General features: G+C 72.9%; 103 protein-coding genes and 7 pseudogenes (2 of these 110 cut by a window edge). 53 read left to right on the top strand and 57 right to left on the bottom strand.

All coding sequences use genetic code 11. The annotated features are described in order from the left end of the window. The 5 genes from ABD198_RS00245 to ABD198_RS00265 form a co-directional block, all read right to left on the bottom strand. Window positions 1-95 carry the 5' portion of an asparaginase gene (locus ABD198_RS00245; protein WP_343997198.1) on the bottom strand. 922 nt of this gene lie to the left of the window's left edge, so 95 of the gene's 1,017 nt are visible here — the first part of the coding sequence; the start codon lies at window positions 93-95; its stop codon lies off the left edge, out of view. Continuing rightward, the gene (locus ABD198_RS00250; protein WP_343997199.1) at window positions 95-829 is read right to left on the bottom strand and encodes a FadR/GntR family transcriptional regulator; all 735 of its coding nucleotides are present in this window, start codon (window positions 827-829) and stop codon (window positions 95-97) included. The genes ABD198_RS00245 and ABD198_RS00250 overlap by 1 nt, the downstream gene beginning before the upstream one ends. 47 nt (window positions 830-876) lie before the next feature. Next, window positions 877-1,254 (bottom strand): fluoride efflux transporter CrcB, encoded by a 378-nt coding sequence (gene crcB, locus ABD198_RS00255; RefSeq protein WP_343997200.1) that lies wholly within the window; start codon window positions 1,252-1,254, stop codon window positions 877-879. After that, window positions 1,251-1,706, bottom strand: a complete 456-nt coding sequence (crcB, locus tag ABD198_RS00260) for a fluoride efflux transporter CrcB (RefSeq protein ID WP_343997201.1) — start codon at window positions 1,704-1,706, stop codon at window positions 1,251-1,253. Before crcB (ABD198_RS00260) ends, crcB (ABD198_RS00255) begins: the two co-directional genes overlap by 4 nt. Before the next feature lie 208 nt (window positions 1,707-1,914). Further along, the gene (locus ABD198_RS00265) at window positions 1,915-2,172 is read right to left on the bottom strand and encodes an ArsR/SmtB family transcription factor (protein WP_343997202.1); all 258 of its coding nucleotides are present in this window, start codon (window positions 2,170-2,172) and stop codon (window positions 1,915-1,917) included. Between the two features lie 231 nt (window positions 2,173-2,403). Between ABD198_RS00265 and ABD198_RS00270 the strand changes: the two genes are divergently transcribed. Continuing rightward, window positions 2,404-2,799 (top strand): MarR family winged helix-turn-helix transcriptional regulator, encoded by a 396-nt coding sequence (locus tag ABD198_RS00270; protein WP_343997203.1) that lies wholly within the window; start codon window positions 2,404-2,406, stop codon window positions 2,797-2,799. A 21-nt stretch (window positions 2,800-2,820) separates the two neighbouring features. On the opposite strand, the gene ABD198_RS00275 is transcribed toward ABD198_RS00270, so the two are convergent. Next, window positions 2,821-3,231, bottom strand: a complete 411-nt coding sequence (locus ABD198_RS00275; protein ID WP_343997204.1) for an SseB family protein — start codon at window positions 3,229-3,231, stop codon at window positions 2,821-2,823. A gap of 224 nt (window positions 3,232-3,455) precedes the next feature. Between ABD198_RS00275 and ABD198_RS00280 the strand changes: the two genes are divergently transcribed. Together ABD198_RS00280 and ABD198_RS00285 are read left to right on the top strand one after the other, a co-directional pair. Next, window positions 3,456-4,901, top strand: coding sequence for a glyceraldehyde-3-phosphate dehydrogenase (locus tag ABD198_RS00280; protein WP_343997205.1), 1,446 nt, complete (start codon window positions 3,456-3,458; stop codon window positions 4,899-4,901). A gap of 98 nt (window positions 4,902-4,999) precedes the next feature. Then, on the top strand, window positions 5,000-5,968 hold the full coding sequence (locus ABD198_RS00285; protein ID WP_343997206.1) for a hypothetical protein: 969 nt from the start codon (window positions 5,000-5,002) through the stop codon (window positions 5,966-5,968). A 123-nt stretch (window positions 5,969-6,091) separates the two neighbouring features. Here the strand turns inward: ABD198_RS00285 and ABD198_RS00290 are convergent, their stop codons facing one another. Beyond that, window positions 6,092-7,744 carry an FAD-dependent oxidoreductase gene (locus ABD198_RS00290; protein ID WP_343997207.1) on the bottom strand — a complete coding sequence of 551 codons (1,653 nt, stop codon included), beginning with the start codon at window positions 7,742-7,744 and terminating at the stop codon, window positions 6,092-6,094. A gap of 272 nt (window positions 7,745-8,016) precedes the next feature. Between ABD198_RS00290 and ABD198_RS00295 the strand changes: the two genes are divergently transcribed. The 7 genes from ABD198_RS00295 to ABD198_RS00325 all read left to right on the top strand — a co-directional run bounded on the left by ABD198_RS00295 (window position 8,017) and on the right by ABD198_RS00325 (window position 13,322). Beyond that, window positions 8,017-9,141 (top strand): SchA/CurD-like domain-containing protein, encoded by a 1,125-nt coding sequence (locus tag ABD198_RS00295; protein ID WP_343997208.1) that lies wholly within the window; start codon window positions 8,017-8,019, stop codon window positions 9,139-9,141. A 71-nt stretch (window positions 9,142-9,212) separates the two neighbouring features. Continuing rightward, on the top strand, window positions 9,213-9,680 hold the full coding sequence (locus tag ABD198_RS00300; RefSeq protein WP_343997209.1) for a cupin domain-containing protein: 468 nt from the start codon (window positions 9,213-9,215) through the stop codon (window positions 9,678-9,680). Further along, entirely contained in the window at window positions 9,677-10,945 is a 1,269-nt protein-coding gene (locus ABD198_RS00305) for a beta-ketoacyl-[acyl-carrier-protein] synthase family protein (protein WP_343997210.1), read from the top strand. Before ABD198_RS00300 ends, ABD198_RS00305 begins: the two co-directional genes overlap by 4 nt. Further along, window positions 10,942-12,186: a ketosynthase chain-length factor gene (locus tag ABD198_RS00310; RefSeq protein ID WP_343997211.1), complete on the top strand. Its 1,245-nt coding sequence runs from the start codon at window positions 10,942-10,944 to the stop codon at window positions 12,184-12,186. The genes ABD198_RS00305 and ABD198_RS00310 overlap by 4 nt, the downstream gene beginning before the upstream one ends. Window positions 12,187-12,212: 26 nt before the next feature. Then, complete coding sequence (locus tag ABD198_RS00315; RefSeq protein WP_343997212.1) at window positions 12,213-12,473, top strand: acyl carrier protein; 261 nt, start codon at window positions 12,213-12,215, stop codon at window positions 12,471-12,473. Window positions 12,474-12,475: 2 nt separating this feature from the next. After that, window positions 12,476-12,958: an SRPBCC family protein gene (locus tag ABD198_RS00320; RefSeq protein WP_343997213.1), complete on the top strand. Its 483-nt coding sequence runs from the start codon at window positions 12,476-12,478 to the stop codon at window positions 12,956-12,958. A 28-nt stretch (window positions 12,959-12,986) separates the two neighbouring features. Next, window positions 12,987-13,322, top strand: coding sequence for a TcmI family type II polyketide cyclase (locus tag ABD198_RS00325; RefSeq protein WP_343997214.1), 336 nt, complete (start codon window positions 12,987-12,989; stop codon window positions 13,320-13,322). 110 nt (window positions 13,323-13,432) lie between these two features. On the opposite strand, the gene ABD198_RS00330 is transcribed toward ABD198_RS00325, so the two are convergent. Beyond that, complete coding sequence (locus ABD198_RS00330) at window positions 13,433-14,461, bottom strand: methyltransferase (protein ID WP_343997215.1); 1,029 nt, start codon at window positions 14,459-14,461, stop codon at window positions 13,433-13,435. A gap of 55 nt (window positions 14,462-14,516) precedes the next feature. Next, complete coding sequence (locus ABD198_RS00335) at window positions 14,517-15,578, bottom strand: right-handed parallel beta-helix repeat-containing protein (protein ID WP_343997216.1); 1,062 nt, start codon at window positions 15,576-15,578, stop codon at window positions 14,517-14,519. 202 nt (window positions 15,579-15,780) lie between these two features. Between ABD198_RS00335 and ABD198_RS00340 the strand changes: the two are divergent. The 5 genes and pseudogenes from ABD198_RS00340 to ABD198_RS00360 form a co-directional block, all read left to right on the top strand. After that, window positions 15,781-16,563, top strand: a pseudogene (locus tag ABD198_RS00340) (SidA/IucD/PvdA family monooxygenase); the annotation flags it as partial. 318 nt (window positions 16,564-16,881) lie between these two features. Beyond that, window positions 16,882-17,796 carry an AurF N-oxygenase family protein gene (locus ABD198_RS00345; RefSeq protein WP_343997218.1) on the top strand — a complete coding sequence of 305 codons (915 nt, stop codon included), beginning with the start codon at window positions 16,882-16,884 and terminating at the stop codon, window positions 17,794-17,796. Between the two features lie 84 nt (window positions 17,797-17,880). Further along, window positions 17,881-19,416 (top strand): FAD-dependent oxidoreductase, encoded by a 1,536-nt coding sequence (locus ABD198_RS00350; RefSeq protein ID WP_343997219.1) that lies wholly within the window; start codon window positions 17,881-17,883, stop codon window positions 19,414-19,416. A gap of 26 nt (window positions 19,417-19,442) precedes the next feature. Further along, a pseudogene (locus ABD198_RS00355) lies at window positions 19,443-19,709 on the top strand (DUF6328 family protein); the annotation flags it as partial. 229 nt (window positions 19,710-19,938) lie between these two features. After that, on the top strand, window positions 19,939-21,330 hold the full coding sequence (locus tag ABD198_RS00360; protein ID WP_343997220.1) for an MFS transporter: 1,392 nt from the start codon (window positions 19,939-19,941) through the stop codon (window positions 21,328-21,330). A 118-nt stretch (window positions 21,331-21,448) separates the two neighbouring features. Here ABD198_RS00360 and ABD198_RS00365 read toward each other — a convergent pair whose 3' ends face one another. From ABD198_RS00365 to lnt, 4 genes are all read right to left on the bottom strand, one after another. Next, the gene (locus tag ABD198_RS00365; RefSeq protein WP_343997221.1) at window positions 21,449-23,428 is read right to left on the bottom strand and encodes a helix-turn-helix domain-containing protein; all 1,980 of its coding nucleotides are present in this window, start codon (window positions 23,426-23,428) and stop codon (window positions 21,449-21,451) included. Window positions 23,429-23,513: 85 nt separating this feature from the next. Further along, window positions 23,514-24,314, bottom strand: a complete 801-nt coding sequence (locus tag ABD198_RS00370; protein WP_343997222.1) for a 3-hydroxybutyrate dehydrogenase — start codon at window positions 24,312-24,314, stop codon at window positions 23,514-23,516. A 55-nt stretch (window positions 24,315-24,369) separates the two neighbouring features. Then, window positions 24,370-24,849, bottom strand: coding sequence for an NUDIX hydrolase (locus ABD198_RS00375; RefSeq protein ID WP_343997223.1), 480 nt, complete (start codon window positions 24,847-24,849; stop codon window positions 24,370-24,372). Between the two features lie 68 nt (window positions 24,850-24,917). After that, a complete protein-coding gene (gene lnt, locus ABD198_RS00380) occupies window positions 24,918-26,525 on the bottom strand; it encodes an apolipoprotein N-acyltransferase (protein ID WP_343997224.1) in 1,608 nt (535 codons plus the stop codon). A 291-nt stretch (window positions 26,526-26,816) separates the two neighbouring features. Here lnt and ABD198_RS00385 point away from each other — a divergent pair, with 291 nt between their 5' ends. Further along, window positions 26,817-27,881, top strand: a complete 1,065-nt coding sequence (locus ABD198_RS00385) for an O-antigen ligase family protein (RefSeq protein ID WP_343997225.1) — start codon at window positions 26,817-26,819, stop codon at window positions 27,879-27,881. Between the two features lie 51 nt (window positions 27,882-27,932). Here ABD198_RS00385 and ABD198_RS00390 read toward each other — a convergent pair whose 3' ends face one another. Together ABD198_RS00390 and ABD198_RS00395 are read right to left on the bottom strand one after the other, a co-directional pair. Beyond that, entirely contained in the window at window positions 27,933-28,481 is a 549-nt protein-coding gene (locus ABD198_RS00390) for a hypothetical protein (RefSeq protein WP_343997226.1), read from the bottom strand. A gap of 229 nt (window positions 28,482-28,710) precedes the next feature. Next, window positions 28,711-29,496, bottom strand: coding sequence for a glutamate racemase (locus tag ABD198_RS00395; protein ID WP_343997227.1), 786 nt, complete (start codon window positions 29,494-29,496; stop codon window positions 28,711-28,713). A gap of 16 nt (window positions 29,497-29,512) precedes the next feature. Here ABD198_RS00395 and ABD198_RS00400 point away from each other — a divergent pair, with 16 nt between their 5' ends. Next, window positions 29,513-30,730, top strand: a complete 1,218-nt coding sequence (locus tag ABD198_RS00400; protein WP_343997228.1) for a glycosyltransferase — start codon at window positions 29,513-29,515, stop codon at window positions 30,728-30,730. Between the two features lie 125 nt (window positions 30,731-30,855). Here ABD198_RS00400 and ABD198_RS00405 read toward each other — a convergent pair whose 3' ends face one another. Continuing rightward, complete coding sequence (locus tag ABD198_RS00405) at window positions 30,856-32,154, bottom strand: TerD family protein (RefSeq protein ID WP_343997229.1); 1,299 nt, start codon at window positions 32,152-32,154, stop codon at window positions 30,856-30,858. Window positions 32,155-32,483: 329 nt separating this feature from the next. Here ABD198_RS00405 and ABD198_RS00410 point away from each other — a divergent pair, with 329 nt between their 5' ends. The 4 genes from ABD198_RS00410 to ABD198_RS00425 all read left to right on the top strand — a co-directional run bounded on the left by ABD198_RS00410 (window position 32,484) and on the right by ABD198_RS00425 (window position 37,091). Further along, window positions 32,484-32,915 carry a DUF6643 family protein gene (locus ABD198_RS00410; protein WP_343997230.1) on the top strand — a complete coding sequence of 144 codons (432 nt, stop codon included), beginning with the start codon at window positions 32,484-32,486 and terminating at the stop codon, window positions 32,913-32,915. 43 nt (window positions 32,916-32,958) lie between these two features. Next, the gene (locus ABD198_RS00415) at window positions 32,959-33,786 is read left to right on the top strand and encodes an MOSC domain-containing protein (RefSeq protein ID WP_343997231.1); all 828 of its coding nucleotides are present in this window, start codon (window positions 32,959-32,961) and stop codon (window positions 33,784-33,786) included. A gap of 127 nt (window positions 33,787-33,913) precedes the next feature. After that, entirely contained in the window at window positions 33,914-34,519 is a 606-nt protein-coding gene (locus ABD198_RS00420; RefSeq protein ID WP_343997232.1) for an Rv1733c family protein, read from the top strand. A gap of 109 nt (window positions 34,520-34,628) precedes the next feature. Next, window positions 34,629-37,091 (top strand): right-handed parallel beta-helix repeat-containing protein, encoded by a 2,463-nt coding sequence (locus ABD198_RS00425; RefSeq protein WP_343997233.1) that lies wholly within the window; start codon window positions 34,629-34,631, stop codon window positions 37,089-37,091. Between the two features lie 166 nt (window positions 37,092-37,257). On the opposite strand, the gene ABD198_RS00430 is transcribed toward ABD198_RS00425, so the two are convergent. Further along, the gene (locus ABD198_RS00430; protein WP_425580388.1) at window positions 37,258-39,621 is read right to left on the bottom strand and encodes a hypothetical protein; all 2,364 of its coding nucleotides are present in this window, start codon (window positions 39,619-39,621) and stop codon (window positions 37,258-37,260) included. Window positions 39,622-39,910: 289 nt separating this feature from the next. Between ABD198_RS00430 and ABD198_RS00435 the strand changes: the two genes are divergently transcribed. After that, window positions 39,911-40,756 carry a DeoR/GlpR family DNA-binding transcription regulator gene (locus tag ABD198_RS00435; protein WP_343997234.1) on the top strand — a complete coding sequence of 282 codons (846 nt, stop codon included), beginning with the start codon at window positions 39,911-39,913 and terminating at the stop codon, window positions 40,754-40,756. A gap of 77 nt (window positions 40,757-40,833) precedes the next feature. Then, window positions 40,834-41,304 (top strand): SRPBCC family protein, encoded by a 471-nt coding sequence (locus ABD198_RS00440; protein ID WP_343997235.1) that lies wholly within the window; start codon window positions 40,834-40,836, stop codon window positions 41,302-41,304. Window positions 41,305-41,319: 15 nt separating this feature from the next. Here the strand turns inward: ABD198_RS00440 and cds1 are convergent, their stop codons facing one another. Next, complete coding sequence (gene cds1 / locus ABD198_RS00445; RefSeq protein ID WP_343997236.1) at window positions 41,320-42,444, bottom strand: L-cysteine desulfhydrase Cds1; 1,125 nt, start codon at window positions 42,442-42,444, stop codon at window positions 41,320-41,322. A 345-nt stretch (window positions 42,445-42,789) separates the two neighbouring features. On the opposite strand from cds1, the gene ABD198_RS00450 reads away from it, so the two are divergent. Both ABD198_RS00450 and ABD198_RS00455 read left to right on the top strand, forming a co-directional pair. Next, window positions 42,790-43,113 (top strand): hypothetical protein, encoded by a 324-nt coding sequence (locus ABD198_RS00450; RefSeq protein ID WP_260830134.1) that lies wholly within the window; start codon window positions 42,790-42,792, stop codon window positions 43,111-43,113. 195 nt (window positions 43,114-43,308) lie between these two features. Then, window positions 43,309-43,788, top strand: coding sequence for an ATP-binding protein (locus ABD198_RS00455; protein ID WP_425580389.1), 480 nt, complete (start codon window positions 43,309-43,311; stop codon window positions 43,786-43,788). 322 nt (window positions 43,789-44,110) lie between these two features. Here ABD198_RS00455 and ABD198_RS00460 read toward each other — a convergent pair whose 3' ends face one another. The 7 genes and pseudogenes from ABD198_RS00460 to ABD198_RS00490 all read right to left on the bottom strand — a co-directional run bounded on the left by ABD198_RS00460 (window position 44,111) and on the right by ABD198_RS00490 (window position 51,978). Beyond that, window positions 44,111-46,672, bottom strand: a complete 2,562-nt coding sequence (locus ABD198_RS00460; protein WP_343997237.1) for an ABC transporter permease — start codon at window positions 46,670-46,672, stop codon at window positions 44,111-44,113. Next, window positions 46,669-47,433: pseudogene (locus ABD198_RS00465) on the bottom strand (ABC transporter ATP-binding protein). Before ABD198_RS00465 ends, ABD198_RS00460 begins: the two are co-directional and overlap by 4 nt. Further along, on the bottom strand, window positions 47,430-47,732 hold the full coding sequence (locus ABD198_RS00470) for an SHOCT domain-containing protein (RefSeq protein WP_343997238.1): 303 nt from the start codon (window positions 47,730-47,732) through the stop codon (window positions 47,430-47,432). Before ABD198_RS00470 ends, ABD198_RS00465 begins: the two are co-directional and overlap by 4 nt. Before the next feature lie 408 nt (window positions 47,733-48,140). Beyond that, window positions 48,141-48,572, bottom strand: a complete 432-nt coding sequence (locus ABD198_RS00475; RefSeq protein ID WP_343997239.1) for a PPOX class F420-dependent oxidoreductase — start codon at window positions 48,570-48,572, stop codon at window positions 48,141-48,143. 74 nt (window positions 48,573-48,646) lie between these two features. Continuing rightward, window positions 48,647-49,537, bottom strand: a complete 891-nt coding sequence (locus ABD198_RS00480; protein WP_343997240.1) for an NAD(P)-dependent oxidoreductase — start codon at window positions 49,535-49,537, stop codon at window positions 48,647-48,649. A gap of 503 nt (window positions 49,538-50,040) precedes the next feature. Continuing rightward, entirely contained in the window at window positions 50,041-51,279 is a 1,239-nt protein-coding gene (locus ABD198_RS00485) for an ROK family protein (protein ID WP_343997241.1), read from the bottom strand. A gap of 48 nt (window positions 51,280-51,327) precedes the next feature. After that, window positions 51,328-51,978, bottom strand: a complete 651-nt coding sequence (locus ABD198_RS00490) for an alpha-ketoglutarate-dependent dioxygenase AlkB family protein (protein WP_343997242.1) — start codon at window positions 51,976-51,978, stop codon at window positions 51,328-51,330. A 78-nt stretch (window positions 51,979-52,056) separates the two neighbouring features. Here ABD198_RS00490 and ABD198_RS00495 point away from each other — a divergent pair, with 78 nt between their 5' ends. After that, entirely contained in the window at window positions 52,057-53,193 is a 1,137-nt protein-coding gene (locus ABD198_RS00495; RefSeq protein WP_343997243.1) for a methyltransferase, read from the top strand. Window positions 53,194-53,331: 138 nt separating this feature from the next. Here the strand turns inward: ABD198_RS00495 and ABD198_RS00500 are convergent, their stop codons facing one another. Both ABD198_RS00500 and ABD198_RS00505 read right to left on the bottom strand, forming a co-directional pair. Continuing rightward, window positions 53,332-54,198 (bottom strand): class II fructose-bisphosphate aldolase, encoded by an 867-nt coding sequence (locus tag ABD198_RS00500; protein ID WP_343997244.1) that lies wholly within the window; start codon window positions 54,196-54,198, stop codon window positions 53,332-53,334. Between the two features lie 61 nt (window positions 54,199-54,259). Then, the gene (locus ABD198_RS00505) at window positions 54,260-55,141 is read right to left on the bottom strand and encodes an SIS domain-containing protein (protein WP_343997245.1); all 882 of its coding nucleotides are present in this window, start codon (window positions 55,139-55,141) and stop codon (window positions 54,260-54,262) included. A gap of 411 nt (window positions 55,142-55,552) precedes the next feature. Between ABD198_RS00505 and ABD198_RS00510 the strand changes: the two genes are divergently transcribed. Further along, window positions 55,553-56,332 carry a DeoR/GlpR family DNA-binding transcription regulator gene (locus tag ABD198_RS00510; RefSeq protein WP_343997246.1) on the top strand — a complete coding sequence of 260 codons (780 nt, stop codon included), beginning with the start codon at window positions 55,553-55,555 and terminating at the stop codon, window positions 56,330-56,332. A gap of 204 nt (window positions 56,333-56,536) precedes the next feature. Further along, a complete protein-coding gene (locus tag ABD198_RS00515) occupies window positions 56,537-58,372 on the top strand; it encodes a glycoside hydrolase family 15 protein (RefSeq protein ID WP_343997247.1) in 1,836 nt (611 codons plus the stop codon). Between the two features lie 61 nt (window positions 58,373-58,433). On the opposite strand, the gene ABD198_RS00520 is transcribed toward ABD198_RS00515, so the two are convergent. Further along, on the bottom strand, window positions 58,434-59,423 hold the full coding sequence (locus tag ABD198_RS00520; RefSeq protein WP_343997248.1) for a hypothetical protein: 990 nt from the start codon (window positions 59,421-59,423) through the stop codon (window positions 58,434-58,436). 250 nt (window positions 59,424-59,673) lie between these two features. Here ABD198_RS00520 and ABD198_RS00525 point away from each other — a divergent pair, with 250 nt between their 5' ends. Then, the gene (locus tag ABD198_RS00525; RefSeq protein ID WP_343997249.1) at window positions 59,674-60,345 is read left to right on the top strand and encodes a phosphatase PAP2 family protein; all 672 of its coding nucleotides are present in this window, start codon (window positions 59,674-59,676) and stop codon (window positions 60,343-60,345) included. Between the two features lie 533 nt (window positions 60,346-60,878). On the opposite strand, the gene ABD198_RS00530 is transcribed toward ABD198_RS00525, so the two are convergent. Then, window positions 60,879-61,661 carry a response regulator gene (locus tag ABD198_RS00530; protein ID WP_343997250.1) on the bottom strand — a complete coding sequence of 261 codons (783 nt, stop codon included), beginning with the start codon at window positions 61,659-61,661 and terminating at the stop codon, window positions 60,879-60,881. Between the two features lie 270 nt (window positions 61,662-61,931). Between ABD198_RS00530 and ABD198_RS00535 the strand changes: the two genes are divergently transcribed. Genes ABD198_RS00535 through ABD198_RS00545 form a run of 3 tightly spaced genes read left to right on the top strand, consistent with a single transcriptional unit; the run spans window position 61,932 to window position 64,943 of the window. Further along, window positions 61,932-62,915 carry a Bug family tripartite tricarboxylate transporter substrate binding protein gene (locus ABD198_RS00535; RefSeq protein WP_343997340.1) on the top strand — a complete coding sequence of 328 codons (984 nt, stop codon included), beginning with the start codon at window positions 61,932-61,934 and terminating at the stop codon, window positions 62,913-62,915. Next, complete coding sequence (locus ABD198_RS00540) at window positions 62,912-63,448, top strand: tripartite tricarboxylate transporter TctB family protein (protein ID WP_343997251.1); 537 nt, start codon at window positions 62,912-62,914, stop codon at window positions 63,446-63,448. Before ABD198_RS00535 ends, ABD198_RS00540 begins: the two co-directional genes overlap by 4 nt. A 1-nt stretch (window position 63,449) precedes the next feature. Beyond that, window positions 63,450-64,943 carry a tripartite tricarboxylate transporter permease gene (locus tag ABD198_RS00545; RefSeq protein ID WP_343997252.1) on the top strand — a complete coding sequence of 498 codons (1,494 nt, stop codon included), beginning with the start codon at window positions 63,450-63,452 and terminating at the stop codon, window positions 64,941-64,943. Window positions 64,944-65,017: 74 nt separating this feature from the next. On the opposite strand, the gene ABD198_RS00550 is transcribed toward ABD198_RS00545, so the two are convergent. Then, entirely contained in the window at window positions 65,018-65,752 is a 735-nt protein-coding gene (locus ABD198_RS00550; RefSeq protein ID WP_343997253.1) for a class F sortase, read from the bottom strand. Window positions 65,753-65,868: 116 nt separating this feature from the next. Then, window positions 65,869-66,675 carry a hypothetical protein gene (locus tag ABD198_RS00555; protein ID WP_343997254.1) on the bottom strand — a complete coding sequence of 269 codons (807 nt, stop codon included), beginning with the start codon at window positions 66,673-66,675 and terminating at the stop codon, window positions 65,869-65,871. Between the two features lie 262 nt (window positions 66,676-66,937). Between ABD198_RS00555 and ABD198_RS00560 the strand changes: the two genes are divergently transcribed. Then, window positions 66,938-68,095 carry an MFS transporter gene (locus ABD198_RS00560; RefSeq protein ID WP_343997256.1) on the top strand — a complete coding sequence of 386 codons (1,158 nt, stop codon included), beginning with the start codon at window positions 66,938-66,940 and terminating at the stop codon, window positions 68,093-68,095. Between the two features lie 294 nt (window positions 68,096-68,389). Further along, complete coding sequence (locus tag ABD198_RS00565) at window positions 68,390-69,130, top strand: maleylpyruvate isomerase family mycothiol-dependent enzyme (RefSeq protein WP_343997257.1); 741 nt, start codon at window positions 68,390-68,392, stop codon at window positions 69,128-69,130. 30 nt (window positions 69,131-69,160) lie between these two features. Here the strand turns inward: ABD198_RS00565 and ABD198_RS00570 are convergent. Beyond that, a pseudogene (locus tag ABD198_RS00570) lies at window positions 69,161-69,268 on the bottom strand (MarR family winged helix-turn-helix transcriptional regulator); the annotation flags it as partial. Between the two features lie 49 nt (window positions 69,269-69,317). On the opposite strand from ABD198_RS00570, the pseudogene ABD198_RS00575 reads away from it, so the two are divergent. Continuing rightward, window positions 69,318-69,638: pseudogene (locus ABD198_RS00575) on the top strand (MFS transporter); the annotation flags it as partial. Window positions 69,639-69,785: 147 nt separating this feature from the next. On the opposite strand, the gene ABD198_RS00580 reads toward ABD198_RS00575, so the two are convergent. From ABD198_RS00580 to ABD198_RS00590, 3 genes are all read right to left on the bottom strand, one after another. After that, the gene (locus tag ABD198_RS00580; RefSeq protein ID WP_343997258.1) at window positions 69,786-70,451 is read right to left on the bottom strand and encodes a response regulator; all 666 of its coding nucleotides are present in this window, start codon (window positions 70,449-70,451) and stop codon (window positions 69,786-69,788) included. Continuing rightward, window positions 70,448-71,713: a sensor histidine kinase gene (locus ABD198_RS00585; RefSeq protein ID WP_343997259.1), complete on the bottom strand. Its 1,266-nt coding sequence runs from the start codon at window positions 71,711-71,713 to the stop codon at window positions 70,448-70,450. The genes ABD198_RS00580 and ABD198_RS00585 overlap by 4 nt, the downstream gene beginning before the upstream one ends. A 135-nt stretch (window positions 71,714-71,848) precedes the next feature. Then, window positions 71,849-72,538, bottom strand: coding sequence for a TetR/AcrR family transcriptional regulator (locus ABD198_RS00590; RefSeq protein WP_343997260.1), 690 nt, complete (start codon window positions 72,536-72,538; stop codon window positions 71,849-71,851). Window positions 72,539-72,691: 153 nt separating this feature from the next. Here ABD198_RS00590 and ABD198_RS00595 point away from each other — a divergent pair, with 153 nt between their 5' ends. Continuing rightward, the gene (locus ABD198_RS00595) at window positions 72,692-73,141 is read left to right on the top strand and encodes a nitroreductase family deazaflavin-dependent oxidoreductase (RefSeq protein ID WP_343997261.1); all 450 of its coding nucleotides are present in this window, start codon (window positions 72,692-72,694) and stop codon (window positions 73,139-73,141) included. On the opposite strand, the gene ABD198_RS00600 is transcribed toward ABD198_RS00595, so the two are convergent. Then, a complete protein-coding gene (locus ABD198_RS00600) occupies window positions 73,131-74,360 on the bottom strand; it encodes a geranylgeranyl reductase family protein (protein WP_343997262.1) in 1,230 nt (409 codons plus the stop codon). The two genes, ABD198_RS00595 and ABD198_RS00600, sit on opposite strands and share 11 nt — an antisense overlap. A 194-nt stretch (window positions 74,361-74,554) precedes the next feature. Here ABD198_RS00600 and ABD198_RS00605 point away from each other — a divergent pair, with 194 nt between their 5' ends. Continuing rightward, window positions 74,555-75,916 (top strand): dipeptidase, encoded by a 1,362-nt coding sequence (locus tag ABD198_RS00605; protein ID WP_343997264.1) that lies wholly within the window; start codon window positions 74,555-74,557, stop codon window positions 75,914-75,916. 212 nt (window positions 75,917-76,128) lie between these two features. Here ABD198_RS00605 and ABD198_RS00610 read toward each other — a convergent pair whose 3' ends face one another. The 3 genes from ABD198_RS00610 to ABD198_RS00620 all read right to left on the bottom strand — a co-directional run bounded on the left by ABD198_RS00610 (window position 76,129) and on the right by ABD198_RS00620 (window position 78,679). After that, the gene (locus tag ABD198_RS00610; protein WP_343997265.1) at window positions 76,129-77,172 is read right to left on the bottom strand and encodes an NUDIX hydrolase; all 1,044 of its coding nucleotides are present in this window, start codon (window positions 77,170-77,172) and stop codon (window positions 76,129-76,131) included. Between the two features lie 144 nt (window positions 77,173-77,316). Next, the gene (locus ABD198_RS00615; protein ID WP_343997266.1) at window positions 77,317-77,520 is read right to left on the bottom strand and encodes a hypothetical protein; all 204 of its coding nucleotides are present in this window, start codon (window positions 77,518-77,520) and stop codon (window positions 77,317-77,319) included. Between the two features lie 205 nt (window positions 77,521-77,725). Then, on the bottom strand, window positions 77,726-78,679 hold the full coding sequence (locus ABD198_RS00620; RefSeq protein WP_343997267.1) for an ROK family protein: 954 nt from the start codon (window positions 78,677-78,679) through the stop codon (window positions 77,726-77,728). 192 nt (window positions 78,680-78,871) lie between these two features. Between ABD198_RS00620 and ABD198_RS00625 the strand changes: the two genes are divergently transcribed. Together ABD198_RS00625 and ABD198_RS00630 are read left to right on the top strand one after the other, a co-directional pair. Beyond that, entirely contained in the window at window positions 78,872-79,966 is a 1,095-nt protein-coding gene (locus ABD198_RS00625; protein ID WP_343997268.1) for a LacI family DNA-binding transcriptional regulator, read from the top strand. A 7-nt stretch (window positions 79,967-79,973) separates the two neighbouring features. After that, window positions 79,974-80,771, top strand: a complete 798-nt coding sequence (locus ABD198_RS00630; protein ID WP_343997269.1) for a hypothetical protein — start codon at window positions 79,974-79,976, stop codon at window positions 80,769-80,771. 472 nt (window positions 80,772-81,243) lie between these two features. Here the strand turns inward: ABD198_RS00630 and ABD198_RS00640 are convergent, their stop codons facing one another. The 3 genes from ABD198_RS00640 to ABD198_RS00650 form a co-directional block, all read right to left on the bottom strand. Next, window positions 81,244-81,495, bottom strand: coding sequence for a helix-turn-helix domain-containing protein (locus ABD198_RS00640; RefSeq protein WP_343997270.1), 252 nt, complete (start codon window positions 81,493-81,495; stop codon window positions 81,244-81,246). Next, on the bottom strand, window positions 81,495-81,992 hold the full coding sequence (locus tag ABD198_RS00645; protein ID WP_343997271.1) for a DUF2975 domain-containing protein: 498 nt from the start codon (window positions 81,990-81,992) through the stop codon (window positions 81,495-81,497). Before ABD198_RS00645 ends, ABD198_RS00640 begins: the two co-directional genes overlap by 1 nt. Before the next feature lie 102 nt (window positions 81,993-82,094). Further along, window positions 82,095-83,399 carry a DUF6986 family protein gene (locus ABD198_RS00650; protein ID WP_343997272.1) on the bottom strand — a complete coding sequence of 435 codons (1,305 nt, stop codon included), beginning with the start codon at window positions 83,397-83,399 and terminating at the stop codon, window positions 82,095-82,097. Window positions 83,400-83,589: 190 nt separating this feature from the next. Here ABD198_RS00650 and ABD198_RS00655 point away from each other — a divergent pair, with 190 nt between their 5' ends. After that, window positions 83,590-84,498, top strand: coding sequence for an endonuclease/exonuclease/phosphatase family protein (locus ABD198_RS00655; RefSeq protein ID WP_343997273.1), 909 nt, complete (start codon window positions 83,590-83,592; stop codon window positions 84,496-84,498). Between the two features lie 72 nt (window positions 84,499-84,570). Here ABD198_RS00655 and ABD198_RS00660 read toward each other — a convergent pair whose 3' ends face one another. From ABD198_RS00660 to ABD198_RS00675, 4 genes are all read right to left on the bottom strand, one after another. Continuing rightward, entirely contained in the window at window positions 84,571-85,533 is a 963-nt protein-coding gene (locus ABD198_RS00660) for an electron transfer flavoprotein subunit alpha/FixB family protein (RefSeq protein WP_343997274.1), read from the bottom strand. 51 nt (window positions 85,534-85,584) lie between these two features. Further along, on the bottom strand, window positions 85,585-86,373 hold the full coding sequence (locus ABD198_RS00665; protein WP_167989952.1) for an electron transfer flavoprotein subunit beta/FixA family protein: 789 nt from the start codon (window positions 86,371-86,373) through the stop codon (window positions 85,585-85,587). Between the two features lie 242 nt (window positions 86,374-86,615). After that, a complete protein-coding gene (locus ABD198_RS00670) occupies window positions 86,616-87,134 on the bottom strand; it encodes a flavin reductase family protein (RefSeq protein ID WP_343997275.1) in 519 nt (172 codons plus the stop codon). A gap of 155 nt (window positions 87,135-87,289) precedes the next feature. Next, entirely contained in the window at window positions 87,290-87,703 is a 414-nt protein-coding gene (locus ABD198_RS00675) for a TlpA family protein disulfide reductase (protein ID WP_343997276.1), read from the bottom strand. A gap of 75 nt (window positions 87,704-87,778) precedes the next feature. Here ABD198_RS00675 and ABD198_RS00680 point away from each other — a divergent pair, with 75 nt between their 5' ends. Then, window positions 87,779-88,195, top strand: a complete 417-nt coding sequence (locus tag ABD198_RS00680; protein WP_343997277.1) for a DUF4395 domain-containing protein — start codon at window positions 87,779-87,781, stop codon at window positions 88,193-88,195. Between the two features lie 189 nt (window positions 88,196-88,384). Next, window positions 88,385-89,113 carry a lysophospholipid acyltransferase family protein gene (locus ABD198_RS00685; protein WP_343997278.1) on the top strand — a complete coding sequence of 243 codons (729 nt, stop codon included), beginning with the start codon at window positions 88,385-88,387 and terminating at the stop codon, window positions 89,111-89,113. Between the two features lie 22 nt (window positions 89,114-89,135). Here ABD198_RS00685 and ABD198_RS00690 read toward each other — a convergent pair. The 4 genes and pseudogenes from ABD198_RS00690 to ABD198_RS00705 all read right to left on the bottom strand — a co-directional run. After that, a pseudogene (locus tag ABD198_RS00690) lies at window positions 89,136-89,549 on the bottom strand (transglutaminase-like domain-containing protein); the annotation flags it as partial. A 32-nt stretch (window positions 89,550-89,581) separates the two neighbouring features. Continuing rightward, window positions 89,582-90,655, bottom strand: a complete 1,074-nt coding sequence (locus ABD198_RS00695; RefSeq protein WP_343997279.1) for a threonine aldolase family protein — start codon at window positions 90,653-90,655, stop codon at window positions 89,582-89,584. After that, on the bottom strand, window positions 90,652-91,398 hold the full coding sequence (locus ABD198_RS00700; RefSeq protein ID WP_343997280.1) for an SDR family NAD(P)-dependent oxidoreductase: 747 nt from the start codon (window positions 91,396-91,398) through the stop codon (window positions 90,652-90,654). The genes ABD198_RS00695 and ABD198_RS00700 overlap by 4 nt, the downstream gene beginning before the upstream one ends. 38 nt (window positions 91,399-91,436) lie before the next feature. Then, window positions 91,437-92,834: a DUF6421 family protein gene (locus ABD198_RS00705; protein ID WP_343997281.1), complete on the bottom strand. Its 1,398-nt coding sequence runs from the start codon at window positions 92,832-92,834 to the stop codon at window positions 91,437-91,439. 254 nt (window positions 92,835-93,088) lie between these two features. On the opposite strand from ABD198_RS00705, the gene ABD198_RS00710 reads away from it, so the two are divergent. Next, the gene (locus ABD198_RS00710; RefSeq protein WP_343997282.1) at window positions 93,089-93,772 is read left to right on the top strand and encodes a glycerophosphodiester phosphodiesterase; all 684 of its coding nucleotides are present in this window, start codon (window positions 93,089-93,091) and stop codon (window positions 93,770-93,772) included. Window positions 93,773-93,813: 41 nt separating this feature from the next. Here ABD198_RS00710 and ABD198_RS00715 read toward each other — a convergent pair whose 3' ends face one another. Continuing rightward, window positions 93,814-94,356, bottom strand: a complete 543-nt coding sequence (locus ABD198_RS00715) for a GNAT family N-acetyltransferase (protein ID WP_343997283.1) — start codon at window positions 94,354-94,356, stop codon at window positions 93,814-93,816. Window positions 94,357-94,481: 125 nt separating this feature from the next. Here ABD198_RS00715 and ABD198_RS00720 point away from each other — a divergent pair, with 125 nt between their 5' ends. After that, the gene (locus ABD198_RS00720) at window positions 94,482-94,874 is read left to right on the top strand and encodes a VOC family protein (RefSeq protein WP_343997284.1); all 393 of its coding nucleotides are present in this window, start codon (window positions 94,482-94,484) and stop codon (window positions 94,872-94,874) included. Between the two features lie 34 nt (window positions 94,875-94,908). On the opposite strand, the gene ABD198_RS00725 is transcribed toward ABD198_RS00720, so the two are convergent. Next, window positions 94,909-95,823 carry a GNAT family N-acetyltransferase gene (locus ABD198_RS00725; RefSeq protein WP_343997285.1) on the bottom strand — a complete coding sequence of 305 codons (915 nt, stop codon included), beginning with the start codon at window positions 95,821-95,823 and terminating at the stop codon, window positions 94,909-94,911. A gap of 416 nt (window positions 95,824-96,239) precedes the next feature. Here ABD198_RS00725 and ABD198_RS00730 point away from each other — a divergent pair, with 416 nt between their 5' ends. Beyond that, the gene (locus tag ABD198_RS00730) at window positions 96,240-97,004 is read left to right on the top strand and encodes a VOC family protein (protein ID WP_343997286.1); all 765 of its coding nucleotides are present in this window, start codon (window positions 96,240-96,242) and stop codon (window positions 97,002-97,004) included. Between the two features lie 28 nt (window positions 97,005-97,032). Here the strand turns inward: ABD198_RS00730 and ABD198_RS00735 are convergent, their stop codons facing one another. Then, on the bottom strand, window positions 97,033-97,614 hold the full coding sequence (locus ABD198_RS00735; protein WP_425580390.1) for a MarR family winged helix-turn-helix transcriptional regulator: 582 nt from the start codon (window positions 97,612-97,614) through the stop codon (window positions 97,033-97,035). A 363-nt stretch (window positions 97,615-97,977) separates the two neighbouring features. On the opposite strand from ABD198_RS00735, the gene ABD198_RS00740 reads away from it, so the two are divergent. The 4 genes from ABD198_RS00740 to ABD198_RS00755 all read left to right on the top strand — a co-directional run bounded on the left by ABD198_RS00740 (window position 97,978) and on the right by ABD198_RS00755 (window position 101,494). Next, on the top strand, window positions 97,978-98,520 hold the full coding sequence (locus ABD198_RS00740) for a DUF5134 domain-containing protein (RefSeq protein ID WP_343997287.1): 543 nt from the start codon (window positions 97,978-97,980) through the stop codon (window positions 98,518-98,520). Window positions 98,521-98,646: 126 nt separating this feature from the next. Continuing rightward, window positions 98,647-99,582: a M56 family metallopeptidase gene (locus ABD198_RS00745; RefSeq protein WP_343997288.1), complete on the top strand. Its 936-nt coding sequence runs from the start codon at window positions 98,647-98,649 to the stop codon at window positions 99,580-99,582. A 63-nt stretch (window positions 99,583-99,645) separates the two neighbouring features. Then, the gene (locus ABD198_RS00750) at window positions 99,646-100,320 is read left to right on the top strand and encodes a phosphatase PAP2 family protein (protein ID WP_343997289.1); all 675 of its coding nucleotides are present in this window, start codon (window positions 99,646-99,648) and stop codon (window positions 100,318-100,320) included. A gap of 391 nt (window positions 100,321-100,711) precedes the next feature. Next, entirely contained in the window at window positions 100,712-101,494 is a 783-nt protein-coding gene (locus ABD198_RS00755; RefSeq protein ID WP_343997290.1) for a TetR/AcrR family transcriptional regulator, read from the top strand. On the opposite strand, the gene ABD198_RS00760 is transcribed toward ABD198_RS00755, so the two are convergent. After that, a complete protein-coding gene (locus tag ABD198_RS00760) occupies window positions 101,482-102,984 on the bottom strand; it encodes an LVIVD repeat-containing protein (RefSeq protein ID WP_343997291.1) in 1,503 nt (500 codons plus the stop codon). The genes ABD198_RS00755 and ABD198_RS00760 overlap by 13 nt on opposite strands. Window positions 102,985-103,160: 176 nt before the next feature. Here ABD198_RS00760 and ABD198_RS00765 point away from each other — a divergent pair, with 176 nt between their 5' ends. Next, complete coding sequence (locus ABD198_RS00765) at window positions 103,161-103,841, top strand: DUF305 domain-containing protein (RefSeq protein ID WP_343997292.1); 681 nt, start codon at window positions 103,161-103,163, stop codon at window positions 103,839-103,841. 18 nt (window positions 103,842-103,859) lie between these two features. On the opposite strand, the gene ABD198_RS00770 is transcribed toward ABD198_RS00765, so the two are convergent. Continuing rightward, window positions 103,860-104,330: a DUF6214 family protein gene (locus ABD198_RS00770; RefSeq protein WP_343997293.1), complete on the bottom strand. Its 471-nt coding sequence runs from the start codon at window positions 104,328-104,330 to the stop codon at window positions 103,860-103,862. 238 nt (window positions 104,331-104,568) lie between these two features. Between ABD198_RS00770 and ABD198_RS00775 the strand changes: the two genes are divergently transcribed. After that, window positions 104,569-105,921, top strand: a complete 1,353-nt coding sequence (locus tag ABD198_RS00775) for an FAD-dependent oxidoreductase (protein WP_343997294.1) — start codon at window positions 104,569-104,571, stop codon at window positions 105,919-105,921. Between the two features lie 477 nt (window positions 105,922-106,398). Here the strand turns inward: ABD198_RS00775 and ABD198_RS00780 are convergent, their stop codons facing one another. Further along, the gene (locus tag ABD198_RS00780) at window positions 106,399-107,163 is read right to left on the bottom strand and encodes a PaaX family transcriptional regulator C-terminal domain-containing protein (RefSeq protein WP_343997295.1); all 765 of its coding nucleotides are present in this window, start codon (window positions 107,161-107,163) and stop codon (window positions 106,399-106,401) included. 73 nt (window positions 107,164-107,236) lie between these two features. Here ABD198_RS00780 and ABD198_RS00785 point away from each other — a divergent pair, with 73 nt between their 5' ends. Further along, on the top strand, window positions 107,237-108,931 hold the full coding sequence (locus ABD198_RS00785) for a DNA alkylation response protein (RefSeq protein WP_343997296.1): 1,695 nt from the start codon (window positions 107,237-107,239) through the stop codon (window positions 108,929-108,931). A 117-nt stretch (window positions 108,932-109,048) separates the two neighbouring features. Next, window positions 109,049-109,888, top strand: a pseudogene (locus tag ABD198_RS00790) (HEAT repeat domain-containing protein); the annotation flags it as partial. Between the two features lie 22 nt (window positions 109,889-109,910). Here ABD198_RS00790 and ABD198_RS30650 read toward each other — a convergent pair. Next, window positions 109,911-110,162 carry the 3' end of an Rv1733c family protein gene (locus tag ABD198_RS30650; protein ID WP_425580391.1) on the bottom strand. It continues 390 nt past the right edge of the window, so only the last 252 of its 642 coding nucleotides appear in the window; the start codon falls outside the window, past its right edge — the gene reads right to left on this strand; its stop codon occupies window positions 109,911-109,913.

A 110,162-nucleotide genomic window follows, 5' to 3' on the forward strand; every position in this document is an offset into this window, starting at 1 on the left:
CCCTCCACCAGCCCGCCGCGGACGAGGTGGGCGACGGGGGCGTGGAAGGGCTCGCGGACCGGGGGTGCGTCCGCGGGGAGGGTGCTGTGGTGCATCACTGCCTGCTGCTCGTGGGTCGGGACGGCACCGGGCGCGCACGGCGCACGATGTCGGCGAGAGTGCTCTCGACGCGGTCGAGATGGTGGGTCATGGCTCCGGTCGCATCCTGCTCCGAGCCGGCGATCAGGGCCTGGAGGATGGCCCGGTGCTCCCGGTCGGACTGCTCGCGGCGGCCGCCCAGCTCGTTGAGGAACGCGGACTGGCGGGCCAGTGCGTCCCGCAGCTCCTCGATGACCCGGCGGAACACCGGGTTCTGGGACGCCTCGGCCACGGCCAGGTGGAAGCGGGTGTCCATGGCGACCCAGGCGGTGGTGTCCGTCTCCCGTTCCATGCGTTCCAGCAGGGCGGAGAGACGGTCCAGGTCGTCCTGGGTGCGGCGCAGGGCGGCGTAGCCGGCCACCGGGATCTCCACATGGCGGCGCACCTCCAGCAGGTCCCCCGCCGAGTAGTCGCCGAATGTGGGATCGGCCACGGCGTCGGCGACCACGAAGGTGCCCCTGCCGGTGCGGGACACGGTCAGGCCCATGGTCTGCAGTGCCCGAAGCGCCTCGCGCAGCACGGGCCGGGAGACCTCGAGGGTGCGGCAGAGCTCCGCCTCGGAGGGGAGCTTGTCGCCGATGGCGTACTCGCCGCGTTCGATGGCGCCGCGCAGGTGGGCGAGCACCGCCTCCATCGCGCTGACGCGGCGCGGGCCGGGCACCCCGCCTGTCTGGCTGTCTGACAGGTTCACGGAAGCGATGGTGCGGTCGCGGGGCCGCCGCTGTCAATCGGGGGCGCTCAGGACCAGATCCCCGGCGCCAGTGCCAGGCCGGCGCAGGCGGCGCCGAGACCGGCCAGCACGCTCCCGGCGACGTTGGCGGCCGCCCGGCTCCGGGCGCCGGTCTCGATCAGCCGCAGGGTCTCCCAGGAGAAGGTCGAGTACGTGGTGAGCGCCCCGCACAGCCCGGTCCCGAGCAGCAGCGCGAGCCGGGAGCCCGCGGCGCCCGCGACCACCGCGCCGGTGAGCAGCCCGAGCACGAGGCTGCCCGCGACGTTCACGGTGAAGGTGCCCCAGGGGAAGCCGGAGGTGTGCCGGGACTGCACGGCGCGGTCGGTGAGGTAGCGCAGCGGGGCCCCGATCATGGCACCGGTGACGACGAGCAGCCAGGTCGTCAACGCCCGGCCCCTTTGAGCATGCCCCGGGTCGCCTGTGCCGCGAGCCACACGGCGGTGAGCGCGGCCAGCGGGGTCGCGACGAGGTAGGTGAGTGCGGTGCGGGCGTGCCCTTCGGCGAGGAGCCGGGCGGTGTCCACGGTGTAGGTGGAGAAGGTGGTGAAGCCACCGAGGACGCCGGTGCCGAGGAACGGGCGGAGCAGCGGGTGGTGGGTCCGGCGGGCCTCGGTGAGGAGCACCATCAGAACGCCGATCAGCGCGCATCCCGCGATGTTGACCCACAGGGTGGTCCAGGGAAATCCGTGGGCCGGCGTCGGCCAGTGCACGGCGGCCGCGTGGCGCGCCGCGGCCCCCGCTCCCCCGCCGAGAGCGACGGCGGCCACGGTGCGTGCCTGGAGGGGGCCTGCGGTGCGGGTCGCGCCGGTGGGGCGGGCCGGGGCCTTCGTGAGGGTCACGGTCGTACGTCTCCTACTCGCGGGGCGGCCCGGACGCACGGGCGCGCGCTGTGGCAAGCAGGGACCGTTGGCGGCGCTCGTGCCGCGGTTCGGGTACGGCGGGCCCCACCGCCGCGCCGCGGGCAACGCGCCCACGGCCGCGGACCAGGGTAGCGCGGCGGACGACGTGACTTTGCGGACGCCCCCTGGGCCCGAGCCGGGCCCGCCCCTACCAGCCCTTCTCGAAGTGGCGGGCCACGTCGGCGATGCGGACCTCGTCGCGCCGGTAGTGCACGCGGCCGCCGATCGGGGTGGCGTGCAGCAGGCCGATGGCGGTGAGGAGGCGGAGGTGGGTGAGGGCGACCGGGTGGGTGAGCCCGAACCGGGTGGCGACGGCCTCCGCGGTGACGCCGGTCTCGGCGAGGGCGGGCTCTCGCAGCCACGCCAGGATGCGCATGCGGGTCGTGTCGACGGGGGCCTTGAGCATGTCGTCCACCTCCGCCCGGGCGTCCTTCTCTCCGGGCCCCTCCACTGTCCCGCAGCCCCGCCCTCCGCGTCCCGCTTGTCGGGCAGCTTGTCCGGGAGAAGCGCAAATACTTCCTCAACTCCCCTGGCGGGCAGGCCGGTTGAGGGGTGAAGCAGCCGGCGCCTCCGAGGGCCGGGCGGACCGGCCTCGATGCGCGTTCATTCAAAGTAGAACGAGTGTTACCGTTCGAATATGGCAGCGCACACCACCGGCATGCGGCTCGAGGAGCGGTGGCGGGAGATCCTCGCGGTCCACGCCCGCACCCTGGGCGAGATCGACCGCGCGCTGCACCCGTACGGGCTGGGCTCCTCGGACTTCGAGGTGCTGGACCTGCTGGTGGCCGCGACGCCCGAGGAGGGCGAGCAGTGCCGGGTGCAGAACCTGGTGGGCCGGGTGCATCTGAGCCAGAGCGCGCTGTCCCGGCTGATCGCCCGCCTGGAGAAGGACGGCCTGGTCACCCGCAGTATGTGTGCGGAGGACCGGCGCGGAGTCTATGTGTCCCTTACGCCGAAGGGGCGCGCGCTGCACGCGGAGGTGCTCCCCCTGCAGCGCGCTGCCCTGGCCCGCGCGCTGGGCGACGGGGCCTGACGGCGGCGGACGCGGATACAGTCAGCCCTGGGGGCGGGCCAGCAGGGTGCGCACTCCCTCCGAGGTGAGGGTCAGACGGTGTTCCGAGCTGCCGTCGATGGTCAGGGACAGGTCGTCGGCCGGCCACTGCGCGGCCAGCGCGCCGAGCGGCACCAGACGGTAGCGGGAGACGAAGGGCAGCAGCCCGGCCATCTCCAGCTCCGAGGTGAAGACGGGCACCACCTGTGCGCCGCCGGGCTGCTCCAGCACCGGCAGGGCGACCGCGCCGGGGTCGGCGGCCTCGTCGTCGGCGGCGTCGTCGGGCACGGGGATCAGGACGTCACTGCTGGCCAGGGCGTCCAGAGCCGCCGCGTTCTCGGTGTCCTCGGCGAGGGCGTCCAGAGCCTGCTGGGCGGGCGTCGGGGCGTTGTTCTCGGGTGCGGGAGTTTCCATGGTGTTTTCCCAGGTTGCGGCGGTTGTGCGGTCCGCCCGGGACATGATCCGCCCCGGGCACGGTGCTGCACGCGTACCCGATCACCCGGGCCGCAATCCTGCTGCTTCCCCGATGAGTCATCGATGAGTCGCAAGCCTGCTCGCCGGCCGGATAGAGACCCCCGCGGGAGCCCCGCGCCCGCATGGCTATCATATGAGCGCCGTCTAGCTCGAAAGATGATCCAGTGACTGTCAACGAAGACTCGTTCACCAATTGGAAGCACCGCGAGGAGATCGCGGAGTCGATGATCCCGATCATCGGGAAGCTGCACCGCGAGCGGGACGTCACCGTCCTGCTGCACAGCCGCTCCTTGGTGAACAAGTCGGTGGTCAGCATCCTCAAGGCCCATCGTTTCGCCCGGCAGATCACCGGCCGGGAGCTCTCGGTCACCGAGACGCTGCCGTTCCTCCAGGCGCTCACCACGCTCGACCTCGGCCCCTCCCAGATCGACATCGGCATGCTCGCCGCGACCTACAAGACGGACGACCGCGGGCTGTCCGTCGAGGCGTTCACCGCCGAGGCCGTCGCCGGCGCCACCGGCGCCAACAAGATCGAGCGCGGCGAGGGCCGCGACGTCGTCCTCTACGGCTTCGGCCGCATCGGCCGGCTCGTCGCCCGGCTGCTCATCGAGAAGGCCGGCTCGGGCAACGGGCTGCGGCTGCGCGCCATCGTGGTCCGCGGCGGCGGCGAGCAGGACATCGTCAAGCGAGCCTCGCTGCTGCGCCGTGACTCCATCCACGGCCAGTTCCAGGGCACCATCACCGTCGACGAGGCGAACAGCACCATCGTCGCCAACGGCAACGAGATCAAGGTGATCTACGCCGACGACCCGAAGAAGGTCGACTACACGGCGTACGGCATCAAGAACGCCATCCTCATCGACAACACCGGCAAGTGGCGCGACCGCGAGGGCCTGTCCCAGCACCTGCGTCCCGGCATCGACAAGGTGGTGCTGACCGCGCCGGGCAAGGGCGACGTCCCCAACATCGTGCACGGCGTCAACCACGACACCATCAAGCCGGACGAGCAGATCCTGTCCTGCGCCTCCTGCACCACCAACGCCATCGTCCCGCCGCTGAAGGCGATGGACGACGAGTTCGGCGTGCTGCGCGGACACGTGGAGACCGTCCACTCGTTCACCAACGACCAGAACCTGCTGGACAACTACCACAAGTCCGAGCGCCGCGGCCGCAGCGCGCCGCTCAACATGGTCATCACCGAGACCGGCGCCGCCTCCGCCGTCGCCAAGGCGCTGCCCGACCTCAAGGCGAGGATCACCGGCAGCTCGATCCGCGTCCCGGTCCCGGACGTCTCGATCGCCATCCTCAACCTCCAGCTGGCCCGGGAGACCGACCGCCAGGAGGTCCTGGACTACCTGCGCGACGTGTCGCTGACCTCGCCGCTGCGCCGCCAGATCGACTTCATCAGCGCCCCCGACGCGGTCTCCAGCGACTTCATCGGCTCCCGCCACGCCTCGATCGTGGACGCCGGAGCGCTGAAGGTCGACGGCGACAACGCCATCCTCTACCTCTGGTACGACAACGAGTTCGGCTACTCCTGCCAGGTCGTCCGGGTCGTGCAGTACGTCTCCGGGGTGGAGTACCCGACCTACCCGGCCCCGGCGCCCTGACGGTGCCGAAGGCGGCACTACCGCCGGTAAGAGGGGCAGATCGGTAACGATCGTCCGCTATGGGTTGCCCGGTCCCGAAGGGTTCCTAGTCTGCGGGCATGCCCCTCTTCAGCAGTCGTACCGCCAAGCGTCCCCGTATCACCCCCGCGCTCGACGACGCCGTGCTGGCGCGCGTTCTGCGGCAGTTGAGCAAACGGGGCGGCGACAGCCGGGCGGTGGACGTGGCCATCGTCTCCACGGTGCTGGAGCAGACCGGCGCCGACTGGGACCGCCGCGACCACCGGGTGTCCGTCCTGGCCGAGGCGACCGCCGACACGGCGATCTCCTCGGCCTGGGTGGACCAGGAGCCGGACAGCGCCGACGCGCTGGTGTTCCACAGCAGGGTCGCCCTGGTGCGGGGACTGCGTGAGCGGCAGATGCGGGACGTGCGGCAGGTGGTGCAGGACTGCCGCCGGGCGAGCGAGCTGGACCCCGCGGACCCGCTGCCCTGGGTGACACTGCTCGGCGTGGCACGGATCGAGCGGTACGCGCAGCGCGATGTGAACGCCATCTGGCGGGAGGCCACCGCCCGCGACCGCTGGCACCGCGAGGCGTATCTGCAGATGATCTCCTACCTCTCGCCGGAGGAGGGCGGATCGAGCGCGGCCGTCCTGGACTTCCTGGACGTGGTCCGCGAGCACATACCGGCCAACGCTCCGTGCGCCGCCGTCGAACTGACGGCTGCGGTGCGGCAGTACCAGGGCCTGCTGGTCCAGGGCGGGGTGCGGGCCATGACGGCCGGTCAGCTGTGGTCCGGCGGTCGGCCGGCCGCCGCGCTCGACCAGGCCGCCGCGCTGTGGCCCAAGCCGGGCTTCTTCCAGCACGCGGGCGCGCTGGCCGACCTCAACATGCTGGCCTACGCGCTGTGCGCGGCGGGGCGGGCCGCGGACGCGCACCCGGTGTTCCAGGTGCTGCAGGGCACGGTCACCGCGTGGCCCTGGCAGGCCGAGGGGGACCCGGTCCAGGTGTTCGAGCAGTACCGGGACAAGGCGGAACGCGGACGGCAGGGCCGGCTCGGCACGGCCTGACCCCGCTCTGCCGGATCAGGTCCGGTGGCCTGACGGCGCACCCTGCCGTGTCACCACCCACGCAAACGAGCGGCACACCTGGTGCCGCTCGTTTCTCGCAGGTCAGGCTCCCCGCAGGCCGGGTCAGGTGCGCGCGAGGATCGCCTGCACCGCCTCGCGCAGGGTCCGCAGCGGATCGGGGGTGCGGTGCTCGGAGCGCCAGGCGACGAAGCCGTCGGGGCGGACCAGGACCGCGCCGTCCTCGCCGACCCCGTGGGCCCGCGCCCAGTCCTGGTCGCCCTCGGGAACCAGGTCCGCCTCGGCACCGCGCCCGATGCGGTGGGAGTCCAGCGGCGCGTTCAGCTCCTTGGCGACCTGCTTGGCCGCGGTGTGCCAGGCGAAGCCCGCGTCCGCGGAGCTGAGCAGCACCGGGTGCCGTTCGTACAGGTCGAGGGTGGAGATCCGCTCGCCGGCCCGCTCCAGCCACAGGTGCGGGGCCCGGCTGCCCGGCGCGCCGTCCAGCACCAGCGCGTCGGGGACGACGGGGGACGCCGGGTCGGTGCCCAGCACCGCGCCGCGCGGATAGCGGTAGCCCAGGGCCACGTTGAGGATGCCGCCCCGCGCGCCGCGCTTGCCCGCGCCTTCGGCGGGGGTGTAGCCAGGGTGGCTGTGCTCGACGGAGCGGGTGGAGGCGCGGGCGCTGGTCGCCTCGGCGACCGGCCGGCGTTCGGTGTCGTAGGAGGCGAGCAGTCCGGGCCCGGCCCAGCCGCCCAGCACGGCGGCCAGCTTCCAGGCGAGGTTGTGCGCGTCCTGGATGCCGGTGTTGGAGCCGAACGCCCCGGTGGGCGACATCTCGTGGGCCGAGTCGCCGGCCAGGAAGACCCTGCCGTCGGCGTAGCGTTCCGCGACGCGTTCGGCGGCGTGCCAGGCGGCCCGGCCGGTGATGGTGACGTCCAGGCCGGGCGCCCCGACGGCCCGCCGGATGTGGTCGGCGCACCGCTCGTCGGTGAACTCCTCCAGCAGCTCGCCGCGTTCGGGGTGCCAGGGCGCGTGGAACACCCAGTGCCGCTGGTTGTCCACCGGCAGCAGCGCCCCGTCGGCCTCCGGGTTGGTCAGGTAGCAGACGATGAACCGGCGGTCGCCGACGACGTCGGCCAGGTCCTTCGAGGTGAAGGTGACGCTGACGTTGTGGAAGAGGTCGCCGGGGCCGGTCTGGCCGATGCCGAGCCGCTCCCGGACCGGGCTGCGGGGGCCGTCGGCGGCGACCAGGTAGTCGGCGCGGATGGTGGTGTGCTCGCCGGTCTCCCGGCTCTTGACCAGCGCCGTCACCCCGTCGGCGTCCTGCTCGAAGGACATCATCTCGGTGGCGAACCTGAGGTCGCCGCCGAGTTCGCGGGCGCTCGCCAGCAGCACCGGCTCCAGGTCGTTCTGGCTGCACAGGCACCAGGCGGTGGGGCTGAAGCGGGCGAGCCCGCCGCCGGGGTCGATCTCCCGGAACAGCCACTCCCCCGCGTCACCCACCAGGGTCGGGGTCTGCAGGATGCCGTGGTTGTCCGCCAGCACGCTGGCCGCCCGGTGGATGCGTCCCTCGACACCGGCGGTCCGGAACACCTCCATGGTGCGGACGTTGTTGCCGCGTCCGCGGGGGTGGATCGAGGTGCCCGCGTGCCGCTCCACGAGGATGTGCGGCACGCCGAGGCGCCCCAGGAACAGGGACATGGACAGGCCCACCAGTGAGCCGCCGACGATGAGCACGGGCGTGCGGTGAGCGTCGCCGGCCTCTTCCACTCGGTTCATTGAAACGCCTCCAGCGTCGCACGCGACGGGCTGTGGGAAGGGGACGCACATTGCATGCCCGGTGCGGGCCCCTTCGTGTCGGGGCGGCACCCGGTTGGCACACGGTTCACCCACTCGCCCCGTGGCGCTCGCGCACCCCGCGGAGCCCGCCGACCATCGACACATGGCGACCCCGGCCCTTCGGACACCGCGGTCGTTCCTGACCTTCCGTGACGAACATCCGCAAAGGACTTGTGCACGGACTTCCATGAGAATGAGGAGAGGTGCGCCGGATGACCATGTCGGGACGCATATCCCAGTCGGCCTTCGACGGTTCGCGGCTGCGGGTGATCCTGCTGCTCGACCTGTACGAGGGAGCTCAGGAGGAGTTCCTCGAGGCCTACGAGCACATGCGCAACAAGGTCGCGTCCGTCCCCGGACACATCAGTGACCAGCTCTGCCAGTCGATAGAGAACCCCTCGCAGTGGCTGATCACCAGCGAGTGGGAGAGCGCCCCGCCGTTCCTCGCCTGGGTGAACAGCGAGGAGCACGTGGAGACCGTACGGCCGATGCACAACTGCGTCCGGGACACCCGCTCGATGCGCTACAGCATCCTGCGCGAGACGCTCCCCGAACGGCCCCTCGCCCCCGAGCGGGCGCGGGACGGTCTGCAGGCCGCGGTCCGGGTCGGCGACGGGGTGGCCCGCCACGCGCTCACCTTCACCGTCAAGCCCGGTTCGGAGTCCAAGGTCGCCGAGCTGCTGGCCGGCTACCAGTCCCCCAAGGCGCAGGTCGACGAGACCACCCGGCTGCGCCGCACCTCCCTGTTCATGCACGGCAACCGGGTCGTGCGCGCCGTGGAGGTCGAAGGCGACCTGCTGGCGGCGCTGCGCCATGTGGCGCGCCAGCCCGAGGTACGGGCGGTCGAGGAGGCCATCAACCCGTATCTCGAGCAGGACCGCGATCTCACCGACCCCGACTCCGCGCGGGTGTTCTTCACCCGTGCCGCGCTCCCGGCCGTGCACCACGTGGTGCAGGGCCGCCCGGAGCCCGCCGGTCTGCGCCGGCACATGCTGTACTACCCGGCCGTCTCCGGCCGCGGCATGGAACTGGCCCGGTTCCTCGCCCACCAGGACGAGGCCGCGGCCGAGGACCCGGACAGCCCGGTGTACGCCAGCACCGTCTTCCAGCGCGACGACATCGTGGTCCGCCTGGTGGACGTCACCCGCGACCTGGACCTCGACATCCCGGCCGCTCTCGGCATCAAGGGCCCCGGCAAGGCGGCCGAGCTCCAGCGGCTGCTGGACGGCGCCGCCATCGGCGTCGAGGGCTCCCTCGACTCGGAGCGCACCCTCAACCGGCTCCTGTCGCACGCCGACATGATGCCCGTCACCGACCGCAGCTCGGCGGAGGCCTGACGGTCAACCGCGGTGGCGTCCGCGGCCTTCGCGGCGCCCGGACGTCACCGGCACACCCGGAGGTATCAACCATGTCCAAGCAGCATCCACGCATCGTGGACCTGAGCGAGACGGAACCCAACCGACGGCGCGGAGGTGACCTCAGGACCCTGCTCACCCCGGCCACGGTGGGCTCCACCAGCGGCTTCATGGGTCTGGCGATCGTCCAGCCCGGTGAGCGGATCGCCGAGCACTACCACCCGTACTCCGAGGAGTTCGTGTTCGTGGTGAACGGGCAGCTCGAGGTCGACCTGGACGGCGAGCCGTATCCGCTCCGCGCCGACCAGGGTCTGATGATCCCCGTCGACATGCGGCACCGCTTCCGCAACGTCGGCGGCACCGAGGCCCGGATGGTGTTCCACCTCGGTCCGCTGGCCCCGCATCCGAGTCTCGGCCATGTGGACACCGAGGAGAACGAGAGCGCCGAGGCGGGACCGCAGCTGACGGTCGGCGGGCCGGAGCGCGGCCGGCCGTCCGAGCCGAGCGGGGCCATAAAATGACCCGCCGAGTGGCCGTCACCGGTGTCGGTGTGGTCGCTCCCGGCGGCATCGGGGCGACGGCCTTCTGGGACCTGCTCTCGGCCGGCCGCACCGCCACCCGCGGCATCACCCTGTTCGACCCGGCCGGACTGCGCTCGCGCATAGCCGCCGAGTGCGACTTCGCCCCCTTCGAGCACGGCCTGGACGCCGAGCTGTGCCAGCACGCGGACCGGTACATCCAGTTCGCCGTGGTGGCGGCCCGCGAGGCGGTGCGCGACTCGGGGATCGACACCACCGCCGAGGACCCCTGGCGCACCGCGGTGTCGCTGGGCAGCGCGGTCGGCGGCACCACCCGGCTGGAGCACGACTACGTCCTGGTCAGCGAGCACGGCCGGCGCTGGGACGTGGACCACGAGAAGGCGGACCCGAAGCTGCATCTGGCGTTCTCGCCGAGCACGCTCGCCTCGGTGGTCGCCGAGCAGTTCGGCGCCAAGGGCCCGGTGCAGACGGTCTCCACCGGCTGCACCTCGGGTCTGGACGCGGTCGGCTACGCCTTCCACATCATCGCCGAGGGCCGGGCGGACGTGTGCATCGCGGGCGCCTCGGACTCGCCGATATCCCCGATCACCATGGCGTGCTTCGACGCCATCAAGGCGACGTCGCCCAACAACGACGACCCCGAGCACGCCTCCCGCCCCTTCGACGCCCACCGCGACGGTTTCGTGATGGGTGAGGGAGCGGCGGTGCTGGTCCTGGAGGAGTACGAGCACGCGCGGGCCCGAGGGGCCGAGATCTACTGCGAGCTCAGCGGCTACGCCACCTACGGCAACGCCTACCACATGACCGGTCTGACCAGCGAGGGGCTGGAGATGGCCCGGGCGATCGACACCACGCTCGACCAGGCCCGGATCGACCCCACGCAGATCGACTACGTCAACGCGCACGGCTCGGGCACCCGGCAGAACGACCGGCACGAGACGGCCGCGGTGAAGCGGTCCCTGGGCGCACACGCCTACGACACACCCATGAGCTCCATCAAGTCGATGGTGGGGCACTCGCTGGGCGCGATCGGCGCGATCGAGGTGGTCGCGTGCGTCCTCGCCATGAAGCACCAGGTGGTGCCGCCGACGGCGAACTACGAGACCCCCGACCCGGAGTGCGACCTGGACTATGTGCCGCGCACCGCGCGCCCCCGGAAGCTCGAGCATGTGCTCTCCGTCGGCAGCGGCTTCGGCGGCTTCCAGTCCGCGGTGCTGCTCGTCGGGCCGGGCGGGAGGACACCATGAGCACTCAGCGCTCCGGGCGCGCCGCCATCACCGGTATCGGGGTGATCGCGCCCAACGGACAGCGCACGGACGCGTACTGGAAATCCGTGCGCGAAGGTCTCAGCGTGCTGGACCGCATCACCCGCGAGGGCTGCGGGCACATGCCGCTCCAGGTGGCGGGCGAGGTACAGGGCTTTGACCCGTCGGCGCTCATCGAGGACAGGTTCCTGGTGCAGACCGACCGGTTCAGCCACTTCGCGATGGCCGCCGCCGCCCTCGCGCTGGACGACGCCGGCCTCGGCAGCGGCCCGGCCGAGCCGTTCTCCGTCGGCGTGGTCACCGCCGCGGGCAGCGGCGGCGGCGAGTTCGGCCAGCGGGAGCTGCAGAAGCTGTGGGGTCAGGGGTCGAAGTTCGTGGGCCCCTACCAGTCGATCGCCTGGTTCTACGCGGCGAGCACCGGCCAGATCTCCATCCGGGGCGGCTTCAAGGGGCCGTGCGGGGTGGTGGCCAGCGACGAGGCGGGCGGTCTGGACTCCCTCGCGCACGCGGCGCGGGCGGTGCGCCGCGGCACCGACACCATGCTGGTCGGTGCGGCGGAGGCGCCCCTCGCCCCGTACTCGATGGTGTGCCAGCTCGGCTACCCCGAGCTGAGCACCGTCGCCGAACCGGACCGCGCCTACCGCCCGTTCACCTCCTCGGCCTGCGGCTTCGTGCCGGCGGAGGGCGGTGCGCTGCTGGTCGTCGAGGACGAGCGCAAAGCCCGGGAGCGCGGGGTGCCGGTGCGGGCCACGCTGGCCGGGCACGCCGCCACCTTCACCAGCGCGGCCCGCTGGACCGACTCACGCGAGGGGCTGGCCCGTGCGATCCGCGGCGCCCTCGACGAGGCGGGCTGCGCGCCCGAGGAGATCGACGTGGTCTTCGCCGACGCGATGGGCGTGCCGGAGGCGGACCGCGCCGAGGCGCTGGCGATCGGCGACGCGCTCGGCGGACACGGCCGGCGGGTGCCGGTCACCGCGCCGAAGACCGGCATCGGCCGGGCCTACTGCGCGGCGCCGGTGCTGGACACGGTGGCCGCGGTGCTCGCCATGGAACACGGTCAGGTGCCGCCCACGCCCAACGTGTTCGACGTCTGCCACGACCTCGATCTCGTGACGGAGCGCGCTCGCACCGCCGAGCTGCGCACGGCCCTGGTCCTCAGCCGGGGACTGATGGGCTCCAACGCGGCGCTGGTCGTGCGCCGCGGTGGCGAATCCGCCCGGTAGGACCGGGCGGGGAAGGAGCAGATCCCATGATCACCACCGAAGTGACCTTCGACGAGCTGGCCGCTCTGATGAAGAAGGCGGCCGGCATCACCGTCGATCCGCAGGAGCTCAAGCAGTCGGCCGAGTCGCCGTTCGACTCCTTCGGTCTGGACTCGCTCGGCCTGCTCGGCATCGTCGGCGAGCTGGAGAACCGGTACGGCCGGTCCCTTCCCCCCGACTCGGAGCGCTGCAAGACGCCCCAGGAGTTCCTCGACCTCGTCAACAGCACCCTCAAGGCTGGAGCCTGAAAGTGGCCGGACACACCGAGAACAGCATCACCATCGACGCTCCCTTCGACCTGGTCTGGGAGATGACCAACGACCTGGAGAACTGGCCGGACCTGTTCAGCGAGTACGCCTCGGTCGAGGTGCTCTCGCGGGAGGGCGACACCACCACCTTCCGTCTCACCATGCACCCGGACGAGAACGGCAAGGTGTGGAGCTGGGTCTCCGAGCGCACCCCCGACCGTGCCGCGCGCCGGGTGAAGGCGCGCCGGGTGGAGACCGGCCCGTTCGCCCACATGGACATCCTGTGGGAGTACACGGAGCTGCCCGGCGGAGTCCAGATGAAGTGGACGCAGGACTTCGCGATGAAGCCGGACGCGCCGGTGGACGACGAGTGGATGACGGACAACATCAACCGCAACTCGCGCGTCCAGATGGCCCTCATCCGGGACCGCATCGAGCAGGCCGCCCGGGAGCGCGAGAACGCCTCGGTCGCGTCCTCCCGCTGACCGCGGGCCCAGGGAAAGGACACAGCGCATGCACCACGCCCTGATCGTCGCCCGGATGAAGCCCGGGTCGGCGCCGCAGATCGCCGACATCTTCGCCGACTCCGACCGGGGTGAGCTGCCTCACCTGGTCGGGGTGACGCGGCGCCGGCTCTTCCAGTTCGGGGACGACGTGTACCTGCACCTCATCGAGGCGGAGCGGGACCCGGGGCCGGCCATCGCCAAGCTGGCCGGTCACCCGGAGTTCCGCGGCATCAGCGAGCGGTTGGAGGCGTACGTCAGCGCCTACGACCCTGCGACGTGGCGCTCCCCCAAGGACGCCATGGCCCAGTGCTTCTACCGCTGGGACCGCGACGCCTCCTCGTGAGGCGGGCGCATCTGGGCCGAGGCCGCCGGTTTCGCGTCAGTCGCGAGAGCCGGCGGCCTCGGTGTGTGTGGAGAGGGCCGGTGACGGTTTCCGTCAGCCGGAGCCCGGCGTCACCTCGGGACGGTGCACTCGAAGGCGTGCAGATAGGCGTTGACCGGGTTGCTCTCGCCGATGGCCAGGCCGGCGTCGGTGAGCCGGTCGGTCATGGACTGCCGGGTGTGCTTGGCTCCGCCCACGTTGAGCAGGAGCAGCAGGTCCATCGCCGTGGTGAACCGCATCGACGGGGTGTCGTCGACGAGGTTCTCGATGACGATGACGCGGGCGCCGGGCCGTGCCGCCGCACGGACGTTGGCCAGGGCCCGGCGGGTGCTGTCGTCGTCCCACTCCAGCACGTTCTTGATGATGTACACATCGGCCGTGACCGGGATGGTCTCGCGGCAGTCCCCCGCGATGACCTGGACGCGGTCGGCGAGCGCGCCGCCCTCGCGCAGGCGCGGGTCGGCGTTCTCCACGACGCCCGGCAGGTCGAGCAGGGTGCCGTGCAGGTGGGGGTGCTTCTCCAGCAGGCTGGCCAGGACGTGGCCCTGGCCGCCGCCGATGTCCACCACCGAGGACACGTCCCCGAGGTCGAGCAGCCGGGCGACGTCGCGCGCCGACTGCTCGCTGGAGGTGGTCATGGCCCGGTTGAACACATGCGCGGACTCGGGGGCCGCCTCGTTGAGGTACTGGAAGAACTCCCGGTCGTAGACGTCCTCGAAGACGTTGCGGCCGGAGCGCACCGCCTCGTCCAGCAGCGGCCATACGTTCCAGGTCCACGGCTCGGTGCACCACAGAGCGATGTAGCGCAGGCTGTGCGGGTCGTCCTCGCGCAGCAGCCGGGACATCTCGGTGTGGGCGAAGGTCCCGTCGGGGCGTTCGGTGAAGACGCCCTGGCAGGTCAGCGCCCGCATCAGCCGGCGCAGGGTGTGCGGCTGGGACTTCACCGCCGCCGCCAGCTCGTCCACGGTCATGGGGGTGTCGTCCAGCGCGTCCGCCACGCCCAGGCGGACGGCCGCGCGGACGGCGGCGGCGCAGGCCGCCCCGAAAACGAGCTCTCTCAGCCGCATGGGCGGCGGGGGAGCCTGATCAACGGTCGTCATCCGTTGCCTCGCTTCTGCAGTGCTGTCGGTGGGGGGTGTGGGAGGTGAACGGGCGTCAGCACATGCCGGCGGGCTCGGAGAGCGTGCAGGTGTTGCGGCTGAACGTGTTGTTGGTGGCGGTGTCCCGGTTGGCCAGGTCGGCCGGGCTGTTGCCGGTCACCAGGTTGTCGCGGATGTCGTTGTTCTCGTTGGGGGTGCCGACGAAGCTCTTGAAGAGCACGATGCCGCCGGACAGCGGGGAGGTGCCCTGGTTGTTCTCCACACGGTTGTAGGTCACGCGGGTCTTCTCGGCGCCGGTGAGCACGATGCCGGAGCCCTGCAGGAAGGGCAGCCGCGCGGTGGCCGCGCAGTACTTGTTGTTCTCGTGGATGTGGTTGTAGCTGACGCTCATGTCGCCGGCGCGGGGCGAGCGCTCGTCGCCGACGACGAACACGGCGGCGCAGTTCCCGGTGGCCTCGTTGTGCTCGACGCTGAGGTCGCGCAGCCGGCGCACGGTGACGCCGATGCGGTTGCCGGACAGGCGGTTGTGGCGGACGAGGGTGCCGTCGGTGTCGCGGGCGCCTTCCTCGGTGTCGACGGTGTTGGCGATGAACAGGCCGGCGTCGCCGTTGTCGCGGGCGGCGTTGTGGTCGATGACGCTGCGCACGGAGCGTTCCAGGGCGATGCCCCAGGTGCCGTTCTTCTCGGCGAGCACGCCGCGGACCTTCAGCCGGTCCGTCCCGGTGGCCCACAGGCCGTGCTTGGCGTAGCCGCTCAGCGCCAGGGACTGCACGGAGACGTTCTTGAGGGGCTTGTCGTCGGTCCCGAGGACGCAGACGCCGCTGCCCGCCTTGGCGCAGGCGTCCTTCTCCTTGCTGTCGGGCACCAGCACGGTGCGGGCGGCGCCGGAGCCGCGCAGGGTCAGGTCCGGCACGGTGACGCGGACGTGCTCCTTGTAGATGCCGGGCGCGATGAGGATCGTGTCGCCGGGCTCGGCGGCGTTCACGGCTTTCTGGATGGACTGGCCGGGCTGGACGCGGTGCACGGTGCTGTGGTCGGCGGCCGACGGGGTGGCTCCCAGGCCCGCGGCGACCACGGCCGCGGCACAGGCGAGATACGTGAGGTTTCGTCTGGTCATGTGCCGAAGCTATGAGGCGGTTTCCCGGGCCGCCACCGCTGATCACCCGCGCGGAAGCGCCTGGTAGGCCGTCCGGCGGGAAAAGGCGACGGGCCGTCAGAAATGCTGGACGACGGGCCGTCAAAGGGCTAGCCGCCCCGTACATGTCGTGGTTAGGGTTACCTAAGTTCGACGCGGTGGGCAAGGGCCGACACGGTGGTGGCCCCAGCGGCGCGCCGTCGCTCTCGGCGCGTTGTCGGGCATGGGCCATCAGGCCGGCGAGGCGCTGGTGCCGGTGCTCGCCGGACTGACCGTGCAGCGCGGCGCCGTCGAGTGCGCCCGGACCGGGGAGCGCGCTGAGATCTGCTCGGTGTTCGGCAAGTACGGCTACACGCCCGCCGACGACAGCCCGTTCGCCAACCGCATCTTCGGCCCCGAGGCGGTCGAAATCTTCTACCGGGCCCCGGCCGATGTGAAGCGCTCGCTGTTCGACTACCACCGCAGCACCAACTACTCTGTCGCCGACCTGGAGTTGATCGAGTCGCTGTCCCGGACGACGTACCAGGAGAAGGTGCAGGGCAGGCAGCGGCTGCGGATGATGAACGTCTCCCGGATCCGCGAGGTGGCCACCCTTCAGGACGGCGTCGAGGTGACGATGGAATACCTGCCGACCGGTGAACGCGAGACCCTCCCCCGCGATCTTCTCGTCTGCGCGACCGGCAACCGGCCGCGGAGCCTCGCCGACAACCTCGGCGAGAGCGCCAAGCTCTGCCTGCGCGACGAGGAGGACCAGCTGCGCGTCGGGCGCGACCACCGGGTGGAGACCAACGCCAACGACGTCACCGCGGACATCTACCTCCAGGGCGGCGGCACGGAGCACACCCACGGCGTCACCTCGACCCTGCTCTCCACCACGGCCGTCCGCTCCGGCGAGATCTGCGCGTCCCTGCTGGGCCGCCGCCGCTCGGCGCAGCCGCGGGCGACGGCGGATCTCGCTCGCGGGTAGCCGGTCCGCACAGGGAACGCCGGCGCCGGTCCGCGTGCCGCGCCGCGGAGACGGCCGGCTGAGCGGAGACGCCCGCTAAGCGGAGGCGGGCCGCTAAGCGGAGGTGGACCGCTGAGCGGAGGTGGACCGCTGAGCGGACATCGACCGCGGCATGGCGAAGGACCACGAAGTTTTCGTCGTGCTGTTACCAGGGGGTAGGCAGCGGCACGCTCTTGCTATACAGTCCGTCAGCAAGCCTCCCGCCGTTACCGCGGGTAAGTCCCGGTGGGCGCAGCGAGGCCGAGTGCATCGCACGGACTGACCGAGGAGCCCCGCACCATGGCACTGAGCATCTCGCGGCCGGACACCACGCCCCAGCCCGCCGAAGAGGGCGTCGCCCGCCGGCTGCTCGACTCCTCCGCGCAGCTCTCCTACGACCCGCTCACCGAGGTCGACTGGGAGACGCCGCTGGACACCGGCTATCACGGCGCCAGCCCCGAGTGGAGCACCCTGTACGGGACGGCGTACTGGAACGAGATGACCGAGGAGCAGCGCAGGGCGCTGACCCGCCAGGAGGCCGCGTCCGTCGCCTGCACCGGCATCTGGTTCGAGATGATCCTGCAGCAGATGGTGCTGCGCGACATCTACGCCAAGGACCCCACGGACGACACCTTCCAGTGGGCGCTCACCGAGATCGCCGACGAGTGCCGCCACTCCATCATGTTCGCCCGCGGCGCGAAGAAGCTCGGTGCCCCCGCCTACCGCCCGCCCCGGGTCGCGCTCGAACTGGGCAGGCTGTTCAAGACCGTCGCCTTCGGCGAGGCCGCCTACGCGGCGATCCTGGTCGCCGAGGAGGTCCTCGACGTCATGCAGCGCGACTGGATGCGCGACGAGCGGGTCGCGCCGTTCGTGCGCACCATCAACAACATCCATGTCGTCGAGGAGTCGCGGCACATGAAGTTCGCCCGTGAGGAGACGCGCAGGCACCTCGCGCGCGCCGGACGCCTTCGCCGCAGCGCCCACGCGGTCGTCATCGCCATCGCGGCCTACGTGATCGTCACCAGCATGGTGAACCGCAAGGTGTACGCCAACGCCGGCCTGGACGAGGAGCGCGCGGTGCGCGAGGCGCGGGCCAACGAGCACCACAAGGCCATGCTGCGCTCCAGCTGCGCCGGCCTCATGGAGTTCCTCGGCTCGGTGGGGCTGCTGACCAGGCCGGCGCTGTACTGGTACAAGCGCGCCAGCCTCATCTGAACCCAAGTCCCGCCCAGGACACGACAGTTACGACAGTTGCTCTCACCTGCTCCCACGAGCTTCAGCCGAGCGGACGACTGAACCATGGCCTTCGCGATCACCCAGACCTGCTGCAACGACGCCACCTGCGTGTCCGTCTGCCCGGTCAACTGCATCCACCCCACTCCCGACGAGCGGGCCTTCGGCAGCACCGAGATGCTGTACATCGACCCGAAGGCCTGCATCGACTGCGGCGCCTGCGCCGACGCGTGCCCGGTGGACGCGATCTTCCCGGTCGACCGGCTGACAGCCGGCCAGCAGGAGTACGCGGAGATCAACGCCGCCTACTACGAACAGGACGAGGCTCCGGCGCAGCCCGACGAGGCCGAACCCGGCCCGCTCTTCCACACCTGGGGCAGGCCGGTCTTCGACCGCGTGCTGCCGTCCGGCTTCGGGCCGCTGCGGGTCGCCGTCGTCGGTACCGGACCGGCCGGGATGTACGCGGCCAAGGACCTGCTGCTGCACACACCCGCCGAGGTCACCCTCATCGACCGGCTGCCGGTCGCGGGCGGACTGGTCCGCTTCGGCGTCGCACCCGACCACCCGTCCACCAGGAAGGTGAGCGAGACCTTCGCCCACGTCCACGCCCACCCCCGCGTGCGCACCCACCTCGGCCTCGAAGTCGGCAAGCACGTCACGGCGGAGGAACTGGCCGCCCACCACGACGCGGTGATCTACGCGGTGGGCGCGGCCACCGACCGCCGGCTCGGCATCCCGGGCGAGGACATGCCCGGCACGCTCTCCGCCACGACCTTCGTCGCCTGGTACAACGGGCATCCTGAGGTCGCGCCCGACGCCGTGGACCTCTCGTCCGAGCGTGTCGTCGTGATCGGCAACGGCAATGTCGCCCTCGACGTGGCCCGCATCCTGGTCTCCCCTCCTCAGACTTTGGCCGGCACCGAGATCGCCCGGCACGCGCTGGAGGAGCTGCGCCGCAGCAAGGTGCGCGAGGTGGTGCTGCTGGCCCGCCGGGGCCCCGAGCATGCCGCGTACACCCGGCCCGAGCTGCGCGCCCTGAAGCACCTCTCCGGCGTGGACCTGCTGATCGACGACCACGACCCGAGGATCGCCCCGGCCATCGACCAGGCCGGGCCGAGCGACAAGGCGGCCGTGCTGCAGGGCGTGCCCCGCGAGCCGGTCGACTGGTCCGTGCCCCCGTCCCCCGCCGCGTCGGACGAACGACGCCGTATCGTCCTCCGCTTCCACTCCGCGCCGCTGGAGATCCACGGCGACCGCGCCACCCGCGCGGTGCGCGTGAAGGGCGGGAACGGTGACACCGAGATCCCGGCCGGGACGGTGCTGCGGGCGATCGGCTATCGCGGGGTGCCGCAGGCGGGGCTGCCGTTCGACGAGGCCACCGGGACCGTGCCGCACGAGCGCGGCAGGGTGACCGGCATGCCCGGCACCTACGTCGTGGGCTGGATCAAACGCGGCCCCTCGGGCGGCATCGGCGCCAACCGCGCCTGTGCGGCGGAGACGGTCGGCACCCTCCTCGCCGACGCGATCGCGGGCGCCCTGCCCGTCCCGACCGGCACCGCCCGGGCCTTCCACCGCCTGGCCCGGCGGCGCCGGCGCCGCTGATCCACGTCCCGGGAGAACCGGCGTCCGCACCCGTCTCCCTCCACCGCTTCCTGACCGGGCAGCGGATGAAGGACGAACTGGTGGAGGCCGCCTGCCGGCTGATGCGCTGCGGCATGGTCCTGCTCGCCCTGACCATCGGCTGCACCCTGCTGCTGATCCTGCGCTTCGTCATACCCGGCGTGCTGGCCGAAGCCCTGGCCGGGGGCGTCATGCTCTGGTTCGGCCCGTGCTGGTACATCCTCCCCTTCCGCCTCCGCCGCCGCGCCGCCCGCCGCTCCGCCGACGGGAGCTGACCGGCAACGCTGACCGGCAACGCTGACCGGCGACAGCTGACCGGCTACACCGACGCGTGTTCCGCGTCCGGCCGCCACAGGGAGCTTCCACGGGCACCGCATGGTGCCCGCACGCATACCCTGGGCCGGAACTATGGTGGCCCGCCACATGTGCCCCCGACCTGCCTCTTCCTACCGTGTGCCGACACGTCCGTACCCCGTCCCCACCGCACACGAGGAAGTGGCGCACATGGCCTCCGCAGCATCCGCTCCCCCGACGCCGTCGAATCTGAAGCGCATCGTCGCCGCGTCCCTCATCGGCACCACCATCGAGTGGTACGACTTCTTTCTGTACGGCTCGGCCGCCGCGCTGGTCTTCAACAAACTGTTCTTCCCCGAGTCCGACCCGCTCGTCGGCACACTGCTGTCTTTCCTGACGTACGCGGTCGGCTTCGCGGCGCGGCCGGTCGGCGCGCTGGTCTTCGGGCACTACGGGGACCGGCTGGGCCGCAAGAAGCTGCTGGTGCTGAGCCTGCTGATGATGGGCGGGGCCACCTTCGCGATCGGTCTGCTGCCGACCCACGCCACCATCGGCAGCGCCGCGCCCGTGCTGCTCACCGCGCTGCGGCTGGTGCAGGGCTTCGCGCTGGGCGGTGAGTGGGGCGGCGCCGTGCTGCTGGTGTCCGAGCACGGGGACGCCGAGCGGCGTGGCTTCTGGGCGTCCTGGCCGCAGACGGGCGCTCCGGCCGGGCAGTTGCTGGCGACCGGTGTGCTGGCGTTCCTCACCGCGGTGCTCTCGGACGCGGCGTTCGGCAGCTGGGGCTGGCGGATTCCGTTCCTGCTCTCCGGTGTGCTGGTGATCGTCGGTCTGTGGATCCGGCTGTCCGTCGACGAGTCGCCGGTGTTCCGGCAGGCGCTGGAGCGGGCCGAGGCGCGCAAGGCGGAGGCCACCGCCGTCGCCGAGCGGATGCCGCTGGTGGCGGTGCTCAAGCACCACTGGCGTGATGTGCTGGTCGCCATGGGCGCCCGCATGGCGGAGAACATCAGCTACTACGTGATCACCGCGTTCATCCTGGTGTACGCCACCGTCTCGGCCGGTGTCTCGAAGCAGACCGCGCTGAACGCGGTGCTGATCGCCTCGGCGATCCACTTCGCGGTGATCCCGGCCTGGGGCGCGCTGTCGGACCGGATCGGCCGGCGGCCGGTGTATCTGATCGGTGCGGCCGGTGTGGCGCTGTGGATGTTCCCGTTCTTCGCCCTGATCGACACCGGCGGCTTCGGGGCGCTGCTCCTGGCGGTGACCGTGGGTCTGGTGCTGCACGGCGCGATGTACGCACCGCAGGCGGCGTTCTTCTCCGAGATGTTCGCGACCCGGATGCGCTACTCGGGTGCCTCCATCGGCGCCCAGTTCGCCTCGGTGGCGGCGGGCGCGCCCGCCCCGCTGATCGCCACCGCGCTGCTGGACGCCTACGGCACCTCCGTGCCGATCGCGCTGTATGTCATCGCGGCGAGCCTGCTGACCGTGGTGGCCCTGGCGGCGGCGAAGGAGACCCGCCACCGGGACCTGGCGGACATCGCCTCCTCCGGCGGCACCACCGGGCCGGTCGAGGCCCAGAAGACGGAGGACGCTCCGACCGTCTGACGCCCCGCGACTCCGCTCCACCGGCCCCCGTGCGCGCCCCGCGTACGGGGGCCGGTGCGTAGGCGGGGGCGTCGTACGGGGTCGGCGTCAGGCGGTGACGTCGTACGGGGTCAGTGCGTCAGTGCGTGAGCGGTGGTGCCGAGGGGTCGGAGAGGCGGTGCAGGCGCAGGGCCAGCTGTATCTCCAGGGCGCGGGCGGGGCTCTGCCAGTCGTCGCCGAGGAGGCGGCCGACGCGTTCCAGGCGCTGTGCGACGGTGTTCACATGGACGTGCAGCTCGTCCTTGGTGCGGGCGGGGCTCATGCCGCAGGCGAAGTAGGCGTCGAGGGTGCGGACCAGCTCGGTTCCCCGGCGTTCGTCGTAGGAGACGACCGGGCCGATGGTGCGGTCGACGAAGCCCGTGACGTCGCGATCGCCGGCGAGCAGCAGGCCGAGGAAGCCGAAGTCCTCGGCGGCGGCGCCATCGCCGGAGCGGCCGAGCAGGCGCAGGGCGTCCAGGCAGCGGCGGGCCTCCGCGTAGGCGGTGGCCACGGTGTCCGGGCGGGCGGTGAGGCGTTCGACGGGGGCGGAGGCGCCGACGCTGACCGGTTCGTGGACGGCCGTGCCCAGGTGGCGGGCGGTGCGACGGGCGAGACCGGTGGCGGTGTCGTCGCCGGTGAGCGGCAGCAGCAGGACGGTGCCGCCGTCGCGGGCGGCGGCGAGGCCGTGCCGGGTCGCGGCCAGGTGCGAGGCGGCGGCCCACAGCCGTCTGCGGGTGTCGGCCTCCTGCTCGGCGTCGTCGGTGCCGCCCTCCAGGCGGGCGGCGAGCACGACGTGGGTGGCGTCGAGGTCGGCGTGCAGCCGGGCGGCGCGGTCGCGCAGCAGACGCGGGTCGCGGTCGCGGGCGTCGAGGAGGTCGTCGAGGAGTTCCCCGCGGACGCGCTGTTCCGCCTCGGCGGCGGAGCGGCGGGCGAGCAGCAGCAGCGAGGTGACCATGGCGGCGCGTTCCAGCGTGCGCTGGTCGACGGGGTCGAGCCCGGGGTGGCCGCGCAGCACCAGGGCGCCGAGGAGTTCGTCGCCGGCGGCCACGGCGGCGATCCAGTCGTCTCCGTGCCGCACCGCGTGCCCTTCGGCGCGGGAGGACTCCAGGGCGTCGGCCGGGGCGGCGTCGGCCTCGGTGAACCGGACTTGGCCGTCCAGGACCTCGGAGACTGCGGCGGCCACGTCGTGCACACCGCCGCCGCGCAGCACCAGTTCGGCCAAGCGGTCGTGGACGTCGGAGGCCCGCTCGATGACTCCGCTGCGGTCGCGGATGATCTCGTTGGCGTGTTCCAGGTCGGCGAGCGCGGAGCGGGTCTCGGCGAGCAGGTTGGCCGTGTCGATGGCCGCGGCGGCGAGGGCCGCGAAGGAGCCGAGCAGGGCGATCTGCTCGCGCTCGAAGACCCGGGCCCGCCGGTCGGCGGCGAACAGCACGCCGATCACGGTGTGCCCCAGCGTCAGCGGCACGCCGAGGATCGCCACCAGGCCCTCGTCGCGCACACCGGCGTCGATGGCGCGGGTGTGCTGGAAGCGGTCGTCGCTGAAGTAGTCGTCGGTGACATAGGGGCGGGCGGTCTGGGCGACGAGCCCGCCGAGCCCCTCCCCCATGCCGAGGCGCAGCTGCTGGAAGCGGGCGGACACCGAGCCCTCGGTGACCCGCATATAGGTGTCGCCCCTGGCCGGGTCGTTCAGGCTCAGGTAGGCGACGTCGGTGCCGAGCAGGGAGCGGGCGCGCTGCACGATCGCCTGGAGCACGGCGTCCAGGTCCCGCAGGCCGGCGAGGTCGTGGGCGGTCTCGAAGAGCGCGGACAGCTCGGCCTCACGCCGGCGCCGCCCCTCCAGCTCCGCGCGCACTCGCAGGGCGAGCAGCTTGGCCTGCTCCAGCGCGGCGATCCGCTCGGCCGGCCGGCCCTCGGCGCGGGCCAGCAGCACCGGCTGCTCATAGGCCTCGGCGGGTGCGCCACGGGCCAGCAGCTCCAGGTACGGCGTCTCGGCGTCGCCGGGCTCCGGGCCGGCGGCGGGGCGCGGGCGCCCCTGGGCAGGGGCTTCCAGCCCGGCGGACTGCACATGATCGCGGGACATGACCACAGGATTCCTCATCGCACGGCCGGTCCGGCAGGCCTGTGGAAAACTCGTTCCGGCCCCTCGGGCCGGCCGCCGGACCGGTTCAGTGCGCGGTCCAGCCGCCGTCGAGGACCAGTGAGGTGCCCGTCACGAAGGCGGCCTGGGGTCCGCACAGGTAGGCCACCGCCTCGGCGACCTCCTCCGGTTCGATCAGCCGCTTGACCGCGCTGTCCTGGAGCAGCACCTCGCTCAGCACGCGCTCCTCGGGGATGCCGTGGGCGCGTGCCTGGTCGGCGATCTGCTTCTCGACCAGGGGGGTGCGCACATAGCCGGGGTTCACGCAGTTCGAGGTGACGCCGTGCCGGGCGCCCTCCAGCGCCGCGGTCTTGGACAGCCCCTCCAGGCCGTGCTTGGCGGCCACATAGGCGGACTTGTAGGCGGAGGCGCGCAGTCCGTGGACGGAGGACACATTGACGATCCGGCCCCAGCCCTGCTCGTACATGTGGGGCAGGGCGCCGCGGATCAGGCGGAACGGCGCCTCCAGCATCACGGTGAGCACGGTGTGGAAGACGTCGGGCGGGAACTCCTCGATCGGGCGGACCAGCTGCAGCCCGGCGTTGTTCACCAGCACGTCCGTGCCCGCGGCGGCGACTTCGGCGGCGTCGAGGTCGGTGAGGTCCACGACCTGCGGTTCGACCGCGCCGCCCAGTCCCCGGGCCGCCTCGGCGAGCGACTCCAGGCCCGAGGCGTCCCGGTCGACGGCTCTGACCTTGGCCCCGGCGGCGGCGAGCCGCAGGGCGCAGGCGCGGCCGATACCACCGGCGGCGCCGGTGACGAGAGCGGTACGGCCACCGAGGTCGAGCGAGGAGGCTTGGGGAGCCGGAACGGCACGGGAGGCGGTCATGTCCCCGACCCTAGGCAGCCCCCGCACCCCGCCCCATGTGGTCAGCCCCTACACTTCAGCCGATTCCCATGGGGTCGAACCATGTGGGGGCGTCCGACAGGGCCTGCTTGATCCGGAAGCGTGAGAACTCGTGCAGCTCCGGCAGCGCGTCCACCGGGAACCAGGCGACGTCCAGCGACTCGTCGTCGTTGACCCGCGCCTCGCCGCCGACCGCCCGGCAGCGGAAGGTGATGTCCATGTACTGGCAGATGTCGCCGTTGCCGTAGGTCACCGGCTGGAGCGCCTGCACCAGCACCACCCGCTCGGGGACGCAGCGCACCGCCGTCTCCTCCTCGACCTCCCGCACGGCGCAGGCCGCCGGCTGCTCCCCCGGCTCCGGGATGCCCCCGATCACGGACCACGTGCGGGTGTCGGCCCGGCGGTTCAGCAGCACTCTGTCCTCGGCGTCGAAGACGAGGGCGGTGACCCCGGGAAGCCACAGCAGCTGATGGCCGGCGGACTCGCGCAGCGTGCGGATGAAATCAGGGGTAGCCATGCTCTCGACCCTAACCGCCCGGTCGGTTCCCCCGGCCCCCCTTCACCCGCCGCCCTCCGGTGGTGCGGCTACGCGTCACCGGCGCGCCGGGCGCGCAGGCCGGCCCCGGCGGCCCAGCCCAGGCCGCCCGCGGCGACCAGCACCAGCGCGATCTCCGGCGCGATGCCGACCCGGGTGGCCGGGGTCTGCGTCGAGCGCAGCGGCACCTCCTGCACCAGGGAGTCGGCGACGAACATGCCGGTCTTCTGCGAGATCGTCCCGTCCGGCAGGATGACCGCGCTGACCCCGCTGGTGACCGGCACCGTCACGGTGCGGCTGTGCTCCACCGCGCGGACGCGGGACATGGCGAGCTGCTGATAGGTCATCTCGCTGCGGCCGAAGGTGGCGTTGTTGCTGGGCACCGAGATCAGCTGGGCGCTGCCGGTGACCGTGTCCCGCACCGCCCAGTCGAACGCCGCCTCGTAGCAGGTCACCAGGCCCACCCGGGCACCGCCCATGGTGAACACACCGGGCTCGCCGCCCCGGCTGAAGTCCTGGCGCACCATCGACGTCCACTCGTCGTTGATCGCGCCGATCAGCGGGCGCAGCGGCAGGTACTCGCCGAACGGCTGGATCTGCCGCTTGTCGTAGGTGTCGACGGGGCCTTTCTCCGGGTCCCACAGGATCTGCTCGTTGAGCAGCTTCCCGTCCTTGGCCACCACACCGCCGACCGAGACCGGCGCGCCGATCGCCTTGGCCGCGCGGTCGATGGCGGCACGCGCGTCGGGGTTGGCGAACGGGTCGATGTCGGAGGAGTTCTCCGGCCACAGCACGATGTCCGGCCGCTCGGCCTTGCCCGCCTTCACCTGCTCGGCCAGGCGCACCGTCTCGCGCGAGTGGTAGTCGAGCACGGCGCGCCGCTGCGCGTTGAAGTCGAGCCCGAGGCGCGGCACGTTGCCCTGGATGACGGCCACGGTGACGGTGCCGTCCTCGGCCGCGTCACTGACCAGCGGCCGGGCGGCCACGGCGCCCGCGACGGGCAGGGCGACGCTCACCGCACCGACGACCGCGGCGGCCTTCCGCACCGTGCCGGTGCGCCGCGCCTCGATCAGCACCCGGACCAGCTCGGCCAGGCCGAAGCCGCACAGCACCACCGCGAAGCCCAGCACCGGGGTGCCGCCGACGGCGGCCAGCGGCAGGAAGACGCCGTCCGCCTGCCCGAAGGCGATCTTGCCCCAGGGGAAGCCCTCGAACGGCACCCGGGCACGCACCGCCTCACCGGCGATCCACAGCGCCGCGGCCCACACCGGCCACCCCGGCAGCCGGGACACCGCGGCGACACCCACGCCGACGAGCGCCACGAACACCGCCTCGATCACCACCAGCGCGATCCACGGCCCCGGGCCGACCTCCACGCCCGTCCACACCAGCAGCGGCAGCAGGAACCCCAGGCCGAAGAGGTAGCCGAGGCCCAGCGCCGCCTTCCAGCGGCGTCCGCGCAGCACCCAGCCGAGGACGCCGAACGCGGGCAGGGCGAGCCACCACAGGGTGCGGGGCGGGAAGCTGACATACAGGAGCAGGCCGGAGAGCGCGGCCGCGGCGGCCGGCACGAGCCGCGCGAGCCACCGCCCGCGCACGGGCGCATTCTGCGGCGGCTTCGACTCCGACTCGCCGACGGGAGCAACGGTGACGGTCACTCCGGGAGTCTAAGACGCACACACCGCCCACCACAGCAACACCCTCGGAGCAGCTCCCTCAGGGGCGCGGGGAACTGCGCGACCAGCCCCCACCAGCCCGCACACGCCACCCGACCGGAACCACCCACCCCCTGCTGCGCCCCCGCTCAAGCGGCGCAGCCCTCCTCACAAGACATCCCCAAATCGCCCACCAGCCGTTAACGTGTGCCGGTGCCCTGGTCGCAGGGACGACCGGGGTCCTTCACACAGTCGGGGGCGACGCGTACGGGGTGCGGGGTGGGTTCCACGGGCATGGCTGCGGCCGGCGCGGATGCGGACGGCGAGAGACGAAACGGACTGGACGTCGCGGGCGTCGTGGTCCTCGGCGCGTGTGCCGCCTGGCCGCTGATCACGGCGGCGGTCCGCGGCGGCCGCCCCGAGGGCATGCTGCTGGCCGTGCTCGCGGTGGCCGCCGGCTACGCGGCGGGCCGGATCGGCGGCACGCTGCTTCCGGTGGCCGCGCCCTGTGTCTGGGCCCTTGCCGGTGCGGGCCTGGCCGTGGCCGTCCCGCATCTGGCGCCGGGGCCGCAGATGTCCACCCCGCTCGGTCACGCCGGGGCGACCGCCGCCGTGCTGGCCCTGTCCGCCGGCGCCGCCTGCTGTGCCGCCTGGGCGGCCACCGCGTCGGCCCTGCGGATCGCCCTGCGGCTGCTGGCGGCCGGCATCGCGGTGACCGCCGCCGTGCTCGGCTCGCCGGCCGGCTGCGTCGCCGGAGCGCTGGTGCTGCTGTGCTCCCTGGCCGCCGTCCGGGTGCGGCGCCGGGGTCCGGGCCTGATCCTGCTGGCACTGGCCGTCGCGGGAGTGGCCGCGACGACCTGGGCGGTGGCCCGCGACGCCCTGCCGGACGGGCTCACCGGCTCCCTGGAGGGCCGGCTGTCCGCGCACCGCGTGGATCTGTGGCGGGACGCGCTCGGCATGGTGCGGCAGCACGCCGGTCTGGGCGTCGGTCCGGGCCGGTTCGGGGAGCTGAGCACGGCGTCCGGCGAGTCCCTGCTGTCCGACGGCAAACCCCACTCCGCACCGCTGCAGCTGGCGGCCGAGCAGGGTGTCGTCGGGGCGCTGCTGCTGGCGCTGGCGTTCGGCTGGGTGCTGTACGCGCTGTGGCGCAGCCCCCGCTCCACCCCCGTCGTGCTGACCGCGGGCGCGGCCCTGACAGCGGTCGCGGCGATCTCCTCGGTGGGCAATGCGCTCAGCTTCACCGCGGTGTCGGTGGGCGTGGGCCTGCTGGCGGGGACGGCGACGGCGCGCCCCCTCGCCCCGGGAACGCCGCCGCGTACCTCGGACGCCCATCCCCACGAGGACCGGCTCAGCAGGTGAGCCCGGCCCTGCGGATACGCCCTCACGCCCGCCTGCGTTCCGGCGCGTGCCTCAGGGCGCGGCGTTCCGCCGGTGCGGGCGGAGCCGGTCGCGGATGACGTGGACCGCGGCCTCGGCGTCGTCCACGGTGACGGTGAAAGTGTGGCCGTCCCACAGGCGCAGCATCAGGCCCTCGCCCTGCCGTACGACGACCGCCGTGCCCTTCTCGGGCCGCCAGCGGTAGCCCCAGCCGCCCCAGTGCCGCGGGGTGACGTGCGGGACGAACTCCGCTCCCGCGACCTGCGACAGCGGGATGCGGCGGCGGGGCACCCCGATGTGGCCGCAGCGCACCTCCAGATGCTCCTCGTCGACCACCAGCGCCACATGCACGAAGGCGAGGGTGCCGAACAGGACCAGCAGTCCCGCGGCGATGCACCCGACGACCGCCATGACCAGCGGCGCCACGGCGGAGGTCCAGGCGGAGTCGACGGCCAGTGCGATGCCTAGGGCCATGCAGGCGGCTCCGGCCAGCGCGATCAGCCACTGGGCGCGGTTGGTCGCGCGCCCGGTCCAGACGTCCGAGTACGGGGCGTGCTCACCGTGGGGGTGGTGGTCCCTCATACTTTGAGACTACTCAGGATTCGCACCGCGGGTACCGCGTCGCACAGCGTTACTGAACCTGCCGCGGCCCGCGCGGACGGGTACGAGCGGAAGGCCCGGCAGGCACAACTGGAGACCGGGCAGGCAGGGCGGTAGGCCGGGCAGGCAGGGCGGTAGGCCGGGCAGGCGGGCCCGCCCTATGGGCATCGCGCGCCCGCGCTCCAGAATCTCGAGAATCTCGCGACCCCGTTCAGGCCGTAGGGGTGACCTGCTTCAGCAGGCGGCCCTCCGCGTAGGTGAGGGCGGATGCGGGCAGCGCGCCCTCGCGGCCGCTGAGCAGGACCGTCAGGGAGCCGCTCGCGGGGGCGTCGGGGGACGGCTCGGCGCCGATGCGGCGCAGCGCCTGCGCGGCGACCGCGCCCGCGGAGCCGTGCAGGGCGAGCGGCGGGGCGGCGGGGCGCTGCACGGCGGCCCGGATGCGTTCGGCGACCAGTTCGTAGTGGGTGCAGCCCAGGACGACGGTGGTGACATGCTCCGGCGTCAGCTCCGCGGCGGCGGCGACCGCCTCGTCGATGGCGTTCTCGTCGGCGCGTTCCACGGCCTCGGCGAGTCCCCAGCAGGGCACCTCGGTGACGCTGACGCCGTCGGCGAAACTGCGGATCAGGTCCTTCTGGTAGGGGCTGCCGGTGGTGGCCGGCGTGGCCCAGATCGCCAGCGGGCCGCCGCCCGCCGCGGCGGGCTTGATCGCCGGGACGGTCCCGATGACCGGCAGGTCCGGTTCCAGGCGGGCGCGCAGGGCGCTCAGCGCGTGCACAGTGGCGGTGTTGCAGCCGACGATCAGCGCGTCGGGGCGGTGGGCCGCGGCCGCCTCGGCGACGGCCAGGGCACGCTCGGTGAGGTCCTCCGGTGTCCGCGGACCCCAGGGCATGCCGTCGGGGTCGAGGGAGAGGACGAGATCGGCGTCGGGGCGGAGACGCCGTACCGCGGCGGTGGCCGCGAGCAGACCGATTCCGGAGTCCATGAGCGCGATCTTCACCCGGCCACGATAGACGATGGCCCGCTTCCGGCCGCTTCCGTGGGGCAGACTGCGCAGCGTGAGCGTGCTTGCGTGGACCGCCGTCGGATCACTCGCCGCCTGGCTGTGGCTGCTGCTCGGCCAGGGCTTCTTCTGGCGCACGGACCTCCGCCTCCCGCCGCTGCGGGAACCGGAGCGATGGCCGCGGGTGTGCGTGGTGGTCCCGGCCCGGGACGAGGCGGCGGTGCTGCCGTCGGGTCTGCCGTCGCTGCTGGCGCAGGAGTATCCCGGGCAGGCGGAGGTCTTCCTGGTGGACGACGGCAGCACGGACGGCACCGGGGAGCTGGCACGCGAGCTGGCCCGGCGGCAGGGCGGGCTGCCGCTGACGGTGGACTCGCCCGGTGAGCCGCCGGCCGGCTGGACCGGCAAGCTCTGGGCGGTGCGGCACGGCATCGCGCTGGCCCGTACCCGTGCGCCGGAGTACCTGCTGCTGACGGACGCCGACATCGCGCACGCGCCGGACAGTCTGCGGCGGCTGGTCGCGGCGGCGCACGGCAGCGGTTTCGACCTGGTCTCGCAGATGGCCCGGCTGCGGGTGGCGAGCGGCTGGGAGCGGCTGGTGGTGCCGGCCTTCGTGTACTTCTTCGCCCAGCTGTACCCGTTCCGCCGGATCGGCAAGGACGGCGCGCGCACGGCAGCGGCGGCGGGCGGCTGTGTGCTGCTGCGCGCCGGGACGGCCGAGCGGGTGCGGGTCCCGGAGGCGATCCGGCACGCGGTGATCGACGACGTGGCCCTCGCCCGGACGGTGAAGCGCGCCGGAGGGCGGGTCTGGCTGGGGCTCGCGGACGGGGTGGACAGTGTGCGCCCCTATCCCCGGCTGCACGATCTGTGGCGCATGGTGTCGCGCAGCGCGTACGCCCAGCTGCGGTACAACCCGGCGCTGCTGGCGGGCACGGTCGCCGGGCTGGCGCTGGTGTATCTGGTGCCGCCGGTGGCGGTGGTCGCGGGCGCGGCGGCGGGGAACGGGCCGGCCGTGGCCGCCGGTGCGGCCGCCTGGCTGGTGATGGCGGGGACTTACGCGCCGATGCTGCGCTACTACCGGCAGCCGCTGTGGCTCGCTCCCCTGCTGCCGTTCACCGCGCTGATGTACCTGCTGATGACGGTCGACTCGGCGGTGCAGCACCACCGGGGGCGGGGTGCGGCCTGGAAGGGCCGCACCTACACGCGTCCGGACGCCGTGCCCGAGGAGGGGTGAACGGGCCGCAGTCCCGGGTCACTTGCGGCTGCCCTGTGCGGTCACGCGGCAACTGCGGCCCGTCGGCGCCGGGTCACCTGCGGCCCGTACGGTCCGGCGTCACTTGCGGCCCGTACGGTCCGGCGTCACTTGCGGCCCGGTGTCCAGTTCATGCCCCACCCGTAGGCGTAGTCGATGGTGCGCTGCGGGCTGACTCCGCGCTCGGGCACCAGGTAGCGGGCCTCGCGCTGGACGACGAGGTCGCCGTTGCCGGAGTTGGTGATCAGGGCGAGGGCGCACACCGTCGAGGGCACGGTGCACTCGTCCAGCGAGAAGTCGATCGGCGCGCCGTGCTGCGGGGTCAGCGTGACATGGGCGTTGAGGTCGGCGAAGGAGCGGGCGCCCTCGTAGATGGTGACGAAGACCAGGATGCGCCGGAAGTACTGCTTGTAGTCGAGGTTGACGCGGAGGTTCTCGCCGGTGGCGACGGCGCCGGTGCGGTCGTCGCCGTCCAGGTGGATGAAGGGCGGCTGGTGGAAGGAGCCGAAGGCGTTGCCGAGAGCCTGGACCACTCCCTTGGTGCCGTCGCTCAGTTCGTACAGGGCGCACAGGTCGAGGTCGAGGTCGGAGTGCAGGGCGACCGGGCGGCCGAGCTTGGCGGCCCAGCCCGAGAACTGCTTGCGCACCTGCCAGTTGAGGTTCACGTGCAGGGCGCCGGAGGTGCCGCCCTGCTTGGTGAGCGAGACGGAGGGTGCCGACTTGGTGAGCGTCACCTTGGTGAGCTGGACCGGCGCGGGGGGCGTGGCCGGCGGGGGCGGCGTGACCGGCTGGGTCACCGGCGGCTGCGGCGGGGTGACCGGCCGGTTCACGGTGTGCGCGGCCGGGGGCGGAGTGGAAGGTGCGGCCGGGGTGGGTGCCGCGTGCTGGGGCTCGTCCACGGTGATGCCGTAGTCGGTGGCGAGGCCCTCGAGTCCGCTGCTGTAGCCCTGGCCGACGGCGCGGAACTTCCAGGCGCCCTGGCGGCGGTAGAACTCGCCGAGCACGAACGCCGTCTCGGTGGTCGCGCCGGTGTCGTCGAAGCGGGCCGCGACGGTGCCCTGCGCGGCGTCCTTGACCTCGATGTAGAGGCCGGGGATCTGCCCGAAGGTGCCGCCGTCGCTGGAGGCGGCCAGGATCACCGTCTCGATGCCGGGCTCGATGCGGGTGAGGTCGACGAGGAGGTTGTCGGTGACCTGGCCGCCGGCGGTGCGCTTGCCCTCGTGCCGGACGGCCCCGGAGGCGTGGCTGGGCTGGTTGTAGAAGACGAAGTCGTCGTCGGAGCGGACCTTCCCGCCCACCAGCAGCAGTGCCGAGGCGTCGGCGTCGGGCACACCGGGGCCGGAGCGCCAGCCCAGCTCCACCCTGAGCGCCGTGGTCGGCACCGGCGTGTTCGATCCCTTCGGCATTGACATGTCCGCCCCCCATGAGGTGTTCGCGCCAGGCCCGTTCCCGGCATCCATCGGGTTGTCGTCGGCCCAACCTATTGCGGGATCAACTCCGTCATCCAGCCCGCCGCAGGCGACGGGCCGCGGGCGCGGATCCGGCTGCGGGGAGAACAAGCGGGCAACCGCCGGTAACCCGCCTGGGCCTTGGCCTTTACACCAAAGTTCGGCTGCGCGAGGTCCGTTTTCGTCAAATTCGCTCGCATTGGGGAACTCCAGGCCACTGAAGACCCCTAAAACAACCCTCTTATCGGTCTCCCCAACCAGCACATCGTGGGCTTAACTTATGTGCCATGACCTCCCCCCGCTCCACCTATGGCGGCGGCTACTACTCCGCCTCCTTCCCGGACACCCCGATCTACGACTCGCTCGTGGCCGAGCGGGGCACCCCGCAGATCGCCCCGATCCGGGTCCCCGCCGCCTACGACGCGCCCGGCAGTTCGCTGCCGGCGCTCCCGTCGGCGCTGCCCGCCCTCCCGGCGGCACCGTCCCAGCCCGCGTACGGCTATCCGCAGGCCCCGCAGCCCGCACCGCTGCAGCAGGCGCACGCGCCGTACATCCCGCAGCAGGCCTCCGCGCCGCGCGGTTACCCCGGGCCCCAGCCGCAGCCGCCGCGTCCGGTGGCTCCGGCCGCGGGTTACGAGGCGATGCGCCCCGCGGCTCCCCGGCCGGCTCCGGCGCAGTATCAGGACCCGTACCAGAACCAGCAGTACCGCGGATACTGAGATCCCCTGCGGGCCACCGGCCGGTGACTGGCACGATGGCCCCATGGGGAACGCGCGACTGCACTCGATCCACGTCCATCCGGTCAAGGCGTTCCGGAGCGTTGCGCTCCGGGAAGTTGCCGTGGAGCCCTGGGGGCCGGCCGGAGACCGGCGCTGGATGCTGATCGACGACAGGGGAAAGGTCGTCACCCAGCGCCAGCAGCCGCGCCTCGCCCTGGCCGCCGCCGAGTTGCTGCCCGGCGGCGGTGTCCGGCTGTCCGCGCCCGGCATGGACCCGATCGAGGTGCCCGTGCCCCGGCCGGGCGGCACCGTCAGGGTGCAGCTCTTCGACGACAAGGTCGACACCGTCCCGGCCGAGGACCCCGCCGCGCACGCCTGGTGCAGCACCTGTCTCGGCGCCGCCGTGCGCCTGGTGCACCTGGACGACCCGGCCACCCGCCGCCCGGTCGACCCCGAGTTCGCGCTGCCCGGAGAGACCGTCACCTTCGCCGACGGCTTCCCCCTGCTGCTCACCTCCACCTCCTCGCTCGACGCCCTCAACTCCCTCATCGCCGAGGGCGAGCACGCGGCGGAGGGCCCCCTGCCGATGAACCGGTTCCGGCCGAACGTCGTCGTCGACGGCGCCCCCGCCTGGGCCGAGGACGGCTGGACCCGCATCACCATCGGGGAGGTCGCCTTCCGGGTCGCCAAACCCTGCGGGCGCTGCGTGGTGACCACCACCGACCAGATCACGGCCCGGCGCGGCAAGGAGCCCCTGCACTCGCTTGGACGGCACCGCAGGTCGGGCGGCAGACTGGTCTTCGGACAGAACCTCGTGCCCGTCTCGCCCGGCACCCTCCGGGTCGGGGATCCGGTCGTCGTCGTGGCCTGAGTCCTCGTCAACGCGACGACGGCCGGGGCCGCCCCCTGCGGGGGACCCCGGGAACCGGATCGCGGGCCGGCGCGTTGGCACTTGCGTGAGAAGTGCGTGAGACGGCTGCGAAGGGGGGACTGCGACCGTGCGTGCGATCAGCGGCCTCTGGCGCTGGCGGCACAATCCGCTGTGCCGCCCGACCGACCTGCTCGAGGGCTGGGTCGCCCTCACGGCACTGCTGCTCCTGCTCATCGCCGCCCCCGTGACCGGTGTGCTGGCCGGGAACGCCGCCCAGGACGCCCTCCAGCAGACCGTCCGCGAGCAGAACCGGTCCCGGTACGCCGTGACGGCGACGGTGATCCGCGCTCTGGAGCCGTCGGCCCTGGACCTGGACGCCGAGGCGGCCACCGGGCAGGACCTGCACAGCCGCGTCCTCGCCCACTGGACCGCGCCCGACCGCACCGTCCACCGGGGCACGGTGCCGGCCCGGCTGGAGGATCCCCGGCCGGGCGACCGGTTCCGCATATGGACCGACCGCAACGGCCGGCTGGTGGCCCGCCCGCTCGACGCCGCGACGGCCACCACGCACGCCGTGATCGCCGGTGTCGGCGCCGCCCTGGTCGCCGCCGGCCTGATCGAGTGCGCCCGGCGGCTCATCGTCTGGCGCATGGTCCGCCACCGGTACGCGCTCTGGGACCAGGCATGGGACCGGGCGGGACCGGACTGGGGACGGACCGGCACCGGCAGCTGACGGGCTTCCCGCTCCGGTCAACCCCCAGGCCGCGCGCACGCTACGGTGGTCCGGCGCAAGCAAAACCGCGAACAACCTGCGTACGACGAGGTGGGGGCACAGTTACGCCATGGCACAGGGCACGGTCCAGGTGACGCACACCGGCACCTCGCGGTGGCGGCGCCGCACGGGTGAGTACGCATCGCTCGCCGCCGCCCTGGAGGCCGCGGCCGACGGCGATGTCCTCACCGTCGCCCCCGGCACCTACCGGGAGAACCTCGTCGTGCGGCGGGCGGTGACCCTGCGCGGTCCCGACGGCTCTCCCGGCTCGGTGCGCATCGCGCCCGCGGACGGTGTGCCGCTCACCGTGCGGGCCGCCGCGGTCGTCCGGGACCTGCATGTGGAGGGCCAGGATGCCGCCGCCCCCGCGGTGCTGATCGAGGAAAGCACCCCGGAGCTGCGGGACATCCGGGTGGTCACCCGGTCCGCGGCCGGCATCGAGGTGCGCGGCACCGCCCGGCCCTCGGTCCACCGCTGCTCGGTCGACAACCCGGCGGGCATCGGCATCGCCGTACTGGACGGTGGCGGCGGGGTGTTCGAGGAGTGCGAGGTGGTCGCCGCCGGGCAGGCCGGCGTGGCGGTGCGCGGCGGCGCCCAGCCCCGGCTGGAGCGCTGCCGGGTGCACCACACCTCCGGATCCGGGCTGACCGTGACCGGGGAGAACTCCGCGCTGGACGCGACCGGTTGCGAGGTCTACGAGGTGCGCGGCAGCGGCGTGCAGGTGACCGCGCGGGCCACCGCGCAGCTCACCGACTGCGATGTGCACCGCACCACCACCGACGGGGTCACGCTGGACACCGACGCGGTGCTGACGCTGGCCGACTGCCGCATCCACGACATCCCGGAGAACGCGGTCGACCTGCGCTCGCGCTCCGTGCTCACGCTGACCCGCACCACGGTGCGGCAGTTCGGGCGCAACGGCCTGTCGGTGTGGGACCCGGGCACGCGGGTGGACGCCGACCACTGCGAGATCTTCGACAGCACCGGCGACTATCCGGCGGTGTGGGTGAGCGACGGCGCCACCGCCGTCCTGGACTCCTGCCGGGTGCACGACGTGCCCGACGCCCTCTTCGTCCTGGACCGCGGCTCACGGGCGGACGTCGTCGACAGCGACCTGTGGCAGGTGCGCAACACGGCGGTGTCGGTCAGCGACGGGGCCACCGCCCAGCTGGACGACTGCCGGATCCGGGACGCGGCGACCGGCGCCTGGTTCCGCGACCACGGCAGCGGAGGCACCCTCAGCAACTGCACGCTGGACGGCATGCAGACCGGCCTGATCGTCACCAAGGGCGCCGACCCGGCCGTGGAGCGCTGCACCATCAGCTCCCCCGCCGAAGCGGGCGTCTACGTCTCCGCGGGCGGCCGCGGCAGCTTCCTCAACTGCCGGGTCACGGGCAGCGGCGGCTACGGCTTCCACGTCATAGACGGCAGCCGCACCACGCTGCGCAAGTGCCGCACCGAGCGCTGTGCGCGCGGCGGTTACGAGTTCGCCGACGGCGGCGCGGACGCGGTGAACGGCGCGGGCGGTCCGCTGGTCGAGGAGTGCACCAGCGACGAGAGCGGCAGCCTGCGGGCGCCCGCGGCGACGGAACGGGCCGTGCAGTCGGTGAACACCTCCCCCGGGCTGCTGGGCGGGGTGCCGGAGCAGCGCGTGGAGCGGCCCGCGGCCGCACAACCCGCGCCGGCCGCCGCCGCACCGGCCGCGGAGCCCGCGGCGGCGGTGCGCACCGCCAAGGACGTGCTCGGTGAACTCGACGCGCTGGTCGGCCTGGAGAGCGTCAAGCGCGAGGTGCGGGCGCTCACCGACATGATCGAGGTGGGCCGGCGCCGGCAGCAGGCGGGACTGAAGGCCGCGTCCGTCAAACGGCATCTGGTGTTCACCGGCTCCCCCGGCACGGGCAAGACGACGGTGGCCCGTCTGTACGGCGAGATCCTCGCGGCGCTCGGGGTGCTGGAGAAGGGGCATCTGGTCGAGGTGTCGCGGGTGGATCTGGTCGGCGAGCACATCGGGTCCACGGCGATCCGCACCCAGGAGGCGTTCGAGCGGGCGCGCGGCGGGGTGCTGTTCATCGACGAGGCGTATGCGCTGTCCCCCGAGGACGCCGGGCGTGACTTCGGCAAGGAGGCCATCGACACGCTGGTGAAGCTGATGGAGGACCACCGGGACGCGGTGGTGGTGATCGTCGCCGGGTACACGGCCGAGATGGAGCGGTTCCTGTCGGTCAACCCCGGTGTGGCGTCCCGGTTCTCGCGGACCATCACCTTCAGCGACTACTCGCCGGAGGAGCTGCTGCGGATCGTGGAGCAGCAGGCGGAGGAGCACGAGTACCGGCTGGCGCCGGGTGCTCCGGAGGCGTTGCTGAAGTACTTCACGGAGATGCCCAAGGGGCCGGCGTTCGGCAATGGGCGTACGGCGCGGCAGACGTTCGAGGCGATGGTGGAGCGGCATGCGAGCAGGGTCGCGCAGCTGGCTGAGCCGGATACGGATGATCTGACGTTGTTGTACGCGGAGGATCTGCCGGAGCTGGGGTAGGTCGTCGGGCGCCGGCCCCTGGGGGAGCTGTGCAGGGCGCCCACCCCTGCGGGTGCTGTGCAGGGCGCCCACCCCTGCGACCGCGCCAGGGGCTCCGCCCGTGGACCCCGGCCTCGCCCGCCCGCCACCCGACTCGGTTGGCTCCAAGGCTGGCCCTGCTCGGTGGTCAGGGGGTGGGCTCTGTCGGTGTCTTCGGGGCGCGTGGGGTGGGGAGTTCGGGGTGGAGGCGGGTGAGGAGGCGGTGGCGTTCCTCGGTGTAGGCGGGGTCGGACTGGTAGTCGGAGTGGCCGAGGATGGGGGCCGGCAGCGGGTGGGTGGGGGTGCGGCCGTAGGCGAGGGGGTCCTTGAGGGGGGCGCGGTCCACGGCGGGGCCGCAGTCGCCGGGCAGGCCGATGGGGCCGCCGATGGGGTCGGTGAGCCGGTAGAGGTTGCGCCAGCAGTCGACCTCCTCGTGCAGTTTGCCGAGCGCGTCCGGGCCGAAGTGGGCGGGGAACCAGCGGCCGTAGAGCCGCTCCAGCGGTGAGCCGTAGGTGAGCAGCGCGACCCGTTTGCGGGTGGCGGGGTCGAGCTGCCAGGCCGCGGCGGCGGCGAGGACGCTGCCCTGGGAGTGACCGGAGAGGACCAGGCGGCCTCCGGTGGAGGCGGTCCAGGTGGCGATGCGCCAGGTGAGGTCGGGCACCGCGCGCTCGGCGTAGCAGGGCGGTGCGAAGGGGTGGGCGGCGCGCGGCCAGAAGGTGCCGACGTCCCACAGGATGCCGATGGTGCGGCGTGCCGAGGCGTCCTTGTAGGCGCGGCGGCCCCAGGTGACGAACAGTATGAAGCCGAGGCCGATCAGCCAGGAGCCCAGCGCCTGGGCGGTCTCGGCCGCGCCGTGCACCACGGCGTGGCTGCCGCGGGCGGCTTCGCCGGGGGTCTTCTCCGTGGCCAGCGCCCCGAACAGGGCGCCGGCGCCCAGCAGCAGGGTGGCGGCGGAGGTGACGGCGACGATCCGCGGTCCCCGGTCGGTCAGGGAGGCCATGGCGCGGGCGTACGCGATGCGGCGGGTGCGGTGGGGGTCGGTCGCCTCCCCTGGGTAGTCGCTCGCCACGGCGGCGCGCTCGGCCCGGGCGAGCTGCCAGGCGCGGTGGGCCAGCCAGCCGCAGAGCATCAGCAGCAGCACGAGCAGCGGCGGGATCACCGAGGCCTGCCAGGTCAGCAGCACCGGCGGTCCGGGGATCGACGTGCCGGTGCCGTCCAGCCAGTCGGACACCCGCTGGGCGACGCCGCCGGACATCACCCCGCCCAGCGCGCAGGCCAGCATCGCCACGGCAGGTCCGGCCAGGCCCCGCATGGCGGTCCGCCGGTCGGGGTCGGTGCGGTGCAGGACGCGGGCGACCACGGCGAGGACGATCACCAGCAGGCCCTGGGCGAGGGCCAGGGCGCCGAAGGTGGCGTCGCCGGGCAGCCGGCCCGCCGACTCCCAGCCGGGACGCTCCCAGCCGGCGTAGAGCAGGCTGAGCGCGAGGAGCGCCAGCGCGGACAGCGGCAGCAGCCGGACCAGGCGTACGTCACCGGCGGAGTCGAGGCGGCGTTCGCTGCGGCCCCGGCGGCAGACCACCCAGACGATCACGGCCGCGCCGGTCACCAGCGCCGCCCCGAGGAGCACACCGAGCACATGCAGCAGGGCCGGGCCGCCCGGCCGGCGGTCCTCGCGGGCGGCGGCGGAGCCGACGGCGGCGGCGACCGTCAGCAGTCCGGCGGCGGTGTGCGCGGCACGGAGCCGGGCGACCAGGCGGCGCCCGTACCAGAAACCGGGCCTGCCGAGCGCGCTGCGCGAGCCCTCCTCGCCGGTCTCGGGGGCGCGGACGAGGGGCTGCTGGGCCTCGTAGGCGTTCCAGGTGCGCAGCGACAGGTACCACAGCAGGCCGGTCAGGGCGAGGGGCACGACGGCGGCGAGGGCCAGTCTGCGGCCGGGCATGCTCCACCAGCCGCCGTCGGTGAGGTGGGGGGAGAGGAAGCCCAGCCAGGAGTGCCCCTCGGCACACGTCCGGGTGCCGGCGCACTGCCATGCGGCGAGGTCGAGGGCGACCTCGCAGGCGGCGGCGACCAGGAGCACCGTCAGGCTGAGTCCGGCCAGGCGCACCAGCAGGCCGTAGAGCCGGACGGTGCGTCTGCGGCCCCGGGCGGTGGGGCGCATCCAGTGGGCGAGGTTGACCACCATGAACGGCAGGAGCAGCAGCCACAGGGCGCGGGTGCCGTTGCCGGAGGTGAGGTTGCACCAGACGTACGCCTCGGGGACGGGACCGTCCCTGCGGTCACCGGGCCGCCTCTCCGCGTCGGCGTCGTCGGCGCGCCGGAAGACGGCGGCGGTGTCGTCGCCGGTGACGCGCACGGTGCGCGGGTCGTCGAGCATCCGCTCGGGGGTGGTGCCGCCCACCCCGTGGACCAGGAGTTCCAGTGCGTGCCCGGCCTGCTCCCCCGGGCGTGCGGGATTCTCGCCGTCCCCTCCCGGTCCGCTCGCTGCCGGCCTGTGATCCTTCGCGCGTTCCACCGTGTCGCACTTCCCCGTGACGTGCCGTCGGCTCCGACCGTGCGGGCACAGCCTCTCCTGCGCCGGGGCGGCTGACACCCGCCGTCACGGAATCTCCCCGGTCCGTGTGACCGGCACGCGCCTCGCGACCCAACGGTGACATGTGCGCGACCAGCCACCGGTGGCGCCGGGGACGGTGCGGCATGGGAGGATGGGACGTCCGCGCACCGGTGACGGGGAGAGGTCGGCTCGCCGGAACGCGTGCGCCGGACGTGTCGGTCGGATGGCGGCGGAAAGGACCGAAGCGTACGTGGGTGAGAATCAGAACCTCCTCGCGGAGCAGCGGCGCACCCTGATCCTCGACGAGGTCCGGCGCCGGGGCGGAGTCCGGGTCAACGAGCTGACCCGGAAGCTGGGCGTGTCGGACATGACGGTCCGCCGCGACCTGGACGCGCTGGCCCGGCAGGGTGTCCTGGAGAAGGTGCACGGCGGTGCGGTCCCGGTGGTCGAGGCGAGCACGCACGAGCCCGGGTTCGAGGCCAAGTCGGGCATGGAGCTGAGCGCCAAGGAGGACATCGCGCGGGCGGCGGCGGAGCTGGTCCCGCCGGGCGCGGCGATCGCGCTGTCGGGCGGCACGACGACCTACGCGCTGGCGCACCAGCTGCTCGACGTGCCCGATCTGACGGTGGTGACCAACTCGGTGCGGGTGGCCGACGTGTTCCACGCCGCGCAGCGCACCTCGGCTCCCCGGCAGGGCTCGGCCACGGTCGTGCTGACCGGCGGGGTGCGCACCCCGTCCGACTCGCTGGTGGGGCCGGTGGCCGACCAGGCGATCGCGGCACTCCACTTCGATCTGCTGTTCCTCGGCGTGCACGGGATATCGGTGGAGGCCGGTCTGTCCACGCCGAACCTCGCGGAGGCGGAGACCAACCGCCGGCTGGTGCAGTCGGCCCGCCGGGTCGTGGTGGTGGCCGACCACACCAAGTGGGGTACGGTGGGCCTGAGTTCGTTCGCCTCGCTGGACCAGGTGGACACGCTGGTGACGGACGCCGGGCTGCCCGCCGAGGCCCGTGCGGAGGTCTCCGAGCATCTGCGGCGGCTGATCGTGGCGGGCGAGCCGGAGGAGCCCGAGCCCGAGGAGCCGGCGGACGACTGACGGGCCGTCGGCCACGATGGAGCGCCGTGCCGGACCACCCTGTCCCCGCGGCGCGTTTCTCTCACGGAGGTCACGGCATGGCTCACCGTCTGCGTCCCGTGGGGACGGACTTCGTCGCGGCCGCGCCGGTACGGCTGGTCTTCGCGCGGGAGATCTCCGCCCCGCCGGAGCGGCTGTACCCCGCACTCGCCGAGGACGTCCCCGGCTGGACCGAGTGGTTCGGCGCCGTCACACTGGCCCGCCCGCTGGACGACGGCGCGGGCCGGGAGATCCGGCTGCGCGGCGGCACCCGCTTCCGGGAGACGGTCCTGGTGGCGAAGGGGCCCGAGGAGTACACCTACCGCGTGGACGTGACCAATGCGCCCGGCGCCCGCGCCATGGTCGAGCAGTGGCTGCTGGCGCCCGCCGGTGGTGGCACCCGCGTGCAGTGGACCGTCGCCGTCGATGGCACGGCGCCGTTCCGGCACGCCCTGAAGCTCGCCCGCCCGGGCCTCGCCCGCGCCTTCCGCGACGCGGTCACCTCCCTGGACCGGCGGCTGGCGCGGTAGTCCGGCGGCCGAGGGTCAGTCGGGCCAGACACCGGTGCGCAGGAGCGACTCGATGGCGGCGGTGCAGGGCGCGATGTCCAGGCCCTGTTCGGCCAGCCAGGCGTCCGAGTAGTACTTGTCGAGGTAACGGTCCCCGGGGTCGCACAGCAGCGTGACGACGCTGCCCTGCCGGCCCTCCGCCACCATCTCGGAGACGATCTTCAGCGCGCTCCACAGGCCCGTGCCCGTCGAGCCGCCGGCCTTGCGCCCGATGGCGCCCTCCAGCGCCCGTACGGCGGCGACGCTGGCGGCGTCCGGCACCTTCATCATCCGGTCGATGGCGCCGGGCACGAAGCTGGGTTCCATACGGGGCCGGCCGATGCCCTCGATGTGGGAGCCGCAGTCGCAGGTGACGTCCGGGTCGCCGGTCGTCCAGCCCTCGAAGAAGCAGGAGTTCTCCGGGTCGGCGACACAGATCCGGGTGTCGTACTGCATGTAGTGGACGTAGCGAGCGAGGGTCGCGGAGGTGCCGCCGGTGCCGGCCGTGGCGACGATCCACGCGGGCTCCGGGTAACGCTCCAGCCGCAGCTGCCGGAAGATGGACTCGGCGATGTTGTTGTTGCCGCGCCAGTCCGTGGCCCGCTCGGCGTAGGTGAACTGGTCCATGTAGTGGCCGCCGGTCTCCACCGCGAGGGCGGCGGATTCGTCGTACATGGTGCGCGGGTCGTCCACGAAGTGGCACTGCCCGCCGTGGAACTCGATCAGACGGCACTTCTCGGCACTGGTCGTGCGCGGCATGACGGCGATGAAGGGCACGCCGATCAGCTTGGCGAAGTACGCCTCCGAGACGGCCGTGGAACCGCTGGAGGCCTCGATCACCGGGCGGCCCGGCCGGATCCAGCCATTGCACAGGCCGTAGAGGAAGAGCGAGCGGGCCAGGCGGTGTTTGAGGCTGCCGGTGGGGTGGGTCGACTCGTCCTTGAGGTAGAGGTCGATGCCCCAGTGCTCGGGCAGCGGGAAGCGCAACAGGTGGGTGTCGGCCGAGCGGTTGGCGTCGGCCTGCACCCGGCGCACGGCCTCTTTCAGCCAGGCCCGGTAGGCGGGATCGGTGTGGTCGACGTCCAGGGTGGCGCCGGTCATGGTCTGTCGGGAGGTGCTCACCACGGGGCTCCTTGTACTGGGCGCCGACGCGGCGTCCTGCGCGGGCCGGCACTCCGATCATAAGCACCCTTCGCACCACTTCTCACCTGCATAAACGCATCTTTGGGCGACCCAAAGGCAACCCTGGGCACAGGGGGCGCGAAGGGGTGGGGGCGCTTTTGCGTCAGTGCTTCTCGCGCCCCTGAGAACCGGAGCGCATGCACTGGTGCTCCGCGGCGCACGGGGGCACACTTCACCGGCGGGAGCAGCGCCCCGGACCGGGGCACCCCGACACCGGTTCCGGACTCGGGCCGGCCGGGGAGCACGGTCCGGCACACCGACACACGCGCGAGGGGGCGGGTGAACATGGCCGAGCCGGAGTTCACGGCCAGAGGGGTGCGGATCGGCAAGCGGCTGCGTTCGCTCACCCGGGCCGGACAGGTCCGGATCAGCGACGGCAGGCTGGAGTTGCTCACCAGCTACGGCACCGAGATCGACAGCGCGCCGGTGCAGGCGGTGCGCGCGTCCAAGCCGTGGTTCGCCCCCGAGGACCGTGCGCTCGCGGATCTCAACGGCAAGCGGTACCTGCTGACCCTGGGCGAGCACGATCCCGCACCGGGCGAGCCGGGGCCGCCGGCCGCCCGCCGGTTCATCGAGGCGGTACGGCGCGCATCCGGGCGCGGCGGCTGAGATGTCCGTGAGTTGCGCCACATCACCCCTTGAGTCACGCTTGTCACACGTCACTCTGGGTTTACCGGCGATAACGCTGCGAACCAGCCCGCCGGCCACGACAGCAGGCGGCAGCGTCACGCAGGCATCCTGCTGGATCCGTACTCCGCGTTCTTCCGGGCCTCGTACCGGACCTGACACCGGGGAGTCGCAGCCGTGATCAGTCACCCAAGCAGGCACTGCACGGTGGAGCTCCAAGCCCTGCCGTCGCGGATCGGCCAGGTCCGCAGAATCGTATCTGCGCAGTTGCGCTACTGGCACATGGATTCCCTGATAGACCGGGCCTCGCTCGGTGTGACAGAGCTGTTGTCCAACGTCCACCGGCATGCCCAGCCCGACAAGACGTGCACCGTGGAGATGGAGCTGCTGCTGGAGCGGCTCAAGGTCTCCGTGCGCGACCACGACCCGCGTCTGCCGGTCGTGGAGGACGCGGACCCGCTCGCCACCTGCGGCCGAGGGCTGGCCATGGTGGCGGCGCTGAGCGAGAGCTGGGGCGCCCTGCCGGACGGCGAGTCCGGCAAGGTCGTCTGGTTCACGCTGCCCACGCCGGACGCCGCGGGACTCGTGGTGCCGGACGGGGTGCCGCGGCTCGCGGTGGCGGAGCGGGGGGCGGATCAGATGGCGCGAGCTACATAGATTCGGCATTGGCTCGGCGGGGCGCGCGGCGTGCGGCGCGCGCCCTGAGACCGTGCGGTTCAGTACCGGCCCACGCTCGGTGCAGGCCGGTGCGGATATCAGAGGCCTTGACGCACCCGTACGGCATCGGCTCGTTCGCCTTCGGGGCGCTGCAAGCCGTGGTCGGGACGGCGATCGTGCTCGACCCTTCGGGCATGTGCGCGTTCGCCGTCCCGACCACGGCGCGCCCCTGCGGCTCTCTCGCGGCCGGCGCGTGGGGACAGTGGGCGTGGGTGGGCCCGCAACCTTGGCTGCGGGCCACCCACGGTGTTGTCCCGGGGGCTCATTCGGTGGCGATGGCCCTCAGGACGTTGAGGCGAGCCGCTCGGCCTGCGGGGCGCAGGCCCGCCACGGCACCGGCGGCCAGGCCGACCAGGGCCACCAGGGCGAGTTGGACCGGCGGGATCGCGAAGGCGAAGGCGCTGTCGCCGGCACCGTCGGAGGCCTCGACCAGGACCCAGCCGAGGAAGCTGCCGAGGGCCAGGCCGCCCGCGGTGCCGAAGGCGGCGACCAGGACGGACTCCCAGCGGACCATGGCCCGCAGCTGGGCCCGGGTCTGGCCGACCGCCCTGAGCAGGCCCAGTTCGCGGGTGCGCTCGTGGATCGCCAGGGTGAGGGTGTTGGCGATGCCGAGCAGCGCGATCAGCACGGCGAGGGCCAGCAGGGCGTAGACCAGGGTGAGCATCATGTCGATGCCGCCCGCCGAGGACTCGGCGTACTCCTCGCGGGTCTGCACCTCCGGGTTGCCGTACTGGCCGGCGACCTTCTCGACGGCGGCCTTGCCCTGCTCGGTGCTCACGCCGTCCGCGAAGCTGACGGCGACCAGGGTGTCGGCGTCCTGGGTGCGGTGCGGGGCCCAGGCCTCGCGGGTGATGACGTAGTCGCCGGCGAGTTCGGAACGGCCGTAGACGGCGCGGACGGTGAAGGTCTGCTCCTGGCCGTCGGTGAAGGTGAGCCGGGTGGTGTCGCCGGGGGCGACGTCCAGCCGGTCGGCCTCCTTCTCGGTGAGGGCGATGCCGGTGGCTCCCAGGCCGGTGAGGGAGCCGCGGATCTCGCCGAGGTCGAAGGTGCGCCCCAGGGCGGCGGGGTCGGTGACCGTCAACGCCCGTCCGTCGCCCTCGACTTCGGCGACACCCCGGCCGAGCCCGACCGCGGTGTCCACCTCGGGCAGTTCCTCGACCGCCGGGGCGAGGCGCGGGCTGAGGCCGCTGCCGCCCGCGCCGAAGGACGGTGCGCTGACGGCGACGTCGCCCGCGAAGGAGCGCGAGACGGTCTGGTCCATGGTGGCCTTCAGGGAGGCGCCGAAGACGGTGAACAGGGAGACCACGGCCACGCCGATCATCAGGGCGCTCGCCGTGGCCGCCGTCCGTTTGGGGCTGCGCAGGGCGTTGCGGCGGGCGAGGCCGCCGGTGATGCCGCGCAGGCGGTGCAGCGGGCCGCCGAGGACCCGGACGGCGGCGGAGGAGGCGACCGGGCCGAGGACCACGAAGGTGACCAGGGCGAGGACCGCGCCCGTTCCGGCCAGCCATATGGATGGAGTGACCAGGACGCCGGCGAGGGTGATGGCGAGGGCCAGGGCGCCGAGGGCCGCTCCGGTGAGCGCGCGGGAGCGGGAGGCGCCGGAGGTGTCGACGGCCGTCTCGCGCAGGGCGGCCAGCGGTGCCGTGTGCCCGGCGCGTACGGCGGGCAGCAGGGCGGAGCCCAGGCAGACCACCACGCCGACGGCCAGGGGCAGGGCGAGGGAGAGGGCGCCGATGACCAGGCTGCCCTCCGGGAAGGGGAAGCCGATCGCCGGGAACAGGGCCTGGAGTCCGGCCGCGATGCCGATGCCGCCGGCGAGTCCGGCGAGTGAGGCGGTCACGGCCACGGCGGTCGCCTCCACCAGGGTGGCGGCGGTGATCTGGCGGCGGGAGGCGCCGAGGGCGCGCAGCAGGGCGTTCTCGCGAATGCGCTGCGCGACGACGATGGCGAAGGTGTTGTGGATCGAGAAGGTCGCCACCAGCAGGGCGACGCCGGAGAACACCAGCAGGAAGAGCGTGAAGATGCTCAGGAACTGGCCGGAGATCATCTCGTTGTTCTCCTCGGCCGACTGCTGGCCGGTGATCGCCTCGACGTCCTGCGGCAGCACGCCGGCCATGCGGTCGACGAGTTCCCGCTGGCTGACGCCCGGTTCGGCGCGCACCAGGATGCTCGCGGCCTCCCCGGGGCGTGCCGTCAGGTACTTCTCGGCGTCGGCGCGGGTCATGCCGGTGTAGGTCACCTGGGCCATGCCGTCCTCGCCGCCGAAGGTGGCGAGTCCGACGATGGTCACCTTCACCGGGTCGGGAGTGCGCAGCACCGTGGTGTCGCCGAGGGACAGGCCGCCGCGTTCGGCCGTGCCGCGGTTCACCACGACCTCGCCGGACTTCTGCGGGGTGCGGCCCTCGGCGAGCCGGTACGGGTTCAGCTCGGGGTCGGTGATCCAGTTGCCGGCGACGGTGGGCGGGCCCTGGCCGCCGATCGGCTCGCCGTCGGCGCCGACGAGCTGTCCGGCGCCCTGGATGTCGGGGACGGCCGCGGCGACGCCGGGGACCTGCTCGATGGTGCGGGTGAGGCCGGTGTCGACCGGCTGCCGTACCCCCTGGGCCTCTCCGGGGGTGGTGATGGCGTCGGCGCTGCGGACCACGGCGTCGGTGCCGCGGGCCGCGTTGCCGAACATGGTGTCGAAGCTGGCGCGCAGCGTGTCGCCCATGACGAGCGTCCCGGCCAGGAACGCCACGCCGAGGAACACGGCGAGGAACGTTCCGGCGAAGCGCCGCCTGTGGGCGCGCAGTGAGGCCGCGCTCAGGCGCAGTGCTGCGTTCATGACGGCACCTCGAAGGCTTTCATCCGGTCCAGGACGCGGTCGGCGGTCGGGGACTCCATGCGGTCGACGAGCCGGCCGTCGGCGAGGAAGACGACCTCGTCGGCGTGGGCGGCGGCCACCGGGTCGTGGGTGACCATGACGACCGTGCGGCCGGTGTGGCGCACGGTGCGGCCGAGCAGCCCGAGGACCTCCTCCCCGGAGCGGGAGTCGAGGTTCCCGGTGGGTTCGTCGGCGAAGACGACGTCGGGCCGGCCGGCGAAGGCGCGGGCCACGGCGACGCGCTGCTGCTGTCCGCCGGAGAGCTCCGCCGGGCGGTGACCGAGGCGGTCGCGCAGACCGACGACGTCGATCAGGGCGTCGATCCACTACGGGTCTCCCCCGCCGCCCGCGAGATCGAGCGGCAGGGTGATGTTCTCGGCGACGGTGAGCGTCGGCACCAGGTTGAACGCCTGGAACACGAAGCCCACCCGGTCGCGCCGGAGCAGCGTGAGACGGCGGTCGTCGAGCCCGCCCAGGTCGGTGTCGCCGATGTAGGCGGAGCCGGAGGTGAGGGTGTCCAGTCCGGCGGCGCAGTGCATCAGGGTCGACTTGCCGGAGCCGGAGGGGCCCATGATCGCGGTGAAGCGGCCGGCCGGGAAGGTGACCGTCACCCCGTCCAGGGCCCGTACGGCGGTGCCGCCGGTGCCGTACACCTTCACGGCGTCGACGACGCGGGCGGCGGTACGGGTGACCGAGCCGGCGGTGGTGGCGGTGGCGGTCATGCCGCACCTCCCTGGGACCCCTTGCCCCCGAACTGCTCGTCCAGGACGGACAGGCGGCGCCAGTACTCGTCCTCGTCGATCTCACCGGAGGCGAAGCGGTGGCCCAGGACCGTGATGGGCGAGTCCGGAGCGGGTCCGGACTGCCCGGGCCCGCCGCGGCCGTACCGTCCACCGCGGCCGCGCCACACGGTGCGGCGGAGCAGGGCGATGCCGCCGCCGATGATCAGGGCCCAGACGAGGGGGAAGAGCAGGATCCACGGGCCGGGCCCGCCGTCGCCGAAGTGCGCCAGGGTCTGCATGGTCGTTCAACTCCTCGGAAGTGATGTGCTCGTGTTGCGGTGTGCTTCCGAGAGTCGTCCTGGAGGGGGTGCCCGGTCGTCGTACGGCGAGCGGCAGTGCGGGTACCCCGCCGGGAGTACGGGAGGGGGCAGGGGCGGTACGGATGTGCCGGGCGCGGGGCGGCACGGGGACGGCCGGTGCAGGTCAGGGCGCTAAGGGTGCCGTCCGGCGGCCGGAGCAGCCCGGCGGCGGCGCCGGTCCGGGCGCGGTGCCGGAGGGGCCGGGGGCTACCCCGGCGGGAGTACGCGGCGCACCTGCGGGCGCTCCGGGACGAGCGATGGGGCCGCTCGGACGGGGGCGACGGTCCCGCATCCCGGGCGGGGCGTCCGCTCCGGCGACGGCGGGGTCACGGTGAGGGCTTCGCGGTGTCAGGAGCCGGGCGACGCCTGGTCGCTGTCGCGGAGTTCACCCCAGCCGTGCCAGCGCTCGACCTCGATCCGGGCGCTGACGCGCGGACGCTCACGGTCCGGATAGGAGCTGCCGGTGTAGTGGGTGGAGAGGCGGTCGATGTCCTTCAGGCCCTCGTCGTCGCGCAGTTCGGTGACGCGGCCGATGAGGGTGACGTGCGTGTACCAGTTGTCGCCGTCCAGGACCGTGAGGGTGACCCGCGGGTCGCGGCGCAGGTGCTTCAGGCGCACCCGGCCGGCGTCGAGGTTGATCAGTGCGCGGCCGTCGTCCTCCCACAGGTACCAGGTGGGCGTGGAGACGGGGGCACCGTCGGAGCGGACGGTGGCCATGACACAGGGGTTGGGACGACGCAGCAGGTCGACGGCCTTCTCGGGGAGCGGCGGCTTGGACATGAGTGCCTCCTCGGGATGTGAGCGTGGGGGGAACGGGGGTGGAACGGGGGTGGGAAGCTTTGCAGGGGTTCGGGTCAGGACGGCGGGTCCTGGTCGAAGCTGGCGTAGTAGGCGGCCGTCATGTCCTCGTCGCCATGGCCCAGGGCGGCGGCGCGTTCCATGCGGGCGGCGCTCGCGGCGGCCACGTCCAGGCGCACGCCGTGCTGCTCACCGGCCTGGACGATCAGCCGGGCGTCCTTGGCCGCCGTGGTCACCGCGAACTGGGCCGGGGACAGCTCGCCGCCGATGAGGAGACCGGCCTTGGCGTGCAGGTAGGGCATGTCGAGGGGGCCGCCCGCGATCAGGTCGAGGAAGTCGCCGGGGTGGACGCCGAGCGCCCGGGCGAGGGCGAGCGCCTCGCCCGTGGCCGCGGTGGCCGCGAGCACCCAGCTGTTGGTCACCAGCTTCAGCCGGGTGGCGCTCGCCTCGGCCCCGTCCTCACCGGTCCACACCGTGCGGGAGCCGACGGCGTCGAACACGGCCGTGACGGTGTCCCTGCCCTGGACCGGCCCGGCCGCGATGACGGTCAGCTCCCCGGCCTCGGCGGGTCCCCGCGTGCCGAGGACCGGGGCGTCGTAGAAGAGCAGGCCGTGCTCGCGGGCGAAGGCGGCCAGTTCGGCGACGCCGTCGAGCCCGGCCGTGGCGGACTGCGCCCAGACGGTGGAGGGGCGCAGGGCGGGCGCCGCCGCGCGCATGGTCTCCAGGGTGACCGGCCCGTCGTGGAGCATGGTGAGCACCACGTCGGCGGAGTCGACCGCCTCGGCGGGGGTGTCGGCGACCAGCGCGCCGTCGGCGGCCAGTGGCTCGGCCTTGGCGCGGGTGCGGTTCCAGACGCGGAGGTGGTAGTTGGCCCGGGCGATGTTGCGGGCCATCGCCGCGCCCATGATGCCGGTGCCCAGAACGCTCACGGTGAGCTTGTCGGTCATGACCTCGGCCTTCTGTCGTCGCGGACGCTGAGTGCCTGCACGCGGCACACGGGTCCGCCCGGGGCGGAGTCCGGTGCCGCGCGTCGGGTGCTCCGGGCCATTCTGCTCGGCGGGGAGGGCGTCGGCGCGCTCTTGCGCGCATCCGGGTCGGCGCTGCTCCGGCTCGTACAGGCCCTCGGGTCGGCGCTGCTCCGGCTCGTACAAACCGTCGGGTCGGCGCTGCTCCGGCTCGTACAAGCCGTCGGGTTTGCGCTGCTCCGGCTCGTACAAACCGTCGGGTCGGCGCTGCTCCGGCTCGTACAAGCCGTCGGGTCTGCGCTCCCGCGGCTCCCACGGGCCTCCGGGCCGGCATTCTCGGCACAGGCGCGGCGGCAGCGCGCAGGCGTCCACGCCCCGGGCCCGGTGGTGGCGGTTGCACCGGTACCGGTGGTACGCGTGGTGCGGTGACCCGCGGTCCGGTGTCCTCGCCGGCTCCTGCGCGTCCCGGCCCCCGGACCGGCGGCTCAGGTCAGCGCGCCGAGCGGGTCGTCGAGGACCGGCTGCCAGGCCAGTTCCGCGGCGCCGACCAGGCTGTTGTGGTCCAGGGTGCTGGGCAGGATGGGGACGCCGCCGCTGCGGCCCCACAGGCTGCGGTCGGCCACGACGGCGCTCAGCCGCTCGGGGTCGGCCTCCAGGAGGGTGCGGTGCAGTCCGCCGAGGACGATCCGGTCCGGGTTGAGGATGTTCACCAGCCCGGCGAGGCCGAGGCCCAGTCGGTCGATCAGGGTCTCGGTGGCGGTGCGGACGTCCGGGTCGTCGTAGTGGTTGCGGATCAGTTCCTCGGCCTGCTTCAGCAGGGACATCTCGGGGCCCGGTTCGCGTCCGGCGGCGGTGAGCAGGGCCAGCGGGTCGGCCTCCACGTCCAGGCAACCGCGGCTGCCGCAGTGGCAGGGGCGGCCCTCGGGGTTGACGGTGAGGTGGCCGACCTCCAGGGCCAGGCCCGAACTGCCGGTGTGCAGGCGCCCGTCGAGCACCAGCGCGCCGCCCACGCCCCGGTGTCCGGTGGCCACGCACAGCAGGTCGCGGGAGCCGCGCCCGGCGCCGTGCCGGTGTTCGGCGAGGGCGGCGAGGTTGATGTCGTTGGCGGCGAAGGCGGGCCCGTCGAGACCGGCGGCCCGCACCTGTTCGGCGAAGATCTCCCGCACCGGGGCGCCGGCGGGCCAGGCCAGGTGCAGCGGGTTGAGGGCGAGGCCCTCGGGTTCGGCCACCGCCGACGGCACGGCGAGGCCCGCGCCCACGCAGCGGCGTCCGGTCTCGCGGAGCAGTTCGGCACCGGCCGCCACGACCGAGCCGAGCACCTTCGCCGGGTCGGCGTCGATCACCTCGCAGCCGGGCGTGGTGGCGACGATCCGGCCGCCGAGCCCGACGAGGGCCGCCCGGAAGCCGTCGGCGTGCACCTGCGCGGCGAGCGCGACCGGCCCGTCCTCGGCGATCGCGAGCCGGTGCGAGGGCCGCCCCTGGGATCCGGCGGCCGCGCCGGGCCGGGCGTCCACCCGGATCAGCCCGAGGGCCTCCAGCTCGGCGGCGACCGCGCCGGCCGTCGCGCGGGTCACGCCGAGTTCGGCGGTGAGGACCGCACGGGTCGGGGCACGTCCGGTGTGCACGAGCTCCAGCGCGGGGCCCAGCGCGCCGCGCCCCCGGTCGAGCCGCGTCCTCGAGGTCGTCCCTTCCCCCGCCGGCCGGGGGTCCGCCTTCCCGCTCATGAGGGTGAGTCTCCCATGATCCGCAAACGGCCGGAGACCACGGGCCCGCTACAACCCGCTGACCCGGAGCGTGATGTTGAGCCTTCCGGCCAGGCCCAACTCGGGCGGTGCCGTGCCCGGGAGCACCTTGGGCACCCCGTGGTAGGCGAACCGGGAGGGCCCGCCGAACACGAACAGGTCGCCGCTGCGCAGCTCGACGTCCGTGTAGGGGCGGGTCCGGGTCTCGGTGTTGCCGAAGCGGAAGACGCAGGAGTCGCCGAGGCTGAGCGACACCACGGGGGCGTCGGCCTTCTCGTCGCTGTCGCGGTGCATGCCCATCCGGGCGTCGCCGTCGTAGAAGTTGATGAGCGCGATGTCGTAGGCGGCGGTCTTCGCGGCCTGCTCGCCGAGGGTGTCGGCGACCGCGCGGCGGCCCAGCTCGCCGAGCCGGCCGGGGAAGGGTTTCACGGGGGCGCCGTCGCCGTCGACGACGGTCCTGGCGTAGCCGTACGGGTACCAGTGCCGGCCGAGGCACACCTGGCGGGCGGACATGGTGCCGCCGCCGGGCGTGCGCACGGTGCGCAGTCCGGCGGGCGGCCGGGCCCACTCCCGGCAGGCCTGGAGCAGCTCGCGCTGCGCCCGCGCGTCCAGCCAGCCGGGTACGTGCACGGCGCCGGGCGCGACCTCGGCCGGTGCCCTGGGGAACAGTTCGCCGTCCATGCCCCCATCCTGCCGCAGTCCGCCGAACCAGGGCTGAGCTGCGGTTCCGCTAGCCTGGGCGGCACGATGGACGACCGTATGACGACGCCGTGGGGCGACCGGCTGCTGACCCGCTTTCCCGAGGATCCGCGGGACCGGCTGCGCGCCTGGGACGCCTCCGACGAGTACCTGCTGCGGCATCTCGACCGGGAGCGGGTGCCGCTGTCGGGGACGGTCGTGGTGCTCGGTGACCGGTGGGGTGCACTGGTCACCGCGCTCGCGGAGCACCGGCCGGTGCAGATCACCGACTCCTGGCTGGGGCAGGAGGCGACCCGCGCGAATCTGGCGCGCAACGGCGTGGGGCCGGGGACGGTGCGGCTGCTGACCACGCAGGACGACCCGCCGCCGCGGATCGACGTGCTGCTGGTGCGGGTGCCGAAGAGCCTGGCGCTGCTGGAGGACCAGCTGCTGCGGCTGGCGCCCGCCGTGCACGCGGACACGGTCGTCGTCGGCACCGGCATGGTGAAGGAGATCCACACCTCCACGCTGCGCCTGTTCGAGCGGATCCTCGGCCCGACCCGTACCTCGCCGGCCGAGAAGAAGGCCCGGCTGATCTTCTGCACGCCCGATCCCGCGCTGGCCCGCCCCGCCAACCCCTGGCCGTACCGCTACACGCTGCCCGGCGACGTCGGCGTCGTCTCCGGCCGGACCGTCGTCAATCACGCGGGGGTGTTCTGCGCGGACCGGCTCGACATCGGCACCCGCTTCTTCCTCAAGCACCTGCCGGACGTGCCGGACGGGAAGCGGGTGGTGGATCTGGGCTGCGGCAACGGTGTCGTCGGGACGGCGGTGGCGCTGGCGCAGCCGCGGGCCGAGGTGCTGTTCGTGGACGAGTCCTTCCAGGCGGTGGCGTCCGCGCAGGAGACCTACCGGGTCAACGGCGTTCCGGGGCATGCGGAGTTCCGGGTCGGCGACGGTCTGGCCGGGGTGGCGGCGGGCAGCTTCGACCTGGTGCTGAACAACCCGCCGTTCCACTCCCACCAGGCGACCACCGACATCACCGCCCGCCGCATGTTCGCCGACGCCCGGCGCACGCTGCGCCCGGGCGGCGAGCTGTGGGTCATCGGCAACCGCCACCTGGGCTACCACGTGCGGCTGCGCCGGCTGTTCGGCAACAGCGAAGTGATGGCGAGCGACCCGAAGTTCGTGGTGCTCAGGGCCGTGAAGCGGCGGTGAGCGCCGCCGACCAGAAGGCGGCGTAGGGCCCGCCGCGGGCCGGCAGCGCGTGGTACGGGCCACGCTCGCGCTCACGGCGTGGCGGCTGCTGGAGGGTTGAGTCCGGAACGGGCTGAAGTTCTGTGAGGGGGAAGGCCGTCAGGACGCCGCCGGGGCCGGTCCGAGGGCGCGGATGACCGAGGCCACGGTCCGGGTCATCGCCTCGCGGCCCACCGTCAGATAGCTGCGCGAGTCGACCGCCTCCGGGTGGGCCGCCAGGTACTCCCGGATCGCGCCGGTCATCGCGATGTTCAGGGCGGTGCCCACGTTCACCTTGGTGATGCCGCCGGCGACCGCCGCGGCCAGTTCGGGGTCCGGCAGGCCGGAGGAGCCGTGCAGGACGAGGGGGACGTCCAGGGCGGCGGAGAGGCGTTTGAGCAGTGTGCGGTCGATGGCCGCGGTGCGGGTGGTCATGGCGTGGCTGGTGCCGATGGCGACGGCCAGGGCGTCCACTCCCGAGCCGGCGACGAACGCCCGGGCCTGGTCGGGGTCGGTGCGGGCGCCCGGGGCGTGGGCGTCCAAGGGGGGCCGGCCGTCCTTGCCGCCGATCTGCCCCAACTCGGCCTCGATCCAGAGCCCTTGGGCGTGCGCCCAGTCCGCGGCGGCGCGGGTCGCGGCGAGGTTCTCGGCGTAGGACAGGCCGGCCGCGTCGTACATCACGGAGCCGAAACCGGCGTCCGGCGCCTGGCGCAGGAGGGCGTCGCTCTTGACGTGGTCGAGGTGCAGCGCGACGGGCACGGTGGCGCGTTCGGCGGCGGTGACGGCGGCACGGGCCAGCGGGTGCAGGCGTCCGTAGCGGAACTTGACCGCGTTCTCGCTGATCTGGAGGACGACGGGGGCGTTCACCGACTCGGCGCCGGCGATGACCGCCTCGATGTGCTCCAGAGTGATGACGTTGAACGCGGCGACCGCCGAGCGTGCCGCGGCCGCTCGGGTGACGAGGTCGCCGGTGGTGGTGAGGGGCACGGGGGGTGTCCTGTTCGTCGACGGTGTCGGAGGGGCGACGGCAGGTGGGACTTCTGCGTCGTCAGGGCGTGAGGATGACCGAGCGGGTCAGGTGGCGGGGGTGGTCCGGGTCGAGGCCGCGGGAGGCGGCCACGGCGACCGCGAGGCGCTGGGCGCGGACCAGTTCGGCGAGCGGGTCGAGGGTGCCCTCGATCCACAGCCCGCCGGTGCCGCGGACCTGCTCGGCCAGCCCGTCGGGGGCCTCGCCGAACATCCAGGTGGCCGTGCCCTCGGTGGTGATGCTGATGGGTCCGTGCCGGTACTCCATCGCCGGGTAGGACTCGGTCCAGGACAGTGAGGCCTCGCGCATCTTCAGTCCGGCCTCGTTGGCCAGGCCGACGGTCCAGCCCCGGCCGAGGAAGGTGAACTGGGTGCACTCCACGAGCTTCTCGGGCAGCGGCTCGGCGAGGGCCGTGCGCGCGTCCTCGACCACGGTGCCGGAGTGCAGGCCGAGGTGGCTGCGCAGGAGGGTGAGGGCGGTGGTGGCGAACCTGGTCTGGACGACGGACCGTTCGTCCGCGTAGTCGAGGACGACGGTGTCGTGGGCCAGCTTCATCACCGGGGTGGCCGGGTCGGCGGTGACGGCGGTGGTGCGGGTGCGGTCGCGCAACGCCCGCAGCAGGTCGAGGACTTCGGTGGTGGTGCCGGAGCGGGTGAGGGCGAGGACACGGTCGTAGCCGCGGCCGTGCGGGAACTCGGAGGCGGCGAAGGCGTCCGTCTCGCCCTGGCCGCTCGACTCGCGCAGCGCGGCGATCGCCTGCGCCATGAAGTAGGAGGTGCCGCAGCCGACGATCGCGACCCGCTCCCCCGCCGCCGGCAGTACCGAGCCGTGCTCGGCCGCCTCCGCGGCGGCGCGGGTCCAGCACTCCGGCTGACTGCTCAGTTCGGTCTCTACATGGGTCATGCGGTTCCCCCAGAGCGAATGATTGTTCTTGCAAGATACAGGCTGATTTCAAGCAGAATCAAGCATGCAGCCTCCAGTGGCTCGGGTGCTGCCGGGCGCACCCGCGCGTAAATCCGATGCGCCGCACGCTCGTCCTCCACTACCGTTCACGGCGTCCAGGTGCGAAGGCCGCGGCTACTTCTTCTGGTGAACGCTGCCGCTGCCACCTCGGAGCTCTGGACGTCCGCAGGCGCGAGACCGCCCGCCCACCGGGGGACATGGGGCGGGCGGTCTCGTCGCGCGCCTGTCTCTTCGGTACCCCGGATGCCCGGGCCCGCCGCCCTGCCGCTCGGCCGGCGGAGCCGCGGCCCGCGGCGAGGGAGTGCGTTAGGGTCGCCGCAGCCCTAGGGTTGGCCGGGTACGGGAGGGTGGATGTCGCGGGACGCCCGCTGGAAGGCGCTGCTGGAACTGCTCGTGGAGCGCGGCCGGCTGGACGTCGAGGACGCGGCCACCGAGCTCGGCGTGTCGGCGGCGACGATCCGCCGGGACTTCGACCAGCTGGCCGAGCAGCAGATGCTGGTGCGCACCCGGGGCGGCGCCGTGGTTCACGGAGTGTCGTACGAGCTGCCGCTGCGCTACAAGACCGCCCGGCACGCCTCCGAGAAGCAGCGCATCGCCAAGGCGGTGGCGGACCTGGTCGCGCCCGGGGAGACGGTCGGGCTGACCGGCGGGACGACCACCACGGAGGTGGCGCGGGCGCTCGCCGTGCGCGGCGATCTCAGCTCCGGTTCGCCCGCGCTCACCGTGGTGACGAACGCGCTGAACATCGCCAACGAGCTCGCCGTGCGGCCCCAGTTCAAGATCGTGGTGACCGGCGGCGTGGCGCGGGCGCAGTCGTACGAGCTGATCGGGCCGCTGGCGGACGGGGTGCTGGGGCAGCTCGCCCTGGATGTGGCGGTGCTCGGTGTCGTCGGCTTCGATCCCCGGCACGGCACCTCGGCCAACGACGAGGCGGAGGCGGCGATCAACCGCACGCTGTGCGAACGCGCCGAGCGGGTGGTGGTGGCCGCCGACGCCAGCAAGCTGGGCCGCCGGGCGTTCGCCCGGATCTGCGCGACCGGGGCCGTGCACACCCTGGTCACCGACTCCTCGGCGGCCCCGGAGACGGTGCGCCGCTTCGAGGAGGCGGGACTGCGCGTCCTGGTGGTCTGAGCACGTCCGGGGCACCTCGTGGTCCGGGAGCATCCGGCCTCCGCGAGGCTCGCGCTCCCGCGGGTGCCGTGCCCGGCTCCGGATGCTCGAGACCCGTGCTCCCGCCCACGCCGCGCCCTGCGTCGGGCGCCGCACGCCGAGCGGTGCTCACGGCACCGGCCCTAAGCTGGCAGAAGGGCCCGTGCGCGGGTCCGGGAGGCTGCGATGGGTGCGACGGCCGGTGAGCGTCAGCCGTACGGGACGCGGCGGTACGTGCCGATCGCCGATCACGGGCTGATCGGCGATCTGCGCAGTGTGGCCCTGGTGGGCACCGACGGCACGATCGACTGGTACTGCTGCCCCTCCTTCGACTCGCCCAGCGTCTTCGCCGCGATCCTCGACGCCGAGCGCGGCGGCTGCTTCGAGCTGGCGGCGGCCGTCCCGGCGCACACCAAGCAGTTCTACTTCCCCGACACCAATGTCCTGATCACCCGCTTCTTCACCGAGGAAGGCGTCGGTGAGGTGCAGGACTTCATGCCGGTCCCGGGTGCGGCCGACCGGGAGGGCCGGCACCGGCTGATCCGGCGGGTGCTGTGCATGCGCGGCTCGATGCCCTTCCGCACCCGCGTCGCCCCGCGGTTCGAGTACGGCACCCGGCCGCACACCCTGCGCCTGACCGGCGACACCGCCGTCTTCGACGCCGGCACCATGGCGCTGGCGCTCACCGCGACGGTCCCCCTGGAGGGCGAGGGGCAGGACGTGCGGGCGGGCTTCAAGCTGGCCGAGGGCGAGGCGGCGGTGTTCGCGCTGGACCAGGTCGGCGGCGACGTGCCGCCGCGCGGATGCGCCAGTGCGGAGGCGGAGGAGCAGTTCACCGCGACGGTCCAGTACTGGCGGCGCTGGCTGGCCTCCTCCCGCTACCGGGGACGATGGCGGGAGATGGTGCACCGCTCGGCGCTCACCCTGAAGCTGCTCACCTATGAGCCGACCGGGGCGATCGTGGCCGCCCCGACCACCAGCCTCCCCGAGGAGATCGGCGGGGTGCGCAACTGGGACTACCGCTATGTCTGGGTGCGGGACGCGGCGTTCTGCGTGTACGCCCTGCTGCGGCTCGGCTTCACCGAGGAGGCGGAGGCGTTCATGGGGTTCGTCTCCCGGCACATCAGCCCAGGCGACGGCAGCGGTTCGGGCCCGCTGCAGATCATGTACGGCATCGACGGCCGCATGGATCTGCCCGAGCGGGAGCTGGCCCATCTGGAGGGCCACCAGGGCTCGGCGCCGGTGCGCGTCGGCAACGCCGCCGCCGATCAGCTGCAGCTCGACATCTACGGGGCGCTGATCGACTCCATCTACCTCTACGACAAGTGGGCCGAGCCGATCTCCAGCGAGCAGTGGGAGAACGTGTGCGCGCTGGTCGACTGGGTCTGCGCGCACTGGGACCAGCCCGACGAGGGCATCTGGGAGACCCGCGGCGGGCGCAAGAACTTCCTCTACTCGCGGCTGATGTGCTGGGTGGCGATCGAGCGGGCCGTCCGCATGGCCAACCGGCGCGGACTGCCCGCCGATCTCAACCGCTGGCTGACCAGCCGTGACACCATCTACCGGCGGATCATGAGCCGTTGCTGGTCGGCGGAGCGCCGGGCGTTCGTGCAGCAGGAGGAGGGGGACGTGCTGGACGCGGCGGTGCTGATGATGCCGCTGTCCAAGTTCATCGCGCCGACCGACCCCAAGTGGCTGTCCACGCTCGACTCCCTCACCGAGGAACTGGTCTCGGACTCGCTGGTCTACCGCTACGACCCGCAGGCGAGCCCGGACGGACTCCACGGCGACGAGGGCACGTTCTCCATCTGCTCGTTCTGGTACGTCGAGTCGCTGACCCGGGCCGGGCGCCTCGACGAGGCGACGCTCGCCTTCGAGAAGATGCTCACCTACGCCAACCATCTCGGCCTGTACGCCGAGGAGATCGGCCACACCGGGGAGCAACAGGGCAACTTCCCGCAGGCGTTCACGCATCTGGCGCTGATCAGCGCGGCGTTCAACCTGGACCGGGCGCTGGGCTGACCGGCGCCCGGCAGGGCTCGGTGATGCGCAGCGGCTCTGCGACCAGCAGTGACTCAGAGGTTCAGTGGCCGTGGCCGTCGTCGGAGTGGCCCGGTGCGCCCGGCTCCTCCGCCGGTTGGGACGGGTCGTCGGCGGTGTCGCCGGTGGTCCACCCGGCGTGGACGGTGAACGCCGCGGTGCGGACGACCCCGTTGTGCTTGAAGTCCAGGAACAGCCGGTAGCTGCCGCTGCTGGGCGCCGTGGCCGTGAACGAGATGTCCGGGCCCGGCTCGGTACTGCCGTCGCCGGGTTCGCCGTTCGGGTGCACATGCAGATAGGCGAGGTCGCCGGAGCGCAGGGCCACCAGGTGCCCGTAGGCGCCCAGGTAGGGCTGGAGGTCGGTGACGGGCCTGCCGCCGCGGGAGACGGTCAGGCGCAGCTCGCCGGGCTTGCCGGGCCGCAGGTCGCCGTTCAGCTCGACCTCGTAGCCGTCGACGCGGGCGATGCGCTCGGGCTTCGGCAGTTCCTGGGGCCGGTAGGGGCCGGAGGCGGCGAGGTCGGCGCCGAGGGTGAGGTTCTCGGCGTGCTTGCGCTCCGGTGTGAAGTCGGCGAAAACCCGGTAGCCGCCGGCCTTGGGCAGGTTTACGGGGGTGCTCCAGGTGCCGTCGGCGGCACGGCTGGGGTGCAGATGACGGAAGGTCCCCAGGTCGCGCGAGGCGATGATGAGGTGCAGTTCCTTGTCGTGCACCCGGCGGAAGCCGGTGACGGCCCGGCCGCGGGTGTCCCGCACGGTGAAGCGCAGATCGCTGCGCTCCCCCGCGGTCACCCGCGGGGTGTGCAGGTCGAGGGTGTAGCCGCCCTCGGAGATCTGCAGCCCGCCGGCCGGGGCGGTCTCGTGCCCGCCGTGACCGCCGCCGCCCTTCTCCGGCGGACCGGACGCCGTGTGCTTCTTGTCGTGCGCGGGGGCGGGTTCGGCGGCGACCGGGTCCAGCGCCTGACCGACGCCGTAGGCCGTGCCGAAGGTCGCGGCCAGGGCCGCCGCGAACGCGGTGATCTTCACTCCGGTCTGCATGGCCGTCTCTCCTCGCAGTGCGGGCGCCGACTTCCCGTCGGCCGGTCTCGACGCAGCACAATACCCCCCTGGGGTATGAAGTCAAGCGGATCAGCCCTGGATTTTCATACGGGCGGGGGGTATGTGCGACGATGCCTTCGGCGTGCCCTCCGCGCGGGCGCAGGATGGAGCACGCGTACCGTGAGCACCTGGTGATTCCCGGACCCTCCGCACGGGCCGCCACAGCACATCGCCATCGCGGGAGAGAGACATGAGCGAGCCGACCAGCTCAGACAACGCCGTCGCCCGTCCGCCCACCGAACGCGTACCGCCCGCCGACGGCCTCCGACGCGCGCTGGCCTCCGTGCTGAGTGACCTGAGGGCGGTGGACGGCGCGCTCTACGCCGCCGTCGCCGCCACGCCGACGCCCGCGCTCGACCGTGCGCTGCGGCGCCTCTCGCACGCCGCGGACCACTCCAAGATCTCGTTCGCCATCGCGGGCGCGCTGGCCCTCGGCGGCGCACGCCAGCGCCGGGCCGCGCTCGCCGGGGTGGGCGCCATCGCGGTGGCCTCGGCGTCGGCGAACCTCCTGGGCAAGCGGCTGGTGCGCCGGGCACGCCCGGACCGTGAGGCGGCCCGGGTGACGGTGGACCGCCATGTGCCGATGCCGACCTCGGCGAGCTTCCCGTCCGGCCACACGGCATCGGCGGTCGCCTTCGCCACGGCCGTCGGCACGGTGCTCCCGGCCACCTCCGTGCCCTTGGGCGCCCTGGCCGGCGCGGTGGCCTACTCGCGCATCCACACGGGCGTCCACTACCCGGGCGACGTCGCCGCCGGCGCCGTCCTCGGCATCGCCAGCGCGGCAACCGCCCTGGCCGTGGGCGCAGCCCGCTTCCCGGCCTCCTTCGCCTCCCACCGCATCCGCTGGGCCCGCGGCACCTGACACCCCGTCGGCTGCGCCGCTCCGTCCCGGTGGTGCCGTCCCTACCTCCTCCGCCGCCCGGCCCTGGCCCTGGCCTGGCCCACCAGCATCCGGCCCTCCACCGGCCGATCACTGGCCCGGCTCAGCAGTGGGCTGTCAGCCGCTCACATCCGGGGTTCACCGCGACCGGTGCACCCCCGGCACCTGACACTCCGCCGACTGCCACCGACCGGTCGCGACCCAACCCCACCTGATCCCTGGCGGCTTCCCGACCGGCCTCGGCGTGGTGCGACATGCCAGGCCGTGGCAACACGCTCGCTCCAGGGCAACGGGGGCTTCCGCCGAGTGCGGTGGGCCCGCGACGCTCGACCGCCGGCCGGCTGCGACCGTCCGGCCCCGGCCCTGCGCCACTTCACCCGCGGCCGCCCCGTAACGGCGACCGTCCAGGCCCCGGCAGCCACACGCTTCCGGTGCCCCGCCGGCTCCGCCGACCAGCCCCGGCCCATGGGCACAGGGCCCGCAGCCGACACCGACCGGCCCCGGCGTGGCGCCGCCTACCCCCGCGCCTCCGCCCCCCGGCGCACCCCGCCGCCCTGTGCGGCCTCGTTGCCGACGTACCGGTAGCGGCGCTCGGGGCGGCCCGCTGCTCCGTAGCGGAGGGAGACCTCGGCGGTGCCGAGGGTGTGAAAGTGCTCGAGGTAGCGGCGGGCGCTGACGCGGGAGACGCCGGTCAGTTCGGCGCACTCGGAAGCGGAGAGCGTGCCGTCCGCCTCGCGCAGGGCGCGCTCGATCAGCTCGGCGGTCTCCACACTCATGCCCTTGGGCAGCGCCTGAGAGGTGGCCGGCGGGACCGCCGCGCCGGCGAGGACGCGGTCCACGTCGGCCTGGCTGCGGACCACCGTGTCCTGCAGCCGTCCGCGCCGGCCGGCGTAGCGCTCGAGGCGGGCCCGGAACTCCTCGAACTCGAACGGCTTGAGCAGGTAGTCGACGACCCCGTGCCGCACCGCGCCACGCACCGCGTCCGCGTCCCGGGCGGCGCTGACGACCATCACGTCGCAGTCGTGGCCGGCCGTGCGCAGCCGGGGGATGACGTCCAGCCCGAACAGATCGGGCAGGTAGAGGTCGAGCAGCACCAGGTCGGGGCGGAGTTCGTCGACGGCGGCGACGGCCTGCTCGCCGGTGCCGGCCACCCCGACGACCCGGAACGGTGCGACGCGCTCGGTGTAGGCACGGTGCACCCGCGCCACCATGAAGTCGTCGTCGACCACCAGCACGTCGATGGTGTCGCCGGACCCGGACGCGGGGCACGTACCGGGCGTGCCCTGCGAGCTGCTCATCGTTCCACTCCTTCCGCCGCCTCGCCGGTGCCGCAGCCGCCCATCATGGCCGCCGCCTGGGCATGAGCGAAAGAGATGTGCGGCACCGGCGGTCGCGCGGCCCGTTGACGCAATGACCAGAACCTCCTTTGGTTCCGCAAGCGAGACAGCCCTGACGCGCACGTGCACCATGTGGCGCACGCCACCCTCCGCCCAGGGCTTCGCGTGTTCTCCCCCCACACCTTTTGACGACAACTTCCCAGGACGACCTACCGACAGGTGGTGGCATTCGTGTGCCTGCGCACCCCCCTCGCCCTGCTCGGGGCCGCCGTGCTCGTGCTCGCGGGTCCGCCGCTGCTGACGACCGGCAGCGGGGCCGAGACCGGCACCCGGATCCCGGGCCTGCGCCTGATGGTGCCCAACACTCCCGGCGGCGGCTACGACATCACGGCCCGTACGGCCGCGAAGGACGCCGAGGACGCCGGACTGACCCACAACATCGAGGTGTTCAACCTGCCCGGCGCGGGCGGCACCGTCGGCCTCAGCCGGCTGGTGAGCGAGCACGGCAACGGCAAGCTCGCCATGTCGATGGGGCTCGGCGTCGTCGGCGCCGTCCGGTCCAACCACGCGCCGAGGACGCTGGCGGACACCACCCCGATCGCCCGGCTCACCGAGGAGCAGGACGTCGTGGTGGTGGCCAAGAACTCGCCGTACAAGACGATCGACGACCTGATCGACGCCTGGAAGGAGGCCCCCGGCAAGCTCCCGGTCGGCGGCGGCTCCTCCCCCGGCGGGCCCGACCATCTCGCGCCGATGCTGATGGCGCGGGCCGCCGGGATCTCCCCCAAGCAGGTCAACTACATCCCGTTCGACGGCGGCGGCGAGCTGCTCGCCTCGATCCTCGGCAACAAGGTCGCCTTCGGCGTCTCCGGCGTCGGCGAGTACCTGGACCAGATCAAGGCGGGCGAGCTGCGGCTGCTCGCGGTCACCGGCCCCGAACGCGTCCCCGGCCTCGACGCCCCCACCCTGCGCGAGGCGGGCTACGACGTGAACTTCACCAACTGGCGCGGCCTGGTCGCCCCGCCCGGCCTGTCCGAGGCCGAGCGGACCAAGCTCATCCGGCTGGCCGAGGCGCTGCACGACTCGAAGGAGTGGCAGGAGTCGATGAAGCGCAACGGCTGGGACGACGCCTTCCTCACCGGTGAGAAGTTCGGCGCCTTCCTCGACGCCCAGGACAAGCGGGTGGTCTCCGTGCTGAAGGAGCTGGGACTGTGACGACTGAGACAGACGTTCCCGAGGCCGGGACGGCCGAGCGCCGCTCCTGGTGGCGCGACCGCTCCGAACTCGGCGTTTCCGCGCTGCTGCTGGTGCTCGGTGTGCTCGTCCTGACCGACGCGCTCACCATGGACGTGGACATCACCCAGCGCGGCCCCGTCGGACCGAGGACCGTGCCGGTGGTGGTCGGCGCGGGTCTGCTGGTCGTGGCCGCCCTGCTCGCGGTGGACGTACTGCGCGGCGGCCGGGGCCAGGCCGAGACCGGTGAGGACATCGACCTGTCCGAGCCGGCCGACTGGCGCACCGTGCTGCTGCTCGCCGGGGTGTTCCTCGGCTCGGCGGTGCTGATCGACCCGCTCGGTTTCCCCGCCGCCGGTGCCCTGCTGTTCTGGGGCGCGGCCTACGCCCTCGGCAGCCGCCGCATCGACCGCGATCCGCTCATCGCGGCGGTGCTCTCCCTGGTCACCTACGCCGTGTTCGACAAGCTGCTCGGAGTACCGCTGCCCGGCGGTCCGCTGATGGGAGTGCTGTGACATGAACGCCCTCAACTCCCTGCTGGACGGCTTCGGCACCGCGCTCACCCCGGTCAATCTGCTGTGGGCGGCGCTCGGTGTGCTGCTGGGCACCGCGATCGGCGTGCTGCCCGGCATCGGCCCGGCGATGGCGGTGGCGCTGCTGCTTCCGGTGACGTACGGGCTCGACCCGATCGGCGCGTTCATCATGTTCGCCGGGATCTACTACGGCGCCATGTTCGGCGGTTCGACCACCTCGATCCTGCTGAACACCCCGGGTGAGAGCGCCGCGGTGGTGGCGGCCATGGAGGGCAACCCCATGGCCAAGTCCGGGCGCGGAGCGCAGGCACTCGCTGCGGCCGCCATCGGTCACTTCGCCGGCGGCTTGGTGGGCACGATCCTGCTGGTGGCGCTGGCGCCGACGGTGGCCGACCTGGCCGTGGACATCGGCGCGCCGGACTACTTCGCCACCATGGTGCTGGCGTTCATCGCGGTGACGTCGGTGCTGGGCTCGTCGAGGGTGCGGGGCATGGCCTCGCTGCTGATCGGCCTGACGCTGGGTCTGGTCGGCCTGGACCAGATGACCGGTCAGCAGCGGCTGACCTTCGGGTCGCTGCAGCTCGCGGACGGTATCGACGTGGTGATCGTCGCGGTGGGTCTGTTCGCCATCGGTGAGGCGCTGTGGGTCGCCGCGCATCTGCGGCGCCGCCCGCCGGAGCCGATCCCGGTCGGCCGGCCGTGGCTGGGCCGCGCCGATGTGCGGCGCACCTGGAAGTCCTGGGCGCGCGGCCCGTTCATCGGTTTCCCGTTCGGCGCGATCCCGGCGGGCGGCGCGGAGATCCCGACGTTCCTGTCGTACGTGACCGAGAAGCGGCTGTCGAAGCACAAGGACGAGTGGGGCAAGGGCGCCATCGAGGGTGTGGCGGGCCCGGAGTCGGCGGCGTCGGCCTCGGCGGCGGGCACGCTGGTGTCGATGCTGACGCTAGGGCTGCCGACCACGGCGGTCGCGGCGGTGATGCTGGCCGCGTTCCAGCAGTACGGGATCCAGCCAGGCCCGCTGCTGTTCGAACGCGAGCCCGATCTGGTGTGGGGTCTGATCGCCTCCCTGTTCGTCGGCATGGTGCTGCTGCTCGCCCTGAACCTTCCGCTGGCGCCGGTGTGGGCGAAGCTGCTGCGCATCCCGCGGCCGTACCTCTACGCCGGGATCCTCTTCTTCGCGGCGGTCGGCGCGTACGCGGTGGGCGGCGAGGTGATCGACCTGGTGCTGCTGCTGATCATCGGTCTGATCGGGTTCGGGATGCGGCGCTACGGCCTGCCGGTGCTGCCCGCCGTCATCGGCGTCATTCTCGGCCCGGCCGCCGAGCAGCAGCTGCGGCGTGCGCTGCAGATCAGCGACGGCAGCGTCACGGGTCTGGTCGACACGCCGTTCTCGGTGACGGTGTACGGCGTGGTCGTGCTGCTGCTGACCTGGCCGCAGCTGCGCAAGGCAGTGGTCCGCCGCCGCGCCGGGCGGTAGCCGGGGCGGGCGGCGGACCGCGGACGGGGCGTGGCGATGCCGGGACCGCGCCCCGTCCCGCTGTCCCGCCCGTCTCACACGAGACGGGCGAAGACCACCAGGTTCTCCGTGTAGTCCCTGGCGGCGCGGTCGTACGCCCCCGCGCAGGTGATGAGCCGGATCTGGGCGTCCGGGGTGTCGGCGTAGACGCGGTCGTCGGGGAAGTCGTCCTTGTCGAAGTAATCCTTGTCGTACACCTGGAAGACCGCCTTGCTGCCGTCCTTGCGCACCACCCGGAAGCGGTCGCCCTTCTTGAGTTCGCTCAGCCGGGCGAAGACGGCGGGTGAGGTCTTGGTGTCGACGTGTCCGGCGACGATCGCCGTGCCGAGCTCTCCGGGTGACGCGCCCTTGGCGAACCAGCCGACGAGGTTGGTGTCGTCGGGCGGGGGAGCCTCCAGCTGGCCGCCCGCGCCGACCTCGAGATCCGTGAAGGGGGCGTCGACGGCGATCTTGGGGACGAGCAGCCGTACGGGCTCGGACCGCGGCATCGACTTGTGGGCTGAGGCGCTCGGAGCGGGCCGGCTGGATGCCGGTGCGGCCGGCGAGGGTACGGACTCCCCGAAACGGGGGGCGACGGAGTTCTCGGCGCTCACCGCGGGGGGAGCGTGCGGCACGTGGTTGTCGGCGGGAGGCTCCTGCCCGCCGCCCAGCAGGCTGACCGCCAGCACCAGGGCAGCCGCACCCCAGAAGAGCGCCGTCATCGCGGCGCGCAGTCTGCGTCTTCTCGGCGGCGGCTCGTTGTCGGCGGGGGCAAGGGGACTGGCTGCCATCGGGGGAACCACCTCACTCGGACACGGCGGCGGACACGACGTTGGGCTCGGCGGGCGGGGCCGCCGCCGCGTCATGCGCGAGGGGCGGCCCCGGCCGCTATGTGGTCAGGCACGGCTCACGCCACGCTTCCGGCTGCCTTCTTGCGGCGCAGCGCGTACATGCCGGTGCCCAGGAAGGCCAGCGCGGCCAGTCCGCCCGCGGTCACACCCGGCTGGGCGAGGCCACCGCCACCGGTGTGCATGCCGCCCTTCGGCTTGTCGTGCTTCCACTCCTCCTTGTCCTTGCCCCAGGACTCTTCGCTCTTGTCCTTGTAGGTCTCGGAGGAGTCGTACTTGCCGCCCTCGTCGCCGCTCCAGTCCTTGTTCAGGGCGAGGGCGCCGCCACCGGTGTGCACACCGCCGTACGGCTTGTCGTGCTTGGACGAGTACTCGTCCTCGTGCTTCTTGTCCTCGTCCTTGTCCCCGTACTTGTCCTCGTCCTTGTCCTCGTACTTCTTGTCCTCGTCCTTGTCCTCGTACTTGTCGTCGCCCTTCTCCCAGTCCTTGTCCGTGGACAGGGCGAGGGCGCCGCCGCCGGTGTGCATACCGCCGTACGGCTTGTCGTGCTTGCCCTCGTACTTGTCGTCCTTCTTGTCCTCCTCCTTCTTGTCCTCCTCCTTCTTGTCCTCGTCCTTCTTGTCCTCGTCCTCGTACTTGTCGTCGCCCTTCTCCCAGTCCTTGTCGGACACCGACGACAGAGCACCGCCACCCGTGTGCATTCCGCCGTAGGGCTTGTCGTGCTTGCTGTCCTTGTCGTGCTCCTTGCTGTAGGAAGACTTGTCGTGCTCACCGTCACCCATGTGGTCGGCGTAGGCCAGGGGTGCGGCGATCGCGAGGGCCGCGGTGGCCGTCGCGCTGGCGAGCACCATGCGAGCAGAGCGCATCTGGGATTCCTTCCATCGGCGGCCGGGCTGCTGACTCCTCGTCAGCACGATTGACCCGGTCTCGACGTGATCCAACGTCAGGCAAGACGGCGGAGCTCACCATCCGGGAGGTACACACGGGTTAACAACCCATCCCTATGGCGGCACGTACAGGCGTGTCGCCGCCCCCTTTCGGCGGCCGCCGGCCCCCTTGCACCTGGCCCCGGCGCTCACCTAGCCTGCTTTTGTGCCGCTAATAAACAAAACCCGTTCGCACAGCGTCGTGCCGGGTTCGGACCTCGTCCGGCTCCGACTCGCTCTGACCGCATTCTTCGCCCTGGACGGCTTCGTCTTCGCCGGCTGGGTGGTCCGCATCCCCGCCGTCAAGGAGCAGACCGGGGCCTCGGCCAGCACCCTCGGGCTCGCCCTGCTGGGCGTGTCCGCGGGGGCCGTCGTCACCATGACCCTCACCGGCCGCCTGTGCCGCCGCTACGGCAGCCATCTGGTCACCGTGGTGTGCGCCGTCCTGCTCTGCCTCAGCGTGGGGCTGCCGCCGCTGACCCACTCCGCGCCGGCGCTCGGCGCGGTCCTGCTGCTGTTCGGGGCGGCCTACGGCGGGATCAACGTGGCGTTCAACAGCGCCGCCGTCGATCTGGTCGCGGAGCTGCGGCGGCCGATCATGCCGAGCTTCCACGCCGCCTTCAGCCTCGGCGGCATGGTCGGCGCGGGCCTGGGCGCCCTGGTCGCCGGCTCGCTCACCCCCACCCGTCATCTGTGGCTGCTGGCCGCCGCCGGCCTGGCGGTGACGGCCGTCGCCGGGCGCGTACTGCTGCGGATCGAGCCGCTGACCCCGGCGGACCGGGGCCGGGAGCAGCAGGCCGAACCGCGCCGCCCGGACCGGCGCACCCGGGCCCTGGTGATCGTGTTCGGGCTCATCGCCCTGTGCACCGCCTACGGCGAGGGCGCCCTGGCCGACTGGGGCGCGCTCCATCTGGAGCAGGACCTCGGCGCCTCGGCGGGCGCGGCGGCCGTCGGGTACTCCTGCTTCGCGCTGGCGATGACCGCCGGGCGGCTGACCGGGACGACGCTGCTGGAGCGGCTGGGCCGGACCCGGACCGTCGTCGCGGGCGGCGCCACCGCGTGCGCCGGCATGCTGCTGGGTGCCCTGGCGCCCTCCCTGTGGGCCGCCCTGCTCGGTTATGCGGTGACCGGGCTCGGCCTCGCCAATCTCTTCCCCGTCGCCGTCGAGCGGGCCGGCGCGCTGGCCGGGCCGAGCGGCGTCGCCACCGCCTCCACCCTGGGCTACGGCGGCATGCTGCTCGGACCGCCGGCGATCGGCTTCATGGCCGACTGGTTCAGCCTGCCGGCCGCCCTGACCAGCGTGGCGGCGCTCGCGGCGGTGGCCACGGTCACCGGGATCGCGACCCGGCGGGTGGGCTGAGCCGCCGCCCGGCGGGGTACCCGGCGTCCCACGTGAGCGACATCGTGGGACGAGGAGTGGACCGTGACCGAGCAGCAGAACCCCGTCGGGCAGCACCCGACCCCCGACTTCCCCTCCCAGGATCAGCCGCGAGGCCGCGGCGGTACGCCGCTGCCGTAGGCCGGCCGCGGTGCGCGGCGGTGGTGGCGGGTGCGCCGCCGCGCATCGACATGGATGCGTTGCACGGCGCATCAACAGGTGTGCCTGCTCGTGCGACGCATCGGCATGTACGCGTCGTGCGGCAGACTCCTCGTCATGGACACTGCCTGGTTTCTTCAGATCCTGGACCGAGAGGGCCGGTTGCTGGCCGACGCCGCCGAGCAGGCGGGCGTCGACGCGGTGGTGCCGCCCTGCCCCGGGTGGCGGGTGCGCGACCTGCTGCGGCACACCGGCGTGGTGCACCGCTGGGCCGCGGGCTTCGTCGCCGAGGGGCACACGGCACCGCGCGCCATGGGCGAGGAGCCCGCCCTCGACGGCCCGGATCTGATCGCCTGGTACCGCGCGAGCCACCGCCTCCTGGTCGACACGCTGGCCGGTGCGCCCGCCGATGTGGAGTGCTACACCTTCCTGCCGGGCGCGCCCTCCGCGCTCGCCTTCTGGGCGCGGCGCCAGGCGCACGAGACCTGCGTCCACCGGTTCGACGCCGAGGCGGCCCGCGGCGGCACCCCCGCTCCGATCGGCACGGACTTCGCCGTGGACGGCATCGACGAGCTGCTGCGCGGCTTCCACGCCCGCCGCAGGAGCCAGGTGCGCAGCGAGAAGCCTCAGCTGCTGCGGGTGCGGGCCACCGACGCGGAAGCCGTGTGGACGATACGGGTGTCCCAGGATCCGCCGGTGACCGTCCGTGGCGAGGACGCCGACGACGGCATCGGGTGCGAACTGAGCGGTCCGGCGCAGCAGCTGTACCTGGCGCTGTGGAACCGGGTGCCGGTGCCGGACGTCTCCGGCGACCCGGCGCTGGCCGAGCTGTGGCGGGAGAAGTCCGCGGTGCTCTGATCCCGCGCACGGCCTGCCGGGGGGCCGCGATCAGCCGGACGCGAGCATCCGGGCCAGCACCGCGCGCAGCACCGGCAGTACCTTGCCGTGCAGCGCGCGTCCCTGCTGCGTGAGCGCGACCCGTACACCCCGCCGGTCCCCAGCAGGTCGGCGGCGCGGCCGCCGAGCAGCAGCAGACCGCCGTAGCAACGTCCAGGCCACCAACGGCGTCGACGAGCACGAGCAGGGCATGGTGTCCGGGCTGCTCAACACGTCCGTCCAGGTGGGAGGCGCGCTGTTCCTGGCGGTGGTGACGGCGGTGGTCACCGCGCAGGCGCCGGAGGGGGCCGATCCGCAGGCCGTGCTGGACAGCTACCGGCCGGGGCTGATGGTGGTGACCGGCATCGCCGCGGCGGGGCTGCTGATCTCCCTCACCGGACTGCGGTGGCGTCGCGGGGACCGCCGGTCGGTGGTCGTCGCCAGGTCCACCTCGCGGGAGGCGGAGACGGAGCGCGCCGGCGCGCCGTGACCGGGGGGCGCCTCCACCGCGCGCCCGGCGGGGTGAATCCTCCCCGCCGGGCGCGCGTCCTGCCGTGGCCGTGCGATGCGGCGGCTGCGGCTGACGGCTGACGGCTGACGGCTGCTCAGTGAACCGGGCGGACGGACTCGGCCGCGGTTAGCCCAGCCAGCCGGGGCGGACCAGGCCGGACTCGTAGGCGAGCACCACCAGCTGGGCCCGGTCGCGGGCGCCGAGTTTGACCATGGTGCGGCTCACATGGGTCTTGGCGGTCAGCGGGCTGACGACCAGACGGCGGGCGATCTCCTCGTTGGACAGGCCGATGCCGACCAGCGCCATCACCTCCCGCTCCCGTTCGGTGAGCTGGGCGAGAGCGTCGGCGGCGGCCGGTTCCTTGGACCGGGCCGCGAACTCGGCGATCAGGCGGCGGGTCACGCCGGGCGACAGCAGGGCGTCGCCCGCGACCACCGCCCGCACCGCGCGGAGCAGTTCCTCCGGTTCGGTGTCCTTGACCAGGAAGCCCGAGGCGCCGGAGCGGATCGCCTCGAAGACGTACTCGTCCAGCTCGAAGGTGGTGAGCATGACCACCTTCACGTCCGCCAGGTCAGGGTCACCGGTGACCTGACGGGTGGCGGCCAGCCCGTCGCGTGCGGGCATCCGGATGTCCATCAGAACGACGTCCGGGCGCAGTTCGCGGATGAGCCGCACCGCCTCCTCGCCGTCGGAGGCCTCTCCGGCCACCTCGATGTCCGGCTGGGCGTCCAGCAGGGCGCGGAAGCCAGCCCGGACGAGCGACTGGTCGTCGGCGAGCAGTACGCGGATCACCGGTCCTCCTTCGGCGTGAGCGGGAGCACGGCCAGCACGCGGAAGCCGCCGTCGGGGCGCGGGCCCGCCTCGATCGTGCCATCCAGTGCGGCGGCCCGCTCCCGCATTCCGGCCAGTCCGTTGCCGCTGCCGCCCGCGTCGGCGCCGGTGGCGGGCCCGTCGTCGTCGATGCACAGGTGCAGGGCCCCGGCCCGCTCCTCCATCCGCACGCGCGCGTTCCGTGACCCGGAGTGCCGCACCACATTGGTGAGCGCCTCCTGGACGATCCGGAAGGCGGCGAGATCCGCGCCGGGCGCGAGGTCCGGCGCCTCGCCCTCCACCGTGACGCTGAGGCCGGCGGCGGCCGCCTGCTCGACCAGTTCGGGCAGGCGGTCCAGGCCGGGAGCGGGCGCCCGGGGTGCCGCGCCGGGGGTGCGGAGGGTGTCGAGCACCTGGCGGACCTCGCCGAGCGCCTCCTTGCTCTTGTCCTTGATGGTGGTGAGCGCCGTGCGGGCCTGCTCCGGGTCGCTGTCCAGGAGGGCGAGGCCGACGCCGGCCTGCACATTGATCACGGAGATGCTGTGGGCGAGCACGTCGTGCAGTTCACGGGCGATGCGCAGACGCTCCTCGTCCGCGCGCCGGCGGGCCGCCTGGGCGCGTTCGGCTCGCTCGCGCGCCCACTGCTCGCGCCGGGCGCGCGCCAGCTCGGACACGGCGATCAGGGCGACCACCCAGGTGGCGGCCACGATCTCCTGGTTCCAGGAGGCTGCGGAGTCCCCGGCGGGCGGCAGCCGGCGGTAGAGCACATGGGCGAGCAGCAGATGGCCCACCCAGAGGGTGCCCATCGCCGTCCAGGCGGCACGCCGGTGCCCCGCCACGACGGCGGTGAAGCAGGCCACCGCGACGACCAGGAACACCGGGCCGTACGGGTATCCGGCGCCGAGGTAGAGCAGGACGGCGCCGACGGTGCCGCTGAGCACCGCCACGGGATGGCGGTGCCGCAGCAGGAGCGAGGCGCCCGCCGCGAACAGCAGCAGCCTGGCGAACGGGTCCAGGGCGACGCGCTCGCCCTCCTGGGCATGGGCGGCGAAGGTGGAGCCGGCCATGACGAAGGCCGTGATCAGGAGGGTGGACACCCAGGGCAGCCGGGACCGGCCGCCGGCCTCGGCGGCGCCCTCCCCCGGGCCCGTCAGGCCGCGCGGTCCGTAACGCCAGGCCGCCCCCGGTCCCCGGCGCCACCAGGCCCGCATCCGCCCGGCTCCGCGCTCCTGCTGCTCGTCCATGTCCGCCACGCTAGACGCCGGGCGGCCCGAGCCGCGTCACCCCGGCGTGGTGATCGGACGTACTCCCGGTGAAGTAGGCCCACGGGGCTTTCACCAGGGAGCCGACGGTCCTTCAGCAGATCCTGGCCGGGCCCGCTACGTCAGCCCGACCGAGTCCGCGAGCCGTGCCGCGGCATGGCGGAAGAAGCGCTCGCGGTCCTCCACCACCCGGTGGAACTGGCCGAACACCTCGAAGCCCACCAGTCCGAACAGCTCGGCCCAGGCGGCGACCAGCGCCACCGCGACCTGGGGCGGCAGGTCGGGGGCGAAGTCGGCGGCCATCCGCTCGGCCTCCGAGGAGAGTTCGTCCGGCAGCGCGGGCGGGGTGAGGCGCGACTCCTGCCGCGCCTCGCGGAGGATCCCGATGAGGGCGAGGGCGACGCGGGAGGCGGCCGGGATGGTGGTGCTGGGCGCGGTGTAGCCGGGGACGGGTGTGCCGTAGATCAGGGCGTACTCGTGCGGATGGGCCAGGGCCCAGGTGCGCACCGCTTCGCAGACGGCGACCCACCGCCGGGCCGGCGGCTCGCCGGACGCCTGCGCGCGGGCGGCCTCCGCCGCCTCGCCGAGGGAGTCGTAGGCGTCGATGATGAGGGCGGTCAGCAGATCGTCGCGGCTGGGGAAGTAGCGGTAGATCGCGGAGGACGCCATGCCGAGTTCACGGGCCACGGCGCGCAGGGACAGCTTGGCGGCACCTTCCGCGACGAGCTGTCTGCGGGCCTCCTCCTTGATGGCCGCGGTGACTTCGGTCCTGGCCCGGGCGCGGGCGCCGCGTGTGGTGCTGCTCATGGGCCCAGTGTCGCACACGGGCAGAGCACTGCACACAAACGAGAGCAGTGCTCTTGCTCCGGCGGCCGAGATGAGGCAGACTGCTGTTCACCGAGAGCAGTGCTCACAATCGAGAGCAGTGCTCACGCAGAATCGCCACGTCAAGGGGTTCCCATGTCCACGCATGTCATCAAGCCCGGCTGGTTCACCGTCAACGTCTTCAACCGGTTCGTCGCCTGGCTCACCCGCCGGGGCATCAGCGTCTGGGGTTCCCGGGTACTGGCGGTGCGGGGCCGCAAGAGCGGCCAGTGGCGGACCACACCGGTCAACCTGCTGACCGTCGACGGGCGGCAGTACCTCGTCGCGCCGCGCGGCCACGTCCAGTGGACGCACAACATGCGCGCGGCCGGCGGCGGACAGCTCCGCCTCGGCAAGCGCGTGGAGAACTTCACCGCGGTCGAAGTCGCCGACGACGACAAGCCGCCGCTGCTGCGCGCCTACCTCAAGCGCTGGAAGGCGGAGGTCGGGGTCTTCTTCAAGGGCGTGGGACCCGGCTCGTCCGAGGCGGAGCTGCGCCGGATCGCCCCCGACCACCCCGTCTTCCGGATCACGATCACGGACTGACGCCCTCGTCCTGACGCCGGTCCAGGAGCGTCAGCGCACGCTGGGCCATCGGATGCGTCCGCACCAGCTCGCCGAGCGACGTCGAGCCCTGGGTGACGTCCTTGAACGCCCGCCACGCCGGGCGCAGTCCGGTGAGGGCCATGTGGAACAGGCCCGGACGCCGCTCGAACACCGCCAGCATCCGCTTGCCGACGCTCATCTCGACCCCGAGCCCCGCCTTGACGGCGAACGCGTAGTTCAGCGCCTGGCGGCGGGTGTCCACGGCGTCGTGGGCCTCGGCGATGCGGACCGCCCACTCCCCCGCCAGGCGCCCCGAGCGCAGCGCGAAGGAGATGCCCTCGCGGGTCCACGGCTCCAGCAGCCCGGCCGCGTCCCCGCAGACCAGCACCCGGCCGCGGGAGAGCGGCGAGTCGTCGGCCCGGCAGCGGGTCAGATGCCCGGAGGAGATGCTCGGTTCAAAGCCGGCCAGGCCGAGCCGGCCGATGAAGTCCTCCAGATAGCGCTTGGTCGCCGCGCCTTCGCCGCGCCGCGAGATCACGCCGACGGTGAGGGTGTCGCCCTTGGGGAAGACCCAGCCGTAACTGCCGGGCAGCGGGCCCCAGTCGATGAGGATGCGGCCCTTCCAGTCCTCCGCGACGGTGTCCGGAACCGGGATCTCAGCTTCCAGCCCCAGGTCCACCTGGTCGACCTTCACCCCCACATGGGCGCCTATGCGGCTCGCGCTGCCGTCGGCGCCGACGACCGCCCGGGAGAGGATCGTCTCACCGCCCTGCAGCACCACCGCGACCGTGCGCCGGTCGGGCACGGCCGCACCGTGCTGCTCCACCCGCTGCACGGTGGCGCCGGTGCGCAGCTCGGCGCCCGCCTTCTGCGCGAACTCCACCAGCTGCTGGTCGAATTCGGGCCGGTTGACCAGCCCGAAGAGCATCTGGCGGGAGCGACGGGTGCGGGTGAAACGGCCGTTGTGGGAGAACGTCACCGCGTGCACCCGGTCCTTCAGCGGCAGGTCGAAGCCGGGCGGGAGCGCATCGGGCGAGGGGCCGATGATGCCGCCGCCGCAGGTCTTGTAGCGCGGCAGCTCCGCCTTCTCCAGCAGCAAAACGCGCCGTCCCGCGACCGCCGCCGCATACGCGGCCGAGGCCCCCGCGGGTCCCGCGCCCACCACGACGACGTCCCACACCTGGCGCTCGCCGTCCGCTGAAGAGTTCTCGCTGGTCACGATGGTCTACCGCTCCGATCTAGCCGCCTGCCGCTGCGTCCTGTCGCATCCTACGGCGACGATCGCCGCAGGTCGCTGTGGGAGGATCGGCGGTGTGGGTGCCCCTTACACGGGATCAGTCACCCATACCGCACGATCATGCCGTGCCCACACGTACGCAGTAGGACAACGTCGCACCCACAAGGAGCGTGCCCATGTCGTCGAATCCGGTCGCCGCGACCGTCGCCTCACTGATGCCGAAGGCGAAGCAAGAGCTCGCCGAACTGGTGGCGTTCAAGTCGGTGGCGGACTTCGACCAGTTCCCGCGCAGCGAGAGCGAGGGCGCCGCCCGCTGGATCGCCGACGCGCTCACCGCCGAGGGCTTCAAGGACGTGGCCCTGCTCGACACCCCCGACGGCACCCAGTCGGTGTACGGCTTCCTGCCCGGCCCCGAGGGCGCCAGGACCGTCCTCCTCTACGCCCACTACGACGTGCAGCCGCCGCTGGACGAGGCCGCCTGGGCGACGCCGCCGTTCGAGCTCACCGAGCGGGACGGCCGCTGGTACGGGCGCGGCGCGGCCGACTGCAAGGGCGGCCTCATCATGCATCTGCTGGCGCTGCGCGCCCTCAAGGCGAACGGCGGAGTACCCGTCAACGTCAAGCTGATCGTGGAGGGTTCGGAGGAGCAGGGCACGGGCGGCCTGGAGCGGTACGCCGAGGCGCACCCGGAGCTGCTCGAGGCCGACACCGTCGTCATCGGCGACACCGGCAACTTCCGGGCCGGCCTGCCCACGGTCACCTCCACGCTGCGCGGCATGACCATGCTGCGGGTCCGCATCGACACCCTGGAGGGCAATCTGCACTCCGGTCAGTTCGGCGGGGCCGCCCCCGACGCGCTGGCCGCTCTGGTGCGTGTCCTCGACTCCCTGCGCGCCGAGGACGGCAGCACCACCATCGACGGGCTCACCGTCGACGCCGCCTGGGACGGACTGCAGTACGACGAGGAGCAGTTCCGCAAGGACGCCAAGGTGCTGGACGGGGTCGAGCTCATCGGCACCGGCACGGTCGCCGACCGCATCTGGGCGCGCCCGGCGGTCACCGTGCTCGGCATCGACTGCCCGCCGGTGGTCGGCGCCACCCCGTCCGTGCAGGCGAGCGCCCGCGCGCTGATCAGCCTGCGGGTGCCGCCGGGCGTCGACGCGACCGAGGCGACCAAGCTGCTCCAGGCCCACCTGGAGGCCCACACTCCGTGGGGTGCGCGGATCAGCACCGAGCAGGTCGGGCAGGGCCAGGCGTTCCGCGCGGACACCTCGAGCCCCGCGTACCGCGCCATGGCCGACGCGATGGCCGTCGCCTATCCGGGCCAGGAACTCCAGTACGCCGGCCAGGGCGGCTCCATCCCCCTGTGCAACACCCTCGCCGCCCTGTACCCCGACGCGGAGATCCTCCTCATCGGCCTGAGCGAACCGGAGGCCCAGATCCACGCCGTCAACGAAAGCGTCTCCCCCGAAGAACTCGAGCGCCTCTCCGTAGCCGAGGCCCACTTCCTCCGCAACTACGCCAACAGCGCTGCCTGACCAACCCCGCCGCCCGCAGCCAACCTGCGGGCGGCGGAGCTGCGTTCCTCCGGGCGGCAGAGCCGCCGTCCACTGCGGGCAGGGGCCCCGTCACCTGCGGGCATTCGTGCCGCCTGGGCGGCGCGGGTGGGCGCAGGCGGCACCTTGCCAGCGCCGGCAAGCGCACCCCACCCCCGCCCAGCTGCAACAGACGGCACCCGGAAAACAGCCCCCTACCCCACCGGCACCCCCGCTTCCAAATACGCCGCCTTCCCCCGCTCCCGCGCCCGCAGGGCCTGCCGCAACCGCGCATACCTCACCGGCGGCAACAACTCCGCCGCCTCCACCTCACTCGCGAACCGCCACTCCCGCAGCTCCGGCCCCGGCAGCAACAACCGCCCCGCATCCTCCGCCGCAAGCCGCCCACCGTCGAACAGCAGCCGCAGCCCTCCGAACCCGGGCGGCGCCGGCGGCTCCCAGTCCACCACCAGCAACGCCGGCACCTCCGCCAGCCTGATCCCCGTCTCCTCGGCGACCTCCCGCATCCCGGCCCGCGCCGGCGCCTCCCCCGGCTCCACCACGCCCCCGGGGAACTCCCACCCCGCCTTGTACGTCGGGTCGACGAGCAGCACCCGGTCCTCCTCGTCGAACAACAGCACCCCCGCGGCAACGGTCTCCGCCGTCGGCTCCGGCGTCTGCACGATGTCACACACCGGCACCGCCCCGCTGCGCACCGTCTCCGCGATCCGCACCGCGGCGTCGTACGGGCTCATCGCCCCCGTGTCCACCGGGTACGCATCCGCCGTCAGCCAGGAGGCGAGCGCGGCCTTGTACGGCTCGATGTGGTCGTAGGACCACTGACGTATCCGTAGCTCCGCGTCGGGCATCTCCGCCGGCACCTCACGGCCGGCTATCCGCTCCCGCAGGATCGTTTCCGCCGGGGCCAGAAGCACATGCCGGACGGGTATCCGCCGTGCGGCGAGGCCCCCGAAGATCTCGTCGCGGTAGTCCTGGCGCAGCAGGGTCATGGGGACCACGAGGGTCCCGCCGAGCTCGGTGAGCATCGCGGCGGCCGTGTCGATGACGAGACGGCGCCAGATGGGGAGGTCCTGGTAGTCACCGACCTCGGCGAGGCGTTTGGGCGGCAGCAGATGCGCGAGTGCCCCGCCGATGACCTCGGGGTCGAAGAGCGTGCTGTTCGGGATCAGCTCGATCAGTTCCCGTGCGGTGGTGGTCTTCCCCGCACCGAACGCACCGTTGATCCAGACCACGGTCACGGTTCCCCCTCTTCTGTTGGCCCCCAGAGGCTTGCCCGCTCCACCCTGCCACGGAAACCAGCCCCAGTTGAGAACGCATCACGACGGCGCCGGCGCCCCGAGGGGGAGGGCGCCGGCGCCGTCGCTGTCGTGCCGGGGAGGTCGTCAGTCCTTGGCTTTCTTGACCGACTCCTTGGTCGAGTGGTCCAGGTTCAGGCTCTCGCTGTCGACCGCCTGGTCGAGGGTGTTGAGGGCGTCCTTGACGCCGAGCCCCTCGAGGCCTTCACCGGCCGCGTGCGAAGGGGTGACCGCCGCGACGACGAATCCGGTGGCGAGGGAGGCGATGGCCAGCATGCTGCGCTTCTTCATACCCGCCTCAACGGCCGGAACGGCCCAGGGGTCACGCGCCGATTCGGAAGACGAACCACACGGACCGCGGCAGCTCCCGACCAGAACGGAGCGGACTGATCCGCCCAGCCCCCGCCAGAACGGACCGGACGGATCCGTTCAGCCCTCCTCAAACCCCCGCCGCCTCCTCAGACCCCCGCCGCCTCCTCAGACCCCCGCCGCCTCCTCAGACCCCCGCCGCCGCAGCATCCGGCCTCCGCGCCAGCACCGCCGCCGCGGCGCCGACAAGCCCCGCATCCGTGCCCATCTGCGCCGGAGCCACCGCGAGACGCTGGACGAACGACAGGGTGGCGTAGTCGGCGAGGGCCTTGCGCAGCGGGGCGAGGAGGATCTCGCCGGCCTTGCCCACCCCCCCGCCGATCACCGCGATGTCGATCTCCACGAGCGTCGCCGTCGCCGCGATGCCGGCGGCCAGCGCCCGGGCGGCCCGTTCGAAGGAGGCGACGGCCACCGGGTCCCCGGCCCGCGCGGCGGCGGCCACCGCGGCGGCGGAGGTGTCCCCGTCCGGGCCCGGCCGCCAGCCGTCCTCCAGGGCGCGGCGGGCGATGTTGGGGCCGCTGGCTATGCGTTCCACGCAGCCGCGCGAGCCGCAGGGGCACGGGTCGCCGTCCAGGTCGACGCTGATGTGACCGATGTGGCCCGCGTTGCCGGTGGGCCCGGCGTGAAGGGTGCCGTCCAGGACGAGCCCGCCGCCGACCCCGGTGGAGACGACCATGCACAGGGCGTTGTCGTGGCCGCGTGCCGCGCCCTGCCAGTGCTCGGCGGCCGTGATGGCCACCCCGTCGCCGATCAGCTCGACGGGCAGGCCGCCGGCCGCCTCCCGGACCCGGGCGACCAGCGGGTAGTCGCGCCAGCCGGGCACGTTCACGGGGCTCACGGTGCCGGCGGAGGCGTCCACCGGGCCCGCGCTGCCGATCCCGACGGCCGAGACGCCCTCCCACAGCGGAGAGGCGGCGAGCTCGCCGAGGACGGCCTCCACCGCCCGCATCACGGTCTCTCCGTCCTCCCGGGCGGGTGTCGGCCGCTGGGCACGGACGAGGATCCGGCCCCGGCCGTCCACCAGTGCGCCGGCGATCTTGGTCCCGCCGATGTCGAGCGCGGCCACGAGGTCGGTGTGCATCAGTGTCGGATCTCCCCGTCGAACATGCGAAAACACCCGGAAAGGACCATGGGCGACCAGGGGCCGCACATGGGGCAGACCGCACCCCGACGTCGCCGGGTTGCGCGGGCCGGAGTGAGCGGTGAACAGTGTCTCCTGCTCTGACAACGTTGTCCAGGCTCTATGCTCGACGCCACATCCTCATACAACCCCATGGACCTACGCATCCCCGTGGACGACAGGACAGGACAGCTCATCGTGCCGGAGACGCCCCGCCGCACCGACCGCCTCCGAGGGAACCGTTACGGCAACCGGCCCACCATGAAGGACGTGGCCGCCCGCGCAGGGGTGGGCCTGAAGACGGTGTCACGGGTCGTCAACGGCGAGCCCGGCGTCACCCCGGAGACCGAGCGGCGCGTGCAGGAGGCCATCGACGCCCTGGGCTTCCGGCGCAACGACAGCGCCCGGGTGCTGCGCAAGGGCCGTACCGCCAGCATCGGCCTGGTCCTGGAGGATCTCGCCGACCCGTTCTACGGGCCGCTGAGCCGGGCGGTCGAGGAGGTGGCCCGCGCCCACGGGGCGCTGCTGATCAACGGCTCCAGCGCGGAGGACCCGGACCGCGAGCAGGAGCTGGTCCTGGCGCTGTGCGCCCGCCGGGTGGACGGTCTTGTGGTGATCCCCGCCGGTGACGACCACCGGTATCTGGAGCCGGAGCTCAAGGCGGGCGTCGCCACCGTGTTCGTGGACCGTCCGGCCGGGAGGATCGACGCGGACGTCGTCCTGTCGGACAACTTCGGCGGTGCCCGCGACGGAGTGGCCCATCTGATCGCGCACGGCCACCGCCGGATCGGCTTCATCGGCGACATGCCCCGCATCCACACCGCGGCCGAGCGGCTGCGCGGCTACCGGGCGGCGATGGAGGACGCGGGCATACCGGTGGAGGACTCCTGGATGTCGCTGGGCATCACCGACCCCGGGCGGGTGCGGCAGGCGGCCGAGGAGATGCTGTCCGGACCCGAGCCGGTCACCGCGATCTTCACGGGCAACAACCGGGTGACGGTCACGGTGATCAGGGTGCTGGCCGAGCAGTCCCGCCGGGTCGCGCTGGTCGGCTTCGACGACATCGAGCTGGCCGATCTGCTGCAGCCGGGCGTCACGGTCGTCGCCCAGGACGCCGCGGCACTCGGCCGGACCGCGGCGGAGCGGCTGTTCGCGCAGCTGGACGGCACGCTGATCAAGCCCGAGCGCATCGAGCTGCCGACCCGGCTGATCACGCGGGGCTCGGGCGAGCTGCCGCCGGAGGACTGAGCGGGCCATGGGCACCGAGGACCGCACACTTCAGGCCTTGGGGCTGGCCGAGGCGCCCCGGGAGCATCCGCTGCTGTATCCGGGCGCGCGGCCCGAGGACTCGGGGCTGCTGGACGGGGACCGGCTGCTGCCGCTGGACCGGCTGGTGCACGAGGAGCGGACGCCGGTGCTGGCGATCGGCTCCAACGCCTGCCCGGGGCAGCTGCGGTACAAGATGGCCGGCTCCGGCATCACCGCGCCGGTCCCGATGGTGCGGGCCCGGGTGACGGGTGTCGACGTCGGCGTCTCGGCCCATGTGAGCCGGGCCGGGTATGTGTCGGCGTCCCCGGTGGCCGCGCCCGGCGTGGTGCGGGAGCTGTTCGTGCTGTGGCTGGACGCCGACCAGCTGGCGGTGATCGACGCCAGCGAGGGCGTGCCGCGGCCGCACGGCAACTACCGGCGGGCCTGGCTGCCCTTCCCCACCGCGCGCATCGAGCTCGCGGACGGCACGGTGCTGCCCGGCGCCCATGTGTACGTCAACCGGCACGGTGTGCTGCACGACGGCACCGGCAGGCCCCGCACCCATCCCGGGCAGCAGCGGGCGCTGCTCACCGAGCTGCTGCTTCAGTCCCCGGCGCTGCGGAAGCTGTTCGGTGCGACGGCGGAGCAGTTCAGCGCGCGGGCCCGCGCCGACGCGGAGCTGTGCGCACAAGGCACCCGGCTGTTCGCCGAGGAGAGGCGCGTGACGGCCTCGGGGCTGGAGCGGTTCTGTCAGCAGTGCGGCACCCCGGGCACCGGTGCGTCGTTGTCGCCGCCCCTGATGTAGACGTCGCTGACCCAGACGTCGGTGTTGCCGCTGTCGTCGTCGGTCTTCGCCCACCAGACGTTGGTCCACTGGCCGTGGGTCTCGCGGCGGCCCAGGTTCTTCTGGCAGTGGAAGTAGTTGGTGCCCGCGTTGAGGATGCCGGCCTCGGTGCCGGCGGCGGTGTAGGACTTGGCAGTGCGCCAGACCTGGCAGTTGTACTTGCCGCCGCCGATGGGATGGCAGACGGGGGCCTGGGCGGCGGGGTCGGTGCCGCCTCCCCCGCCGCCTCCGGCGCCGTCCTCCGTGGGGTCGCCGTCGGGCTCGTCCTTCGGCGTGGAGCGCTCGGTGGGTCCGGCGGTGTCCCGCTCCTTCTCCTCCTGGGGCTTCTCGGAGGGCGACTCGCCTGCCGTCTCGCCGCGCCCCTTCCGCCTCCGGGCTCATGGAGCGACCGGATTCGGTGCGGGGCGCGGCGGCCTCGGCTGTGACGGAGCCGCTACCGAGCCCCCGGCACACCGGTTTTCGGCCGGGAGGCGGGCTCGTCCTCCGGCTCGTAGCGCAGCAGGTCTCCGGGCTGGCAGTCGAGCGCCTCGCACAGCGCGGCGAGGGTGGTGAAGCGCACCGCCTTGGCGCGGCCGTTCTTCAGCACCGCGAGGTTGGCGGGGGTGATGCCGACGCGCTCGGCCAGCTCGCCGACGGACATCTTCCGCCGGGCGAGCATCACGTCGATGTCGACGACGATCGGCATCAGATCACCTCGGCCAGTTCGGCCCTCATCCGCGTCGCCTCCGCCTCGCGGGCGACGGCCTGGGCGAGCAGCATGCGCAGGACCAGCACCACGAGCGCGATCCCGAAGACCGCGAGCCCGACTCCGCCCACCAGGAGGACGACTCCGGGGGCGACGGCCTCGCCCGGCGCCAGGACCGCGCCGAGCGCGAACACCAGGAGCGCGGCGGCCACGAAGGCGCCGATCACGATGTGGACGTAGCGGAAGGCCGCGTGGGAGAAGACCGTGCCGCGGCGCACCATGGTGACCAGCCGCCAGACGCAGACCAGCACGATCTGGGCGGTCACCACGCCCAGCACGACGATCGCCATGACCGGGTCGGCCAGCCGGGCCACCTCCTCGTCCAGGCCCTTCAGGTCACTGGCGAGCAGCGGCACCATCACCGCCTGGACGAACACCGAGCCGGCCAGCAGCGCCACGATCACCGCGCGCAGAGCGAGCACCGTCAGTTTCCCCATCGCCTGACCTCCCATCGAACCACGATGGGAATCTATCGAGATTCGATAAGCGCAGGCAAGCCGGGAGCGTGCCGGGGCCGCCCGCCGCGCGGGAGCCGTGAGCTACTGCGCGGAGGCCGTGAGGTCGCCGCGCCGGGGTGCCGCGAAGCCCTCGAGGCCGGCGCGGTCGAGGCCGGAGAGCCGGGCGACCTCGGCGACGTCCAGCGCGCCGCAGTCCAGGCCGCGCAGCAGATAGCTGCTGAGGGCCTTGGCGGTGGCGGGTTCGTCCATGACGTCGCCGCCGGTCCGGCCGGCGTAGCGGGCGAGGCGGGCGGCGGCCTGCTCGAAGCCCTCCCGGTAGAAGGCGAAGACGGCCGCGTACCGGGTGGGCAGGTGGCCGGGGTGCATGTCCCAGCCCTGGTAGTAGGCGCGGGCGAGGGCGCGGCGGGTGAGGCCGTAGTGGAGCCGCCAGGCGGCGTGGACCTTCTCCGTGGGGCCGACCGGCAGGACATTGGTGGAGCCGTCGGAGACGCGCACGCCGGTTCCGGCCGCGGCGACCTGCATGACGGCCTTGGCGTGGTCGGCGGCCGGGTGGTCGCCGGCCTGGTGGGCGGCGGAGACGCCGAGGCAGGCGCTGTAGTCGAAGGTGCCGTAGTGCAGGCCGGTGGCGCGGCCCTCGGCGGCCTGGATCATCCGGGCGACGGTGGCGGTGCCGTCGGCGGCGAGGATGGCCTGGCTGGTCTCGATCTGGATCTCGAAGCCGATCCGGCCCGGCTCCAGGCCGTGCGTCTTCTCGAAGGCGTCGAGCAGCCGCGCCATGGCGGTGACCTGCTCGGCGTAGGTGACCTTGGGCAGGGTCAGGACCAGACCGGCGGGCAGGCCGCCGGCCTCCATCAGGCCGGTGAGGAAGATGTCGAGGGTGCGGATGCCCCGGTCGCGTACGGCGACCTCCATGCACTTCATCCGGATGCCCATGTAGGGGGCGGCGGTGCCGTTCCGGTACGCCTCGGCGATCAGCCGTGCGGCGCGGGCAGCGGTCTCGTCCTCCTCGGCGTCGGGGCGGTTGCCGTAGCCGTCCTCGAAGTCGACCCGCAGGTCCTCGACGGGTTCGCGTTCGAGCTTGGCGCGGACCCGGCCGTAGACGTCCTCGGCGAGGGCCTCATCGAGTCCGAGGGCGGAGGCGAAGGCGGCGGCGTCGGGGGCGTGTTCGTCGAGCGCGGCGAGCGCCTGGTCGCCCCAGGAGCGGATGGTGCCGGCGGCGAAGGCGTCGCCCGGGACGTAGACGGTGTGGACGGGCTGGCGGGTGCCGGGGTCCCCGGGGTAGCGGCGCTCCAGCTCGGCGTCGACCGGCGCGAGGGAGGCGCTGATCTCCTCGCTGACGGCACCCGAGAGGCTCGTCGCCACCCGCTCCTGCTGGCCCTGGCCCATTCCTCGCCCTCCTGGTTTCCGTTATACGGAATGGACAATCCGCAGAACGAAGTTATCCGCCGCTCTGCCGTCGGTCAACACTGTCTTGCCCCGAGATCCACTCCGCCCTCTCGGCATGTTCACGTTCATCTGGCACCGTCGGACCAGCAGCGCACGGCCCCGACCGACGCGAACAGAAAGGCAGAGCCTGGTGCCACACCACCCGCGGGTCACCCGCCGCACGGGACTGAGATCCGCACTGGCCGCCTCCGTCGCCCTTCCGCTCTCCAGTACAGCACTGTCGTCCGCGCCCGCCGCCGCGGCGGAGGGCCCGGACGACCGCCCCCTGGAGGTGATGTCGTTCAATCTGCGCTACGCGAGCGACGCGGAGCCGCACAGCTGGGCCACCCGCAGGCCCGTGATGCGACGGCTGCTGCGCCAGGAACGCCCGCATGTCATCGGCACCCAGGAGGGCCTGTACCGGCAGCTGCACGACATCGAGGCCGATCTGGGCCCGGACTACGACTGGATCGGCACCGGGCGCGCGGGCGGCAGCCGGGACGAGTTCATGGCCGTCCTCTACGACACCCGCCGGCTCGAGCCGCTGGAGTACGAGCACTTCTGGCTCTCCGACACCCCGTATGTGATCGCCTCGAAGACCTGGGGCAACGCCTGGATCCGCATGGTCACCTGGGTCCGCTTCCGCGATCTCACCGCAGACGGGCGGGAGTTCGTCCTGCTGAACACCCACCTGGACAACGCCAGTCAGTACGCACGCGAGCGGGCCGCCGACCTCACCGTCGAGCACATCCGGAAGATGGACCGCTCACTGCCCGTGCTGGTGACCGGCGACTTCAATGTGCCCGCCCACGGCAACCCGGTGTACGACACGATGCTCTCCGCCGGTCTGGTCGACACCTGGGATGCGGCGGCCGAGCGGAGCGCGCTGTACGGCACCTTCCACAACTACCGGCCGCCGGTGCCGGGCGGCGACCGCATCGACTGGATCCTGGCCACCCCCGGCGTCACCGTGCACCGGGCGGCGATCAACACCTTCACCGCCCACGGGCAGTACCCCAGCGATCATCTGCCGGTGCAGGCCACGCTGACCCTGGCATGAGCGAGGCCCCGGCATGCGCGAAGCCCCCGCGGCCGTGACGGTCGCGGGGGCCTGCTGCGGCTGCGGGGGGGATCAGCCCTTGCGGGCCTTGACCTCCTCGGTGAGCTGCGGCACGACGTCGAACAGGTCGCCGACGACGCCGTAGTCGACCAGGTCGAAGATCGGGGCCTCGGGGTCCTTGTTGATGGCCACGATGGTCTTCGAGGTCTGCATACCGGCCCGGTGCTGGATCGCGCCCGAGATACCGGCGGCGATGTACAGCTGCGGCGAGACCGACTTGCCGGTCTGGCCGACCTGGTTGGTGTGCGGGTACCAGCCGGCGTCGACGGCGGCACGCGAGGCACCGACGGCCGCGCCGAGCTCGTCGGCGAGGGCCTCGATGATCGAGAAGTTCTCGGCGCCGTTGACGCCGCGGCCGCCGGAGACCACGATCGCGGCCTCGGTCAGCTCGGGACGGCCGGTCGACTCGCGCGGCGTGCGGCCGGTGACCTTGGTGCCGGTCGCCTTGTCGGAGAAGGTCACCGACAGGGCCTCGACCGTGCCCGCGGCCGGGGCCGGCTCCACGGCGGCCGAGTTCGGCTTGACCGTGATGACCGGGGTGCCCTTGGAGACACGGGACTTGGTGGTGTAGGAGGCGGCGAACACCGACTGGGTGGCCACCGGGCCCTCGTCGCCGGCCTCCAGGTCGACGGCGTCGGTGATGATGCCGGAGCCGATGCGCAGCGCCAGACGGGCGGCGATCTCCTTGCCCTCGGCGGAGGACGGGACCAGCACGGCGGCCGGGGAGACGGACTCGACGGCGGCCTGCAGCGCGTCGACCTTCGGCACGACCAGGAAGTCGGCGTACTCGGACGCCTCGTGGGTGAGGACCTTCACCGCGCCGTGCTCGGCGAGCGTGGCGGCGGTGTCACCGGCACCGTTGCCGAGGGCGACGGCGACCGGGTCGCCGATGCGGCGGGCCAAGGTCAGCAGCTCCAGCGTGGGCTTGCGGACGGCGCCGTCCACGTGGTCGACGTAGACGAGAACTTCAGCCATGGGATTGCACTCCTGCGTAGCGAAGATGAGGGACGGTCAGCGAACTCGGGCTCAGATGAACTTCTGGCCCGCGAGGAACTCGGCGAGCTGCTTGCCGCCCTCGCCCTCGTCCTTGACGATCGTGCCCGCGGTGCGGGCCGGACGCTCCGCGGCCGACACGACCGTGGTGTAGGCGTTCTCCAGGCCGACCTCGTCGGCGTCGATGTCCAGGTCGGACAGGTCCCAGGACTCCACCGGCTTCTTCTTGGCAGCCATGATGCCCTTGAAGGACGGGTAGCGGGCCTCGCCCGACTGGTCGGTGACCGACACGACCGCCGGCAGGGAGGCCTCGAGCTGCTCGGAGGCGGCGTCGCCGTCGCGGCGGCCGGTGACCTTGCCGTCCTCGACCGACACCTCGGACAGCAGCGTCACCTGCGGGACGCCGAGGCGCTCCGCGAGCAGCGCGGGGACGACGCCCATGGTGCCGTCGGTGGAGGCCATACCGGAGATCACCAGGTCGTAGCCGGCCTTCTCGATGGCCTTGGCCAGGACCAGGGAGGTGCCGATGGCGTCGGTGCCGTGCAGGTCGTCGTCCTCCACGTGGATCGCCTTGTCGGCGCCCATGGACAGCGCCTTGCGCAGCGCGTCCTTGGCGTCCTCCGGACCCACGGTCAGGACGGTGACCTCCACGTCGTCGTCGGAGTTCTCCGAGATCTGCAGCGCCTGCTCGACCGCGTACTCGTCCAGCTCGGAGAGCAGACCGTCCACGTCGTCGCGGTCGACGGTCAGGTCATCGGCGAAGTGCCGGTCGCCAGTGGCGTCGGGCACGTACTTCACAGTGACAACGATCCTCAAGCTCACGCCGGCTCTCCTACTGCATCGTCATTTCTGGCTGCCTGTCTGCAGGCAGCATAGGCACCTGAAGGGGGTGATCCCGGTCGGGGCGACCCGCGCTCCGCACATTAGGTTACTCGCCAGTACACCCAGTTCGTTACGCGCCAGTACACCGAGTCCGTTCCCGCTAAGCAAGCGCTTTGAACTGTGACCTTTGCAACGCAGCGTAACCGGAACTGGACGCGCACGCAGCGCGAGAGGCGAGCGGCTCAGTCCCGCAGACCGTGATAGCGGCCGTGGTGATACAGCAGGGGACGCCCGGGGCGGGCGGGGTCGCCGGGGTCGCCGAGCAGCACCTCGCCGATCACGATGCGGTGATCTCCGGCCGGGACCCTGGCCACGACCTCGCACACCGTCCAGGCCAGCACGCCGTGCAGCAGCGGCACCCCCTCGGGGCCGTCCCACCAGGCCGTGCCCGGTCCGAAGCGGTCGGCGCCGGGGCGGGCGAAGGTGACCGCCAGGTCCTGCTGGTCCTCGGCGAGCACATGGACGCCGACGTGGTCACCCGTGGCTATCACCGGCCAGCTCGAGCTCGCGGTGCCGATGCCGAAGGAGAGCATCGGTGGGTCGGCGGAGACGGAGGCGAGGGAGGTGGCGGTGAAGCCGACCGGCCCCGAGGCACCGCGCGCCGTGATCACCGCCACACCCGCCGCGTGCCGCCGGAACACGGAGCGCAGCAGATCGGGCGAGGCGGGCCGGGCGTTGCCGAGGGCGGGCGGGGCCGTCATGGAACTGTCCTTCCGCGGGAGACGAGATGAGGGAGCGGGTACCCGCGACGGGCGAAGGAGTTCCGAGGACATGCCGTCAGGCTGACGAGGCACGGAACGCGCCGTCAAGTCGGCCCTGTGAGGTGGGAGATGACTCACTGCGGGCCCACGGGACGTCATACCGCCTCTCCGAGGGCGGCGATCACATCGGCCTTGCGGGGCTGCCCGGTGGCCCGGCGCACCACCCGGCCACCGGCGTCGAGGACCAGCACGGTGGGGGTCTTGAGGATGTCGAGGCGGCGCACCAGGTCGAGGTTCTCCTCGGCGTCGATCTCGACATGCGCGACGCCGGGGACCATGCCGGCCACGTCCGCCAGCACCCGCCGGGTGGCCCGGCAGGGGGCGCAGAAGGCGCTGGAGAACTGCACCAGCGTGGCGCGTTCGCCGAGCTCGGCGCCCAGCTCCTCGGCCGCCAGCCGACTGCCCTCGTCCCGCGCGCGCACCCGCACCCTCCCGCTCCGCCGCCGTTGCAGCACTCCGAAGGTGCTCGCCGCGGCGAGCACCAGCACACACACCACCAGTCCGGTCACACCAGCTTGAAGCATTCACACAACCGCAAAGATTCCCGCCTTCGCCCTCCGGCTCTCGTGCGGAATGCTTGATTCATGGACATCGATGCGAGGGGGCCCCGCTTCGGGGCGGCGGTGACGACCGTGGTGCTGGCGGTCGTCATGATCACCGGGAGCGTGTGGCTGCTGGCCTGGCAGACGCTGGCGTTCGCCTGCGGCGCGGCGGGCGGGGTCGGCCGGTCGCCGTACGGCTGGCTGTTCCGGAAGGCGGTGCGGCCGCGGCTCGGGCCGCCCACGGAGTTCGAGGCGCCGCAGCCGCCGCGGTTCGCACAGGCGGTCGGACTGGTCTTCGCGGTGACCGCCCTGATCGGCTTCACCGCCGGGCCCGGCTGGCTGGGCCTGGCCGCGACCGGGGCGGCGCTCGCGGCGGCCTTCCTCAACGCGGTGTTCGGCTACTGCCTGGGCTGCGAGATGTACCTGCTGATGCGGCGGTTGACGGTCCGCGCGGGATAACGGCCGCGCAAAAGACCGAGGTGGGCCGGGGGTGGACGTGACGAGAATCTCGCCGCTCGCGGGCTCCGGGGCTGGTTCACGGCGCGTTATTCGGGCACCATCAGCGACAAGCCGTAAACCTACGGCTGCGTAACTTCGACTGGGAGAGTGCCTCCTTCCCAGCAGAGAAGGAAGGGTTCCATCCCGCCCATGGCTGAACTCGTCTACCGCCCCGTGATCGGTTTCGCCCGCACCCTGTTCAAGGTGTGGGACCTCAAGATCGACCTCCGGGGTTCGGAGTACATCCCGCGCACGGGCGGCGCCGTGCTGGTGAGCAATCACATCAGCTACCTGGACTTCGTCTTCAACGGCCTGGCCGCACTGCCGCAGAAGCGGCTGGTGCGCTTCATGGCGAAGGAGTCGGTCTTCCGGCACAGGATCTCCGGACCGCTGATGCGCGGGATGAAGCACATCCCGGTCGACCGCGCACAGGGCGAGGCGGCGTACGAGAACGCGCTGCGCTCGCTGCGGTCGGGTGAGATCGTGGGCGTCTTCCCCGAGGCGACGATCTCCCAGTCGTTCACCCTGAAGAGCTTCAAGTCGGGTGCGGCGCGCCTGGCGCAGGAGGCCGGCGTGCCGCTGATCCCGATGGCGGTGTGGGGCACCCAGCGCCTGTGGACCAAGGGCCGTCCGCGCAACTTCAAGCGCAGCCACACGCCGATCACCATTCGCGTGGGCGAGGCGCTGGAGGCGTCCAAGGACACCTACGCGGGTGTGATCACCCGGCAGCTGCGCGAGCGCGTCCAGGAGCTGCTGGAGGCGGCTCAGCGGGCCTACCCGGTGCGCCCCAGGGGCCCCGAGGACACCTGGTGGATGCCGGCCCACCTCGGCGGCACGGCCCCCACCCCGGAGCAGGTCCGCGCGGCCGAGGCCCACTGAGTCATAGGCGGCCCCCACTGACTCACGGGCGGCCCTGGTCCTCCAGCGTGGTGGGGAGGAGCATCTGCCACAGGTGGGACCGGTCGCGCGCGGAACTGAGCGCCCGCACGACGGCCGGATGCGGCGCCGCGTACAGGACGGGGTGGTCGCGTTCACCGGCCGCCGTGTCGGGTGTGAAGGCCAGGCGTTCGCCGCGGAGCGAGAAGCGGGCGTCGACGCCCGGTTTGTTGCCGCGCGGGTCCTGCCGGTGCCAGGCGCCGTCGAACCACACCGCGACGAGGCCGTGCACCACGCCCAGGTACTGGTAGCAGAGCGCGGCCGGGATGCCCTCCGCCCGGAGCAGGGCGGTCAGGGCGTGGGCCTTGGCGTAGCAGATGCCGGTGCGCTGCTCCAGGACGTCGGAGGCGCGCCAGGTGACCCGCGGATCGTCCGCGTCCGGCCGCACATCTATGCACACCCGGCCCCGGGTCAGCGGCGCGCCATCTCCTCCTTGAGGACGGCGAGGAACGTGTCGACGTCCTCCTCGGTGGTGTCGAAGGAGCACATCCAGCGGACGTCGCCCGCGGCCTCGTCCCAGAAGTAGAAGCGGAACTTCTTCTGCAGGCGCTCGCTCACGTCGTGCGGCAGCCGGGCGAAGACCGCGTTGGCCTGGACCGGGTAGAGGATCTCCACGCCGTGCACGGCGCGCACGCCCTCGGCGAGCCGCTGGGCCATCTCGTTGGCGTGCCGGGCGTTGCGCAGCCACAGGTCCCGGGCGAGCAGCGCCTCCAGCTGCACCGACACGAAGCGCATCTTGGAGGCGAGCTGCATGGACAGCTTGCGCAGATGCTTCATGTGCCGGATGCCGTCCGGGTTGAGCACCACGACGGCCTCGCCGCAGAGGGCACCGTTCTTGGTGCCGCCCAGGGAGAGGATGTCCACCCCGACGGCATTGGTCAAGGTGCGCATCGGCACGTCGAGGGAGGCGGCGGCGTTGGCCAGCCGCGAGCCGTCGACGTGCACCTTCATGCCGCGGGCGTGGGCGTGCTCGCAGATGGCGCGGATCTCGTCCGGGGTGTAGACGGTGCCCAGCTCGGTGGCCTGGGCTATGGACACCACCTGCGGCATGGCCCGGTGCTCGTCCTCCCAGCCGTAGGCCTGCCGGTCGATCAGCTCGGGGGTGAGCTTGCCGTCCGGGGTCGGCACGGTGAGCAGCTTGATCCCGGCGACCCGCTCGGGCGCCCCGCCCTCGTCCACGTTGATGTGGGCGCTGTCCGCGCAGATCACCGCGCCCCAGCGGTCGGTGACCGCCTGGAGCGCGACGACGTTGGCGCCCGTGCCGTTGAAGACGGGGAACGCCTCGGCGGTGGGGCCGAAGTGACTGCGGATCACCTGCTGGAGGTTCTCCGTGTAGGCGTCCTCGCCGTACGCGACCTGGTGCCCGCCGTTGGCGAGGGCCAGCGCGGCGAGCACCTCCGGGTGGGCTCCGGCGTAGTTGTCACTGGCGAAACCGCGGACGTCCGGGTCGTGATGACGACGTGCGTCGGTCCGCGGTGGGTTCACGGCTTCTCGGTCAGCCACAGACGGTTTCCGTTCACTTCCGCGGCGGGCTTGTCCCAGACGCCGACGATGGCCTCGGCCAGGTCCTTGACGTCCGTGAAGCCCGCGAACTTCGCGTTGGGGCGTTCGGCGCGCATCGCGTCGTGCACCAGCGCCTTCACCACCAGGATGACAGCCGCGGAGGTCGGCCCCTGCTCGCCCCCGGCCTTGCGGAAGTAGTCGGCGAGTGCCAGCGTCCACGCCTCGGCGGCTGCCTTGGCGGCGGCGTAGGAGGCGTTGCCCGCGGAGGGCTTGGTGGCGCCCGCGGCGCTGATCAGCACGTACCGTCCGCGGTCGCTGCGCTGCAGCGCCTCGTGGAACGCGAGGGAGGTGTGCTGCACGGTCTTCACCAGCAGCAGCTCCAGCAGGTCCCAGTCGTCGAGGTTGGTCTTGGTGAAGGTCTCGCTGCCGCGCCAGCCGCCGACGAGATGGACCAGGCCGTCGACCCGGCCGAACTCCTTCTCGGTGCGGGCGGCCCACTCCCGGGTGGAGTCCAGGTCCAGCAGGTCGACCGTGTCGCCGGTGACGGTGGCGCCGCCGTGCGCGTAGCGCGCCGCGTCGACGGCCTCCGCCAGCCGCTCCGGGTCGTTGTCGGAGGCGACGACAGTCGCTCCCGCCTCGGCCAGCCTGAGCAGCGCCGCGCGCCCCGCGGGTCCTCCCGCGCCGGCCACCGCGATCACCGCACCGTCGAGCGCCCCGTTCCCCATGTGTCTCGCCTCCTGAGCAGTTGTGTGAACGCGATCGCTCACGCGGCGACCCGCTCGGCGCTGTCCGCCGTGATGCCCTTGGTGGAGGCGATCACGTTCTTCAGCTTCTTGGACAGTGCCTCATAGAACATGCTCAGCGGAAACTCGTCCGGAAGCACGTCATCGACGAGTTTGCGCGGGGGCAGCGTCAGGTCAAGGGCTTCGGGACCCTTGGCCCACTTGGAACCGGGGTGCGGGGCGAGGTAGGTGGAGACCAGCTCGTAGCCCGCGAACCAGTGGACGAGCTTTGGGCGGTCGATGCCGTCCCGGTACAGCTTCTCGATCTCCGCGCACAGCTGGTTGGTGATCTGCGGAGCGCGCTCCCAGTCGATGGAGAGCTTGTTGTCGGTCCAGCGCACCACGTCGTGCTTGTGCAGGTAGGCGAAGAGCAGCTGGCCGCCCAGGCCGTCGTAGTTGCGGACCCGCTCGCCGGTGACCGGGAAGCGGAACATGCGGTCGAACAGCACCGCGACCTGCACGTCACGGGCCTGCGGCACGCCCTCGGCCGCGAGCTTCACGGCCTCCTTGAACGCGGTGAGGTCGCAGCGCAGCTCCTCCAGGCCGTACATCCAGAACGGCTGGCGCTGCTTGATCATGAACGGGTCGAAGGGCAGGTCGCCGTGGCTGTGGGTGCGGTCGTGGATCATGTCCCACAGCACGAAGGCCTCTTCGCAGCGCTTCTGGTCGTGGACCATCGCGGCGACGTCCTCGGGCAGCTCCAGGCCCAGGATGTCGACGGCGGCGGAGGTGACCCGGCGGAAGCGGGCGGCCTCGCGGTCGCAGAAGATGCCGCCCCAGGTGAAGCGCTCCGGCGCCTCGCGCACGGCGATGGTCTCCGGGAAGAGCACCGCGGAGTTGGTGTCGTAGCCGGAGGTGAAGTCCTCGAAGGTGATGCCGCAGAACAGCGGGTTGTCGTAGCGGGTGCGCTCCAGCTCGGCCAGCCAGTCGGGCCAGACCATGCGCAGCACGACCGCCTCGAGGTTGCGGTTCGGGTTGCCGTTCTGCGTGTACATCGGGAAGACGACCAGGTGCTGCAGGCCGTCCGCGCGGTTCTGGGCGGGCTGGAAGGCCATCAGGGAGTCGAGGAAGTCCGGTACCTCGAAGCCGCCCTCGGCCCAGCGGCGCAGGTCCTTGACCAGGGCCTCGTGGTACGCCTGGTCGTGCGGCAGCAGCGGGGACAGCTGCTCCACGGCCTCGGCGACCTCGTTGACGGCGCGCTCGGCCTCGGCGCGCCCGGGGGCGCCCTCGGCGTCGAAGTCGATCGACCCGTCCTTGTTCTGCCAGGGGCGGATCCGCTCCACGGCATCCTTGAGCACGGGCCACGCCGGGTGCTCGATCACCCTGCCCTCCGAAGGAACCCTCGCCTCCGTACCCGACTGCACAAGAATTTCCGTCATGTCCCATCCTCCACTGGAGAACCTCTCGTACGCCGACCGTATACATACGAGGTTTCTCCCAGCAAGGGGAGCCTCGGGAAAATATCCTGCACCACCCCCGCTCTCGCCGCATTATTTCCTGCCTTGCACGCGTGTGGGCGATGTCGCGCCCGAACACGGTTCAGCCTCTGGACGATGCGGGCACAGGCGATACGGTCCAGGAGGGCCGCAGGGACGCGGTCCCCCCGCCGCCGTCGACGGAAGCGAGTCGGATCTTGAACTTCCTCACCATCGGTCACCGCGGAGTCATGGGTGTCGAGCCGGAGAACACCCTCCGGTCCTTCGTCGCCGCCCAGGAGGCCGGCCTCGATGTCATCGAACTCGATCTGCATCTGAGCAAGGACGGCGCCCTGGTCGTCATGCACGACGCGGACGTGGACCGCACGACGGACGGCGCGGGCCCGATCGCCGACAAGACCCTCGCCGAACTGCGCGCCCTGGACGCCGGCCGCGGCGAGCGGATCCCGCTGTTCGAGGAGGTGCTCGACGCCGTCCGGGCGCCTCTGCAGGCCGAGATCAAGGACACCCAGGCCGCCAGGGCGCTGGCGGAGGTGATGAACGAGCGCGATCTCGCGGAGCGGGTCGAGGTGTCCTCGTTCCACGACGAGGCGATCGCCGAGATCGCCCGGCTGGTGCCCGGGGTGCGCACCGCGCTGGTCGCCAGCCGCTACGGCACGGACGTCGTGGACCGTGCGGTCGCGGTGGGCGCCGCCACCCTGTGCCTGAACATCCGGCGGCTCACCCTGGAGATCGTGGAGCGGGCCCGGAAGGCCGACCTGCGGATCTTCGGGTGGACGGTGAACACGCAGGACCATCTGCGCCTGGTCCGCGCCCTGGGTCTGGACGGCGCCACCACCGACTACCCGGAGATCAAGCGCACGGGGCGCTTCACGGCGTGACCGGCGGTGCGTTCAGCGTGTGAGCAGCGGCGGGCTGCTGGTCAGCCGAACTCCTTGACCAGCAGCTCGAACTCCAGGTCGTCGCGCTGCGGGATGCCGAAGCGCTCGTCGCCGTACGGGAAGGGGAACGTCTTGCCGGTGCGGCGGTAGCCGCGCCGCTCGTACCAGGCGATGAGGTCCTCGCGCACGGAGATCACCGTCATGTGCATCTCGCGCACGCCCCAGGTCTCCCGGGCCTGGCGCTCGGCCTCCGCGATGATCGTCTTGCCGAGGCCGGCGCCCTGGAGGGCGGGGCTCACCGCGAACATGCCGAAGTAGGCGTGGTCCCCGCGATGCTCCAGCTGGCAGCAGGCGATGATCCGTCCGTCGCGCTCCGCGGTCAGCAGCCGGCTGTCCGGCGACTCGATGACCTCCCGCACGCCCTCCGGGTCGGTCCGCTGCCCCTCGAGGATGTCCGCCTCGGTGGTCCACCCGGCCCGGCTGGACTCGCCCCGGTACGCCGACTCGATCAGCGCGACCAGCTCGTCCACGTCGGCCTCGGTGGCGTCGCGGAATCTGGGTGCGGTGTCGGTGACGGCTTCCATGGGCAACTCCGGTTCCTGTGCAGCTGTGGCAGGGACGAGATTAACCCGACCGCGCCGGGGCCCTGACGGGCGTCCTTCCTCTGAGACACCTCTCGGCATCTGAGACACCCCCTAGGCTCGGCGGCATGGTGCACGTACTGGGCAGCCGCGTCCTGATCCGGCCCACGGACCCGGAGCGCTCACGGACCTTCTACGGCGAGCAGCTGGGCCTCGCCGTCTACCGGGAGTTCGGCACCGGGCCGGAGCGCGGCACGGTCTACTTCCTCGGCGGTGGATTCCTGGAGCTGTCGGGCCGCGCGGAGTCCGCGCCCCCTCCGGGGCTGCGCCTGTGGCTCCAGGTCGCGGACGTCGCGGCGGCCCACCGGGAGCTGCTGGACAAGGGCGTCGAGATCCTCCGGCCGCCGGTGAAGGAGCCCTGGGGCCTGATCGAGATGTGGATCGCTGACCCGGACGGCACCCCGATCGTGCTGGTGGAGACCCCGGCCGATCATCCGCTGCGGTACCGGCCGGGGATCTGAGGGAGCCGGTCAGGCCGGGCATGTGACTGGCCGGTCAGGCCGGGCGGAGCTCCCAGCCGCGGTCGGTGCGGGTCAGTTCCCCGAAGCCGGCCCCGGTCAGAAGGCCGTACCTCTCCGTCTCCTCCTCCCCCAGGTAGGCGGCGAGACGGTCGACGCCGCACAGGCGCAGCCAGTCGGCGGCGTGGGCGAGCAGCCGGCGTTCCAGTCCGGTGTCGCGGGCGGCGGGGTCGATGTGCAGATTGCCGATGTCCGCGAGGCCGTCGGCGCGGATGTGGCGCTCCGGGCGGGCCAGCGCCGTGTCGACCTCGATGAAGCCGAGGGCGCGCCCGTCGCCGCAGGCGGTGAAGCGGGTGCCGCACTCCCCCACCGTGCGCCGGAAGGTGACGCCCCCGCCGGGCTCGGAGTGCGGCAGGTCCGCCACCCGCGCCAGCAGGATCACCTCGGTGTCGCCGACGTGCCGGAATCCCGCGGCCTCGTACACCGCGCGGATGTGCGGCCAGTTGCGGGGCAGTCCGTAGACGACGGGTGCGGGCAGGGCACCGTCGGCGTGGACGCGCCGCACGTTCCAGCGGGCGAGCCGGGCCAGGCAGGCCCGCATCAGCAGCTCGGCGGCGTCCAGGGCGTCCGGCCGGAAGGAGACCGGCGGATGGCAGACGAACCAGTTGATCTCGCCGGTGTCCCGGTAGGACTCGCCGACCTCGGCGCCGGGCCGGTAGCGCAGCAGATGCGCGCCGGCCACGACGCTCCCGCGCTGCTCGGCGACGAGCGTGACCCGCTCGCTCACCCAGGGGTCGGTGATGAACTCCTCCGGCTGCCGTTCCAGATCGCTGAGCACGGTGTTGACGGAGACGGAGACGCCGGGGACGACGGCCGCCACATGGGTGTTGACCAGGTCGGTGAGCTGATCGCGGTCGGCGCGGCGGAAGGGACGCACATCGAGTGCGGGCACGGGAGACCTCCGGGCAGGGGTGAGTCAATGATCCGGTGGCCGCCACGCGATGCGGTACGGACAGGAGGGTACGGCGCGGGCGGCGGCCCTCACCAGCCGGGGTCCCGGTCCGCTCGGCGCCCCCGGGCCGACCCGGATGGCCCACCGGGACGGGCGGGTCTAGGTCTGCTGTCCCGACAGGTTGGTGACGCGGCTGGCTGGTGGGTGGCCGCTGATGCCGGTGTGGGGTCAGCGGGGCGTTACGGTGGGACACGAGGGCCTCCTGGCGGTCGGACGTGAATGTCGCAATCCACACCGAACCCAGAAGGCCCTCACCCGTTCAAGCACCCAGCACGCGTGTCACCAACGTCCCGGGACAGCACACCTAGCGTGCTCGGAGGGACGGCTGCCGCGAAGGGTCGCGCGGAAGGAGCGTCATGAAGCTGACCGCGCCGGTGACCGGCGGACCCTGCTGGGCCGAGCTGGGGACCACCGATGTCGACGGGGCCAAGACGTTCTACACCCGTCTGTTCGGCTGGCTCGCCGAGACCGACACCCGTGAGCAGGCGGGCGGTTACACGGTGGCACGGCTCGGGGACGCGCCGGTCGCCGCGCTGACACCGCTGTTCAAGCCCTCGCAGCCGGTCGCCTGGAACGTCTCGTTCGCGGTGACCGACGCCGAGGCCTGTCTGCGGGCGGTGCGGCACGCGGGCGGGACGCGGCTGCTCGGGCCGATGGAGGTCTTCGACCTGGGCCGTTTTGCCGTGATCGCCGACCCGGACGGTGCGGTCTTCCATCTGTGGGAGCCGGGCACCTTCCCCGGCGCCGGGGTGTTCAACGCGCCCGGGGCGCTGGGCTGGGTGGAGCTGCTCACCCGCGCACCGGAGCAGGCGGTGGCCTTCTACACCACCGTGTTCGGCTGGAGCGTCGACCCCGCGCAGCGTTATCCGCAGTGGGGTATCGACGGCGCCGGCTTCGGCGGCATGACGGCCATGGACGATACGTTCCCGCCCGAGGTGCCCTCGCACTGGCTGCCGTACTTCGCCGCCGAGGACGTGGGCGAGACCGCGGCGGCGGCCGCCCGGGACAAGGGCACCGTGCTGATGGAGCCCACGACGGTCCCCGACGGCCCGCGCATCGCGGTGCTGCACGATCCGCAGGGGGCGGTGTTCGGGGTGTACGCGGCGGACCACGAGCGCTGAGCGACGACAGGCGCCGGGCGGCCGCCGGTCAGGTGCGCAGTGCGCCGCTGCGGCCCTCCAGCTGGGCGAGGAGGGTGCTCAGCAGGGCGGCGAGCTCGCCCAGCTCCGGGCTGTCCAGGCCGGACAGTACCGCGGCCTCGTGCGCGAGCTGCGCGGGCAGGACGTCGTCGACCAGGTCACGTCCGGCGTCGGTGAGGCGGACGTGGGTGACCCGGCGGTCACGGGAGTCGCCGCGGCGCTCCACCAGGCCCCGCTGGGTGAGCTGCTTGAGGCGCTTGGTCACCGCGGCGCCCGAGGCGAAGGTCTCCCGGGCCAGTTCGCTCGGGGTGAGTTCCTGTCCGGTGCGCCGCAGCGCGGCGAGCAGGTCGAACTCGGGCCGGGACAGCCCGGCCCGGCGCAGCGGGACGTCCTCGGCCTGCTGCAGGAGGGCGGCGCAGCGGTTGATGCGGCCGATGACCTCCATGGGCGCCGTGTCGAGATGGGGGTGCACGGCCCGCCACTGGCGCACCACCGCGGCCATCGTGTCGCCTCCCGCGCCGCCCAGCGGGGCGGAAGGCGTGAGATCCGCCGGGGCGTCGTCGGGGGTCGAGGTGCCTTCGGGCGCCGTCATGGCCGTGCGTCCTCCGTCGTCGTGCGCGGGCCGGGGTCCGGGGCAGGCCCTGGCGTCGTACCGTCGCCGCGAGCGTACGGTCGTCCGGACCGCTCGGCCCGGACGACCCGCTGCCGGGGCGGCGCGCGCCGCCGCCTTTCACCCGCGGCGGCGCCGGCAGGGCCCGGAGGGCACTGCCACCCGCACAGGTCCTGAGCTGCCGTGCACTCGCACATGCCCTGAGCTGCCGTGCACTCCCCCGCACGCCCCCGCGTACACCCTTGCGCTCGCGTGCACACCGCCGGGTGCGGGCATCCCTTGACCGATCGTCGAGGTGCCGTCGAGGTGCCGTCGAGGTCCCGTGACGGGCAGGGGGAGGCTGGAGTGCACGGACCGGCGACGACCGGCTGGCTGCTGGTCGCGCTCTGCGCGGCGACCGGCGCCTACTGTCTGGTGCGGATGCGCAGCGAGGTGGAGGAGCAGCGCCGAGCGGCGGGCGGCGAGGCGCTGATGGGTTTCGGGATGGCCGCCATGGCGGTCCCGGCCGCGGTGTTCACCCCGCCGGACTGGGTCTGGTCCGCCTATGCGGCGGTGTTCGGCGCGGCGGGGCTGCACGCGCTGTGGGCGGCCCGCGCGAGCGCGCACCATCTGCATCATCTGGTAGGGGCTGGCGCCATGGTCTACATGTCACTGGTCATGGGCGCCGCGCCGGGGCACGGGCACGGCGGTCCGGGCCTGCCACCGCTGACCGGGGTGCTGCTGCTGTACTTCGCGGGCTATGTGCTGGCAACGGGGGCACGGCTGGTCCCCGCGGCAGCGACGGCCGGTGGCACCGGAGCCACGGGCTGGGGGGACCGTCCGGAGCTGGCGCGGGCCTGCCGGCTGTCCATGGCGATGGCGATGGTGGCCATGCTGCTCGCGATGTGAGCCGGGAGCGTGTGTGCCCGTGTGTGCCCGTGTGTGCCCGCTGAACGGGCGCATGGGCCGTTGAGTACGTCACTTTGCCCCCTTGGGCCGTATCTCTTGCCCGTGCGGCGCTCATAGGCTGCACGCATGATCCTTCCCGCCGTCCTGTTGCTGCTCGGCGTGCTGACCGCCGTGCTCGGCCCCCGGCTGCTCGCCCGGGCCGACTGGCCGGACCGGGAACCGGTGGTCGCGCTGTGGGTGTGGCAGTGCGTCGTCGCGGCGGTGCTGCTGTGCTGTGCGCTGTCGATGACGTTCAGCGCCGCGGCGGCCTGGCACGCGGTCGGCGGGCGGGTGTTCGCCACGGCACCGCGCGCGGTCGTGGAGGCGTACGCGCTCGGAACGGCCGGGCCCTGGGCGGCGACCACCGCGGTCACGCTCGCCTGCGGGGGTCTGTGGACGGCGGCCATGCTGGTCCGGGAGATCCGGGAGGCCCGCGCCCGGCGGCGGGCGCGCCGGGCCGAACTGCGCGAGCGGGTACCGCTGCTGCCGGGCGAGGAGCCGGGCTCGGACCGTCTGGTGGTGCTGGAGGGCGAGCGGCCCGAGGCGTGGTGGCTGCCCGGGACCCCGCCTCAACTGGTGGTCACCACGGCCGCGTTGCGCCGGCTCAAGGGCCGGCAGCTGGACGCGGTCCTCGCCCATGAGCGGGGGCACGCGCAGGCCCGTCACGACTGGCTGCTGCACTGCTCCTCCGCCCTGGCCGACGGTTTCCCGCAGGTGCGGGTGTTCGCCGCGTTCCGCGACGAGATGCACCGGCTGGTGGAACTCGCCGCCGACGACGTGGCCTCCCGCCGTTTCGGCCGGCTGACCACCGCGCTGGCCCTGGTCGAACTCAACGAGCACCGGGGCGTGTTCGGCCCCTGCCCGGCCACGCAGGCCCATGTCCCGGCCCGGGTGAACCGATTGCTGACCCCGCCGGACCGGCTCACCGCCGCTCGCCGGCTGCGGCTGACGGCCGCGGCGTCCCTGGTCCCGGTGATCCCGGTGCTGGTGGCGTTCGCCCCGGGATTGCGGGCATTGGGGTAGACGAGACTCGAAAGCGTCGGAGCAAACGGGCTCCGGGCCCGTACCGTCGGCAAGGATCTCCGCATGCGCACAACCCACGTCGAGTCCCCGCCCCGTCCGTCCGGCAGGCGCGGCCCCACCGCCGCGTCCGCCGGTGTGCTGGGCCTGTGCTCCGCGCTGCTGCTGGTGCTGGTCGCCTTCGAGTGGCGGCCGCTGACCGGGCTGGACGGTGGCATCTCCCGGACCACCCACCGCTGGGCGGTCGAGGAGCCGGGGCTGACGCAGGCCTGCCGGATCCTGACGGACTGGGTCTGGGATCCGTGGACGATGCGCATCCTGTGCGGGGTGACGGCCGCCGTCCTGGTGTGGCGGTTCGCGGCCCGCTGGACGGCGCTGTGGCTGGTGGTGACCGTGGCCGCCGGGACGGCGCTGCAGCAGGGGCTGAAGGCCGCCGTGGGCCGCGCCCGGCCGGTCTGGCCCGACCCGGTCGACAGCGCCCAGTACGCGGCGTTCCCCTCGGGCCACGCCATGACCGCCACGGTGGTGTGCGGGTTGCTTCTGTGGCTGCTGCACCGCGGGGGCATGGGCCAGGCCCTGTGGCGTACGGTGCTGGCGGTCGCAGCGGTGTCGGTGATCGGTGTCGGGCTGACGCGCGTCTGGCTCGGCGTGCACTGGGCCACCGACGTCCTGGGCGGCTGGCTGATCGGCGCCCTGGTGGTGGTCGTGGCGATCCGGGTCCATCTCCGCCGGCACCCGTGACCGGGCCGCACCGCCGGCCCTGACCGCTCCGGACCCGCTCATGGCGGCGTCCGCTTCCGCCGGCGGCCGCATTCTACGGCCGACCTGCTCCTCCGCTTCCGGCGCGGCACCGAGTTCACCGAGAACCCGCTGCCGGGCCGGCCATCGGACGTGCCGCGCGCAGTGCACGACGACGCCCGCTGAGCCGCTGCGCTCCCCTCGCCTCCGCAGCGATTCCCGGCCGGCCCCTGGCAGGGAAGTAGCCCCAGGCTACCGAACGGGTTCTGACGCCCGTCTCGGACGATCCCCCGCGTCGCCCGAGACGGACGGCAGCCCGAAACAGACCCACCAGGGGCCTGACCGTACGCGTTGAGTATAGTTGGCTGGCAGCCAGTCAACGCAGGAGTCCAGCATGTCCCCGCGCAGCGCCTTGGTCAATGAAGAGTTGCGGCGGCGTTCCAAGGAGCGGCTCCTGCAGGCCGCCGTGGAGCTGGTCAGCGAGCGCGGTTACGAGGCGACGACCCTCGGCGACATCGCCGACCGGGCGGGATCCGCGCGGGGCCTGGTCTCGTACTACTTCCCGGGCAAGCGCCAGCTGGTGCAGTCGGCCGTGCACCGGCTGATGCACCGCACGCTGGAGGAGGAGCTGGAGCGCGAGCCGCGCACCGAGGACGGCCGGGAGCGCATGGCGCGGGCGATCGACGCCATCCTCGGCCTCGCCCGGGACCGGCCCGTGCTGATGCGCCAGCACATGGCCGGGCTGCTGCAGGCCGAAGGCTTCGTTCCGTGCCCGGAGCAGCGGCGGCTCGCGGAGCTGCTGAGCGACACGGTCGCCCGGCATGGCTCCTCGGACGTGGACAACGACTACCCGATGCTGCGCGCGCTGCTGATGGGAGCGGTCTACGCCGCCGTGATGCCGGGGGCGCCGATGCCGATCCCGGTGCTGCGCAGGGAGCTGTTCCGGCGTTACCGGCTGGACTGGGAGATGGGTGTCCCGCCGGACACCGAGGTGCCCGGCGGGACGGGTGACGCCGGCCCGCGGCAGCGGTCCGATCTGTCGCGCTTCTTCGCCACGGAGCCGGTCCCCGGTGCGCGGTCCGGAGCGGGGCCGAAGCCCCGGCGGAAGCCCGGACCGGCACCTGAGGCACCTGAGGCACCCGGGGCGGAGCCGGAGGCCGACGCTCAGTCGAAGTAGTCCGGCTGCGTCTGCACGTTGAGCTCGCGCAGATGGATCCGTCGCGCCGGGTCCGTGCGCCGGTCGTCGATCTTCAGGACGTCCAGGCCCTTGGCCATGTCGTTCGAGTAGATGTGGCCGTTGTAGTAGTACGCCGACCAGGAACCGGCGGTGACGAGCCGGTCGGTGGTCAGCGGGCCGCGCTCGAAGTAGGCGATCTCCTTGGGCTTGGCGGAGTTGGTGAAGTCCCAGACGGAGATGCCACCCTGGTACCAGGCCTGGACCATCAGGTCCCTGCCGCGGACCGGGATCAGCGAGCCGTTGTGGGCGACGCAGTTCTCGGTGTCGGCCTGGTGACGCGGGATCTTGAAGTAGCTGCGGAAGACCAGCTTGCGCTTGTCGCCCTTGCCGACGATGTCGTAGATGCCGTCCGCACCGCGGTTCGGGCCGATCTCCGCGTTGCAGGTGGCGCTGCCGCCGCCGCCCAGCTCGTCGGTGAACACGACCTTGTCGGCGCGCTGGTTGAAGGTCGCCGAGTGCCAGAACGCGAAGTTGACGTTGTCCTGTACGCGGTCGATCACCTTCGGGCGCTCGGGGTTCTTGATGGAGAACAGGATGCCGTCGCCCATGCAGGCACCGGCGGCCAGGTCCTTCGACGGCAGCACGGTGATGTCGTGGCAGCCGGTGGTCTTGGAGACGCCCGGGTTGGTGGGCGCGCCGGGGTTGCCGCCGCCGTCCGGGCCCTCACCGGGGAACAGCACCGGGAAGGCCACGACCGCGGCCTTGTGCGGGGCGTGCCGCGGAACCTTGATCACCGAGATGCCGTCGTGCGGCGGCTGGCAGTCCGGGTAGGCGGCGTTCGGGGAGTACGAGGAGACGTAGATGTAGACGTTCCTGCGCTCGGGCACCAGGGTGTGGGTGTGCGAGCCGCAGGCGGTCTCGACGGCGGCCACATAGCGCGGGTTGCGCTTGTCGCTGATGTCGAAGACCTTCATCCCCTCCCAGGAGGACTTCTCGGTCGCCGGCTGGGTGGTGCTGTTGCAACTGCTGTCGCTGCGCGAGGAGTCGGTGGAAAGGAAGAGCAGGTTCCCGGAGACCGAGATGTCGTTCTGCGAGCCGGGGCACAGCACCTGCGCCACCGTCTTCGGCTTGCCCGGGTTGCTGATGTCGAAGATGCGGAAGCCGTCGTAGTTGCCCGCGAAGGCGTAGCGGCCCTGGAACGCGAGGTCCGAATTGGTGCCGGGGAGAAGGTCCTTGGGGACGTTGGCCAGGTGCCGGATGTTGTCCGAGTGGACGATCTCGTCCTGGCCGGGGATGTCACCGTTCTGGATGGCCCTGCGGGCCTCGGCCTGGTCGCTGCGCGAGACCTCCTTCGAGGGGGCCGGGGCGTCACCGGGGTCGGGGATCGCCGCGGCCGGGCCCGCCGCCAGCAGTCCGGCCAGCAGTGCACCGGCCGCCACTGCGACGTGCAGGCGTCTGCGCCGGGATCGGGATGTGCCGAACAGGATCACTGTCTTCCTCCCTGCTTGGTTCAACCCGGAACGGGTTGCGCAGGGGCAGTATCCCTTGAGCATGTACATACCAACAGAGGGCATGCTTGGAACGCAGTTCGCCGAACAGCGACACGCGTGGCGGCGCCGGAGCGGCCTCCGGCACGCACGCGGTGTCCCAGCCACAGGAGGTTCTCGTGCTCTGTCGCCGTGTGCCACGCGGGTCTGTCGTCGCGGCCGGACTGACCGCCCTCGCCGTACTCGGGCTCGCCGCCTGCGAGTCGGGCTCCGGCGACACCGGCCGGGCGGCGGCGAGCGGCCCTTCGGTCATCGTGCCGGGCGAGCCCGGTGAACCGAACCGCACCCTGTCGGCCGAGGAGGCCGGCAAGCAGCGGGCCGAGGACGACTCCCCCAACTCCGCGGACGTGTCGTACGTCCGCATGATGATCGAGCACCATGCGCAGGCGCTGGAGATGACCGAACTCGTCGCGGACCGCGCCGAGTCACCGGGAATCGTGAAGCTGGCGGGGCGCATCGCCGCGGCGCAGCAGCCCGAGATCAAGGCGATGAAGGGCTGGCTGAAGACGCACGGCAAGCCGGAGAAGGACGACAGCGGCGGGCACCATCACGCGACGATGCCCGGCATGGCGACCGAGGCCCAGCTGAAGAAGCTGCGCGCGGCCGAGGGCAAGGCGTTCGACCAGCTCTTCCTCACGCTGATGATCACCCATCACGAGGGGGCGATCACCATGGCGTCGGACGTGAAGGGCCAGGGCAACAACATCCAGGTCGAGGAGATGGCCGACGATGTGATCGCCCAGCAGACGGCCGAGATCAACCGCATGCGCGACATGGCCCGGGGTGCGAAGAAGAAGTGATGAAGAAGTGACGCGGCGTCAGCGGCCCGGATCGGCGGTGCGGCGCCGGGCGTGACGGGGAGTCAGCAGGCCCGCGTCCCGGGCGCGGCCGATCAGGCGGAGGGCTCCGCGGCGGCTGCACCCGGTGGCGCCCATGACGGCCAGCACCGGATCGGCCCCAGCCAACTGGGCGGCGCGGTACTCGCGTGCCACCAGGCGTCTGCCCTCGGGGCCGGTGGGCCTGATCCGGCGGCCCCGGTGCGCCCCGGTGCCGGCTCCCGGCCCCGCCCCGCAGGCGCGGGCCAGGGGCGCCTCGATCCAGTGGGAGAGCTCCGCCAGGTCCTCCAGGGACAGTCCGGGCCGGGCCCGTACCTCCTCCACGCGGACGTCCCCCTCGCCGACCACCGCGAGGGCGTCCACGCCGGCCCCGTCGGCGAAGGCGAGCCGGATCTGCAGCCACCGTGTCGCGCGGCTTCCCTCCCGCACCTCCCAGGCGGGGCGCACGGACACCGTGCCCTCACCCGGAGAGCGATCGGCAAGTCGAAGAGCAGACACCTCGGACACACACGCAACGTAACCGTACGGACACGCTCAGGCGAACGAACACGCTTCCCGGACGGCGCACGGCACCCTGTCAGCACAACGCCGTCGGTGCGATGCTGGAGGCGTCAGCGCCGGATGCGCTGGAGCGATCTCCTGAAGCTGGAGCGATCTCCTGAAGATCCCCTCAAGGGTGAGGAGCGCGGCCGTGCTGCGTGTCGCCGTCGTAGGTTCCGGCCCGAGCGGTTGCTACACCGCCCAGAGCCTTGTCCAGCAGGATCCCGAGGTGCGGGTCGACGTGCTGGACCGGCTGCCGTGCCCCTACGGCCTGGTCCGCTACGGCGTGGCACCGGACCACGAGAAGATCAAGTCCCTGCAGAACAACCTGCGCTCGGTGCTGGAGCACGAGCGGGTGCGCTTCCTCGGCGGGGTCGCGGTGGGGCCCGGCGGGGTGCCGGCCGCCCGGCTGAGGCAGCTGTACCACGCGGTGGTGTACTGCGTGGGCGCCGCCACCGACCGGCACCTGGGCATCCCCGGTGAGGACCTTCCGGGCAGCTGGTCTGCCACCGAGTTCGTGTCCTGGTACAGCGCGCACCCGGACGCCGCGGACGACGGGTTCGTGCACGGGGTGCGGTCCGCCGTGGTGATCGGCGTGGGCAATGTGGCGGTGGACGTCACCCGGATGCTGGCCCGCGGCGTCACCGAGCTGGCCCCCACCGACATGCCGCAGGCCGCCCTGACGGCGCTCGCGGAGAGCCGGGTGACCGACATCCACATGGTGGGCCGGCGGGGCCCGTCCCAGGCCCGGTTCACCACCAAGGAGCTGCGCGAGCTGGGCACGCTGCCGGGCACCGCGGTGCTGGTGGACCGGCGGGAGGCCGGGACGGACCCCGCGTTCCTGGATCCCTCCGGGCTGCCGAACGCCCAGCGGCGCAATGTGGAGGTGCTGCGCGGCTGGGCCGACGCACCTCCCGCGCCGGAGGCCCGGCGGCGGATCCGGCTGCGCTTCTACCTCCGGCCGGTCGAACTGCTCGAGCGGAACGGGCGGGTGGGCGCGGTGCGCTTCGAACGGACGGCGCCGGACGAGGGCGGTGGAGGGGGCGTGCGAGGGACGGGGCGGTTCGAGGAGATCGAGGCGCAGCTGGTGCTGCGGTCGGTCGGGTATCGCGGAGTGCCGCTGGAGGGGCTGCCGTTCGACGCCGCGACCGGCACCGTGCCGCACCGGGCCGGCCGGGTGCTGCGCGGGGACGCGGCGGCGCCCGGCGAGTACGTGGCGGGCTGGATCAAGCGGGGCCCGACGGGCGTCATCGGCACCAACCGGCCGTGCGCGAAGGAGACGGTGGCCTCCCTGCTCGCGGACGCCGCCGAGCTGGAGCAGCGGGAAGTGCACTCTGACCCGCTGCCCCACCTGCGGGCCGAGGGTGTCGAGCCCGTCGGCTGGGCGGGCTGGTGCGCCATCGAACGCGCCGAGGCGGACCTGGGCGCCTCCCTGGGGCGCAGCGTGGTCAAACTCCCCGACTGGGAGTCCCTGCTCGCGGCGGCGCGGACGGCCGGGGCGTAGCGGGACGGGACAGGCCGGACGGCCACGGCTCGGTGCCTGTCTGGCAGCAGGGCCGTTCTGGTCGCGCGGTCAGGGGTCGGTGCCCGTGGCGTAGCCGGACCGGTCAGGGCTCGGCGCCCGACGCGGCAGGACCCGTCACGCAGCGAAGCCACGGCCCGATGCCGTCCGGGCGCGCGTGCCCGTCTGGCAGCAGAGCCCTTCTGGTCGCGCGGTCAGAGGTCGGTGCCCGTGGCGTAGCCGGACCGGTCAGCGCTCGGCGCCCGACGCGGCAGGACCCGTCACGCAGCGAAGCCACGGCCCGATGCCGTCCGGGCGCGCGTGCCCGTCTGGCAGCAGAGCCCTTCTGGTCGCGCGGTCAGAGGTCGGTGCCCGTGGCGTAGCCGGACCGGTCAGCGCTCGGCGCCCGACGCGGCAGGACCCGTCACGCAGCGAAGCCACCGCCCGATGCCGTCCGGGCGCGCGTTCACGGTCTCCGGTTCAGGCCGAGCCGCCCGTCACGTGGGCGTGCACCTGGCCTGCCAGCTCCTGCTGGTAGTCGGTGTACGCGGCCCGCAGCGCCTCGCCCGGCCAGTCGGCGGGCAGCAGGGCGGGCGGCAGGACGGGGTCGGCGAGGAGGTGGCGGACCACGGCCGCGAAGGCGGTGAGCCGGTCGGCGGGGCGGTCGAGGCGCTCGATGTGCGCGAGCAGCGCACGGGCGTCGGCGGACCAGGCCTGAAGCGGCCACAGGCTCGCGGCGAGGTCGCGGGCGGGTTGCTCGGGGCGGGCGCTGTAGTGCTGGGCGACGGCGCCGAGCGCGGCGGTCAGCGGGCGGTCGAGGTTGGCGGGGCGCAGCCAGACGCCCTCGCGCAGTTCGGCGAGGCGCAGGGCCGCGAGTCGCGAGCGCAGCTCGGCGCGCTCGGCGGGGCCGCGGCCGGTCGCGGTGACCACGACCATCTCCCAGTCGCCGTCCCAGGGGCGGGTGCGCGGCCGCACGGCCTCGTCCTGCCGGCGCTGGCGGTCCAGCAGCCGGTCACTGAGCCGGTAGCCGGTCTCCGTGCGCCGCAGGTCCCCGGCGGCCACCATCCGGCTGAGCGCGGCGCGCAGGGTGGAGCCGCCGACGCCGAAGCCCGCCATCAGGCGCGCCAGGTCCCGCGCGGGCAGCTCCGGCGGGTGGGTGCCGAGCAGCAGGCTCAGCACGATCGACCGCGCGGACAGGGGCCGCAGGCGGAGCTCGCCGGAGCGCGCGGGGTCGTTGATCGGCATGGGTCCGTACTGTACGCCGCCCTGGTATGTTGCACTATTGCTGCGACCGTATGAGGAGTGCAACACTCGCCCCATGGTCATCACTTTCGCGGAAGAGCAGCGCCCGGAGCCGGGCGCACCGGGCGGCGGACACGGCGGGTACGCCACGCACGAGGTCACCAATCAGGCGGGCCCGCTGGCCCCCTACGACGCCTCCGACGACGCCGCCCTGCTGGAGGGGCTGCGCCGCGAGGGCGCCGGCTGGGCCGAGGAGGAGCTGCGCCGCCTCGGCCGGGTCGCGGGCAGCGAGCAGGTGCAGGAGTGGAGCGATCAGGCCAACCGCCACGAGCCGGAACTGCGCACCCACGACCGGTTCGGGCATCGCATCGACGAGGTGGAGTTCCATCCGAGCTGGCACCACCTGATGCGCACCGCCGTGGCCGAGGGGCTGGCCGGCGCGCCCTGGGCGGACGAGCGGCCCGGCGCCCATGTGGTGCGCACCGCGGGCGGACTGGTGTGGGGGCACACCGACGCGGGGCACGGCTGCCCGACCTCCATGACGTACGCGGCGGTCCCCGCGCTGCGCCGGCAGCCGGAGCTGGCGAAGGTCTACGAACCGCTGCTGACCAGCCGGGAGTACGAGCCGGGCCTGCGGGTGCCCACCGAGAAGCGCGGCCTGCTGGCCGGCATGGGGATGACCGAGAAGCAGGGCGGCTCGGACGTCCGCACGAACACCACCGTGGCCACGCCGACCGCCGAGGAGGGCGTGTACACGCTGCGCGGCCACAAGTGGTTCACCTCGGCGCCGATGTGCGACGTGTTCCTGGTGCTGGCGCAGGCGCCGGGCGGGCTGTCCTGCTTCTTCGTGCCGCGCGTGCTACCGGACGGCACCCGCAACACGTTCCGCATCCAGCGGCTGAAGGACAAGCTGGGCAACCGCTCCAACGCCTCCTCCGAGCCCGAGTTCGACGGCACCGTGGCCTGGCTGGTCGGTCCGGAGGGCCAGGGGGTGAAGACGATCATCGAGATGGTCAACTGCACCCGCCTGGACTGCGTGATGATGTCGGCTGCGCTGATGCGCAAGACGCTCGTCGAGGCGGGGCACCACGCCCGGCACCGCAGCGCCTTCGGGGCGCGCCTGGTCGACCAGCCGCTGATGCGCAACGTCCTGGCCGATCTGGCGCTGGAGTCGGAGGCGGCCACGACGCTCACGCTGCGGCTGGCCGGTGCCGCCGACCGTGCGGTGCGCGGGGACGAGAAGGAGCGGGCGTTCCGCCGGATCGCCACCGCCGTCGGCAAGTACTGGGTGACCAAGCGGGGCCCGGCGTTCACCGCCGAGGCGCTGGAGTGCCTGGGCGGCAACGGCTATGTCGAGGACTCCGGGATGCCCCGGCACTACCGCGAGGCTCCGCTGCTGTCGATCTGGGAGGGCTCGGGCAATGTGAACGCGCTGGACGTGCTGCGCGCCCTCGGCAAGGATCCGGCCACCGCCCAGGCCCTGTTCGACGAACTCGCCCTGGCAAAGGGCGCGGACGCCCGGCTCGACGCGGCGGTGGCCCGGCTGAAGCAGCAGATCGGCGACGCCTCCCAGGTGACGGCCCGGCGTCTGGTGGAGCAGATGGCGCTGACCCTGCAGGGCTCCCTGCTGGTCCGGCACGCCCCGCCCGCCGTCGCCGACGCGTTCTGCGCGACCCGGCTGGGCGGCGACTGGGGGCACGCCTTCGGCACGCTCCCCTCGGCGGCCGATCTCGGCACGATCCTGGAGCGTGCGCTGCCGGACGAGAACTGACTCCGCATCAAGCCACCCGCCGCAAGGTTTGCGCACAGTCACCCCTCGGGCGCGCATTGTTGTCAGTGTCGTGGTGCAGACTCGCGAACAGTTGGCACTTCGCCCGGGGAGGACAACGTGTTCACGGGGATCGACGAGGTCGACTGGGCCTCGATGCGGCATGCGTACGGGAGCGCGGAGGACGTGCCTCTCCTCCTCGAGGGGCTCGCCTCCGCGGACGCCGCCGAGCGGGAGACCGCGCTCGACGGCATGTACGGCGCCGTGCACCACCAGGGAAACGTGTACGACTCGACGCTGGCCTGCGTCCCGTTCCTCTTCGCGCTCGCCGTCCGCGAAGAGGTGCCGGACCGGGCGGGCATCGTGGACCTGCTGGTGAGCATCGGCGGGGAGGAGCCGGCCGGCGACGGCGGTCCGGACGACGACGCAACGAACGGTGACGCAACGGACGGTGACGAGCCGGACCGGCTGCGCGCCAGGGCGCGGGCGGCCGTCCGCGCGAAGGGCGAGGTGTTCGCAGGGCTCACCGCGGACCCGGACCCCGCGGTGCGCCGTGCGGCGGCGGGCGCGGCCGTCCGGTTCCTGGAGCAACCGGGCCGGGTGCTGAGCCTGTTGCGGATGCGGCTCGCCGACGAGCGGGACGAGAGGGTGCTGCTCGCGCTGATCGAGGGCCTCGGCCGGTTCGCCCGGCGGCACCCCGCGCACGCCGGAGCGGCGGTGGAGCTGCTGGCGGCGCACAGCGTCCCGCCGCACGGCCCGGGGCTGCGGCTGGCGGCGCTCGGCCAGCTGGCGGGGTGCGCGCCGGAGCGGCTGCCGGCGGAGCTGGTGCCGACGGTACTGCGGCTGCTCCGGGAGCGGGCCCGGCTGCGTCCCGTCCTCCCCGACGAACCGGACGGCCCCGACACCGACACGCTCGTCGGCCGGCTGCGGCGGCTGCGTCCCTCGTGGGAGCGTCGGTCTCCCGTCCGTGCTCGCCACCGGCTCAGCTCGTGCTGCGGCCCCACTGCGGTCCGAGCCTCGCCCACGCGGCGCCCCACTCCTCCAGGCGCCGCTCCTCCAGCCGTCTGCGTACCGCGCGGGCGGCCGCGACCGGTATCAGTGAGGCGCCCACGGCAGCCGTCACACCGACCAGGGCTGCCCGGAACCTGGCCTCGGAGGCGGTGGTGGGCCGGGTCACCTGCCGGCCCTCGCGGTCCGTCCAGACGGTGACCGGGGTGCCGGCCGCGCTCCCGGC

The sequence above is a fragment of the Streptomyces thermocarboxydovorans genome, assembly GCF_039524635.1.
Lineage (GTDB): Bacteria > Actinomycetota > Actinomycetes > Streptomycetales > Streptomycetaceae > Streptomyces > Streptomyces thermocarboxydovorans.

What these genes read in the sequence shown, in the direction of transcription:
- ABD198_RS00265 (WP_343997202.1), bottom strand. Translation starts at nt 2,172, where the DNA reads ATGCTCAAGGCCCCCGTCGACACGACCCGCATGCGCATCCTGGCGTGG.
- ABD198_RS00270 (WP_343997203.1), top strand. Translation starts at nt 2,404, where the DNA reads ATGGCAGCGCACACCACCGGCATGCGGCTCGAGGAGCGGTGGCGGGAG.
- ABD198_RS00275 (WP_343997204.1), bottom strand. Translation starts at nt 3,231, where the DNA reads ATGGAAACTCCCGCACCCGAGAACAACGCCCCGACGCCCGCCCAGCAG.
- ABD198_RS00285 (WP_343997206.1), top strand. Translation starts at nt 5,000, where the DNA reads ATGCCCCTCTTCAGCAGTCGTACCGCCAAGCGTCCCCGTATCACCCCC.
- ABD198_RS00290 (WP_343997207.1), bottom strand. Translation starts at nt 7,744, where the DNA reads ATGAACCGAGTGGAAGAGGCCGGCGACGCTCACCGCACGCCCGTGCTC.
- ABD198_RS00295 (WP_343997208.1), top strand. Translation starts at nt 8,017, where the DNA reads ATGACCATGTCGGGACGCATATCCCAGTCGGCCTTCGACGGTTCGCGG.
- ABD198_RS00300 (WP_343997209.1), top strand. Translation starts at nt 9,213, where the DNA reads ATGTCCAAGCAGCATCCACGCATCGTGGACCTGAGCGAGACGGAACCC.
- ABD198_RS00305 (WP_343997210.1), top strand. Translation starts at nt 9,677, where the DNA reads ATGACCCGCCGAGTGGCCGTCACCGGTGTCGGTGTGGTCGCTCCCGGC.
- ABD198_RS00310 (WP_343997211.1), top strand. Translation starts at nt 10,942, where the DNA reads ATGAGCACTCAGCGCTCCGGGCGCGCCGCCATCACCGGTATCGGGGTG.
- ABD198_RS00315 (WP_343997212.1), top strand. Translation starts at nt 12,213, where the DNA reads ATGATCACCACCGAAGTGACCTTCGACGAGCTGGCCGCTCTGATGAAG.
- ABD198_RS00325 (WP_343997214.1), top strand. Translation starts at nt 12,987, where the DNA reads ATGCACCACGCCCTGATCGTCGCCCGGATGAAGCCCGGGTCGGCGCCG.
- ABD198_RS00330 (WP_343997215.1), bottom strand. Translation starts at nt 14,461, where the DNA reads ATGACGACCGTTGATCAGGCTCCCCCGCCGCCCATGCGGCTGAGAGAG.
- ABD198_RS00335 (WP_343997216.1), bottom strand. Translation starts at nt 15,578, where the DNA reads ATGACCAGACGAAACCTCACGTATCTCGCCTGTGCCGCGGCCGTGGTC.
- ABD198_RS00345 (WP_343997218.1), top strand. Translation starts at nt 16,882, where the DNA reads ATGGCACTGAGCATCTCGCGGCCGGACACCACGCCCCAGCCCGCCGAA.
- ABD198_RS00350 (WP_343997219.1), top strand. Translation starts at nt 17,881, where the DNA reads ATGGCCTTCGCGATCACCCAGACCTGCTGCAACGACGCCACCTGCGTG.
- ABD198_RS00360 (WP_343997220.1), top strand. Translation starts at nt 19,939, where the DNA reads ATGGCCTCCGCAGCATCCGCTCCCCCGACGCCGTCGAATCTGAAGCGC.
- ABD198_RS00365 (WP_343997221.1), bottom strand. Translation starts at nt 23,428, where the DNA reads ATGTCCCGCGATCATGTGCAGTCCGCCGGGCTGGAAGCCCCTGCCCAG.
- ABD198_RS00370 (WP_343997222.1), bottom strand. Translation starts at nt 24,314, where the DNA reads ATGACCGCCTCCCGTGCCGTTCCGGCTCCCCAAGCCTCCTCGCTCGAC.
- ABD198_RS00375 (WP_343997223.1), bottom strand. Translation starts at nt 24,849, where the DNA reads ATGGCTACCCCTGATTTCATCCGCACGCTGCGCGAGTCCGCCGGCCAT.
- ABD198_RS00385 (WP_343997225.1), top strand. Translation starts at nt 26,817, where the DNA reads ATGGCTGCGGCCGGCGCGGATGCGGACGGCGAGAGACGAAACGGACTG.
- ABD198_RS00390 (WP_343997226.1), bottom strand. Translation starts at nt 28,481, where the DNA reads ATGAGGGACCACCACCCCCACGGTGAGCACGCCCCGTACTCGGACGTC.
- ABD198_RS00400 (WP_343997228.1), top strand. Translation starts at nt 29,513, where the DNA reads ATGGCCCGCTTCCGGCCGCTTCCGTGGGGCAGACTGCGCAGCGTGAGC.
- ABD198_RS00405 (WP_343997229.1), bottom strand. Translation starts at nt 32,154, where the DNA reads ATGCCGAAGGGATCGAACACGCCGGTGCCGACCACGGCGCTCAGGGTG.
- ABD198_RS00410 (WP_343997230.1), top strand. Translation starts at nt 32,484, where the DNA reads ATGACCTCCCCCCGCTCCACCTATGGCGGCGGCTACTACTCCGCCTCC.
- ABD198_RS00415 (WP_343997231.1), top strand. Translation starts at nt 32,959, where the DNA reads ATGGGGAACGCGCGACTGCACTCGATCCACGTCCATCCGGTCAAGGCG.
- ABD198_RS00425 (WP_343997233.1), top strand. Translation starts at nt 34,629, where the DNA reads ATGGCACAGGGCACGGTCCAGGTGACGCACACCGGCACCTCGCGGTGG.
- ABD198_RS00440 (WP_343997235.1), top strand. Translation starts at nt 40,834, where the DNA reads ATGGCTCACCGTCTGCGTCCCGTGGGGACGGACTTCGTCGCGGCCGCG.
- ABD198_RS00450 (WP_260830134.1), top strand. Translation starts at nt 42,790, where the DNA reads ATGGCCGAGCCGGAGTTCACGGCCAGAGGGGTGCGGATCGGCAAGCGG.
- ABD198_RS00460 (WP_343997237.1), bottom strand. Translation starts at nt 46,672, where the DNA reads ATGAACGCAGCACTGCGCCTGAGCGCGGCCTCACTGCGCGCCCACAGG.
- ABD198_RS00470 (WP_343997238.1), bottom strand. Translation starts at nt 47,732, where the DNA reads ATGCAGACCCTGGCGCACTTCGGCGACGGCGGGCCCGGCCCGTGGATC.
- ABD198_RS00475 (WP_343997239.1), bottom strand. Translation starts at nt 48,572, where the DNA reads ATGTCCAAGCCGCCGCTCCCCGAGAAGGCCGTCGACCTGCTGCGTCGT.
- ABD198_RS00480 (WP_343997240.1), bottom strand. Translation starts at nt 49,537, where the DNA reads ATGACCGACAAGCTCACCGTGAGCGTTCTGGGCACCGGCATCATGGGC.
- ABD198_RS00485 (WP_343997241.1), bottom strand. Translation starts at nt 51,279, where the DNA reads ATGAGCGGGAAGGCGGACCCCCGGCCGGCGGGGGAAGGGACGACCTCG.
- ABD198_RS00490 (WP_343997242.1), bottom strand. Translation starts at nt 51,978, where the DNA reads ATGGACGGCGAACTGTTCCCCAGGGCACCGGCCGAGGTCGCGCCCGGC.
- ABD198_RS00495 (WP_343997243.1), top strand. Translation starts at nt 52,057, where the DNA reads ATGACGACGCCGTGGGGCGACCGGCTGCTGACCCGCTTTCCCGAGGAT.
- ABD198_RS00505 (WP_343997245.1), bottom strand. Translation starts at nt 55,141, where the DNA reads ATGACCCATGTAGAGACCGAACTGAGCAGTCAGCCGGAGTGCTGGACC.
- ABD198_RS00510 (WP_343997246.1), top strand. Translation starts at nt 55,553, where the DNA reads ATGTCGCGGGACGCCCGCTGGAAGGCGCTGCTGGAACTGCTCGTGGAG.
- ABD198_RS00515 (WP_343997247.1), top strand. Translation starts at nt 56,537, where the DNA reads ATGGGTGCGACGGCCGGTGAGCGTCAGCCGTACGGGACGCGGCGGTAC.
- ABD198_RS00520 (WP_343997248.1), bottom strand. Translation starts at nt 59,423, where the DNA reads ATGCAGACCGGAGTGAAGATCACCGCGTTCGCGGCGGCCCTGGCCGCG.
- ABD198_RS00525 (WP_343997249.1), top strand. Translation starts at nt 59,674, where the DNA reads ATGAGCGAGCCGACCAGCTCAGACAACGCCGTCGCCCGTCCGCCCACC.
- ABD198_RS00530 (WP_343997250.1), bottom strand. Translation starts at nt 61,661, where the DNA reads ATGAGCAGCTCGCAGGGCACGCCCGGTACGTGCCCCGCGTCCGGGTCC.
- ABD198_RS00545 (WP_343997252.1), top strand. Translation starts at nt 63,450, where the DNA reads ATGAACGCCCTCAACTCCCTGCTGGACGGCTTCGGCACCGCGCTCACC.
- ABD198_RS00550 (WP_343997253.1), bottom strand. Translation starts at nt 65,752, where the DNA reads ATGGCAGCCAGTCCCCTTGCCCCCGCCGACAACGAGCCGCCGCCGAGA.
- ABD198_RS00555 (WP_343997254.1), bottom strand. Translation starts at nt 66,675, where the DNA reads ATGCGCTCTGCTCGCATGGTGCTCGCCAGCGCGACGGCCACCGCGGCC.
- ABD198_RS00565 (WP_343997257.1), top strand. Translation starts at nt 68,390, where the DNA reads ATGGACACTGCCTGGTTTCTTCAGATCCTGGACCGAGAGGGCCGGTTG.
- ABD198_RS00585 (WP_343997259.1), bottom strand. Translation starts at nt 71,713, where the DNA reads ATGGACGAGCAGCAGGAGCGCGGAGCCGGGCGGATGCGGGCCTGGTGG.
- ABD198_RS00590 (WP_343997260.1), bottom strand. Translation starts at nt 72,538, where the DNA reads ATGAGCAGCACCACACGCGGCGCCCGCGCCCGGGCCAGGACCGAAGTC.
- ABD198_RS00595 (WP_343997261.1), top strand. Translation starts at nt 72,692, where the DNA reads ATGTCCACGCATGTCATCAAGCCCGGCTGGTTCACCGTCAACGTCTTC.
- ABD198_RS00605 (WP_343997264.1), top strand. Translation starts at nt 74,555, where the DNA reads ATGTCGTCGAATCCGGTCGCCGCGACCGTCGCCTCACTGATGCCGAAG.
- ABD198_RS00615 (WP_343997266.1), bottom strand. Translation starts at nt 77,520, where the DNA reads ATGAAGAAGCGCAGCATGCTGGCCATCGCCTCCCTCGCCACCGGATTC.
- ABD198_RS00620 (WP_343997267.1), bottom strand. Translation starts at nt 78,679, where the DNA reads ATGCACACCGACCTCGTGGCCGCGCTCGACATCGGCGGGACCAAGATC.
- ABD198_RS00625 (WP_343997268.1), top strand. Translation starts at nt 78,872, where the DNA reads ATGGACCTACGCATCCCCGTGGACGACAGGACAGGACAGCTCATCGTG.
- ABD198_RS00630 (WP_343997269.1), top strand. Translation starts at nt 79,974, where the DNA reads ATGGGCACCGAGGACCGCACACTTCAGGCCTTGGGGCTGGCCGAGGCG.
- ABD198_RS00640 (WP_343997270.1), bottom strand. Translation starts at nt 81,495, where the DNA reads ATGCCGATCGTCGTCGACATCGACGTGATGCTCGCCCGGCGGAAGATG.
- ABD198_RS00645 (WP_343997271.1), bottom strand. Translation starts at nt 81,992, where the DNA reads ATGGGGAAACTGACGGTGCTCGCTCTGCGCGCGGTGATCGTGGCGCTG.
- ABD198_RS00650 (WP_343997272.1), bottom strand. Translation starts at nt 83,399, where the DNA reads ATGGGCCAGGGCCAGCAGGAGCGGGTGGCGACGAGCCTCTCGGGTGCC.
- ABD198_RS00660 (WP_343997274.1), bottom strand. Translation starts at nt 85,533, where the DNA reads ATGGCTGAAGTTCTCGTCTACGTCGACCACGTGGACGGCGCCGTCCGC.
- ABD198_RS00670 (WP_343997275.1), bottom strand. Translation starts at nt 87,134, where the DNA reads ATGACGGCCCCGCCCGCCCTCGGCAACGCCCGGCCCGCCTCGCCCGAT.
- ABD198_RS00680 (WP_343997277.1), top strand. Translation starts at nt 87,779, where the DNA reads ATGGACATCGATGCGAGGGGGCCCCGCTTCGGGGCGGCGGTGACGACC.
- ABD198_RS00685 (WP_343997278.1), top strand. Translation starts at nt 88,385, where the DNA reads ATGGCTGAACTCGTCTACCGCCCCGTGATCGGTTTCGCCCGCACCCTG.
- ABD198_RS00700 (WP_343997280.1), bottom strand. Translation starts at nt 91,398, where the DNA reads ATGGGGAACGGGGCGCTCGACGGTGCGGTGATCGCGGTGGCCGGCGCG.
- ABD198_RS00705 (WP_343997281.1), bottom strand. Translation starts at nt 92,834, where the DNA reads ATGACGGAAATTCTTGTGCAGTCGGGTACGGAGGCGAGGGTTCCTTCG.
- ABD198_RS00715 (WP_343997283.1), bottom strand. Translation starts at nt 94,356, where the DNA reads ATGGAAGCCGTCACCGACACCGCACCCAGATTCCGCGACGCCACCGAG.
- ABD198_RS00720 (WP_343997284.1), top strand. Translation starts at nt 94,482, where the DNA reads ATGGTGCACGTACTGGGCAGCCGCGTCCTGATCCGGCCCACGGACCCG.
- ABD198_RS00730 (WP_343997286.1), top strand. Translation starts at nt 96,240, where the DNA reads ATGAAGCTGACCGCGCCGGTGACCGGCGGACCCTGCTGGGCCGAGCTG.
- ABD198_RS00735 (WP_425580390.1), bottom strand. Translation starts at nt 97,614, where the DNA reads ATGACGGCGCCCGAAGGCACCTCGACCCCCGACGACGCCCCGGCGGAT.
- ABD198_RS00745 (WP_343997288.1), top strand. Translation starts at nt 98,647, where the DNA reads ATGATCCTTCCCGCCGTCCTGTTGCTGCTCGGCGTGCTGACCGCCGTG.
- ABD198_RS00750 (WP_343997289.1), top strand. Translation starts at nt 99,646, where the DNA reads ATGCGCACAACCCACGTCGAGTCCCCGCCCCGTCCGTCCGGCAGGCGC.
- ABD198_RS00755 (WP_343997290.1), top strand. Translation starts at nt 100,712, where the DNA reads ATGTCCCCGCGCAGCGCCTTGGTCAATGAAGAGTTGCGGCGGCGTTCC.
- ABD198_RS00780 (WP_343997295.1), bottom strand. Translation starts at nt 107,163, where the DNA reads ATGCCGATCAACGACCCCGCGCGCTCCGGCGAGCTCCGCCTGCGGCCC.
- ABD198_RS00785 (WP_343997296.1), top strand. Translation starts at nt 107,237, where the DNA reads ATGGTCATCACTTTCGCGGAAGAGCAGCGCCCGGAGCCGGGCGCACCG.